Annotated in this window: 104 protein-coding genes, 1 tRNA gene and 2 pseudogenes (1 of these 107 only partly in view); 19 read left to right on the top strand and 88 right to left on the bottom strand. The window is 40.0% G+C overall.

Features of this window, described 5'->3' with window-relative positions; translation table 11 throughout:
- Window positions 1-627, top strand: the 3' portion of a protein-coding gene (locus COCH_RS06035) for a ribonucleotide-diphosphate reductase subunit beta (protein ID WP_002675128.1). It extends 333 nt beyond the left edge of the window; only the last 627 of its 960 coding nucleotides appear in the window; its start codon lies beyond the left edge, outside the window; its stop codon occupies window positions 625-627.
- A 42-nt stretch (window positions 628-669) separates the two neighbouring features.
- Here the strand turns inward: COCH_RS06035 and COCH_RS06030 are convergent, their stop codons facing one another.
- Window positions 670-1,530, bottom strand: a complete 861-nt coding sequence (locus COCH_RS06030; RefSeq protein WP_015782372.1) for a glycerophosphodiester phosphodiesterase family protein — start codon at window positions 1,528-1,530, stop codon at window positions 670-672.
- Window positions 1,531-2,312: 782 nt separating this feature from the next.
- Between COCH_RS06030 and COCH_RS06025 the strand changes: the two genes are divergently transcribed.
- From COCH_RS06025 to COCH_RS05980, 10 genes are all read left to right on the top strand, one after another.
- Complete coding sequence (locus COCH_RS06025) at window positions 2,313-3,566, top strand: sigma-54 interaction domain-containing protein (RefSeq protein WP_009419829.1); 1,254 nt, start codon at window positions 2,313-2,315, stop codon at window positions 3,564-3,566.
- Between the two features lie 127 nt (window positions 3,567-3,693).
- Window positions 3,694-4,965, top strand: a complete 1,272-nt coding sequence (locus tag COCH_RS06020) for a nucleotide sugar dehydrogenase (protein ID WP_015782371.1) — start codon at window positions 3,694-3,696, stop codon at window positions 4,963-4,965.
- A 56-nt stretch (window positions 4,966-5,021) separates the two neighbouring features.
- Window positions 5,022-5,966, top strand: coding sequence for a transporter (locus COCH_RS06015; protein WP_015782370.1), 945 nt, complete (start codon window positions 5,022-5,024; stop codon window positions 5,964-5,966).
- Window positions 5,947-7,077 carry a GNAT family N-acetyltransferase gene (locus COCH_RS06010; protein ID WP_015782369.1) on the top strand — a complete coding sequence of 377 codons (1,131 nt, stop codon included), beginning with the start codon at window positions 5,947-5,949 and terminating at the stop codon, window positions 7,075-7,077. The genes COCH_RS06015 and COCH_RS06010 overlap by 20 nt, the downstream gene beginning before the upstream one ends.
- A 7-nt stretch (window positions 7,078-7,084) precedes the next feature.
- Window positions 7,085-7,783 (top strand): ZIP family metal transporter, encoded by a 699-nt coding sequence (locus COCH_RS06005; protein WP_009417406.1) that lies wholly within the window; start codon window positions 7,085-7,087, stop codon window positions 7,781-7,783.
- A gap of 27 nt (window positions 7,784-7,810) precedes the next feature.
- Window positions 7,811-10,135: a glycoside hydrolase family 20 protein gene (locus COCH_RS06000; protein ID WP_015782368.1), complete on the top strand. Its 2,325-nt coding sequence runs from the start codon at window positions 7,811-7,813 to the stop codon at window positions 10,133-10,135.
- Window positions 10,136-10,173: 38 nt separating this feature from the next.
- Window positions 10,174-10,416, top strand: a complete 243-nt coding sequence (locus COCH_RS05995; RefSeq protein ID WP_015782367.1) for a hypothetical protein — start codon at window positions 10,174-10,176, stop codon at window positions 10,414-10,416.
- A gap of 3 nt (window positions 10,417-10,419) precedes the next feature.
- On the top strand, window positions 10,420-10,728 hold the full coding sequence (locus COCH_RS05990) for a type II toxin-antitoxin system YafQ family toxin (protein WP_015782366.1): 309 nt from the start codon (window positions 10,420-10,422) through the stop codon (window positions 10,726-10,728).
- Between the two features lie 120 nt (window positions 10,729-10,848).
- Window positions 10,849-12,231 (top strand): dipeptidase, encoded by a 1,383-nt coding sequence (locus COCH_RS05985; RefSeq protein ID WP_015782365.1) that lies wholly within the window; start codon window positions 10,849-10,851, stop codon window positions 12,229-12,231.
- 215 nt (window positions 12,232-12,446) lie between these two features.
- Window positions 12,447-12,520: transfer RNA gene (locus COCH_RS05980), tRNA-Asn, on the top strand.
- Window positions 12,521-13,246: 726 nt separating this feature from the next.
- Here the strand turns inward: COCH_RS05980 and COCH_RS05975 are convergent.
- The 56 genes and pseudogenes from COCH_RS05975 to COCH_RS05710 form a co-directional block, all read right to left on the bottom strand.
- Entirely contained in the window at window positions 13,247-14,674 is a 1,428-nt protein-coding gene (locus COCH_RS05975) for a NupC/NupG family nucleoside CNT transporter (protein ID WP_015782364.1), read from the bottom strand.
- Between the two features lie 12 nt (window positions 14,675-14,686).
- Window positions 14,687-15,295, bottom strand: coding sequence for a bifunctional nuclease family protein (locus tag COCH_RS05970; RefSeq protein ID WP_015782363.1), 609 nt, complete (start codon window positions 15,293-15,295; stop codon window positions 14,687-14,689).
- 155 nt (window positions 15,296-15,450) lie between these two features.
- Window positions 15,451-15,897, bottom strand: coding sequence for a copper resistance protein NlpE N-terminal domain-containing protein (locus tag COCH_RS05965; RefSeq protein ID WP_015782362.1), 447 nt, complete (start codon window positions 15,895-15,897; stop codon window positions 15,451-15,453).
- A 20-nt stretch (window positions 15,898-15,917) separates the two neighbouring features.
- Window positions 15,918-17,372, bottom strand: coding sequence for a sensor histidine kinase (locus tag COCH_RS05960; protein WP_015782361.1), 1,455 nt, complete (start codon window positions 17,370-17,372; stop codon window positions 15,918-15,920).
- 19 nt (window positions 17,373-17,391) lie between these two features.
- The gene (locus tag COCH_RS05955; RefSeq protein WP_015782360.1) at window positions 17,392-17,742 is read right to left on the bottom strand and encodes an SPOR domain-containing protein; all 351 of its coding nucleotides are present in this window, start codon (window positions 17,740-17,742) and stop codon (window positions 17,392-17,394) included.
- A gap of 10 nt (window positions 17,743-17,752) precedes the next feature.
- Window positions 17,753-18,439 (bottom strand): hypothetical protein, encoded by a 687-nt coding sequence (locus COCH_RS05950; RefSeq protein ID WP_015782359.1) that lies wholly within the window; start codon window positions 18,437-18,439, stop codon window positions 17,753-17,755.
- A gap of 35 nt (window positions 18,440-18,474) precedes the next feature.
- Window positions 18,475-19,035, bottom strand: coding sequence for a bifunctional pyr operon transcriptional regulator/uracil phosphoribosyltransferase PyrR (pyrR, locus tag COCH_RS05945; protein ID WP_015782358.1), 561 nt, complete (start codon window positions 19,033-19,035; stop codon window positions 18,475-18,477).
- A 5-nt stretch (window positions 19,036-19,040) separates the two neighbouring features.
- Complete coding sequence (locus tag COCH_RS05940; RefSeq protein ID WP_015782357.1) at window positions 19,041-21,530, bottom strand: O-antigen ligase family protein; 2,490 nt, start codon at window positions 21,528-21,530, stop codon at window positions 19,041-19,043.
- Between the two features lie 61 nt (window positions 21,531-21,591).
- A complete protein-coding gene (locus tag COCH_RS05935) occupies window positions 21,592-21,915 on the bottom strand; it encodes a type II toxin-antitoxin system RelE/ParE family toxin (RefSeq protein ID WP_015782356.1) in 324 nt (107 codons plus the stop codon).
- The gene (locus COCH_RS05930; protein ID WP_015782355.1) at window positions 21,905-22,123 is read right to left on the bottom strand and encodes an addiction module protein; all 219 of its coding nucleotides are present in this window, start codon (window positions 22,121-22,123) and stop codon (window positions 21,905-21,907) included. The genes COCH_RS05935 and COCH_RS05930 overlap by 11 nt, the downstream gene beginning before the upstream one ends.
- Window positions 22,124-22,194: 71 nt before the next feature.
- A complete protein-coding gene (gene recF / locus COCH_RS05925; RefSeq protein ID WP_041546733.1) occupies window positions 22,195-23,313 on the bottom strand; it encodes a DNA replication/repair protein RecF in 1,119 nt (372 codons plus the stop codon).
- A gap of 118 nt (window positions 23,314-23,431) precedes the next feature.
- On the bottom strand, window positions 23,432-24,136 hold the full coding sequence (locus tag COCH_RS05920) for a leucine-rich repeat domain-containing protein (RefSeq protein WP_041546732.1): 705 nt from the start codon (window positions 24,134-24,136) through the stop codon (window positions 23,432-23,434).
- 22 nt (window positions 24,137-24,158) lie between these two features.
- Window positions 24,159-25,271, bottom strand: coding sequence for a thiol-activated cytolysin family protein (locus tag COCH_RS05915; protein ID WP_015782353.1), 1,113 nt, complete (start codon window positions 25,269-25,271; stop codon window positions 24,159-24,161).
- Window positions 25,272-25,303: 32 nt separating this feature from the next.
- Window positions 25,304-26,104 (bottom strand): hypothetical protein, encoded by an 801-nt coding sequence (locus tag COCH_RS05910; RefSeq protein ID WP_015782352.1) that lies wholly within the window; start codon window positions 26,102-26,104, stop codon window positions 25,304-25,306.
- A gap of 174 nt (window positions 26,105-26,278) precedes the next feature.
- Window positions 26,279-26,437 (bottom strand): annotated as a pseudogene (locus tag COCH_RS12475) (DNA replication/repair protein RecF); the annotation flags it as partial.
- 193 nt (window positions 26,438-26,630) lie between these two features.
- Window positions 26,631-27,497 (bottom strand): hypothetical protein, encoded by an 867-nt coding sequence (locus COCH_RS05900; RefSeq protein WP_015782351.1) that lies wholly within the window; start codon window positions 27,495-27,497, stop codon window positions 26,631-26,633.
- A gap of 19 nt (window positions 27,498-27,516) precedes the next feature.
- Window positions 27,517-27,831 carry a hypothetical protein gene (locus COCH_RS12470; protein ID WP_223375707.1) on the bottom strand — a complete coding sequence of 105 codons (315 nt, stop codon included), beginning with the start codon at window positions 27,829-27,831 and terminating at the stop codon, window positions 27,517-27,519.
- 264 nt (window positions 27,832-28,095) lie between these two features.
- On the bottom strand, window positions 28,096-28,401 hold the full coding sequence (locus COCH_RS12465) for a hypothetical protein (protein ID WP_015782348.1): 306 nt from the start codon (window positions 28,399-28,401) through the stop codon (window positions 28,096-28,098).
- A gap of 1,031 nt (window positions 28,402-29,432) precedes the next feature.
- Complete coding sequence (gene rplQ, locus COCH_RS05890; RefSeq protein ID WP_015782347.1) at window positions 29,433-29,918, bottom strand: 50S ribosomal protein L17; 486 nt, start codon at window positions 29,916-29,918, stop codon at window positions 29,433-29,435.
- Between the two features lie 31 nt (window positions 29,919-29,949).
- Window positions 29,950-30,942: a DNA-directed RNA polymerase subunit alpha gene (locus COCH_RS05885; RefSeq protein WP_015782346.1), complete on the bottom strand. Its 993-nt coding sequence runs from the start codon at window positions 30,940-30,942 to the stop codon at window positions 29,950-29,952.
- 22 nt (window positions 30,943-30,964) lie between these two features.
- On the bottom strand, window positions 30,965-31,570 hold the full coding sequence (rpsD, locus tag COCH_RS05880) for a 30S ribosomal protein S4 (RefSeq protein WP_015782345.1): 606 nt from the start codon (window positions 31,568-31,570) through the stop codon (window positions 30,965-30,967).
- Window positions 31,571-31,654: 84 nt separating this feature from the next.
- Window positions 31,655-32,056 (bottom strand): 30S ribosomal protein S11, encoded by a 402-nt coding sequence (gene rpsK / locus COCH_RS05875; protein ID WP_002679512.1) that lies wholly within the window; start codon window positions 32,054-32,056, stop codon window positions 31,655-31,657.
- A 13-nt stretch (window positions 32,057-32,069) separates the two neighbouring features.
- On the bottom strand, window positions 32,070-32,444 hold the full coding sequence (gene rpsM, locus COCH_RS05870; protein WP_015782344.1) for a 30S ribosomal protein S13: 375 nt from the start codon (window positions 32,442-32,444) through the stop codon (window positions 32,070-32,072).
- A 2-nt stretch (window positions 32,445-32,446) separates the two neighbouring features.
- The gene (gene ykgO / locus COCH_RS11480; protein ID WP_002676536.1) at window positions 32,447-32,563 is read right to left on the bottom strand and encodes a type B 50S ribosomal protein L36; all 117 of its coding nucleotides are present in this window, start codon (window positions 32,561-32,563) and stop codon (window positions 32,447-32,449) included.
- A 274-nt stretch (window positions 32,564-32,837) separates the two neighbouring features.
- Window positions 32,838-33,053 (bottom strand): translation initiation factor IF-1, encoded by a 216-nt coding sequence (gene infA / locus COCH_RS05865; protein WP_002675066.1) that lies wholly within the window; start codon window positions 33,051-33,053, stop codon window positions 32,838-32,840.
- 7 nt (window positions 33,054-33,060) lie between these two features.
- The gene (gene secY / locus COCH_RS05860) at window positions 33,061-34,404 is read right to left on the bottom strand and encodes a preprotein translocase subunit SecY (RefSeq protein ID WP_002675064.1); all 1,344 of its coding nucleotides are present in this window, start codon (window positions 34,402-34,404) and stop codon (window positions 33,061-33,063) included.
- A gap of 10 nt (window positions 34,405-34,414) precedes the next feature.
- A complete protein-coding gene (gene rplO / locus COCH_RS05855; RefSeq protein ID WP_015782343.1) occupies window positions 34,415-34,867 on the bottom strand; it encodes a 50S ribosomal protein L15 in 453 nt (150 codons plus the stop codon).
- Window positions 34,868-34,884: 17 nt separating this feature from the next.
- Entirely contained in the window at window positions 34,885-35,067 is a 183-nt protein-coding gene (gene rpmD / locus COCH_RS05850) for a 50S ribosomal protein L30 (RefSeq protein WP_002675060.1), read from the bottom strand.
- Between the two features lie 11 nt (window positions 35,068-35,078).
- Complete coding sequence (rpsE, locus tag COCH_RS05845) at window positions 35,079-35,603, bottom strand: 30S ribosomal protein S5 (protein ID WP_002675058.1); 525 nt, start codon at window positions 35,601-35,603, stop codon at window positions 35,079-35,081.
- Between the two features lie 5 nt (window positions 35,604-35,608).
- Window positions 35,609-35,965: a 50S ribosomal protein L18 gene (gene rplR, locus COCH_RS05840; RefSeq protein ID WP_002679484.1), complete on the bottom strand. Its 357-nt coding sequence runs from the start codon at window positions 35,963-35,965 to the stop codon at window positions 35,609-35,611.
- 11 nt (window positions 35,966-35,976) lie between these two features.
- Window positions 35,977-36,519 (bottom strand): 50S ribosomal protein L6, encoded by a 543-nt coding sequence (gene rplF, locus COCH_RS05835; RefSeq protein ID WP_015782342.1) that lies wholly within the window; start codon window positions 36,517-36,519, stop codon window positions 35,977-35,979.
- A 21-nt stretch (window positions 36,520-36,540) separates the two neighbouring features.
- Window positions 36,541-36,939, bottom strand: a complete 399-nt coding sequence (gene rpsH / locus COCH_RS05830; protein ID WP_002675052.1) for a 30S ribosomal protein S8 — start codon at window positions 36,937-36,939, stop codon at window positions 36,541-36,543.
- Window positions 36,940-36,960: 21 nt separating this feature from the next.
- Complete coding sequence (gene rpsN / locus COCH_RS05825; protein ID WP_002675050.1) at window positions 36,961-37,230, bottom strand: 30S ribosomal protein S14; 270 nt, start codon at window positions 37,228-37,230, stop codon at window positions 36,961-36,963.
- A gap of 4 nt (window positions 37,231-37,234) precedes the next feature.
- Complete coding sequence (gene rplE / locus COCH_RS05820) at window positions 37,235-37,786, bottom strand: 50S ribosomal protein L5 (protein ID WP_002679281.1); 552 nt, start codon at window positions 37,784-37,786, stop codon at window positions 37,235-37,237.
- A gap of 1 nt (window position 37,787) precedes the next feature.
- Window positions 37,788-38,102 (bottom strand): 50S ribosomal protein L24, encoded by a 315-nt coding sequence (gene rplX / locus COCH_RS05815; protein WP_015782341.1) that lies wholly within the window; start codon window positions 38,100-38,102, stop codon window positions 37,788-37,790.
- 15 nt (window positions 38,103-38,117) lie between these two features.
- Window positions 38,118-38,486, bottom strand: coding sequence for a 50S ribosomal protein L14 (rplN, locus tag COCH_RS05810; protein ID WP_002675043.1), 369 nt, complete (start codon window positions 38,484-38,486; stop codon window positions 38,118-38,120).
- Between the two features lie 2 nt (window positions 38,487-38,488).
- Window positions 38,489-38,746: a 30S ribosomal protein S17 gene (gene rpsQ, locus COCH_RS05805; protein WP_002675041.1), complete on the bottom strand. Its 258-nt coding sequence runs from the start codon at window positions 38,744-38,746 to the stop codon at window positions 38,489-38,491.
- Window positions 38,747-38,760: 14 nt separating this feature from the next.
- On the bottom strand, window positions 38,761-38,952 hold the full coding sequence (gene rpmC / locus COCH_RS05800; protein ID WP_002675028.1) for a 50S ribosomal protein L29: 192 nt from the start codon (window positions 38,950-38,952) through the stop codon (window positions 38,761-38,763).
- A gap of 10 nt (window positions 38,953-38,962) precedes the next feature.
- A complete protein-coding gene (gene rplP / locus COCH_RS05795; RefSeq protein ID WP_002679503.1) occupies window positions 38,963-39,382 on the bottom strand; it encodes a 50S ribosomal protein L16 in 420 nt (139 codons plus the stop codon).
- Window positions 39,383-39,402: 20 nt separating this feature from the next.
- Window positions 39,403-40,143, bottom strand: a complete 741-nt coding sequence (rpsC, locus tag COCH_RS05790; protein ID WP_015782340.1) for a 30S ribosomal protein S3 — start codon at window positions 40,141-40,143, stop codon at window positions 39,403-39,405.
- Window positions 40,144-40,151: 8 nt separating this feature from the next.
- A complete protein-coding gene (gene rplV, locus COCH_RS05785) occupies window positions 40,152-40,562 on the bottom strand; it encodes a 50S ribosomal protein L22 (protein ID WP_002675020.1) in 411 nt (136 codons plus the stop codon).
- An 8-nt stretch (window positions 40,563-40,570) separates the two neighbouring features.
- Window positions 40,571-40,849 carry a 30S ribosomal protein S19 gene (rpsS, locus tag COCH_RS05780; RefSeq protein WP_002675018.1) on the bottom strand — a complete coding sequence of 93 codons (279 nt, stop codon included), beginning with the start codon at window positions 40,847-40,849 and terminating at the stop codon, window positions 40,571-40,573.
- Between the two features lie 11 nt (window positions 40,850-40,860).
- Window positions 40,861-41,688, bottom strand: a complete 828-nt coding sequence (gene rplB / locus COCH_RS05775; protein ID WP_002675016.1) for a 50S ribosomal protein L2 — start codon at window positions 41,686-41,688, stop codon at window positions 40,861-40,863.
- A gap of 21 nt (window positions 41,689-41,709) precedes the next feature.
- Window positions 41,710-41,997, bottom strand: coding sequence for a 50S ribosomal protein L23 (gene rplW / locus COCH_RS05770; protein ID WP_015782339.1), 288 nt, complete (start codon window positions 41,995-41,997; stop codon window positions 41,710-41,712).
- A 7-nt stretch (window positions 41,998-42,004) separates the two neighbouring features.
- Entirely contained in the window at window positions 42,005-42,634 is a 630-nt protein-coding gene (gene rplD / locus COCH_RS05765; protein WP_015782338.1) for a 50S ribosomal protein L4, read from the bottom strand.
- A complete protein-coding gene (gene rplC, locus COCH_RS05760) occupies window positions 42,634-43,251 on the bottom strand; it encodes a 50S ribosomal protein L3 (protein ID WP_002675012.1) in 618 nt (205 codons plus the stop codon). The genes rplD and rplC overlap by 1 nt, the downstream gene beginning before the upstream one ends.
- A gap of 174 nt (window positions 43,252-43,425) precedes the next feature.
- A complete protein-coding gene (rpsJ, locus tag COCH_RS05755; protein ID WP_015782337.1) occupies window positions 43,426-43,737 on the bottom strand; it encodes a 30S ribosomal protein S10 in 312 nt (103 codons plus the stop codon).
- A gap of 12 nt (window positions 43,738-43,749) precedes the next feature.
- Window positions 43,750-45,870, bottom strand: coding sequence for an elongation factor G (fusA, locus tag COCH_RS05750; protein WP_015782336.1), 2,121 nt, complete (start codon window positions 45,868-45,870; stop codon window positions 43,750-43,752).
- Window positions 45,871-45,878: 8 nt separating this feature from the next.
- Window positions 45,879-46,355 (bottom strand): 30S ribosomal protein S7, encoded by a 477-nt coding sequence (gene rpsG / locus COCH_RS05745; RefSeq protein WP_002675008.1) that lies wholly within the window; start codon window positions 46,353-46,355, stop codon window positions 45,879-45,881.
- A gap of 32 nt (window positions 46,356-46,387) precedes the next feature.
- The gene (gene rpsL / locus COCH_RS05740) at window positions 46,388-46,795 is read right to left on the bottom strand and encodes a 30S ribosomal protein S12 (RefSeq protein ID WP_002675007.1); all 408 of its coding nucleotides are present in this window, start codon (window positions 46,793-46,795) and stop codon (window positions 46,388-46,390) included.
- Window positions 46,796-47,235: 440 nt separating this feature from the next.
- Window positions 47,236-49,668 (bottom strand): phenylalanine--tRNA ligase subunit beta, encoded by a 2,433-nt coding sequence (pheT, locus tag COCH_RS05735; protein WP_015782335.1) that lies wholly within the window; start codon window positions 49,666-49,668, stop codon window positions 47,236-47,238.
- A gap of 166 nt (window positions 49,669-49,834) precedes the next feature.
- A complete protein-coding gene (locus tag COCH_RS05730; protein WP_015782334.1) occupies window positions 49,835-50,749 on the bottom strand; it encodes an SPFH domain-containing protein in 915 nt (304 codons plus the stop codon).
- A gap of 757 nt (window positions 50,750-51,506) precedes the next feature.
- On the bottom strand, window positions 51,507-53,459 hold the full coding sequence (locus COCH_RS05725) for a RagB/SusD family nutrient uptake outer membrane protein (protein WP_015782333.1): 1,953 nt from the start codon (window positions 53,457-53,459) through the stop codon (window positions 51,507-51,509).
- A gap of 12 nt (window positions 53,460-53,471) precedes the next feature.
- Window positions 53,472-56,666, bottom strand: a complete 3,195-nt coding sequence (locus tag COCH_RS05720; protein WP_015782332.1) for a SusC/RagA family TonB-linked outer membrane protein — start codon at window positions 56,664-56,666, stop codon at window positions 53,472-53,474.
- A gap of 1,124 nt (window positions 56,667-57,790) precedes the next feature.
- A complete protein-coding gene (locus COCH_RS05715) occupies window positions 57,791-58,447 on the bottom strand; it encodes a carbonic anhydrase (protein WP_015782331.1) in 657 nt (218 codons plus the stop codon).
- A gap of 481 nt (window positions 58,448-58,928) precedes the next feature.
- Window positions 58,929-59,780, bottom strand: a complete 852-nt coding sequence (locus COCH_RS05710; protein ID WP_015782330.1) for a CPBP family intramembrane glutamic endopeptidase — start codon at window positions 59,778-59,780, stop codon at window positions 58,929-58,931.
- A gap of 84 nt (window positions 59,781-59,864) precedes the next feature.
- Between COCH_RS05710 and COCH_RS05705 the strand changes: the two genes are divergently transcribed.
- From COCH_RS05705 to COCH_RS05690, 4 genes are all read left to right on the top strand, one after another.
- On the top strand, window positions 59,865-60,521 hold the full coding sequence (locus COCH_RS05705; protein ID WP_015782329.1) for a LuxR C-terminal-related transcriptional regulator: 657 nt from the start codon (window positions 59,865-59,867) through the stop codon (window positions 60,519-60,521).
- Between the two features lie 193 nt (window positions 60,522-60,714).
- Complete coding sequence (locus COCH_RS05700) at window positions 60,715-61,785, top strand: hypothetical protein (RefSeq protein WP_015782328.1); 1,071 nt, start codon at window positions 60,715-60,717, stop codon at window positions 61,783-61,785.
- A gap of 379 nt (window positions 61,786-62,164) precedes the next feature.
- Window positions 62,165-62,389 carry a response regulator transcription factor gene (locus COCH_RS11110; RefSeq protein WP_223375705.1) on the top strand — a complete coding sequence of 75 codons (225 nt, stop codon included), beginning with the start codon at window positions 62,165-62,167 and terminating at the stop codon, window positions 62,387-62,389.
- An 85-nt stretch (window positions 62,390-62,474) separates the two neighbouring features.
- Window positions 62,475-64,214: a glutamine--tRNA ligase/YqeY domain fusion protein gene (locus tag COCH_RS05690; RefSeq protein ID WP_015782327.1), complete on the top strand. Its 1,740-nt coding sequence runs from the start codon at window positions 62,475-62,477 to the stop codon at window positions 64,212-64,214.
- A gap of 77 nt (window positions 64,215-64,291) precedes the next feature.
- Here the strand turns inward: COCH_RS05690 and COCH_RS05685 are convergent, their stop codons facing one another.
- The 12 genes from COCH_RS05685 to COCH_RS05635 all read right to left on the bottom strand — a co-directional run bounded on the left by COCH_RS05685 (window position 64,292) and on the right by COCH_RS05635 (window position 86,659).
- A complete protein-coding gene (locus COCH_RS05685; RefSeq protein WP_041546724.1) occupies window positions 64,292-66,577 on the bottom strand; it encodes a glycoside hydrolase family 3 N-terminal domain-containing protein in 2,286 nt (761 codons plus the stop codon).
- A gap of 10 nt (window positions 66,578-66,587) precedes the next feature.
- Complete coding sequence (locus COCH_RS05680; RefSeq protein ID WP_015782325.1) at window positions 66,588-68,231, bottom strand: family 16 glycosylhydrolase; 1,644 nt, start codon at window positions 68,229-68,231, stop codon at window positions 66,588-66,590.
- 38 nt (window positions 68,232-68,269) lie between these two features.
- Window positions 68,270-69,814 carry a hypothetical protein gene (locus COCH_RS05675; RefSeq protein WP_015782324.1) on the bottom strand — a complete coding sequence of 515 codons (1,545 nt, stop codon included), beginning with the start codon at window positions 69,812-69,814 and terminating at the stop codon, window positions 68,270-68,272.
- A gap of 21 nt (window positions 69,815-69,835) precedes the next feature.
- Window positions 69,836-71,317, bottom strand: a complete 1,482-nt coding sequence (locus COCH_RS05670) for a RagB/SusD family nutrient uptake outer membrane protein (protein ID WP_015782323.1) — start codon at window positions 71,315-71,317, stop codon at window positions 69,836-69,838.
- Between the two features lie 15 nt (window positions 71,318-71,332).
- Window positions 71,333-74,347, bottom strand: coding sequence for a SusC/RagA family TonB-linked outer membrane protein (locus tag COCH_RS05665; RefSeq protein WP_015782322.1), 3,015 nt, complete (start codon window positions 74,345-74,347; stop codon window positions 71,333-71,335).
- Window positions 74,348-75,239: 892 nt separating this feature from the next.
- Entirely contained in the window at window positions 75,240-78,044 is a 2,805-nt protein-coding gene (locus COCH_RS05660) for a helix-turn-helix and ligand-binding sensor domain-containing protein (RefSeq protein ID WP_041546722.1), read from the bottom strand.
- A gap of 310 nt (window positions 78,045-78,354) precedes the next feature.
- Window positions 78,355-79,737: a glucoamylase family protein gene (locus COCH_RS05655; RefSeq protein WP_015782320.1), complete on the bottom strand. Its 1,383-nt coding sequence runs from the start codon at window positions 79,735-79,737 to the stop codon at window positions 78,355-78,357.
- 150 nt (window positions 79,738-79,887) lie between these two features.
- Window positions 79,888-80,022, bottom strand: coding sequence for a phosphinothricin acetyltransferase (locus tag COCH_RS12460; RefSeq protein WP_223375734.1), 135 nt, complete (start codon window positions 80,020-80,022; stop codon window positions 79,888-79,890).
- 409 nt (window positions 80,023-80,431) lie between these two features.
- Window positions 80,432-81,205: a carboxylesterase family protein gene (locus tag COCH_RS05650; protein ID WP_015782319.1), complete on the bottom strand. Its 774-nt coding sequence runs from the start codon at window positions 81,203-81,205 to the stop codon at window positions 80,432-80,434.
- A complete protein-coding gene (locus COCH_RS05645; protein ID WP_015782318.1) occupies window positions 81,195-82,031 on the bottom strand; it encodes a LamG domain-containing protein in 837 nt (278 codons plus the stop codon). The genes COCH_RS05650 and COCH_RS05645 overlap by 11 nt, the downstream gene beginning before the upstream one ends.
- A gap of 71 nt (window positions 82,032-82,102) precedes the next feature.
- The gene (locus tag COCH_RS05640; protein ID WP_015782317.1) at window positions 82,103-83,638 is read right to left on the bottom strand and encodes a RagB/SusD family nutrient uptake outer membrane protein; all 1,536 of its coding nucleotides are present in this window, start codon (window positions 83,636-83,638) and stop codon (window positions 82,103-82,105) included.
- Between the two features lie 9 nt (window positions 83,639-83,647).
- On the bottom strand, window positions 83,648-86,659 hold the full coding sequence (locus tag COCH_RS05635) for a SusC/RagA family TonB-linked outer membrane protein (protein ID WP_015782316.1): 3,012 nt from the start codon (window positions 86,657-86,659) through the stop codon (window positions 83,648-83,650).
- Window positions 86,660-86,902: 243 nt separating this feature from the next.
- Between COCH_RS05635 and COCH_RS12455 the strand changes: the two are divergent.
- From COCH_RS12455 to COCH_RS05625, 3 genes and pseudogenes are all read left to right on the top strand, one after another.
- Window positions 86,903-87,022, top strand: a pseudogene (locus COCH_RS12455) (glycosyltransferase).
- Window positions 87,023-87,721: 699 nt separating this feature from the next.
- Complete coding sequence (locus COCH_RS05630) at window positions 87,722-90,445, top strand: penicillin-binding protein 1A (protein ID WP_015782315.1); 2,724 nt, start codon at window positions 87,722-87,724, stop codon at window positions 90,443-90,445.
- Window positions 90,446-90,584: 139 nt separating this feature from the next.
- Window positions 90,585-91,631, top strand: coding sequence for an endonuclease/exonuclease/phosphatase family protein (locus COCH_RS05625; protein ID WP_009419258.1), 1,047 nt, complete (start codon window positions 90,585-90,587; stop codon window positions 91,629-91,631).
- 80 nt (window positions 91,632-91,711) lie between these two features.
- Here the strand turns inward: COCH_RS05625 and COCH_RS05620 are convergent, their stop codons facing one another.
- From COCH_RS05620 to nrfH, 19 genes are all read right to left on the bottom strand, one after another.
- A complete protein-coding gene (locus COCH_RS05620; RefSeq protein ID WP_015782314.1) occupies window positions 91,712-92,476 on the bottom strand; it encodes a porin family protein in 765 nt (254 codons plus the stop codon).
- A gap of 27 nt (window positions 92,477-92,503) precedes the next feature.
- Entirely contained in the window at window positions 92,504-93,223 is a 720-nt protein-coding gene (locus COCH_RS05615; protein WP_015782313.1) for a porin family protein, read from the bottom strand.
- A 31-nt stretch (window positions 93,224-93,254) separates the two neighbouring features.
- Window positions 93,255-93,902 carry a CNNM metal transporter family protein gene (locus tag COCH_RS05610; protein ID WP_015782312.1) on the bottom strand — a complete coding sequence of 216 codons (648 nt, stop codon included), beginning with the start codon at window positions 93,900-93,902 and terminating at the stop codon, window positions 93,255-93,257.
- A gap of 13 nt (window positions 93,903-93,915) precedes the next feature.
- Complete coding sequence (locus COCH_RS05605; protein ID WP_015782311.1) at window positions 93,916-96,072, bottom strand: PepSY domain-containing protein; 2,157 nt, start codon at window positions 96,070-96,072, stop codon at window positions 93,916-93,918.
- A 111-nt stretch (window positions 96,073-96,183) separates the two neighbouring features.
- Window positions 96,184-98,421: a GH92 family glycosyl hydrolase gene (locus COCH_RS05600; RefSeq protein WP_015782310.1), complete on the bottom strand. Its 2,238-nt coding sequence runs from the start codon at window positions 98,419-98,421 to the stop codon at window positions 96,184-96,186.
- Between the two features lie 99 nt (window positions 98,422-98,520).
- Window positions 98,521-99,723: a glycosyltransferase family 4 protein gene (locus COCH_RS05595; RefSeq protein WP_015782309.1), complete on the bottom strand. Its 1,203-nt coding sequence runs from the start codon at window positions 99,721-99,723 to the stop codon at window positions 98,521-98,523.
- Window positions 99,724-99,726: 3 nt separating this feature from the next.
- A complete protein-coding gene (wecB, locus tag COCH_RS05590) occupies window positions 99,727-100,866 on the bottom strand; it encodes a non-hydrolyzing UDP-N-acetylglucosamine 2-epimerase (protein WP_015782308.1) in 1,140 nt (379 codons plus the stop codon).
- Entirely contained in the window at window positions 100,863-101,981 is a 1,119-nt protein-coding gene (locus tag COCH_RS05585) for a polysaccharide biosynthesis C-terminal domain-containing protein (protein ID WP_015782307.1), read from the bottom strand. Before COCH_RS05585 ends, wecB begins: the two co-directional genes overlap by 4 nt.
- Window positions 101,982-101,985: 4 nt before the next feature.
- Complete coding sequence (locus tag COCH_RS05580) at window positions 101,986-102,420, bottom strand: WxcM-like domain-containing protein (RefSeq protein WP_015782306.1); 435 nt, start codon at window positions 102,418-102,420, stop codon at window positions 101,986-101,988.
- The gene (locus COCH_RS05575; RefSeq protein ID WP_015782305.1) at window positions 102,408-103,433 is read right to left on the bottom strand and encodes a polysaccharide biosynthesis protein; all 1,026 of its coding nucleotides are present in this window, start codon (window positions 103,431-103,433) and stop codon (window positions 102,408-102,410) included. Before COCH_RS05575 ends, COCH_RS05580 begins: the two co-directional genes overlap by 13 nt.
- Window positions 103,434-103,435: 2 nt before the next feature.
- Window positions 103,436-104,449 (bottom strand): glycosyltransferase, encoded by a 1,014-nt coding sequence (locus COCH_RS05570; protein WP_015782304.1) that lies wholly within the window; start codon window positions 104,447-104,449, stop codon window positions 103,436-103,438.
- Window positions 104,446-105,438 carry a glycosyltransferase gene (locus COCH_RS05565; RefSeq protein WP_015782303.1) on the bottom strand — a complete coding sequence of 331 codons (993 nt, stop codon included), beginning with the start codon at window positions 105,436-105,438 and terminating at the stop codon, window positions 104,446-104,448. Before COCH_RS05565 ends, COCH_RS05570 begins: the two co-directional genes overlap by 4 nt.
- Window positions 105,438-106,439, bottom strand: coding sequence for an EpsG family protein (locus tag COCH_RS05560; protein ID WP_244834064.1), 1,002 nt, complete (start codon window positions 106,437-106,439; stop codon window positions 105,438-105,440). The genes COCH_RS05565 and COCH_RS05560 overlap by 1 nt, the downstream gene beginning before the upstream one ends.
- 98 nt (window positions 106,440-106,537) lie before the next feature.
- Complete coding sequence (locus COCH_RS05555; protein ID WP_015782301.1) at window positions 106,538-107,536, bottom strand: CgeB family protein; 999 nt, start codon at window positions 107,534-107,536, stop codon at window positions 106,538-106,540.
- On the bottom strand, window positions 107,511-108,800 hold the full coding sequence (locus COCH_RS05550; RefSeq protein WP_015782300.1) for an oligosaccharide flippase family protein: 1,290 nt from the start codon (window positions 108,798-108,800) through the stop codon (window positions 107,511-107,513). The genes COCH_RS05555 and COCH_RS05550 overlap by 26 nt, the downstream gene beginning before the upstream one ends.
- A gap of 528 nt (window positions 108,801-109,328) precedes the next feature.
- Window positions 109,329-110,123, bottom strand: coding sequence for a cytochrome c biogenesis protein CcsA (gene ccsA, locus COCH_RS05545; RefSeq protein ID WP_015782299.1), 795 nt, complete (start codon window positions 110,121-110,123; stop codon window positions 109,329-109,331).
- Window positions 110,124-110,169: 46 nt separating this feature from the next.
- Window positions 110,170-111,384 carry a cytochrome c biogenesis protein ResB gene (locus COCH_RS05540; RefSeq protein ID WP_015782298.1) on the bottom strand — a complete coding sequence of 405 codons (1,215 nt, stop codon included), beginning with the start codon at window positions 111,382-111,384 and terminating at the stop codon, window positions 110,170-110,172.
- 83 nt (window positions 111,385-111,467) lie between these two features.
- On the bottom strand, window positions 111,468-112,934 hold the full coding sequence (gene nrfA, locus COCH_RS05535) for an ammonia-forming cytochrome c nitrite reductase (protein ID WP_015782297.1): 1,467 nt from the start codon (window positions 112,932-112,934) through the stop codon (window positions 111,468-111,470).
- Between the two features lie 28 nt (window positions 112,935-112,962).
- Entirely contained in the window at window positions 112,963-113,580 is a 618-nt protein-coding gene (nrfH, locus tag COCH_RS05530; RefSeq protein ID WP_015782296.1) for a cytochrome c nitrite reductase small subunit, read from the bottom strand.
- Window positions 113,581-113,766: 186 nt separating this feature from the next.
- Here nrfH and COCH_RS05525 point away from each other — a divergent pair, with 186 nt between their 5' ends.
- On the top strand, window positions 113,767-115,161 hold the full coding sequence (locus COCH_RS05525) for an alginate export family protein (RefSeq protein WP_015782295.1): 1,395 nt from the start codon (window positions 113,767-113,769) through the stop codon (window positions 115,159-115,161).
- Window positions 115,162-115,343 lie beyond the last annotated feature (182 nt).

Here is a 115,343-nt window from a genome sequence, read left to right as displayed (position 1 = left end):
GGCTACAACAACGAGTTTGAAAACTTATTGGAGGTACCTGTTTTTAAAGAACGCAGTAATGTATTAAAAGAATACTTGGCTAAAAATCGTGAGAACGCTATGGAGCGGATTCTGTTTTTCACATTGATTATTGAGAATGCTTCGTTGTTCAGTCAGTTTGCTACTATTCTTTCATTTACGCGTTTTAAAGGGTTCTTGAAAAACGTAGCGAATATTATTGCGTGGACATCGGTAGACGAACAGTTACACGCCAATGCAGGTATTTATATTCTCAAAAAGATATTTGAAGAAAATCCAGAAATGAAAGCTAAAGCCGAAGAAGATGCAACTACTTTTATCCGTAGTTATATCACTTTGGAAGACAAGATGCTAGACTGGATTTTTGAACAAGGTGAATTGGAGTTTTTTAGCAAAAAAGACTTGTCGAACTATATGCGTTATCGTTTGGACGACTCGCTTACACAATTGGGATTAGGAAAGCCTTTTGGTATTTCGGGAGAGGAAGCCAAACCGATGATGTGGTTTGAGGAGGAAGTGTTCAGCAATGAGCTTGACGACTTCTTTGCCAAACGCCCTACTGCTTATACTAAACACGACAAGAGTATTAGCGAAAACGATTTATTTTAGATAAAATAAGAGGTAAGAAGTAAGTTTCTTACCTCTTATTTTTTACTTGAATGCCAAAGGTCTATCGGTAGAAAAAACTTGTATACCTTTCTTTGCCCACTCGGTATATAGGTGGTCGCCTTTGGTAGCAGCACGCTTATCTAAGTTACCTAATGTACCTAATATGGCAGGTATTTTTAGTTGGTTTAAACGCTCATACAGCTGATCAGGAGCTAAACGAATGCCAGTGAAAGCCAACAACTTCTGTTTAGGAATACCTGTTTGCAAAATACGGTTTAGTTCGTCTTCATTGCGGGCGCTCACCGAAAGGAGCATCTCAGGAGCTACCTTATGCAAGGCTTCGGCTTGTGCAGTATTATAACTGATAAGCACCACTTGCGCTTCCATCTTCTCTTCGCGCACTAAATCTACCACTTTTTGATAAGAAATACCCTTTTTAAAATCTAACATTAAGTACCCCTTATGGGTTTTACACCACGAAAGTACATCTTTTAAAAACGGAATCTGAAAAGCAGTTACATTGCCGAACTCATCTTTGAGTTTTTCAGTGCCCAACTGTTCGGTAGTAAGAGCTGATACGACTCCTTGACCTGTGGCGGTACGTCCTAACTTATCGTCGTGCATCAGGAGCAAATCGCCGTCGGCACTCTCGAAGATATCTATCTCAAAGCTGTGTATTCCTTTTTTGGAAAGGTATTGAATGCTTTCCAAACAGTTTTCGGGATAGCCCTTAAGTTGCTCTCCTCCCCCACCCCGATGAGCAGAAACAATGGGTTTGGAGGTAAAATACATTTGGTTAGTAATCTCCTCTTGGGGGATTATCTGTCCGGTTGAGGGGCTTTTGCAAGCCATTGCGAGGCACAAAAGCGATAAAGTGATGATATATTTCTTCATTAAAAACATATTTTTTTTGCAAAGATAAAGAAAATGTGGAAATGAGAAAATGAGAGAATGAGAAAATGTGGAAATGAGAAAATGTGGAAATGGGAGAATGAGGAGGAGGCTACAAGAATTGCACTAGCGGAGGGTTTGTTAGTTTATTCAACTTTGGCAAAGTTTGAGATGAAAAAGCGATGTGTTGGTGACTGTTAGGAGTATTCGGAAGGAAACAGAAAAGTTCGGAAGAGAGCTGAGAGGGGTTTTGGTAAAAAAAGGCTGTGAGAAGGGTGGGGTTAGCTTATAGAGAGCTTATAGGAAGCTTATACGAATCTTGGACGATTGGTATAGAAAGGGTATATAAGTAGTTGATTCATAATATAATACAACAACGCTAAAAATGTTAAAAACGGGGTTTCGAGGCGAAAGAAAAGGAATCCTCACCCCGTTCACATACTCTCCTATTCGGAGACTTCTCCCAAGGAGAGGGGGAATGTAGCGACAGTAAAGGAGAATTTAGTGACCGAAAAGGGGGAGTGTAGTGGCGGAAAAAAATGATAAAACATCCCCCTTTACACATACCCAGCTGTCGCTGGCTACCTTGAAAGGGGGAATGTAGCGACGGGGAAGAGAATTAGCAAATTGGGAAATTTGGAAATTAGCAAATTTGTGGGGAGGAGTTTAGTGGGAGTGTGGTGGCAGAAAGGCGGAGGAAAAGCGATTGAAAAATAGCTTTTTGTTATATCGAACTGACATAAATTCAAAAAAATATTCGTACCTTTGCCGTTCATAAACTCTCAACTAAAAAAGTGGAAAATATACAAGCTATAAAACAGCGATTTAGCATTATTGGCAACGACCCTAAGCTAAATCGCGCTATCGAAAAAGCCATACAAGTAGCCCCTACTGACATTTCGGTACTCATCACCGGAGAAAGTGGGGTGGGAAAAGAGGTTATACCGCGCATCATTCACTCGCTGTCTCTACGCAAACACGGCAAATACATAGCCGTAAACTGCGGAGCAATCCCCGAAGGGACTATTGATTCGGAACTTTTTGGTCACGAAAAAGGCGCTTTTACGGGAGCTACCGCTACCCGCAGTGGATATTTTGAGGAAGCCGATGGCGGGACTATCTTCTTGGACGAGGTAGGTGAATTGCCCCTCACTACCCAAGTGCGCCTCTTGCGGGTGCTCGAGAACGGCGAGTTCATAAAAGTAGGTTCGTCGGTAGTGCAGAAGACAAATGTACGCATTGTGGCAGCTACCAATGTGCAAATGCAAGAAGCTATTAAAAAAGGACGTTTTCGCGAAGACCTTTATTACCGACTCAGCACAGTAGAGATACATTTGCCTCCTTTGCGCGAACGCAAAGACGATATCCACTTGCTTTTCCGCAAGTTTGCTTCGGATTTTGCCGAGAAATACAAAATGCCTCCTGTGAAGCTCAGCGAAGATGCGGTACATCTGCTCACGAACTACCGTTGGAGCGGGAATATCCGTCAGTTGCGGAATGTAGCCGAGCAGATTTCGGTACTTGAACAGCGCAGGGATATTACGGCGAGTATTTTGCGCACCTACTTACCCGATGAGGGTAGCAATCTACCACAGGTTGTACCTCAGCAAGCGCGCCAGGATAGTGATTTTAGCAACGAACGCGAGTTACTTTACAAGGTGCTTTTCGATATGAAATCTGACCTCAACGACTTGAAAAAGCTTACCCTTGAACTGTTACAACACGGCAATTCAGCCCAAGTACAACAGGACAACGAGGGACTTATTCACCGCATCTACGGCAATGATTCACACAAGAATGAGGCGAGCTCTCCGGCTTATTCTATCATTCCCGTACCTCCTACCGAGAAGGAAATCCTATCTCACGAAGAGGTGTACGACTATGAGGAAGCTGCGGAAGAAGAGCGTTTTTCACTTCAAGAGCAAGAGCGCGAGATGATACGCAAGTCGTTAGAACACAACGGTGGCAAGCGCAAGGAAACCGCCAAAGCCTTGGGGATTTCGGAGCGGACGCTATATCGCAAACTAAAACAGTATAATATGATTTAGGCACTAAGCTTTGGGGCATAAGCCTCAGGTAATAGGGGGCAGAGGAGAGGACTTTCTGCCCAGCTGGACGAGGCGGAGTTTTGGGAAAGGATTGTTAATTATTAATTGTGAATTGTTAATTATTTAGATGAAATCATATAAAATAGGCATTATTGGGCTGGGTTATGTGGGTTTCCCCTTAGCTTGTCTGTTTGCCAAAAAATATCCCACAGTGGGTTACGACCCCTATACGGCGCGAGTGGAGAGCCTCAACACGGGTATTGACACTACGGGCGAAATCGGTAGTGAAATCCTTAAAGAGCGATTGGCTACCCACCTCATTTGCACTGCAAACCCAAATGACGCTAAGGATTGTAATGTGTACATAGTGGCAGTACCTACACCTATCGACCTCTATCAGCAACCTGACCTTACCGCTTTGCGCGAAGCGAGCCAAACAGTAGGTGCATTGCTAAAAAAAGGAGATATAGTGATTTACGAATCGACTGTTTACCCAGGAGTGACGGAAGAGGTGTGTGTGCCTATCTTGGAAAGCGTGTCGGGGCTTGCATACAACCGCGATTTCTTTGTGGGTTACTCGCCTGAGCGCATCAACCCTGGTGATAAGCACCATACCGTGGAGACTATCTGCAAGATTACCTCAGGCTCTACCCCCGAGGTAGCACAGGAAATAGATACGCTCTACAATTCAGTGCTGAGGGGAGGCACTTACCTTGCCCCGTCTATAAAAGTAGCCGAAGCCGCCAAAGTGATAGAGAACGCTCAGCGTGATGTGAATATCGCCTTTATGAATGAGATAGCGAAGATATTCAATATTTTAGAGATTGATACTAATGCGGTGATAGATGCAGCGAGTAGCAAGTGGAACTTCTTGCCCTTCCGCCCCGGTCTGGTAGGTGGACACTGTATAGGGGTAGACCCTTACTACCTCATACAAAAAGCTAAACTGCACGGCGTATCGCCACGCTTAATGATGGAAGCACGCAAGACGAACGACTCGATGGGAGGCTATATCGCCTATCAGATTATCAACCGCTTGTGTTTACAAGGTATGCCTGTGAAGGACAGCCGAATCCTGCTCTTAGGTTTTACATTCAAAGAAAACTGCCCCGACACTCGCAATACGAAAGTAGTGGATATCTACCGTACCCTTGAAAATTTTACTAACAATATTACAGTGTATGACCCTTGTGCAGACCCTAAGCGCGCTCTTGAAGAGTACGGCATTGAGGTAGCTACTAAATCACAAAACCTGCCTACCCACAACGATGTAGTGGTGCTTTGCGTGGCGCACCAAGAATTTCTGCAAATGAATATAGAAAATTACTTAAAAGAAGACGGTATCGTTTACGATGTAAAGGGAAAGTTGAAAGTGAAGAAGAACGTGTTTAGGTTATAAAAGTTGTATAGTAAAAAACTTTTTCCTACCTTTGTCGCCTAAAATATTCACATACAATGAAGAAAATATACTTGCTAATGCTTTGTGCTTTTCCGTTTTTGGCAAAGGCACAATACACTGAAATTATTAACTCAAACCTCCCAGGCACTTCACAAAGTGCTTATGCAGTAGGGGCGAGAGTATTACAATTTGAAGGAGGTTTATGGTACGAGCACAACCACCACAAAGAGACAGGCACTTCTATGGATTTTACGGGAATGAACTATGCAGTGCGTTATGGTTTTTATAAAGAAGAATTGGAAGTGATGCTCAATGGTACTCTTGCTTATGACCGTACAATTGCATCTAATGGTACGACTTCGCACTTTGGCTTTGTGAACAATACTATCGGAGCTAAGTATTTACTCTTTAAACCTGCTTTTTTAGATGAAGAGCCGAGTATTTACAGTTGGAAGGCTAATAACTCTTTTAGATGGCGCAATCTCACACCTTCCATATCTCTTTATGCAGGGGTGAATTTCTTACCAAACAAGCGATATTACTACGAGTCAATACCGGCACTCTCTCCCAAAGTAGCAGCTATCTTTCAAGCAGAGCCTATCCCTCGTGTGGTGTTGGTAGCAAACGGTATCATTGATAGATTCTTAAGCGGTAAAAACACCGAATACAGCTATTTGTTCACCGTTACTCATAACTTAGACAATGGTTGGTTTAGTATCTTTGCAGAACATCAAGGTATTCACAGCCAGCATTACAACGACCAGATTACGCGTCTTGGCGTTGCCTTCTTGCTTTCCGATAAAATACAACTCAATGCCGATATGGGCTTTGGCTGGAAAGATACCCCACAACGCTATATGGGATTGTTCGGGGCTTCTTATCGCATCGATAACCACAACAGCTATATCAAGAAGGTATTGAGTGAAACAATAGAAACCACCAAAATACAACACAAGAAAAAACCTAAAAGAAACAGACGTAATGCCATTGATCCTGATTAAAGAACTCACCACTAAAAAGGAACTTACCGAGTTTGTGAAGTTTCCTTTGTCTTTATACAAAAACAACCCTTATTGGGTACCGCCTCTCATCAGTGACGAGGTAGCCTCTTTTGACAAAACCAAGAACCCTGTATTCGACAATGCCGAAGCCTTCTTTTACGGAGCTTACAATGAGAAAGGTAAAATGGTAGGGCGCGTAGTAGCTATTATTAATCAGCACGACCTTAAACAGAGTATAAAGAAAGTGCGGTTTGGTTGGCTGGATATGATAGACGACATTCAAGTAACACAAGCTCTCTTGGATAAGGTAGCTGAAAAAGCCCGTGAGTATCAATTGGAGTATATGGAAGGTCCTATGGGCTTTTCGAGTATGGATAAGGTGGGCTTGCTCACTGAGGGCTACGAACATATCTCGAATATGATGACGTGGTATAACTATCCTTATTATAATCGGCATTTAGAGCAATTAGGCTTCACTAAAGAAAAAGGCTTTATCGATATGTCTTTCCTTATAGAGAATGCTAAACCCGAATTGTTCAAAAAAACAGCCGAAGCCATTAAAAAACGTTATGGCGTAAAACTTATCGATACCGCCACTACCAAAGAAGTGCTCAAGCACGTAGATGCAATGTTTGACCTTTACAACGAAACCTATTCTAAGTTAGCCTCCTACGTGCCTATAAGCGAACGTCAGCGAGAGTACTTCAAACAAAAGTATATCCCTTTTATCAATCCTGAGTATATACGTTTTATTGAAGATAAGGACGGTAAACTGATATGTTTTGCCATTGTGATGCCTTCGTTCTCTAAAGCATTACAAAAGGCAAAAGGCAAACTCTTCCCTTGGGGTTGGTGGTATTTATTACAATCGAAACGACATCACGATACGGTGGAGTTCTACCTTATTGGGGTAGCCCCCGAATACCAAAGTAAGGGTATTCCCGCCTTGTTGTTCGACTATTATTATGATATATTCACCCGCAATGGGGTTACTCATTGCGTGATTACACCTGAACTCGAAGAAAATATTGCTATTCAGCAACTCTGGAAGAGCTTTGACCCGGTTATCTTTGCTCGCCGTGCTACCTTTAAAAAACAGGTAAGAGATTAAATGTAAAATGAATTATCTTCTCCCTTTTCTGGCAGTAGTATTAGGCTACTCATTCGTTACCTTTTTTAAACCTGCCCAACAACAATACACCAAATTACTACTCTCTTTCAGTGGCGCTTACCTATTGGCACTCACTGTATTCGTGCTGATACCCGAAGTATATCACTCTCACGATGAGCACACGCAAGATTTTAAATACATAGGACTTTTTGTGATAGTAGGAGTACTCTTGCAAATTGTCTTAGAGTTCTTTTCGCACGGAGCCGAACACGGCCACACCCAGCACCCACACCCACACCAGCATAGTGCTTTTCCTCTCTCACTGTTTATCAGCCTTAGTATTCACTCGATTTTAGAAGGTTTCCCGCTATCTCACGGACATAATCACGACCTTGTGTATGGTATATTCGTGCACAAACTGCCTGTGGCTATTGTGCTCACTACTTTTTTTGTGAATTCGGGGGTGAACAAGTGGAAGACAGCACTGTTTTTACTCTTTTTTGCCCTAATGACGCCATTAGGCACTTTTTTAAGTAATACAGTACCAAGCCTTGTCAATTACCAAACGGAGCTTTCGGCTATTGTAATAGGTATTTTCTTGCATATTTCTACCGTTATCTTATTTGAAAACTCCGAAGGACATCGCTTTAACCTATTAAAGTTTTTAAGTGTTTGTGTGGGATTTGTGGTAGCGTATCTTACTTAGTAAATTGACCAATTAACAGATTAACCAATGAAGACGATAAAAAAATTCTTATGCATTAGTGTTTTATGGGTAATAGCTTGTCAGCCCCCTAAGAAAGAAGTTGTTTTCAGTGAAAACGACCTTAATGTTATCCCTCGACCTCAATCGCTCACTATGGGTAAGGGTAGTTTCCGGTTTACTAAGGAAACTATTTTTGTAAGCGATGTTTCTTTAACAGCTGCAGCCAGACTTTTTGCAGAGCAGTTCGAGAGAGCATCTGGTATCAAATTGCCCATCAAAAAAGAGGCAGTAACAACAAATTACATTGCTCTTGTAGTTGATAAATCTCTGCCAAAAGAAGGTTACTCCCTTGTGGTACAACCTGAACATATATCCATAGTCGCTGCCGACTACAACGGGGCGCTTTATGCCCTCGAAACGCTGCGTCAGCTACTGCCTAAAGAGTTTGAAAGCACTACACCCGTGAAGACTGATTGGGCGGTGCCCGCAGTTACCATCACTGATGTTCCTCAGTACGCTTGGCGCGGATTGATGCTGGACGTCTCTCGCCATTTCTTCCCCAAGGAATATATACTGAAAACTCTCGACCGTATGGCAATGCTCAAGCTCAATACCTTCCACTTCCACTTAGTAGACAATGAAGGTTGGCGCATAGAAATTAAAAAGTATCCTAAACTTACCGAAATAGGTGCGTGGCGTGTAGACCAAGAAGATAAACTATGGAATGAGCGCACTCCTAACTCCGCCAACGCCTTTGCTAATCCTGCGACAGCTCCTAAAAAATACGGGGGGTTCTATACCCAAGAAGATATTAAAGAGATTGTAGCCTACGCCTCTGCACGTGGCATTACGGTAATCCCCGAAATAGAAATGCCTGCCCACGCAATGAGTGCCATAGCGGCTTACCCCGAACTGTCTTGTCACAAACGCCCCATAGGAGTACCCTCAGGCGCGGTGTGGCCTATCACCGATATCTATTGTGCGGGGCAAGAAGAGACTTTCACTTTCTTGGAAGATGTACTTACCGAAGTGATGGAGCTTTTCCCCAGTAAATACATTCACGTAGGTGGCGATGAAGCCACTCACACCGAGTGGGAAAAATGCCCTAAATGTCAAGCTCGTATGAAAGACCACCATTTAAAAGATGTGCACCAACTACAGAGCTATTTTATCAAGCGTATAGATGATTTCTTATTATCCAAAGGGCGCACTTTGGTAGGTTGGGATGAGATAATGGACGGTGGTTTAGCTAACAATGCAGTGGTGATGAATTGGCGCGGTATCGAGGTAGGTAAAAAAGCCCTCGAACAAGGTAACCCTGTTGTCCTCACTAGCGATTGCTATATAGACAACTATCAAGGTCTTCCCGACTATGAGCCTCAAGCCAATGGTGGTTACTTACCGCTCAAAAAACTTTACCATTACAGTCTTGAAAAAGAAAACCTCAGCCCAGCACTGCAAAAAAATATTTTGGGTACGCAAGCCAACTTATGGGCAGAACACGTGGGTAGCACTGAACATTCGGAATATATGCTCTTTCCGCGATTGTTGGCACTTGCTGAAATCAGTTGGACAGCCGATAACTTGAAGAATTGGGACAACTTTATAAATCGCACTCAAGCCTTTATGAAGCGCTTGGACGTGATGAAGGTGAACTATGCCCGCTCTATGTACCAAGTAGTGCCTACCGTTGAAAACCAAAAGGGGAATATCTTTCTAAAATTAGACTGTGAAATCCCCAACGCCGACATTCGCTACGCTTTAGGAGATACTCCTATAGAGAAAGCTACGAAATACCATCAGCCTATTGGGCTGAATCGAAGCACGACCTTTAAAGCAACTGTTTTCAGTGGAAAAGCGACCAACACCATTTCCACTGGAGAGGTAACATTCCACAAAGCGATAGATAAGAAAGTAAGTTACAGTCCACTTTATCACAAGAGTTACCAAGGGCAAGGAGAAGCGACGCTCACCAATGTCATTCGCGGCAGCAAAAACTTTCACGATGGGCAATGGCTCGGTTGGTTAGGCAACGATGTAACCCTCACCCTTAATTTAGAGCAGGCTACTGAGGTGAGAGAGGTGCGCATAGGAGCAATGGATGCCCAAGCATCTGGTATTTACTTCCCCATAAAATTTATGGTATTCCTTTCAAACGACGGTAAAAACTACCGTGAAGTAGCAACTCACAATGAGCCTTGTGTAGTAAGAGGGAAAGTCACCTTAAAAGATTTTGTGTTGAAGTTTAGTCCAACGGAAGCACGCTATATCAAGCTCACCCTCAAAAACGTAAAAACACCTCCAAAAGGAGGTGATGCTTGGCTTTTTATAGATGAAATTTTGGTATTTTAGAAAAATAATGTACCTTTGTTGCGTAAAAGAAGAAAAATATGGAAACAATTACAGTTGCCTTACCCAAAGGACTTTCATTGAAAAATGCTAAATCTGTACTTGAAAGTCTCAACTTTAAAATAATAGAGACTTTTGAAGAAACTCCTCGTTTACGAAGGGGAGAAAACATTCCAAATGAGACTACTCAAAAAGCCTTAGAAGAAGCAGAAAGACTTATAAACGATCCTAACACAAAATACTTTACAAATGTAAAAGAATTAATAGCCTCTTTAAATGATTAAGTTATGGATAATATTAACAGAAATGTATATGAAATAACTTATACTGGACAGTTTAAAAAAGACTATAAAAAGTATAGAAGTAATAAAAACAAAATCCTAAAGATTGAAGATACTATTGCTTTATTAGAAGAGGGAGGAGTAGATAACTTACCTAAATCAATGAAAGCCCATTTTCTCACAGGAAATTATAAAGGACATTTGGAATGCCATATAGAACCTGATTTACTTATCATTTGGTTACAATACGATGAAGAGAGGAAAAGAATACTTTTAGTTAGGCTAGGTTCTCATTCAGAATTGTTTAGCAAATAATTTTACCAAAGGATATAACTATATATTTTAAAAAACACACAACAATAACACAAAAAGAAAAAAACACCCTGCTACGGTTGCAGAATTGTAAATTATTAATTGTAAATTGTTAATTGACATATGGATTCAGTAAAAAATTATATCAATGAAAACAAAGACCGCTTTATTGCGGAACTGATAGAACTGCTTAAAATGCCTTCTATTAGTGCCGATGCTGCCTATTCTCAGGATATGCTCAACACTGCCGATGCCGTAAAAAACGCCTTAGAGAAGGCTGGCTGCGACAAGGTAGAAATATGTGAAACCCCTGGCTACCCTATCGTCTATGGCGAAAAAACTATCGACCCTGCCCTGCCTACTGTTTTAGTATATGGGCACTATGATGTACAACCCGCCGACCCTATTGAGCTTTGGGAATCTGACCCCTTTGAGCCTGTTATCAAAAAAACCGATATTCACCCTGATGGAGCTATCTTCGCTCGTGGGGCTTGCGACGACAAAGGGCAAATGTTTATGCACGTGAAAGCCCTTGAATATATGGTGAAAAACAACGTGCTCCCTTGCAATGTGAAGTTTATGATTGAAGGCGAGGAAGAAATAGGCTCAGGAAGCCTTAGTTGGTTTGTAAAAAACAACCACGAAAAACTCAAAAACGATATTATTCTCATTTCCGATACCAGTATGCTGGCTAACGACACCCCTTCTATCACTACGGGCTTACGAGGACTTAGCTATGTGGAAGTGGAGGTTACCGGTGCCAACCGAGATTTGCACTCTGGTTTATACGGTGGTGCCGTAGCAAACCCTATCAACGTGCTTACTAAAATGATTGCTTCTTTGCACGACGAGAACAACCGCATTACCATTCCGCATTTTTACGACAAAGTAGAAGAGCTCTCACAAGCTGAACGCGATGAAATGGCAAAAGCACCTTTCTCACTCGAAGCCTACAAAAAAGCCTTAGATATCGATGAGGTATATGGCGAAAAAGGCTATACTACTACCGAGCGTGCCTCTATACGTCCTACCCTTGATGTAAATGGTATCTGGGGAGGCTATACAGGGCAAGGAGCTAAAACGGTTATCCCAAGTAAGGCTTATGCCAAAATATCAATGCGCTTAGTGCCTAACCAAGACAACCACGAAATTACCGAGCTCTTCACCAAACACTTTGAGAGTATCGCACCAGCAGGTGTGCGCGTGAAAGTAACTCCGCACCACGGCGGACAAGGCTATGTAACTCCTACCGATACGCCTGCTTACCAAGCAGCAGTAAAAGCCTGCCAAGCGAGCTTCGGGAAAGAACCTATACCTGTGCGTTCAGGTGGTAGTATTCCTATTGTAGCTCTTTTTGAAGAAGAATTAGGTAGCAAATCTATTCTCTTAGGCTTTGGTTTAGATAGCGATGCTATCCACTCGCCTAATGAACACTACGGTATTTTCAACTTCCTAAAAGGTATTGAAACCATTCCGTGGTTCTATCACTACTTCGTAAACAAGTAATACGAGTTACATAAATAGTAATAAGGACTTTACCAAAACTCGTAGCACGAGAGGCTATTAAATTTTTGGTAAAGTCTTTTTATATTATTATTGAAAATAAACGACTTAGCAATACAACTAAAAAATATTAAATATTTTTCTGCTTAAAAATTTGCAGGTTTCAAAAATAGTTGTACCTTTGCACCGCAATTAAGGAAAACATAAGTAGAAAATATTCCTCCTTAGCTCAGTTGGTTAGAGCATCTGACTGTTAATCAGAGGGTCACTGGTTCAAGTCCAGTAGGGGGAGCAACAAAAAAGCACTTACATAATGTAAGTGCTTTTTTTATTTTATCTTCTTATAAAGCCCATTCTTTAGCTCGGTTGTGAGTATTCCACATTCTTTCATACAATTCACTCTCTTGTAACAACTGACTATGAGTGCCCATAGCGTTGATTTCGCCTTTGTTGAATACAATAATCTGGTTGGCTATCTGGTGTGAAGATTAGTTAGAGTTTTTGGAGAGGGAATAGAGATTAAGGCACTACGAAAGGAAACGGAGAAGTTCGGAAGAGGTAATTCAGGTAAAAGGTAAAAAATGAGCTGTAAGGAGGGTGGGGTTAGCTTATAGAGAGCTTATAGGAAGCTTATACGAATCTTGGACGATTGGTATAGAAAGGGTATATAAGTAGTTGATTCATACTGTGATACAACAAGGCTAAAAATGTTAAAAACAGGGTTTCGAGGCAAAAGAAAGAGAAATCCTCACCCCGATCACATACTCTCCTATTCGGAGACTTCTCCCAAGGAGAGGGGGAATGTAGTGACGGAAAGGAGAAGGTATAATTAGAGAATTAGAAAATTAACAGATTAGGTGTCAGCCAGACAAGTAGTGTGAGCTACACGGGGGATTGTAGCAAAATAGGCAATAAAAAACTTTGCCAAAGTTGTAGAACGATAGGTGTTCAGAACCTTTGGCAAAGTATGTATGATATAAAAAGCGATTTTAAGCTTGTGTTATTTAGAAAAGTGTGGTTATCCGATAATCATTCCGGCGATAGTTGCGGATAACAGAGAGGCTAAAGTGCCTCCAAGAACGGCTTTTAAGCCGAATTGAGAGAGGGTTTTGCGTTGGTTGGGGGCTAAGGCTCCTATGCCTCCTATTTGAATGCCTATGGAGGCGAAATTGGCAAAACCGCAAAGCATATAGGTAGCCATAATGATAGATTTGTTATACATTAGGTGAGGAGCACTCGTCATATCTTTTAGAGCAGCTAACTGAGTGTAAGCTACAAATTCCGAGGAGGAGAGCTTAATACCGAGCAATTGTCCCATCAGCATAACGTCTTCTTTGGCAATACCAGCGAGCCACATAACGGGTGAGAAAACGGTACCTAAAATCATTTCTAAAGAGAGTCCGTTATAAGGAGTGTTGCTGGCTATGATATTGTTGAGATGTGTTTGATAACCTACCCAATTAAAGAAATAATTAATCATTGCGATAAAAGCCACAAATACTAAAAGCATAGCCGCTACATTGGCAGCGAGTTTAAGTCCTTCGGTAGTACCATTGGCGATAGCGTCGAGCACATTGGAACCTACATTCTCCATAGAGACGTGCGAATCGTTAGAGAATTGCTCGGTTTGAGGGCATAGCATCTTGGAAACTACAATAGCACCGGGGGCTGCCATTACGGAAGCTGCTAAGAGGTGTCGGGCGAAGAGCAAGCGCATTTGGGGATCGTCGCCACCGAGGTATTGGATATAAGCAGCCATTACGCCTCCTGCTACGGTAGCCATTCCGCCTATCATCACAAGGAGGATTTCGGAGCGAGTCATTTTGGCTAAATAGGCTTTAATCATCAGAGGGGCTTCGGTTTGTCCTAAGAAGATGTTCCCCGTAACCGAAAGACTTTCGGCACCTGAGATATTCAGCAGTTTAGATAATGCCCACGCCATACCACGCACTATTACCTGAATAACACCTAAATAGAACAATAGGGAGGTGAGTGCAGAAAAGAAGATGATGGTGGGGAGCACTTGGAAAGCGAAGATATAGCCTATGCTATTGGTATCGACTAAGTTACCGAGGAGAAACTGACTGCCTGCTCTTGTAAAATCTAATATGAGCACAAAGATACTACCGGCAAAATCGAAGGCGTCTTGTATAAAGCCTACTTTTAGAATACCTATTGCAATGGAGAGTTGTAGGGCTAAGCCTATGCCAATAGTCTTCCAATTAATAGCGCGCCTATTGCTACTGAAAAGATAGGCGATAAACAGGAGGGTAATCATACCTACCACGCCACGAGTAAAACTTTCGAGAGAGAAACCTTCGCTAGCGACAGCCTTCATTACTTGTGTAGTGGCGGTTTGTGTAGTAGGAGATTGTGTAGCGTCTTGGGCGACACTTATGAGTGGTAAAAGGAAGCTAAGGCTTCCGATGGTTATGTTTTTTTTCATTGGTATATAGTTTTAAAAAGTACTATCGCGTTTAGAGATTTCATCTCTGATAAGCGCTGCCATTTCGTAATCTTCATTTTCGATACAGTCATTTAGCATTGTTTTTAGTTCGGGTAAGGCGTATTTAGTATATCTGTTTCGGCTGCTGTCTTCCTCATCAACATTGTCTAACGAAGGGCTTATGGTATTGGAGGGCTCATCGTTGAGCAAAGGGATATAAATGCCGGCTCTTTGAATGATATCTCGATAGGTGTAGATGGGTGCGTTGCAACGCAAGGCAATGGCGATGGCATCGCTGGTACGAGCTTCGATGGTGTATTCTTGACCATTTTGTATACAGAGGATATTGGAGTAGAAAATGCCTTCTTCTAATTTGTAAATCACGACTCTTTTTATCTGTATACTGAAAGTATCGGCGAATATCTTGAAGAGGTCGTGTGTAAGGGGTCGAGGAGGTACAAGACTCTTCTCTAATTCCAAGGCAATAGATTGTGCTTCAAAGGTACCAATGACGATGGGTAGCTTTAAATCGGTCTCGACCTCGTGCATTATAAGCACAAAGGCATCGTTCTGCGATTGATTGTATGATATCCTTTTTATGAAAAGACGCACTAAATCCATTGGAAGGTTACTAACATAAAATACAAATTAGGGGGTAAAGTTATAACAATTATTTTAACTACAAAAGATTTTTAACATATTTTTTCTTCTTTGTAAAAGAAAAGGCTGTTCAATACAAGATTGAACAGCCTTCGCATTACATAAGATTTTACTTGTTACATTTGTTTGGTAAGAGTATATTCTTTTACCATTTTAGGTTCTTTACCATCTTCACCTACCTGTACGATATTATCGCCTTTGGTAATATAGAAAGATTTGTGATTATCAGCTTTAGAAACGAGTGTAAAACCTTTATCAGTGCGTTCTACTTTACCTTCTTCTTTAGATTCGAAGTTTTTGCTTGCACAGTTTTCTTGTTTTACATAGGTGTCATCGGCATAGAGATGGATAACGGTAGCCATTCCGCCGCAATCGGCAGCAGGAAGAGTACCTACATAAGTAGCTAACAATTGAGGAGTTACCATTTTTTCTACTTTTTCAGCAGCATTCTCCATCATAGTAGTGGTTTCACTTACTACAGTGTTAGCAGTTTGTGAAGGATTGTTTTGGCAGGAGGCGAGCATAAGCACAGCAACTCCCAATGTTAAGATGTGATTTTTCATAAAATATAATGTTTATTTATTTACTTATTCAAAAAGTGTACCAATACTACAGTAAATTCACTTCCCTTTCCTACTTCGGAAGTAAAATGAATGCTACCCCCGTAGGAAAGTACGATGTTTTTCACCATTGCTAATCCCAAGCCACTACCACTGGTTTTGGTAGTGAATTTTGGTTCGAATATCTTTTCTTTATCGGCGTCGGGGATACCCGTACCATTGTCTTTTACTTTTAGAGTAATATCGGTATCGGTTTTATTAAGGCTCACTTCAATAGAAGGAAAAGGTTCGTTTTCGGTAGCTTGTAGCGCATTTTTCACCAAATTGGTAACTACACGACCGAGCTGGTCTTTATCGAATACACTTATAATCTCATCGTGAGAATGGGAGAAGTGAATTTCATCAGAATTAAAGATATCTAAAGTGCGTTTGATAACAGACACAAAATCGAATTCCTCATCGTTTTTAGCAGGCATATTGGTAAGTGCTGAGAAGGCAGTAGAAATATTACTCAATATGTCTATCTGTTGGATAAGAGATTCGCAGAATTCATTAGTTTGTTCAGCGGTTTGAGGCTCTCGAAGGGCTTTGCGTTGATAACTTTGCACGGAGAGACGCATAGGAGTAAGAGGATTTTTGATTTCGTGTGCTACCTGCTTTGCCATATCGCGCCACGCTTGTTCGCGTTCGGATTGCGCCAAAAGGGCTTTGCTGTTCTCAATCTCATCAATCATTCCGTTATAGGCATTTACCAACTCGGTAATCTCGGTAGGGGCAGACTTGAGAAGTATCTTTTCGTTTTGGGAAAGTAAACGAGTTTTCTCTAAACGACCTTCGATGGTTTTAAGCGATTTGGTAATATATTTAGAGATGAAGTAAGCTACCGTAAGGGCAACTACCAAGAGCGAGAAATACACCATCGCTAAGTTGTACAGCGACCCTTTTAAAGCGCGCTCGTTGAAGGTGTCGTTCTCGAAATAAGGAATGTTGAGAATAGCGATAGGCTTGAACTGCAAATCGGTAATATAACTGTAAGAAGTTTGGTAACCACGCCCTGCAAATTCGTGGTGCTCAACAAGACGTTTATTGAGTGTAGCGGAAAGCTGATGCAATACATCAGGAGGAATGAAAAACGCATCTTGGTCGGGGGATAGAGAGGCTTTGGAGCTTTTTAGTAGCACACCGTCGAGGTCATAGAGGGCAAAGTTTAGGTTTTGGATATTGGCAATGCTGTAGATATCCTCCCGAAAGATAAGAGGTATATAAGGGGTTTCGACAGGGAAAGTGGTTTGCGAGAATACATATTGTATCTGCATCTTGATTTGGTTTTCCTTGTCGATAAGTCGCTCATCGTGATATTCTAATGCCTGTTTTTTATACTGCCCAATCATTACGAAAGCTAAGATAGCAAAAGCTACTAGCACGAGTAGGGTCATACTGAGGAATATCTGAAAGCGAAGGGTGTTTTTTTTAAACATAGTGTCCCCTTATTATGGATTATTTTAAGCCTATTACAAAGGATGCAGGATAAGATTTTTTAATCTCTACAAGTTTCTTCTCAGCCTCTAAACGCGTACGGAAACTACCAAGGCGCACTTTGTAGTTAGGCGACTCAAAAGTGAGCAAAACAGGGTATTGTTTGTATTTGCTTTTGGCATCGAGCATTACTTTATTAGCTTCGGTGATATTGCCATTATAGATTTGTACTTGGAAAGCACTCTCGGTACGAGCTATTTCCTTTTTGAGTTCCATAGCATCGGCTATATTCTTTTCCTGACTAATAGTTATTTGTGCATAGGATGCGCTTGTAAGCAATAGTATTCCAGCTATAAATATGTTTTTCATCATCGATATAAATTTAATTCTTTTGTTTTCTTTGGCGTAAGAACCAATACAATTTACTAAATCCAAAGCCTATGCCAAACAAGGCTATAAAGAAAGTAAATATACCTCCCAATACTTTTAAATTGATAGGTTCACTTTTGGGAACGTAGAGTATTTGTCCGTTAGCAGTACCTATAAGTCCTAAGAGAGTGATAAGCAAACTCACCAAAAAGTGTAGTTCTAAGCGCAGGTCTTTCTCGGGTAACAGCTTTTGAAGACCCCAAGAACCTAATATTATGAAAACTACCACGCTCGCACCTATCCAAAAGGCAATATGCTCAAACGATACCCCTGTATAATAAAAGATGGCTTGAGTGAGCACATAGAACAATGCAGGAAAAATAAGCAGGTTAGGATACCACTGCAAAACTTTATGCCAGCGACTTTCTTTACCTTTGAAAAGCGTCCGTAGTGAAGTAAAACAATACGCCATACACACAGCAGTCTCTACGGTGAGTAGTACGGTGATATTGCCAAGTACTTTGGGGTTGCTGAGCATTGTTTGGAGGGTAACTTGTGACTGCTCTGAGGCAAAATCAGTAGCCAACCATACAAACAAGAAACAAACAGCTGCAAATAACGCCTGTTGCCACAGTTTCCAAAAACTGAGTTTCAGCACTACGTTCAGCATTATAAAGACTGTAAGAATTGCTATTACCATATCACATATCCCTTATCTCTTACTTACATTCTCAGCTACGCCAGCTCACCGACTTTACTTATTACCTCTACTGAGTCTTTTCCGTCGTTTTGTTTCCAGTGTACTACCACACGTTCATTATTGATAGCGTCTACTTGCTTACCGTTGTAATCGGGTTGTATGGGGAGATGACGACTAAAACGCCTATCAATAAGCACTAAGAGCTCTATTTCAGAAGGGCGCCCGAAGCTCTGTATGGCACTGAGAGCAGCGCGAATACTGCGCCCTGTGTAGAGCACATCGTCTATAAATACCACTCTCTTGTTTTCGACGATAAAGTCGACAGCAGTAGAGTTGGCTTCAAGAGGTCTACTTGTGCGCCTAAAATCGTCGCGAAAGAAAGTAATATCCAATAAGCCTAATGGAATATCAGCAATGTGGTATTCGTTAGTAAGTAGTTCTACCAATCGCTCAGCTAAATAAGTGCCACGGGGCTGGATACCGATAAAAACCGTATTCGAGAAATCGTTATGGTTTTCTATCAGCTCACAAGCGAGGCGGTGTAGCATTACTTGGAGTTCCTTCTCGCAGAGGATTTGTTTTGTATAGGTATTCATTTGACTTAAAAACTGAGGGTATTTAAGTTGCGTTGAGCATCGGCATTGCCCTCGCTAGCGGCTTTTTGGAAAAAGACTTTGGCGTTTGCTTTGTCGCCCAACATATAGTAGCAAGAGGCGCGATAATTATTCAGTACAGCATCTACGGGCACTCCTAAGCTCTCCATTTCAGCCATATCATTAATAGCCTTTTGGTATTGCTGCGTGTTGTAGTAACTAATAGCACGATACCTGAGCCCGTCTATATGAGCAGGTACTTTCTCCAAGAACTTCGTAAATATAGGAATTGCTTCAGCATAACGTTGCTGCAAATAGAGTTGCATTGCCTGAGTGTAAAGAGGGGCAAACTGTTCTACCTGCATACGCGAGATAATCTTGTTGCGGTTATTAATTATATCTTTATTATCGGGCAAATACACAATGGCACTATCTAAGGTAGCACGAGCATCAGCTATTAAGTTATTTTTCTCTTGCAGATAAGCCAAAGAGTTCCACGCTTGTACCTCACTGCGATTACCGCGAAGAGCGTCTCTATCTACATCTACGTGGAAACGGTTTTTCAGTATAGTTTTCCACTTAGGTTGTGGTTTCTGCACACTGTCTTTCTCCAAGCCTAAATACTGTTTGAGCAAGTGAATCGATTCTTGTTCTTTACCCATATTGTTCAGCGCAAAGGTCTCTAAATTTAGGTTACCGAAGAAATTTGGCTTTATCATTCGGGCTTTATGAGCATATTTATAAATACTATCGTTGTTTTTGTTCTCTTCCATAAAGTATGATACAGCAGTAAAATACTCAGGGCGCGCATCATAAGGGTGGTAATGAATGGAAGCCAATACTTTACGTGCCTCATCGAATTTCTTTTCGTCTATCAAGTAGCGCGCCTTTTCTACATCCACGGGCTCAGCCACTGCCGTGAGATTTGGAATACGAGGATAGTTGCGTATCAGGTAATCCGAAGGTGATTTAGTAGGACGCACCCCTTGTTGCTCTTCTTTTACCATACGTTGTATTTTAGAAGAATCAAAGTACATACGCTCTACTACTACATTCAAAACCATTGCCACCAGGGCTACTGCTCCTATAAAACCTACAACACTCATTGGCAATTTGCGCTCTTCTCCTTTTTTCTTACTGAAATACAATACTGCTAAGCCTACTGCTATCCCTACATAAATACCAAAGAGGGCTTGAATTTCGGGACGGTCTTGAGGAAAGTTAAAGAACGCATCGAACGAATAAGCAAAGAGACCAAACAATGGTAAGAAAAACCACTGTTCTTGCTCAGGATTCTTGTTTTTATAAGTGCCTCTTAGGAAATAATAAGCTGCCAAGAGGAAAATAGCCAAGAACGCCAACCCTGCAAAGATTCCCGCTTCGGCGGTGAGCTCCAAAAAGTCGTTATGGTTCTTATACATATAAATATAATGCGGACTATAAGAATTCTCATACTGTAAGAAGCGTACCTTCCAGTTACCAATGCCTACACCCAACAGTGGGTCATTCGGAATCATATCAGTAGTGGTAATCACCCAAGCAGTTTTACGCAAGTTGTTACTGGTATTCTCTTGGTTAGCTACCTCAGCTAAACGAGCCCCGAAACTGGTGCTTTGTCGCACTTGTTGAGGGTAGAGATAGTTCTGTACAAACGAGAAAATACCAAAAGCAAGAACTACCAAGCCTACGTGCATCAGTACTTTTACGCCCGTTTCACGGCGTTTTAAGATAAAATAGTCGATAGCACCATACGTGATGAAGATAAGCGTTGTAAGAATAGTTGCTAAATAGAAAGCACGGGTACTCATAAAGAAGATTGCCAAAGTACCGACTAAAACACCTATCCCTCCGATGATACGCAAGGTGTTTTTCTGAAAATAAAACAACCAGATAGCAAAAGGTATCTTAATAAACATAGCCGAAGCCAAAATATTCTTGTTAGAATACGAGCCTTTGATATTGTAATCGGCACTAATAGCCTTGATGATGCCTTTTACCCCGTCGAGGGTTACCAAAAAGTCATAACACAAAAGAATTGTCATCGCAACTGCCAAATGTACTAAACTCTTTTTGTTGTAAATTACCAAAGCCGATACCATCCAAGCAGCTGAGAAAGCTGTAAATATCTTAAAGAAGTGCAAAATCGCTTCTTCTATATCAATAGCTTTGGTAAACGAGAACAATGCCAATACCATTATCAGGCAGTAAGCAATCCCTATTTTATTGGTAAAAAAGCCAAACAGTAATTGTGTGCGTTCTCTGAATTCTTTAATAAAAAACACAAGCCCTACTACTATCAAGTTCAGAATAGCAAAGGTGTAAAACTTTGTAGCATTGGAGTCGAATGCCATCCAGTTAGGGGTAAGTACCGTTACATAGCCATAGGCAATGAGCAAGACACTCGCCAAAAGCTTCATACTCGAATTCCCTTCCTCACTCACTGTGGGGGTAGGTTTAATAGGATTCTTGCTGGGTGTTTTCTTCTTGTTGGGTTTCATCTTATGTATTTATATAATTTTTCTTAATTACTTATATCTTGATAGTTACCTCCAATTATAATCAGTCTTTTATACCAGAAATTCTATTGAATATTTGGTGTTCTTTTATTTGTTGTTTGGTGTTAATAATGGCTATGATAATCACTTCTGACAATTCTTCCAAAACAATATAATGAATTCCAAAGTGGAATCTTTTAGTAAAGAAAATACGAACCTCTTCATATTTCTTTGGAGCAAGAAAGGGAAAGTCTTTTAATGTTTCTATATAATCTACTATTTCATTATATGCTTCGAGACCTAAATTTTCTCTAAAAACATTGTAATAATCTATAACATCATTTAACTCTTTTTCTGCTCTGGGGTGGAAAATTAAACTAAATGACATACTTCTCTGATATTTTCTTCTTTACTTCTTCAAAAGGAATTCCAATAGAAGGGTTCTCTTTTATCTCTATAACTCTTCTATCCAACTCTTTTTTAAGAGAATCAGATAAAAAAGATTGTTCATACTCAAATTCCACTCCCATTTTTTCAAACAAAGAGGTCAATTCAGCTTTTTGTATTTCATTCTTAGGATACACTAATAAACACATATTATTTTAATTAACAATTAATATCTGTAAAAGTCACTTTCACATCTCATTTACCTTTTATCTCTTACCTCTTATCTGCTCTTATGGCTCTTACTGCCCGTGCGGCTCGCACCTATTTGAATCATCTCATACGCCAGTCCCGTTTGCTTTACTACATCTTCGGTGCGTTGCGGATGAGTATCGGTAATAAAAAGCTGTCCGAAATGTTTTTGAGTAACCAACTGCACCAACTGCGTTACGCGAGTATCGTCGAGCTTATCAAAAATATCATCTAAAAGCACTATGGGCGTAATCCCTAACGATTGCTTCAACACTTCAAACTGCGATAGCTTTAAGGCTATCAAAAACGACTTCTGTTGCCCCTGACTGCCATACTTCTTCATCGGGTAGCCCTCAATCTCAAAAAGCAAATCGTCCTTGTGAATACCTGCGGTAGTGTATTGCGCACTGCGGTCTCGCTCAGTATTTTCGACAAGCTGGGTAGCCAAATCACTTTGGTGCAAACTACTGTCGTAATGCAAACTCACTCGTTCCTTACCCCCCGAAATATACGCGTACTGCTCGCTAAAGATAGGCAAAAACTCTTCCATAAAAGTTCGCCGTTTCTCATAAATGTGTTGTCCTAAGGGTGCCAACTGCTCGTCGTAAATGTGCAAAGTCTCTAAAGAGAAAACGCCTCCTTCTGTCATTTGTTTCAGTAACGTATTGCGTTGCAAGAGCGTGCGATTGTAGCGCAAGAGCAGTTCTAAGTAAGCCCTATCAGTTTGCGAAATCACACTATCCAAAAACTTACGACGTGTTTCACTACCTTCTACTATCAAGTCGCGGTCGGAAGGTGAAATGAGCACCATAGGGTATTTACCTATATGGTCAGCCAGACGTTCATAGGCTTTACCGTTATGTTTCATCACTTTCTTCTGTCCTTTTTTAAGGCTACACACTATCTGTTCTTCACGTTCTTCTTGCCGAAACTGTCCTTCTATAAGATAAAACTCCTCGCCGTGGCGTACGTTCTGCACTGCCGAAGTAGTAAAGTAGCTCTTTGCCATACCTAAGTGATAAATAGCATCAAGCAGATTCGTTTTCCCTACACCATTATCTCCTACAAAACAGTTGATAGTAGGGCTAAAGGCATACGCTTGTGAGAGTATGTTCTTGTAGTTTACGACCGATATTTGTTTGAGAAACATCATTTGTTAGTGCAAAGGTACGAATAATTTGTGAATTACCAAATTTGTCGATTGGGTAATAAAAAAGAGACAAATAGAATAGTATTCGTCTCTTTTTATATAGTTTTACAAAATTATATTATTCCTCTTCTGAAATGATATTAGTGTAACGCTTAAATCCCTCATCGTTTTTATACACCTCTAATCTCCCTTTAGGTACATAAATATGAGTTATTGAATCAATAGGATTAAAAGGCCATTTAACCTTTGGAGGATTCATTCCTTTAAAGATAGCTGAAGTTAATTTACTACAAGCAAAAAAGGATTCTGTTCCTATATTTTGTACCCCTTTAGGGATTGTAATTGAGATAAGACTTCTGTTACCCCAAAAAGCACTTTCACCAATAGCTTGTAGACTTTCAGGAAATTTAAGAGAAAGGATCTCACAACTATAGAAAGCCCCCTTGTCGATAGAGATAAGCCCTTCTGAAAACTGAACAGAGGTGAGTGATGATGACCCAAAAGCAAATTCTTTTATTACCTGTACACCTGTGGGGATAGTAATACTCGTTATTTTAGTATACCAAAATGCTTCTTTTTCTATACTCTTTAAATTGGTAGGAAGTGTGATACTTACTATATTTTTATGTATATAGAAAGCCTTTTCTCCTATGACTTGCACCTTACTAAGAACAGGATCAGCTTGCATATCTACAGCTGTTGTATTCTCATTTTTCCATTTTACTAAAGTAAGCCCATCAGGACTTAATTCATAATCAGAAGAGGGGATACTATTGCCGTTATCTTTATCCTTACAAGCAAAGAGTAAAAAGGCAGATAATATAAAATATTTCTCATAGCTATTCTTATTTGTAGTTAAAACGTTGTTCTGTAAACATAGTACGTACAGTTACTTCGCGATTGTCTTTTAAAGAACGTACTTTATAACCAATGGGTACAGCTCCTTTTACTAAACTTTCCGAATTAGGCTTTAGTAAAAAGTCTACAAAGCTATCGTAGTCTCTTACTGATTTAGCACTTGATAGAGGCCCTCCTGCAAGTAATATTACTATATTGCTTTTCTTAAAATAGTTCCTCTGTTCTTCAAGACTACTCGCACTTGCCGTTAATCCTACTTTAGCAAGCCCCACACTGATACTTGCTTCTATTTTCTTTGTAACTTCTGAAATACTTTCGTCAGTTTCAACTAATAGAGTAGCTACACGCCCATAATCTACACTACTAATATATACAGGCTCATAATTACCTATGATTTGGATATCTCCCCATTCGTTAGCCGATTTAGGATCAATAGATACATTGTAAAACAGTTGGCGTACTTTTATTAATATATGTTTTTTAGTATTAATATTGAGTTCTTTTTGCTCATAACCAAAACTACCTTTTGCCAATCCTTTAAGCACTTCTACTTTTACGTGAATTCCTAAGGTTTTACAAAAACTTTCTTGAGTTGTTACTTCATTAGAAACATAAGACATATATGATGCAACATTCTTATAGTCTACATTTTCAGCTTTTTGGCTTACCAACTTATTTACTTTTTCTCTTACATCACTGGGAGTAGGAATAGCTGTTGCTTTTACTGTAGCACCTGAGCCTTTTAAGGTTGTTGAGAGCGTAATTTCTTTTGGATTGTTAATTTTCAAATTGGTATACTCTCCTTCTAAAAAGGCTTCCCCATTCAACACACTACCTGGGTAGATCACTTCGAGGTTACTAGCATCTACTATCTGAACAGGATCTAAGGTCTGTTGCACTTTAACGGTTTCAATCACCTCATTCTTGTTGCCTATTAACCTACCTGTTTCCTTAGAGGCTATCACTTGTTCGCCTTGCTCAGGAAACGTTACTGATTTCAAACCAGCAAGCCGATCTGAAAAACTCTCATCTTTATTACAAGATAACACACACATAGCTACTGCTATGAAGCTTACAGATTTTAAATTTAATAATTTCATATTCGTCTATTTTTTAAATTTGTATTCTTTATTTACGGTATAGGTATATTATAATATTCTATACGGTATTCCTCTTCTCCTTCTCTTTTTTGAATAATTGTAATAGAGGTAATAGTTTTTATTGTTGAGGAATAATAACCAACTTTACAAAATTCCTTTACATTAAAATCTCCTGTATATGTCATATCATTATATTTTGACACAAATGTTTGTTTAACAGAAGGATCTGGAGATAGATAAATATCAGTTTCATTTTCTCCATCTTCGATATAAAAACGAACTTCATAAAGTCCTATAAAAATTTGAGTTTTATATACAGTTATCTTTACAACATTAAAATTAAGTGTAGGAAACTTGATATCCTGTACTTTTTGCCCATTCTGCTCTCTTTGCAAAACAAAAGATAATTTAAAAGTTCCAGGCACTAACGGTTTGATATAAAACCTATGCTTCCCTATCTTGTCAAACGTTATAGCGTTTACTCTTACTTTTTCCCCTTTGTCATTGTCCAAATAAACATCGTAATCTATTTGGAAATACTGATGATTCTTCTCTCCTATTCTTGTAGGGGTAAGTATATATTTTGTATTAGCGCTATCTTCATCTTTAATAGTAATATCATAAGGAATGTAATCCCCTACTACTATATTTTTAAGATTTTTGTACAAAATAAGGTCTTCTCCATTTTCTCCTGTAAACCCATCTTTAATAACAGCACTAAAAGTATCACTTGTTATTTTAGGATTTTCTTCTTTTATAACCTTATCTTCATCACTCTTGCTACAGCTAATAAAAGCTATTACTAAGCTCATCATAAATAAATGCTTTTTCATATGATTCGTTATTAAGTTAATAATTTTATTGTAGAATACATTTTACATTCACGAGGCAAAAATACACAAATTTCAATTCCCTACAAAATATCCCGTCATTCTTTTTGTTTTATATATAACAAACATAAAATTTTTTACTGACTCCGCTGCCCATACCAACTTGCATCTTTTATCTATTTGAGTTATCTCATAGATCAATCTGACACTTTTTATCACTGCTTCAGTGCATTGTAAGTCAACATTAGTAGTAAAAAACTGTCCAAAATGTTTTTGAGTTACTAACTGCACTAATTGGGTTACACGAGTGTCATCAAGCTTATCGTCTAAAAGCACTGTGTGGGGGGGGTAATCACTAGTTCTTATTGTAAGATTTTTTTATACAAATTTAGACTTTCTACATTCTCTCCTATAAAACTATCAAGCATCTTAAATCGTAGACATAAATATTGCAAAGGACTAACAGTTTAATCCTACTTTTTATTCTTTTCTTTACGGCAAACACTAATAGTAAGCTCTTGTTATATAATTAATCTATCCACTTATCATTATTTTCAATAGGCACATTGTAATAAGTAACACGAAATTCCTCTTGTCCTTCTTTTTGCTGTACAATAGTAATTGAAGCTGAGTGACACCTATCCCTCTGTTCTTCATCTTTAAAATAAAGCACCTTTCCTTCTTCAAAAGCTCCTTTATACTTAAAACGATTACATCTCACAATAAATGTCTTATTCCACTCCTTGCCAGGAGGAGAAAGGTAAATATCAGTCTCATTTACCCCATCTTCCATTTTGAGTTCATAATATATAGCATAAGGTTTTCTTTCTCCATTAATATTAATAGTCTCAGAAAAAATATAACTTAAAAATCTTTTTAGCTCTATCTTTACTGCATTAAAGTTAAGGGTGGGTAATTCTATTTTTTTGAGTTCTTCTCCGTTTGACATCTTTTTTTGCAAGATAAAAGGCAATTTAAAAGTCCCAGACACAAGAGGTTTAATGTAAAACTTGTAAGTGCCGATTTTATGAAACTCTATATAAGGTTCCGTAACTCTTAGTTTCTCACCATTGGCATTTTCAAGATAAAAATCATAATCCACTCGTGTTTGGTGGTTTTTATCCTCTTTTGTGATAGGAGTCAATACATATTTTACATTTGTATCACTATTATCGGTTTCATCAATAGTGAGTGTATAGGGAATTTCATCCCCTACAACAATATTTCTAAGATTCTTGTAAGGTATTATTTCCTCTCCATAGGCACCTGTAAAACCATCTTTAATTGTAGCTGTAAATTCTATAGGTTGTTGTAGCTGCTCTTCATTAGTACTATCCTTGCTACAAGAGGTGGTAATACAGATTGTTAAACTTATAAAGGCTAAAAACTTTTTCATCTTTTTGTTATTTTTTAAATTAAAAATGTCGTTCAAAATGGTCTTCACTCCTTTTTTCAACAGGAATATTAAGATATTCTATACGAAGCTCCTCCTCTCCTTCTCTTTTTTGAACAATAGTAATAGTGGCAAAGTCATAGAAATTAATATGAAAATCAAAAGTGTATTTCTCCCCCGCTCTTAAATCACCTGAAAAAGTAGGGGTGTTGTTATTATTGTATTTTATGGAAAATGTTTGTGTTGCCTTTTCTTTAGGCGATAAATAAATATCCGTTTCTTCATCACCATCATCTATTTGAAAATAATATAAAAATTTAAAACTTGTTATAGGCATACCCCCCATCTTCAAATTAGTGTGTCTCCTCAACTCATTATATATCAATGTTATCTTTACCACATAAAAATTAATAGTAGGGAAAGTTGTTTGTTCTGTTTTTTGTCCCTCGTGTTTTTTTTAGTAAAATAAAAGGTATTTTAAATGTGCCAGGGACCAATGGTTTAATATAGAAGTTGTACTTTCCTGCTTTACGTAATTCTATATGAGGCCACCCCACTTTCTCTTTTTCTCCTTTGTCGTTTTCAAGGTACATTTCATAGTCTACTTGCAAAGATTGGTGGTTTTTATCACTTGTTTAGTAGGAATAAGCACATAATTCCCTTCAGAAGATCTATCTTTTTCTTTAATTGTAAGAGTATAAGGAATATAATCCCCTACCAATATATTTTTAAGACTTTTGTGCAAGATGAGTTCTTCTCCGTTCTCTCCTGTAAACCCATCTTTAATAGTAGCACTAAAAGTATCACTTATCACTTCAGGCACTTCTTCTTTTATAACCTTGTCTTCACTCTTGCTACAACTAATAGAAGCTATTACTAAGCTCATTATAAATAAATACTTTTTCATATCACATTGTTTTTAAATTACCTATCATAAAGATTCTAAAATCTTATATAAGAATATAATATTCTCCATCACGACACAAAAATACACACTTTTTTTGTTTTCCACCAAATATTTCATCATCTTTTTTTTGTTTTACATATAACACAAACCATTTGCCAACCTTTCTACCTATGCGCTCATACCTAATCTGTTAATTTTCTAATTTCCAAACTTGCTAATTTACTAAATCTCTTTTCCGCCATACTCTTCCCTAGTGCCTATGGCCTAAGGTCTAGCACCTATTTCTCTTTCTTTCGCCTCGAAACCCCTTTTTTAACATTTTTTGCGTTGTTGTATCACAGTATGAATCAACTACTTATATACCCTTTCTATAACAATCGTCCAAGATTCGTATAAGCTTCCCATAAGCTCTCTATAAGCTAACCCCACCCTCCTTACAGCTCATTTTTTACCTTTTACCTAAATCACTTCTTCCGAACTTCTCCGTTTTATTCCGAACCCCTCAACTCTCCAAATTTGCTAATTCAACAGCCTGCGTGGCTCACACTGCCTATGTGGCTCGCACCTTTGGCCAAAGTTAATCGCCCGTAGTGCTACGACCTCTGACAAAGTTGAATTATGTTATTATTGGCATTATTTGGTATTATTGGCTTTTTTTGTATTATCAGTTTTATTCCCTATCTTATACACCATAATTAACGTCAGTTATATATAACACTGATTTACAGTTTTTTTTATTACTATTCCGTAAAATTCCTCAGCTAAAGCTGACAAATCCGTGAAACAATGACATTTTACAAAAGAATCATCAGTGCTAAATCTGTGTAATCCGTGAAATCTGTGCGAGACTTTAAAGTAGCTTGCTACCTATTTGTTCGATTTTTTTAAGATTCGTATGATTTCTGTAGCGTAAGCTACACTTTTATATAAAAGACTAAAAACAGCCTTTAAAAAGAATTTTACACAATAAAAAAAGGGCTTGCCGACGGCAAGCCCTTTTTTATAATTTACGAACCTAATAAACTGCAATATTATTCAGTAGCTTCAGCAGTAGCCTCTGGTTTAACTTCGGCTGTAGCTGGAGTTTCTTCAGCAGTTGCTTTCTTTCTACCACGGCGGGTAGTTTTCTTCTTAGCGGTTTTAGCTACGTTGTAAGTAGTATTGTAATCTACAAACTCAATCATAGCCATTTCAGCGTTATCACCCAAACGGTTTCCTAATTTAATGATACGAGTGTATCCTCCTGGGCGGTCGCCTACCTTTACAGCCACTTCTTTGAAAAGCTCAGTAACAGCATATTTATTGCGCAATTTACTAAAAGCGATACGACGGTTGTGAGTGGTATCTTCTTTAGATTTGGTTACCAAAGGCTCTACAAATAGTTTTAAAGCCTTTGCTTTTGCCAAAGTAGTGTTAATGCGTTTATGCTCAATCAGTGAGCTCGCCATATTAGCAAGCATTGAATTTCTGTGAGCAGTTTTTCTTCCTAAATGATTAATTTTATTTCCGTGTCTCATTTTTCCTTAGTTAAAATATCGCAAGAGCGAGTTAATCTTTATCCAATTTATACTTCGAGGTGTCCATACCAAACACTAAACCTTTATTGACTACCAACTCTTCAAGCTCAATTAATGATTTCTTTCCGAAGTTTCTAAACTTCATCAAATCGGCTTTATTGAAAGATACCAAATCACCTAATGTTTCTACTTCGGCAGCTTTCAAACAATTGAGTGCACGAACGGATAAGTCCATATCCACCAACTTAGTTTTTAGCAACTGGCGCATATGCAATGATTCTTCATCATAAGTATCAGTTTGTGCTATTTCATCAGCCTCTAAAGTAATTCTCTCGTCAGAGAACAGCATAAAGTGATGAATGAGTGTTTTTGCAGCTTCTGTGAGTGCTTGTTTAGGGTGTATAGACCCATCGGTTTTAATTTCAAAGACTAACTTCTCGTAGTCTGTTTTTTGTTCAACACGATAATTTTCAATAGAATATTTCACATTTTTAATAGGGGTAAAAATTGCATCAGTAGCAATTACACCTATCGGCGCATTTGGTTTTGCATTTTCCTCAGCCGAAACATAACCGCGTCCTTTTTCAATAGTAATCTCTATTGTAAAAGAAGCTGAAGAATCCATATTGCAAATCACCAAATCAGTATTTAATACTTGAAAACCTGAAAGAGCTTTTTGAAAATCACCGGCAGTCAATTGTCTTTTACCAGAAACAGTAATAGTTGCTGTTTCGTTTTCTATATCCTCAATCTGGCGTTTAAAACGTATTTGTTTCAAATTGAGAATAATTTCAGTAACATCTTCTCTTACTCCTGATATAGTAGAAAATTCGTGTCCTACTTTATCAAATTTCACAGAAGTGATTGCAAAACCTTCTAACGAAGAAAGCATAACTCTTCGTAATGCGTTACCTATTGTTAAACCATACCCTGGCTCCAAAGGGCGAAACTCAAATCGTCCTTCGAAATCAGATGATTCAATCATTATAACTTTATCTGGTTTTTGGAAGTTGAATAATGCCATAATTTGACTGCTGTCTTTATTATTATTTAGAGTACAACTCTACGATTAACTGTTCTTTAATATTTTCAGGAATCTGAATACGTTGAGGTACTGCTACGAAAGTACCTTCTAATTTTTCAGGGTTCCAAGTGATCCATTCGTATACAGCACTATGAGCTGCCAATGAATTTTCGATCACACTTAAAGATTTTGATTTTTCGCGAACGCCTACTACATCACCTGGTTTAAGAGAGTAAGACGGAATGTTTACAATATTTCCGTTTACAGTGATGTGACGGTGAGATACCAATTGGCGGGCTGCACTACGAGTAGGAGCAATGCCCATACGGTATACTACATTGTCTAAGCGAGATTCGCAAAGTTGAAGAAGTACCTCACCGGTAATACTTTTACTTCTTTTTGCTTTTTCATATAGATTATGGAATTGTTTTTCTAAAATACCATAAGTATATTTAGCTTTTTGTTTTTCTTGTAGCTGGATAGCATATTCAGAGCGTTTTGCTCTACGGCGTGCCAAACCGTGTTGTCCGGGAGGATAGTTTTTTCTTTCAAAAGATTTATCATCTCCGAAGATAGCTTCACCAAATTTACGAGCTATTTTTGTTTTTGGTCCTGTATATCTTGCCATTTTAAATTGTTTAAATGAAAGGTAGTTATGAATTAAGGCATTCCTTCGATAACAACTCACCTTTCTTACTTGTTAGTATTGAAATTAGACTCTACGTTTTTTAGGAGGGCGACATCCGTTGTGAGGTAGTGGAGTAACGTCGATAATTTCGGTTACTTCTATACCTGCATTATGAATAGTACGGATAGCAGATTCTCTACCGTTACCCGGTCCTTTCACGTATACTTTTACTTTTTTAAGACCTGCGTCAAAAGCAACTTTAGCTGCATCTTCTGCGGCTACTTGGGCAGCGTAAGGAGTGTTCTTTTTAGACCCTCTGAAGCCCATTTTCCCTGCTGATGACCAAGCAATTACGTCTCCTTTTTTGTTGGTAAGAGAAATAATAACATTGTTAAAAGTAGCTGAAACGTGTGCTTCGCCTACTGACTCAACCACTACTTTTCTCTTCTTAGAGACTTTTGCATTCTTTGCATTTTGTTTTGCCATACTCTACTACTTATTATTTAGTTGCTTTCTTCTTGTTCGCAACAGTTTTTCTTTTACCTTTTCTTGTACGAGAATTGTTTTTAGTTTTTTGTCCGCGCAAAGGCAATCCGTTACGATGGCGGATACCGCGATAACAACCGATATCCATCAAACGTTTGATGTTCAATTGGATTTCGGAGCGCAATTCTCCTTCAATTTTATAAGACGCAACCACTTCGCGAATACGAGTGATTTCCTCATCATTCCATTCGCTTACTTTTGTGTCTTCGTTTACTTGAGCTCTACTTAAGATTTCTTTAGCTCTACTTTTTCCAATACCAAAAATGTAGGTTAAACCAATAACCCCTCTTTTGTTTTTTGGTAAGTCAATACCTGCAATTCGTGCCATAATTATCCTTGTCGTTGTTTAAATTTAGGATTTTTCTTGTTAATTACGTACAATCGTCCTTTTCTGCGCACAATGATGCACTCTGAACTTCTTTTTTTAATTGATGCTCTAACTTTCATTTCGTTTTGTTTATATCAATATAGTGCGCAAAACTACAATTTTTTTTTGTAATAGCCACATTTTTAGCTCACAAAAATGCAATTATACATTCCGCTCACTCATTTTTAAGCATAAAGAACCATATTCAAGATACTGAATACAAATGCTTTATACTAAAAATACTACAAATAAAAAATTCTTTTTTATGATTATACCTTCTCACAGATACAACTAAAAATTGCTATATCTGTTAGAAATTATCAACCAAAATATTGGAAGAATTCTCTTAATTAACTAATAACGGTAAGTGATACGAGCTTTACTTAGGTCATAAGGACTCATTTCAAGTTTTACTTTATCACCAGGAAGAAGCTTGATGTAGTGCATACGCATTTTTCCTGAGATGTGGGCAATCACTACGTGACCGTTATCCAATTCAACTCTGAACATTGCGTTAGACAAAGCTTCTACAATGGTTCCGTCTTGCTCAATTGCTGCCTGTTTAGCCATATATTAATTAAGATACTTTTCTGTTTTTACCTGTTTTCATCAAACCATCATAATGGCGATTGAGCAGATATGAATTTACTTGTTGCATAGTATCAATAGCAACCCCTACTAAGATGAGTAGTGATGTACCACCGTAGAACAATGCCCATTGGTCTTGCATTCCGATGATTTTGAGCAGAGAAGGAAATATCGCTACCAAGGCTATAAATATAGAACCTGGGAGAGTGATAAGCGACATAATTTTATCTAAATAGTCGCCTGTTTCTTTACCTGGGCGTATGCCTGGGATGAAACCTCCGCTGCGTTTTAGGTCATCAGCCATTTTGTTTGTAGGCACTGTGATTGCAGTATAGAAATACGTAAAGAGTATAATCATAGCTGCAAATAGCAGGTTGTACCAAAATCCAAAGACGTTGGAGAAGGCTGCTTGAACACTTTTTGCAAATTCTGATTGTGATAGTCCGGCTACAGTGGCTGGGATAAACATCAAGGCTTGAGCGAAGATGATAGGCATTACCCCTGCAGCGTTAATTTTTAAAGGAATGTATTGGCGAGCTCCGAAGATGTTTCTCTCGTTAGTAGTTCCTCCATCAGCTGTTCTGCGTGCATACTGTACTGGGATTTGACGTACTGCTTTGATTAGATAAATACAAAGCAGGATGATTACGAACCAGAGGATAATCTCGATAAGAATCAATAGGGGACCTCCGTTACCAGTAAGGCGAGAGGCTGTTTCAGACAAGAATGCGCGAGGCAAGCGGGCGATGATACCTACCATAATGAGAAGGGAAATACCGTTACCTATTCCTTTATCAGTGATTTTCTCACCCAACCACATTGCGAAAATAGTTCCTGTTACTAAGATAAGCACTGCTGGAACAATAAAATTGAGTCCCTTACCTAAAAGGAAGGCAGAATCAGGGACTCCTAATCTATTGATACCGTATAAGTATACAGGTGCTTGTACAATACATATTGCAATAGTAAGCCATCGAGTGATTTGGTTTATCTTTCTTCGTCCGCTTTCACCTTCTTTTTGTAGTTTTTGGAGATAAGGGATAGCGATTCCCATCAACTGAACTACGATAGAAGCTGAGATGTAGGGCATAATCCCGAGTGCGAATACTGAGGCGTTAGAGAAAGCGCCCCCTGTAAAGGCATTGAGGATGTCGAGCAATCCGCCGCCTGATGTTTTTGTTGCTAACTCGTGGAGTTGAGCGGAGTCGATACCAGGGAGGACGATGTGAGCTCCAAAGCGATAAACTAACAAAATTCCGAGAGTTAAAATGATTCTATTTTTTAACTCTTCAATTTTCCAAATATTGGTCAGGTTCTCGATAAACTTCTTCATAAATTGAATATTACAAGGTTACTGCTTCGCCACCAGCAGCTTCGATAGCGGCTTTAGCACTTGCAGTAAACTTATGAACAGATATTTTTAATTTAGATTTTAGTTCTCCACCTCCTAAAATTTTAACCAAGTCGGTTTTTTTAGCGAGGTTTAGTTGAACTAAGGTTTCAAGGTCTACTTTATCAGTAATTTTACCATTATCAACGAGTTCTTGTAGTCTACCCAAGTTGATACCTACATATTCTTTACGGTTAAAGTTTTTGAAACCGAATTTTGGTACGCGTCTTTGGAGGGGCATTTGTCCACCTTCGAAGCCAATCTTATTAGAAAAGCCTGAACGAGATTTAGCTCCTTTGTGACCACGGGTAGCGGTTCCACCTTTACCGGAACCTTGACCGCGGCCTACGCGCTTCCCTTCTCTGTGAATTGAACCCTGTACGGGTTGTAAATTACTCAAGTTCATAACTTTGTACAAAAATATTATTTAACTTCTTCTACAGAAATTAAGTGTTTTACCTTATTTATCATACCAAGGATACTTGGTGTAGCTTCGTGTTCCACGGTTCTACCGATTTTAGTAAGTCCTAAAGCCTCGAGGGTAAGTTTTTGGTCTTTTGGACGTTTGATGCTACTTTTAATTTGTGTTACTCTAAGTTTTGCCATTGCTATAAAAATTAACCTTTAAACAATTTTTCTAAAGAGATGCCACGTTGAGCAGCAACAGTTTTAGCGCTACGCAACTGCAATAAAGCATCGAAAGTAGCTTTTACCACGTTGTGAGGATTAGAAGAACCTTGTGATTTAGAAAGTACGTTATGGATACCTACGGATTCCAATACGGCACGTACAGTACCACCTGCGATTACTCCGGTACCTTCGGTAGCTGGTTGTAAGAAAACACGAGCTCCGCCGTATTTTCCTTTTTGTTCGTGGGGCAAGGTAGTACCGTTAAGAGGGATACGCACTAAGTTTTTCTTAGCGTCTTCTACTGCTTTAGCAATAGCTTCAGAAACCTCTTTAGATTTTCCTAAACCGTGACCAACCACGCCGTTTTCGTCGCCTACTACAACGATAGCAGAGAAACCGAAAGCGCGACCACCTTTAGTTACTTTAGTAACACGTTGTACTCCTACCAAACGGTCTTTCAATTCCAAACCACTTGGTTTTACATATTCTACATTTTTATATTTCTGATACATAGTTATTAGAATTTAAGTCCGCCTTCTCTAGCACCATCGGCTAATGATTTTACACGTCCGTGGTAAAGGTATCCTCCGCGATCGAAGGATACTTTTTCGATACCTTGTTTCAAAGCTTTTTCAGCAATAGCTTTACCGACCAATGCTGCTTTTTCAGTTTTAGTACCTTTGGCGGCACTAATTTCTTTATCACGTGAAGATGCAGCCAACAGAGTAGTACCTTTAGTATCGTCTATGATTTGTACATAGATTTCGTTATTACTTCTGAAAACAGCCAAACGAGGTTGTTCAGCAGTACCTTTTACTACTTTTCTGATTCTGCTTTTAATACGTTGTCTTCTTTCTATTCTTGATAATGCCATTGTTCTAACTATTAAGCTGATTTACCTGCTTTTCTTCTCAACACTTCGCCTACGAATTTGACACCTTTACCTTTGTAAGGTTCAGGTTTGCGGAAGCTACGGATTTTAGCCGCTACTTGCCCGAGTAGTTGTTTGTCGTGAGAAGTTAATTTAATGATAGGGTTTTTACCTTTCTCGTTGATTGTTTCGAGTTTAATTTCTTTTGGCAATTCGAGAATGATGTTGTGAGAGAAACCGAGGGCTAAGTCTAACTTTTGACCTTGGTTAGCTGCACGGTATCCAACCCCTACTAACTCTAATTCTTTAGTGAATCCTTCAGAAACACCTACGACCATATTGTTTACCAAGGCACGGTATAGGCCGTGTTTAGCGTTTTGGTCTTTAGTGGTATCTTTAGTTTCAAACACTAAATGTCCATCTTCTTGCTTTACAGCAATGTCTTTAACCTCTTGGGTTAATTCGCCTAATTTCCCCTTTACGGTTACAACGTTATCTTTGATAGTAACGGTAACGCCTGCGGGAATATTGATGGGTGCTTTACCTATTCTTGACATTGTTTATTGTCTTTTTATTGATTAGTAAACGTAACAAATTACCTCTCCACCGATATTGAGTTCTCTAGCTTTTTTACCTGTCATCACGCCTTGTGATGTAGAGATAATAGCGATACCCAATCCGTTTAATACGCGAGGTAAGTTATCAGCGCCAGCGTACTTTCTCAGACCTGGACGGCTGGCTCTTTCAATATGCCTAATAACAGGCTCTTTGGTCACTTTGTCGTATTTCAAAGCTATTTTGATGGTACCTTGTACGGTAGAGTCATCAAATTTATAGCTAAGGATGAACCCTTGGTCAAAAAGGATTTTAGTAATTTCCTTTTTGAGTTTAGAGGCTGGGATCTCAACAACTCTGTGACCAGCGCTATTAGCATTTCTAATTCTTGTTAAATAATCTGCGATAGGATCTGTATACATAAATTTTGTCCTTTTAAATTATTACCAACTTGCTTTTTTTACACCAGGAATTAATCCTTTGTTTGCCATTTCGCGGAATAACACACGTGAAATTCCAAAGGTACGCATATACCCTTTAGGGCGTCCTGTAAGTTTGCAACGGTTGTGCAGACGGACAGGAGAAGCATTTTTAGGGATTAGCTGAAGTGCTTCATAATCACCAGCTTCTTTTAGAGCTTTGCGTTTAGCAGCGTATTTAGCTACTAACTTTTGACGTTTCACCTCGCGGGCTTTCATTGATTCTTTAGCCATATACTTAGTTCTTTTTAAAAGGTAATCCTAATTCGCTTAATAATGATTTAGCTTCTTTATCAGTGTGAGCTGAAGTAACGAAGGTAATATCCATACCTGCGATCTTGTTGATTTTATCAATGTCGATTTCAGGGAATATAATTTGTTCGGTAACGCCTAAGTTGTAGTTACCTCTACCATCGAAGCCATTTGCTTTCACGCCTTGGAAGTCTCTTACACGAGGAAGAGCTGTAGTGATAAGGCGGTCTAAGAACTCATACATTCTTTCGCCACGAAGGGTAACTTTGGCACCGATAGCCATACCTTTACGGAGTTTGAAAGAAGCTACGTCCTTTTTAGAATAAGTGGCAACAGCTTTCTGACCAGTAATTTTGGTAAGTTCGTCTACAGCATAGTCGATTTGTTTTTTATCGGCTACTGCAGAACCAACACCACGGCTCACAACTATTTTTTCAAGTTTAGGAACCTGCATTACATTTTTATAGCCAAATTCTTCTTTTAGAGCCGCAACGATGCGCTCTTTGTATTCTTGTTTTAATCTAGGTACGTAAGCCATATTATATTACTACATTAGATTTTTTAGAAATTCGCACTTTTTTACCGTCACGTTCTTCGATACCTACACGAGTAGTTTTTTTCGTTTTAGGGTCGATGAGTGCGAGGTTAGAAATGTGAATAGATGCTTCTTTTTCTACGATTCCACCTTGAGGGTTTTGAGCGTTAGGTTTGGTGTGTTTTTTCACCAAGTTTAGCCCCTCAACAATCGCTCTGTTCTTCTCGCGATCTACACGTAATACTTTGCCTTCTTTACCTTTTTCTTCTCCAGCAATTATTTTTACGGTATCTCCAGTTTTAATTTTTAGTTTCATCATTTACTTTATTAAAAATTAAAGCACTTCTGGTGCTAATGAAACGATCTTCATAAATTGTTTATCACGAAGTTCTCTCGCTACGGGTCCGAATACACGGGTACCTCTCATTTCACCAGCTGCGTTCAAGAGAACGCAAGCGTTTTCATCAAATCGGATATAAGAACCATCGGCACGGCGTACTTCTTTTTTAGTTCTTACTACCACCGCTGTAGAAACTTGTCCTTTTTTCACGTTTCCGTTAGGAGTAGCTTCTTTAACGGTAACTACAATCTTATCGCCTACTGAGGCATATCTGCGCTTGGTACCACCGAGTACACGGATAGTAAGCACTTCTTTAGCGCCAGTATTATCGGCTACTTTTAGTCTTGATTCTTGTTGTACCATAATTACTTAGCTCTTTCAATGATTTCTACTAATCTCCAGCATTTGGTTTTGCTCAATGGACGTGTTTCCATTATACGCACAGTATCACCAATGTTGCAATCGTTTTTTTCGTCGTGCGCAACATATTTTTTAGTGCGCAACACGAACTTACCGTACATAGGGTGTTTTACACGTTTCACTTCTGAAACTACGATAGATTTATCCATTTTGTTGCTTGTAACAACCCCTATTCTTTCTTTTCTTAAATTTCTTTTTTCCATAAGGCAGGTTCGAATTATTGTAATTCTCGTTTAGTTAGCTCACAAGCCAATCTCGCGATAGTTCTTCTTACGTTACGTAATTGAATTGGTTTTTCCAATGACGAAATTGCGTGTGCCATTTTCAAATCTGCATACGATTTCTTAAACTCACCAAGCTTTTCTTGTAGCTCAGTTATTGTCAATTTGTTAATTTCAGACTGTTTCATTGTTCTTTAATTAATTTTGATAATCTCTAGCTACAACGAATTTTGTTTTCACAGGTAGCTTTTGAGCTGCGAGGCGTAGCGCTTCTTTAGCTACGTCGAGCGGCACGCCGCCTACCTCAAACATTATTCTTCCTGGTTTTACTACGGCTGCCCAGTATTCTACGGCACCTTTACCTTTACCCATACGTACTTCCAAAGGCTTTTTGGTAATAGGTTTATCTGGGAAGATTTTGATCCAAAGTTGACCTTCACGTTTCATATAACGGGTAGCAGCTACACGAGCTGACTCGATTTGGCGAGAAGTGATGAATGCTGAATCTAACGATTTAATTCCGAAAGTACCATTAGAAAGGAGCGCACCGCGGTGAGCTACACCTTTCATTCTGCCTTTTTGTTGTTTACGATATTTCGTTCTTTTTGGCTGTAACATCTTTCTTGTTCTTTAAAAAATTACTTTTTGCGACGCGCTCTTTTGGGTGCACCAGTAGGCTTGTCAGTTGATTTACCAGAGAAATTTCCACCAGTGGCTTTTTTAGTCATACCTACGAGTGGTGATAGTTCTCTTTTACCATAGATTTCGCCTTTCATAATCCACACTTTGATTCCCATACGACCGTATGTAGTGTGAGCTTCGTCAATAGCGTAATCGATATCAGCTCTAAAGGTTGAAAGAGGGATACGACCTTCTTTAAAGCTTTCGGAACGAGCCATTTCAGCTCCATTCAAACGACCTGAAATCATTACCTTGATACCTTCGGCGTTCATACGCATAGCAGAAGCGATAGCCATTTTGATAGCGCGTTTGTAAGAAACACGACCTTCGATTTGGCGAGCGATGCTTGCAGCTACGAGAGCAGCATCAAGTTCAGGGCGTTTGATTTCAAAAATGTTAATTTGGATGTCTTTACCGGTGATTTTCTTAAGTTCTTCTTTCAACTTGTCTACCTCCTGACCGCCTTTACCGATGATGATACCAGGGCGAGCGGTGGTGATAGTAACGGTTACAAGTTTGAAAGTACGTTCGATAATCACGTGAGCAACACTAGCTTTAGATAAACGAGCGAGAACATATTTTCTGATTTTATCGTCTTCAGCGAGTTTATCTCCGTAATCATTGCCTCCATACCAGTTAGACTCCCATCCTCTGATAATTCCTAGGCGATTTCCGATTGGATTTGTCTTTTGTCCCATAGTTTATCTTAGCTTTCTGTGTTAAAATTTTTAGCTCCAAGCACCAAAGTTATGTGGTTAGAGCGTTTTCTAATTCTGTGTGCTCTTCCTTGTGGAGCTGGGCGTAAGCGTTTAAGAATAGCGCCACCGTCCACGCGGATTTCTTTGATGAATACTCCTGCTTCTTCCAAGTTAGCGTCCTCGTTTTTAGCTTGCCAGTTAGCGATAGCTGAAAGCAACAATTTTTCTAAACGAGCGGCTGCTTCTTTTTGGTTGAATTTCAAAATAGCCAAGGCTTTGTCTACTTGCTGTCCACGTACTAAATCCGCTACTAAGCGCATTTTTCGAGGAGAAGTAGGGCAGTTATTTAACTTCGCGAAAGCCAAGCTTTTTTTAGCTTCTTTAATTTCGTCTGCTCTTAATTTTTTTCTAACTCCCATAGCCTTAATTATTTTTTACCTTTATTTTTTGCACCTGCGTGTCCACGGAAGGAACGAGTAGGTGAAAATTCTCCTAATTTATGTCCCACCATATTTTCAGTGATGTATACAGGGACAAACTGACGACCGTTGTGAACTGCAATAGTTTGGCCAACGAAGTCTGGAGTAATCATAGAAGCGCGTGACCAAGTTTTGATAACGTTTTTCTTACCAGACTGTATATTTTGTTGGATTTTCTTTTCCAAGCTATAGTGAACGTAAGGTCCTTTTTTTAATGAACGTGCCATTTGTTAGTCTCTTATTTTTTTCTGCGTTCTACAATATACTTATTACTTGCTTTGGTTTTAGAACGAGTTCTATAACCTTTCGCTGGGATACCTTTACGTGAGCGTGGGTGACCACCGGTAGCACGACCTTCACCACCACCCATTGGGTGATCGACAGGGTTCATAACTACTGCACGGGTACGAGGACGGCGTCCTAACCAGCGTGAGCGACCTGCTTTACCTGAAAGTACCAATTGGTGATCAGAGTTTGATACGGCTCCTATGGTTGCGAGGCAAGTGAGGAGGATCATACGAGTTTCACCTGAAGGTAGCTTTACAGTAGCATACTTACCATCTTTTGCCATTAGTTGAGCAAAAGTTCCTGCAGAACGAGCGATGTTAGCTCCTTGTCCAGGGCGCAATTCAATACAAGAAATTACAGTACCGAGAGGGATTTGAGAGAGCGGCATTGCGTTACCGATTTCAGGGGCGATGTTTTCTTGACCTGAAACGATTACTTGATCTACTTTCAAACCAGCGGGAGCGATGATGTAACGCTTTTCACCGTCGGTATATTGAACGAGAGCAATAAACGCTGTTCTGTTTGGGTCGTACTCGATAGAAACTACTTTGGCGTCTACGCCGAATTTGTTTCGTTTGAAGTCGATGATACGGTACTTTTTCTTATGACCACCACCAATGTAACGCATGGTCATTTTTCCTTGATTGTTTCTACCACCGGTCTTTTTCAACGGAACGAGCAAGCTCTTTTCCGGCTTATCAGTAGTAATGGTGTCGAATTCGTTTACTACTCTAAAACGCTGACCAGGGGTAATCGGTTTTAATTTTCTAACTGACATTTTTGTCTATTTGTTAAATACTTATATATTACTATAAAAATCTATAGTTCCATCTTCTACTTGCACTACTGCTTTTTTCACAGCGTTGGTTTTAGCCATTTGCAAGCCTGTTTTTGTATAACGAGTAGATCGTTTAGGGCCGTAGTTAAGGGTACGTAGGGATTTCACTTTAACGCCATAAGTAGCTTCAACTTCATTTTTGATTTGAATCTTGTTAGCGTCCTTAGCTACTACGAATGTATAGCAGTTTCTCAACTCGCTATTTTCGTTTGCTTTTTCTGTATTTACAGGTTTAATTAATACGCTCATTTTCTTCTTATTTTGTTAAAATTGACTCTAAAACTGCTACTGAGCTCTCAGTAAGTACTACATTTGAAGCGTTCACTAATTGATAAGTGTTTAATTCTGAAGCAGTTACTACGCTTGAAGTAGGTACATTACGAGAGGACAAATATACGTTATTATTTGTATTTGGCAACACAAAAAGTGATTTTTTATTTTCTAAGCCCAAAGATTTTACAACTGCGGTGAAATCTTTAGTTTTTGGAGCGTCGAAATTCAAATCTTCAACTACAACGAGGGCTTGGTTTTGCACTTTAGCGCTGAGGGCAGAACGGCGAGCCAAGCGTTTTACGTTTTTAGTAAGTTTTTGTGTATAGTCTTTAGGACGAGGACCGAATATGCGTCCACCACCCACAAATACAGGAGATTTTACGCTACCTGCACGAGCTGTACCAGTACCTTTTTGTTTTTTGATTTTGCGAGTACTTCCAGCAACTTCGTTTCTTTCTTTAGCCTTGTGAGTACCTTGACGTTTGTTAGCTAAATAGCGTTTAACATCTAAGTATACTACGTGATTGTTAGGCTCAATACCGAACACAGCATCAGAAAGGGTTACCTTTCTACCTGTTTCTTTTCCTTGTATGTTTAATACTGCTACTTCCATTATTTGTGAATAGTTACGTAAGCATTTTTGTGACCTGGAATACAACCTTTTACGACTAAAAGATTTTTCTCAGCAACCACTTTCAATACTTTCAAGTTTTGTACTGTTACCTTTTCAGCTCCCATACGTCCAGCCATACGCATACCTTTGAATACGCGAGAAGGGTAAGACGAAGCACCTACTGAACCTGGTGCCCTGAGGCGGTTGTGCTGACCGTGAGTAGTTTGACCTACTCCGCCAAAACCGTGGCGACGTACCACCCCTTGGAAACCTTTACCTTTAGAAACGCCTGTGATATCCACAAACTCTCCTTCGGTGAAGAAATCTACGGTGATAGTATCACCTAATTTGTAATTGTCTTCAAAACCTTGGAATTCAACAACTTTTTTCTTTACAGAAGTACCTGCTTTTTTGAAGTGACCAAGCTCTGCTTTGGTAGCACGTTTTTCTGCTTTGTCATCGAAACCAAGTTGAAGAGCATCATAGCCATCAACCTCTTTGGTTCTGACTTGGGTAACTACGCAAGGACCTGCTTCGATGATGGTACAAGGAATATTTTTTCCGTTCTCATCAAAAATACTGGTCATTCCTACTTTTTTTCCGATTAACCCAGACATAAAATTAAATATTTGTTATTAAGTTATTACTTGTTTTTAGGTGTTAGGAGTAAAACCTATTCCCTAAGGTGTAGAAATATTTCAGGGTCAAAAAATGCCCGAGGCTTTTTAACCCTGAATCATTTTTATCCGTTTTTCCCTAACCCACAGTTTCGGGACATTTTAGTAAAGTTATCAAACTTTGATTTCTACTTCTACACCACTTGGCAATTCCAATTTCATCAAAGCATCAATAGTTTTTGATGAAGAGCTATAGATATCTAAAAGACGCTTATGAGAGCTCAATTGGAACTGTTCACGTGCTTTTTTATTTACGTGAGGTGAGCGCAACACAGTAAAGATTTTCTTGTGTATAGGTAATGGAATAGGACCTGTAACTACTGCACCTGTTGCTTTTACTGTTTTTACGATTTTCTCAGCAGATTTATCTACCAAGTTATGGTCGTAAGATTTTAACTTTATTCTTATTTTTTGTTGATTACCCATTTTTTCAATAAATTAGTTGCCTCTGGCATTTTTAATTACTTCGTCTGCAATGTTTGAAGGAGTTTCAGCATAATGAGAGAACTCCATTGTAGAAGTAGCACGACCTGATGAAAGAGTGCGAAGCGCTGTTACATAACCGAACATTTCAGATAGTGGAACAAATGCTTTAATTACTTTGGCACCGTTACGGTCGTCCATATTGTTTACTTGACCACGACGGCGGTTCAAGTCTCCTACGATATCACCCATATTTTCCTCTGGAGTAATAACTTCCAATTTCATAATAGGCTCCATCAATACAGCTTTTGCAGCACGAGCAGCTTCTTTGTACCCCAATTTGGCTGCCAACTCGAATGACAATGAGTCTGAATCGACAGGGTGGAATGAACCATCGATAAGAACAATCTTCATCGCATCCATTTCGAATCCTGCCAAAGGTCCATTTTTCATTGCTTCTTTGAAACCTTTTTCAACTGATGGGATATACTCTTTAGGAATGTTACCACCTTTGATTTCGTTTACGAACTCAAGACCTACTTTGCCTTCTTCGGCTGGTTCCATACGGAATACGATGTCGGCAAATTTACCACGTCCACCTGTTTGCTTTTTGTAAACTTCGCGGTGGTCAGCTTTAGCAGTGATAGCCTCTTTATACTCTACTTGAGGTTGTCCTTGGTTTACTTCTACTTTGAACTCACGTTTGAGACGGTCTACAATGATATCCAAGTGTAACTCACCCATACCAGAAATGATAGTTTGCCCAGAGGCTTGGTCCGTTTTTACTTGGAAGGTTGGGTCTTCTTCAGCGAGTTTAGCTAAAGCCATACCTAATTTATCAACGTCGGCTTTTGTTTTAGGCTCTACAGCGATACCGATTACTGGATCAGGGAATACCATACTTTCGAGTACGATAGGATATTTCTCATCGCAAAGGGTATCACCCGTTTTGATATCTTTAAAACCTACTGCAGCCCCTATATCACCAGCTTCAATATATTCGATAGGGTTTTGTTTATTAGCGTGCATCTGGTAGATACGAGAGATACGCTCTTTGTTGTTTGAACGAGTGTTCAACACATAAGAACCTGCATCGAGGTGACCAGAATAAGCGCGGAAGAATGCTAAACGACCTACGTAAGGGTCAGTAGCAATCTTGAATGCCAAGGCTGCAAAAGGAGCGTCAACGGCTGGCTTGCGGAGTGCAGGCTCACCTGTTTCAGGATTAGTACCCTCAATAGCTTCTTTATCAAGCGGTGATGGCAAATAACGACATACCGCATCAAGCATAAATTGTACCCCTTTATTTTTAAATGATGAACCGCATACCATAGGAATGATAGCCATATCCATTACTGCTGCGCGCAATGCCTTATGGATTTCGTCTTCAGTAATTGAGCTTTCATCTTCCATAAATTTCTCAAGTAATCCTTCGTCATAGCCCGCTACTTCTTCAATTAATTGAGCGCGATATTTGGCTACATCCTCTTTCATATCAGCAGGAATTTCTACTATATCGAAAGTAGAACCTGAGTTTTCTTCGTGCCATACGATGGCGCGATTTTTAATCAAATCTACAACGCCTTTAAAGTCAGCCTCGTCACCGATAGGCAATACGATAGGCACAGCGTTAGATTTTAGCATATCCTTTACCTGGTTGCAAACGTTGAGGAAGTTAGCTCCTTGACGGTCCATTTTGTTTACAAACCCAATACGAGGTACTTTGTAGTTATCAGCCAAACGCCAGTTGGTTTCCGATTGAGGTTCTACCCCATCAACGGCAGAGAAAAGGAATACTAAGCCGTCGAGTACACGTAAGGAACGGTTTACCTCAACGGTAAAATCGACGTGACCTGGGGTATCGATAATGTTGAAGTGATACTCTTTAGCATCGGCGGTAGGTTTACCATTTTCGGTAGGAAAGTTCCATTTACAAGTTGTCGCTGCTGATTGGATAGTGATACCGCGTTCAGCTTCTTGTTCCATCCAGTCCATAGTAGAAGCACCATCGTGTACTTCACCGATTTTGTGCGTTTTACCAGTATAGAAAAGGATACGTTCAGTAGTTGTAGTTTTACCGGCATCGATATGCGCGGCAATACCTATGTTTCTTGTATATTTTAAATCTCTACTCATCGTGTTAATTAAAATCTAAAGTGTGAGAATGCTTTGTTAGCTTCAGCCATACGGTGCGTATCCATTTTTTTCTTCACAGCAGCACCTTCTTCTTTAGAGGCAGCGATAATTTCGGCAGCCAATTTCTGAGCCATTGATTTCTCATTGCGTTTACGAGCGAAACCGATGAGCCATTTCATCGCCATAGACACTTTACGGTCTGGGCGGATTTGCATAGGAATTTGGAAGGTAGCACCACCCACGCGACGTGAACGCACCTCAACGTGAGGCATCACATTGCTAAGAGCGTCTTTCCAAACATCTAATGCCGACTTTTCGTCGTTATTCTTCTTTTGTTCTACGATATCAATTGCGTCGTAGAATACTTTAAAAGCCACTGACTTTTTACCGTCCCACATAAGGTTATTCACGAAACGCGTAACCAATTGGTCGTTAAACTTAGGGTCTGGTAAAAGGGGGCGTTTTTTAGCCTGTCTTTTTCTCATTTCTTTTCAGTTAAAAGATTTTGTGTGTTAAATTACTTTTTCTTTTTGTCGGCGGGAGCTGCTTGTCCTGGTTTAGGGCGTTTTGCACCGTATTTAGAACGGCGTTGCGTTCTACCTGCTACACCAGCCGTATCGAGAGCACCACGAACAATGTGGTATCTAACACCTGGTAAATCTTTTACCCTTCCGCCTCGTACCAATACTATCGAGTGTTCTTGGAGGTTGTGACCTTCACCAGGTATGTAAGCGTTCACCTCATTGCCATTAGTCAAGCGAACACGAGCTACTTTACGCATAGCTGAGTTCGGCTTTTTAGGCGTTGTGGTGTACACACGTGTACATACACCTCGGCGTTGTGGGCACGAATCCAAAGCAACCGATTTACTCTTCTTGGTAATTCTGGTCCTTCCTTTTCGTACTAATTGTGAAATTGTTGGCATAATTTACAATACTATATATTTGTTTATTTGTTTACTTGTTGTTAGTCCTTAGAGATTAGTCCATAGGACTTAGAGGTTTGGACTTAATTATCCAAAGCGGGTGCAAAAGTACAACTATTTTTTAAAACTGCAAAAGTCTCTGATAGAATAAGAGGTGAGAAATGAGAGATAAGAGATAAGAGATAGGAGGTAAGAAACAAGAGGTATAGACACTATATTATCGTTGATTACCAATATTTTAATGAGATTTAGTTTTAGAAATTAGTGTAACATAAGTAGTTATGAAAAAGTTGTGATTTGTTACAAATATCACAAAATAATTCTAATTTTGTTCTATAACAATAGTCTTAATTTGAGAACTAAACACTATTAAGGAGCATAACAAAATAAGACTAAGGAGCATAACAAAATAAGACGGCTTTTTTACGCCGTCTTATTTTTTACTCTCTTAATGCTGCGCCAAATTGCTTTTCAAAAGCATCTTGGAGGTGTTGCATCGTTTTGTCGATTTGTTTATCGGTAAGAGTTTTATTGTTGTCTTGAAGTACAAAACTGAGGGCATAGCTCTTCTTGCCTTCGGGTAGTTTGTCGCCTTGGTACACATCAAAAAGATTTACGTGTTTTAAGAGGTTTTTCTCGGTAGCATATGCCTTTTCGTAAAGGTCGGCAAAGGTTACTTTCTCATCGAGCAAAAGAGCTAAGTCACGACGTACTTCGGGGTATTTAGAGATTTCCTTATATACCACTTTATGGTCTTGTACTTGTTCTAAAATTACTTCCCAATGCAAATCAGCTACAAGCACCTCTTGTTTGATATCGAAATCTTTAAGCACTTTGCTTTTTACTACTCCTATCGTTCCTAAAAGGGTCTCCCCTATTTGCCAACGGAATCCTTCACTACTCAACGTGTCGTTAGCTTCTAAAGGTAAAATAGTGATTTCCTTCAAGCCGAGACGTTCGAAGAGAGATTCCACTACTCCTTTGAGCTCAAAGAAAGAGGTTTTTTGAGCGGGAGCGCCCCAATACTCAGGTTGGGTATTACCTGTGAGATATAACACCAAATGCTTGTTTTCAGTATAATTGCCATCGATATAGTGATAGTTCTTGCCAAACTCGAACAATTTCAAATCGGAGCGTTTGCGGTTGTTATTATAAGCAATCACTTCTAAGCCTGAAAACACTAGATTTTTACGCATATAGCCCAAATCGCTACTCAAAGGATTGAGGAGTTTTACTGCTTGCTCTGGATTTTCGGCATAAGTAGTAATCTCTTTTTCTGACACAAGACTGTTGGTCATTATCTCAAAGAAGCCTTTCGCTACCAACTGGTCGGCTACCACATTTTGTATATTGTGGTCGTCGTATTTGTTAGAATGCGCCATTGTAGCATTTAGCTTTTCAGAGAAAATGACATTGTTGTAGCCATAGATACGAAGGATTTCCTCTATTACATCGGCTTCACGCTGTACATCTACGCGGTACGAAGGGACTGACAAACCTAACCCACGTTCGGTAAACGAATTTACTTTGATATCTAAAGAGTGTAAGATAGCCTTAATCGTATCGCGTGAAATCTTCTGACCAATAAGTTTATCTATTTTCTCAAAAGTAAGAAACACCTGAAAATCTTCTTGCTTTTTAGGATAAAAATCTATCACATCTGATGATATAACCCCTCCTGCAATATTTTCAATCAGTACTGCGGCATACATTAGGGCGTATTTACAATCTTCTATATTAATACCGCGCTCAAAGCGATAAGAAGCATCGGTATTGATGCCGTGACGTTTGGCTGTTTTGCGCACCGATACAGCATCGAAATAAGCACTTTCTAAAAATACATTGCGAGTAAAATGAGTGATACCTGAGTTTTCACCGCCTAATACCCCTGCTATACAGAGAGGTTTTTCGGCATCACAAATCATAATGTCTTCAGCGTTGAGGGTGCGTTCTACTCCGTCGAGGGTTTTAAACTTTGTGCCTTCATCGGCATTCTTTACAATCACCTTGCGACCAATAATATGGTCGGCATCAAAAGCGTGAATCGGTTGTCCCATTCCGTGCAGTACGTAGTTTGTAGCATCTACTACGTTGTTCTTAGGAGTAATGCCTATGGCTTTGAGTTTGTTTTGTAACCATTCAGGCGATTCGTCTACGCGTACATTACTAATGGTAACACCGGTATAGCGAGGTACGAGTTTTTTGTTCTGTACCTCTATATCCATTTTAAGTGAACGGTTATCGACGTGGAATTTTGTAATAGAAGGAGTGATGAGCTCTAATGAAATACCTTTTTGCATCAAGCCTGCACGTAAGTCGCGTGCTACACCGTAGTGGCTCATTGCATCGGCGCGGTTAGGAGTCAGTCCTATTTCGAATACCTCGTCGGTTTCTACCTCAAACACCTTACTGGCAGGGGTACCTACTTCCCATTTACTGTCGAGCACCATAATGCCATCGTGACTTTCGCCTAAGCCGAGTTCGTCTTCAGCACAAATCATACCGTAACTCTCTTCGCCACGAATTTTACCTTTCTTAATTTCGAAAGGCTTACCTGCTTTGTCGTAGAGTACTGTGCCAATAGTGGCTACAAGCACTTTCTGCCCTTGTGCTACATTAGGAGCTCCACAAACGATTTGCAAAGGAGCTTCGCCCCCTACATCTACTTTGGTGATTTTAAGTTTATCGGCGTTAGGGTGTTTTTCGCATTCGAGTACGTGACCTACCACTACCCCTTTGAGCCCACCTTTTACGCTTTCGAAGTGTTCAATCCCTTCTACTTCTAAGCCTAAATCAGTAAGGATGACCGCTGTATCTTCAGCAGGCATTTCTAACTTCAAATATTGTTTTAACCAGTTATATGATATTTTCATAGTTGTTTTTTTTCAATCTTCAATCAAGCGTTACTACACTTTGGCAGAGTGTATACGGCAAAAAATTATTACAGAGTGCAAAATTAGCAATTTTAGCAATAACCACAAAAAAAAGCTATTCAAAAAAAATGAATAGCTTTTAAAATCTATATTATTTAACAGTGAGTTAGTCGTTTTTCTTTTTCTTCAAGGTTTCGGTTACTTGAGCTGAAGCGGTGAAGGAGGTAATCATATTATTGAGCATCTCACTACCTGCTTCGGGTGAGTTAGGAAGTAGGATAAGATTACTATTGGTTTGCTGACCTACGGCTTGCAAGGTGTCGTAGTGTTGAGTAACCACAATAAGCGCAGAAGCTTCTTGCGAGCTGATACCTACTTTATGCAATACGTCTACACTCTCTACCAATCCGCGAGCAATTTCACGACGCTGGTCGGCGATACCTTGACCTTGCAAACGTTTGCTTTCGGCTTCTGCTTTTGCTTTTTCGACGATGAGGATGCGTTGTGCATCACCTTCGTATTGAGCTGCTACTTTTTCGCGTTCGGCGGCATTGATACGGTTCATTGCGGCTTTTACTTGGGCATCGGGGTCGATATCGGTTACTAAGGTTTTGATGATGTCGTAACCGTAAGTTTCCATCGATTCTTGTACTTCGCGTTTTACGGCGATGGCGATATCGTCTTTCTTAACGAATACATCGTCGAGTTTCATCTTAGGGACTTCGGCGCGGACTACGTCGAATACATAGCTGGTAATCTGGTCGTGTGGGTATTCGAGCTTGTAAATGGCATCGTATACTTTTTCTTTAATCACCACGAACTGTACTGATACTTTGATTTTGACGAATACATCGTCCAAAGTTTTGGTTTCGACAATGACATCGAGCTGTTGGATTTTGAGGCTGATGCGAGCGGCTACTTTATCGATGATAGGTATTTTCATTTGTAAACCCGAATGACGAATGCTTTCGAATTTACCGAAACGTTCTACTGACACGGCGGTTTGTTGGCGCACGGTGAAGAAAGTAGATAGTAAAAATACTAATACAAAAAAGAATAAAATGTAAAATAAATAGGGCATAATATGAAATTTTATGGGTTATTAACGGCTACAAATGTACTTTCTTTTTTTGAATTGTGCAAGAAATATGAGAACAGAATTTTGAGTTTAAAATAATTTAAAGAGAATGAGAAAATTAGAGAATGAGAAAATGAGAAAATGAGAAAATGAGGTAAATGCCAATAATACCAGAAATGTCAATAATACCACTATTCAACTTTGGCAAAGGTGCCAGCCACACAGGCAGCCGTAGCACGACGGGCGATTAACTTTGGCAAAGGTTGAGATGAAAAAGCGATGTGTTGGGGACTGTTAGGAGGATTCGGAAGGAAACGGAAAAGAGCGGAAGAGAGCCGAGAGAAGTTTTGGTGAAAAAAAGGTGTAAGGAGGGTGGGGTCAGCTTATAGAGAGCTTATAGGAAGCTTATACGAATCTTGGACGATTGGTATAGAAAGGGTATATAAGTGGTTAACTCATAGTATAACACAGCAATGCAAAAAATGTTAAAAACGGGGTTTCGAGGCGAAAGAAAAGAGAATAGGCACTAGGCCTTAGGCCACAGGCACTAGGAGATAACCTCCCCCTAGCCCCCTCAATGAGGGGGAATGTAGTGACGGAAAGGAGAAGAAATTGCGAGAGACGAATGACAAATGACGAAAGGTGGGGCGATGAAAAAGTTTATAGCAAATAGCTATAAAATAGGAAAAGCTACCTTTGAGGGGTAGCTTTTTCTATTTAAGCAATAAAAATTATGTTATGAAAGATGTTATTTTAAACATTATTCAGTAGGAATACCATCGGCTTGTGCTGGCCAATATGGATTTGGATAAACAACCGAAGTGGCTATATTGCCGCCTTTGGAAGTACGCAAGAAGTTTTCAAAACCAATAGGTGATAGGTAGTGTGCTTTTGTCCAAGTAATACCATTGTAATACAAGTTATTTTGTTGTATAATTTGGTAAGGACGAATGTACACGCTCAACGCTTTTGCCGATATATTAGGACTCGCAGCAGGTAAAGCTATTAATTTAGAAGTACCATCAGTATTCTTATAAGTATCCTTATCATACATACTTGTCCAAAGATTCATTCCTTCTATTTGATAATTGCGGAGCTGATCCATAGCGCGCCAACGACGAAGGTCGTTATTGCGCATTCCCTCAGCTATGAACTCACAACGGCGTTCACGACGAATATTATACAAAGTAGCATCTACCTTTTGTCCTGCTGAATAGACCGCCCAGTCGTTTTCTTTGTTAAGGTCGGTAGCGGCTATAGTAGCACTATAATCCTCACTGACTCCAGCACGAGCGCGTAAAGCTTTCCAATAACGGCTAGCATCATTATCAAGGCTATTGTTTTTTACATAGCAAGCTTCAATATAGTTAAGGTAAGCCTCGGCAGCACGGAATACTATACAACCTGTCTCAGTAAGCACTGCATCGGTAAGATACTTAGCTTCGCCATTCAATCCTTTTTTTACGTCATATCCTGTTACCGATTTTCTTTCAACTATTGAGTTGATAATGTCAGGATAGTTATTCACTTGCTGAGTAACAGCCAAATAATCACCTGGTACACGCATAAAGAGTTGCAAGCGCTCATCTCTGTTTACTTTTACAGTAGTAAGATCGGTATCACCTTGGTAGCCAGAACCATTGGCGTAAATAGGCAAACCGTTTTTCATCAAGAAAGTATCTACAAAACCACGTGTATACCCACTGTTACCACCACCAGTCAAGAAACCATTGGTATAATGTCCTACACTTTTTTCAGCACTGTACTGTCTCCAAAACAACACTTCTGAATAGCCTGATAGACTATTGTCTCCATACATTTTGAAATAAGGATTACTAAATACATCAGCACCAGTAGTATTGTGGTTGTTGGTTACTAATGGAAAAGCATCGGCTACAGCTTTGGCAGAAGTCATTGCTTCTGTCAAAAAGTAATTAATTTCAGTGTCTATGTTAATAGAAAATCCTGATAAGTAAGGCATATTAGCCCCTGGCCAACCAGCACCTCCTGGCACGTGGGCTGTACCTTTGTGATATTTGAGCCAAGTACCTTCAAAAAGAGCTACACGCGAGCGGAAAAGCTGCGCAACTTCTTTGCTGATACGATTTTTACCTTCCACAGGACTTGATTTTAATAAACTGATAGCTTTGTCTAAATCTTCTAAGATAAAGCGGGCTACCTCATTGCGAGGGCGACGTTTGGAAGCTTCTATTAGCTCGTCTTCATTATCGGGAAGTACTGTTTTTATAATAGGAAAATCTCCGTAATTTTCTAAACGATTAAAATATTCATAAGCTCTTAAAAAGTATGCTTCACCTAAGTAGTGGTTGATATTAGCAGGATTTCCTACTACTTTTCCTTCCTCTATTTTTGGGGTTACTTCTGCTATAAAATAGTTGATAGCTCTGATATTCCCAAAATCATACCCATCTGTTCCAGTAGGTACGTGCCATTGTCCTTTTAGCCATGCAGCATTAGGACTTCTATCGGCTTGGTTGTCAGTACCATTATCTGCTTTGAATCGCCCTATACTATATCCTCCGTGAGTAGGAAAATTATAATAACTAATGGTATATGCCGCCATATCCGATTCGGTATTGAAATACTGTTGAGGAGTGATGTTTGATAATGGCTCTCTATCCAAAAACTTATTACATCCTATAAGCCCTACCGAAAAGGTAGCTATGATTATATTTTTATATATCTTTTTCATCGTATTAGTCTTTTAGAAGGTTAAACTTAATCCTGTTGAAATCACTCTTGAAAGAGGGTATAGCTTGCCTTGTCCCCAAGAACCTCCATTGGCTTCTGGGTCGAATATCTTAGAGAGTTTGGTAAAGGTAAATACGTTATCGGCTGAGATATAAATTCGCAAATTGTCTATACCAATAGTTTTCATAATATCAGAAGGGAAGTCATAACCTAATTGTATATTTTTCAAACGCACATAGGCTGCATTTTGTACCCAACGGGTTTGACCCACAAAGTTCTTTCCTCCACCGTCCATAGTAGGACGTGGGTAATACGCATCTACATTAGTACCAAAAGGACTGTCAGTACCTTCGGGACGGAAGTAATCTAAATGCTCTTTAAAGCCTGCTGATTGCCATACGTTTTGGTTAGCTCCTCTAAAATAAGGAGAGTCGTTGAAGATTAAATCGCGCTTACCTGTACCTTGCCAAAACATACTGAAATATACGTTTTTGTATTTCAAATCAACAAGTAGTCCAAAATTATAGCGAGGAGTAGTGTTTCCTATAATTTTTCTATCACCTGGGTCACCCACAGTATTAGAACCTCCGTTGATTTTACCATCACCATTGAGGTCTTCATACATTATATCACCTGCTGCCCAGTTGTTACCCAAAGCACTTTGGTCGTGTGTTTTTAACCATTCGGTCATCTCTGCATCTGTTTTAGCAATGCCACGTGTTTGGTAGCCCCATATTTCACCCAAATACTGTCCTTCGTAATAATTTCCTAAGGAGTTATTCTTGTTAGGGTATTTTGTAATTTTTTGACGGCTGTCGGTAAGATTAGCTTTAATGTTGTACGAGAAATTTTCTCCTATTTTGTCATTCCAGCTGGTTATAATTTCAAATCCGTTTGATACCATATCGGTATTGTTGATACGAGCAGGAGAAGTACCCAATACAGGAGGAAGTTCTGGTGCAGGACCTACCATATTATAGGTTTTACGGCTAAACAATTCAAAAGTAAACTTAAAACGGTTTTTTAAAGCTGTTAGGTCAAAACCAGCATTCCAAGAAGCTACTTTTTCCCAGGTAAGAGTAGAGGCTATTAACCCTGGAGCGTAGGCTGTATTGGTCTTATCTCCATTGAGTAGCCAATTACCATTGTTAGCCCCTATATTCATTGTTTGATAGAAAGGATACCAGCTATCAGTATTTTGGTTACCCAATTCTCCATAAGAACCTCTTAGCTTAAACTCACTTACCGCTTCACCAAATTTGCCAAGGTGTTCCCAAAAGCTTTCTTTGGCAATATTCCAACCGACAGAAGCTGAAGTAAACAAGTTCCAACGTTGGTCGCGCAAGAAACGGCTACTACCGTCATAACGAGCATTCACTTCCAATAAGTATTTGCTGTCATAATTGTAGTTGATCCTACCAAAGAAACCTGCGGTTGACCAGTGTTGATAATCACCTCCTACATCATCATTTTTTCCTCCTGAGGTGTTCAGTGAAAGAGAGTTTTTGCTGTACAAACCATCACGAGAAGCCCAAAAATGACGTGTTTTGTTTAGTTCAGATTGAAACCCTGCTAAAACAGTAACCGTATGTTTTTCAATTTCTTTTGTGTAAGATGAATAAATATTGGTATTAAAGAAGTTATAACGCCCTGCTGCTTCACTTATTTTTGAATGACCTGCAGGTGCTGAACCATCACGTGAGATAGCAATAGGCTCTCCGTGTAAGCCATATTTGTAGATAGGCAAGTAGTACCAATTATTAAAGACAGTAGAAGTGCGATAGTTGAGCTCTACATTGGTTACCCATCCTTTTATAGGGTTGAATACCAAAGCTAATTGTTGGGTAAGTTCATCACTTTGTGTTTTATCGCGTCCTTCATTAAGCTGTGCTATCTCATTACCATTCATATAATGCCCATTGGGATCTTTGAGTGGCAAAGTAGGCCAACGTCTTGCTATATTGTGGAAAAATAATCCTCCTAAATAAGAAGAACGGGAGAAATCTATACGACTAAAACGGGAATTATAATCCAACTTTAAATAAGGAAGTATTTGTGCTGATATTTTCCCTTGTGCTGAATAACGCGACATTTTATCGGTATTATAGCGAGATAATCCCTCAGCATCAAGCCAACCTAATGACACGTAATATTTTATCTTTTCAGTACCTCCACGAGCTGTGAAATTATGCTCTTGTGAAGGAGCAGAAGTTCTATAAAACTCTTTAAACCAATCTACATTAGCCCAACTTTGCTTGTAGTCATTCCAAGCACCGTTTCCATCTTTGGTTGGGTTCCAATCGGTAGCATCTTTTAGCAATCCTGCTTTATATGCCTTGATATTCTGCACAATACGATCTTCAAATACAGGAGCTCCTCCGTTATTCTTTTGAGCTTCATTGAAGTAATAAGCAAAACTTTCTGAATCCAACATATTAGGGATACCTACTGGTGAGGCAAGACGGTAATTGGTACTATAATTCATTGTCATTCTACCATCTTTACCTGATTTAGTAGTTACCAAAATCACCCCAAAAGCTGCACGAGACCCATAAATAGAAGCCGAAGCTGCATCTTTCAATACCGAAATACTTTCTATATCATTAGGATTTAAAGTATTCATATCGCCTTCCATACCATCTATAAGTACTAACGGACTACCACTAGAACCTGAACCAATAGTACCTGTTCCGCGAATGTTGAATGAAAGGTTACTATCCAACTGTCCACCTCCATTTCCTACCGAAAAGTTCAACCCCGAAACGTTTCCTTGTAAGGCTTGGGTTACGTTGTTTACGGGGCGATTCTCTAATGCTTTGGAATCTACTGAGGTTACTGCACCTGTAAGGTTTTCTTTCTTTTGAGTGGCAAACCCCACCACTACCACTTCGCTGAGTTGCTGGGTATCTTCTTTTAGTTGTACATTAACTGTATAAGAATTCCCCCCCCCTACAACTTTTTTAGTCTGGGTAGTAAACCCTACAAAGCTAAACTCAAGCACATCGCCTGCTTTGGCTTGGATTTGGTAATTACCGTCAAAATCAGTAGATGTACCGTGCGTGGAGCCTTTAACCACTACGGAAACTCCGGGTAAAGGCGTTTTCTTATCGTCAGTAACTTTACCTTTTACTGAGATGGTTTGTGCCATAAGAGTTGTTAAAAAGCAACTTAACACAAACATAACAAATGTTAAATACTTTCTTTTCATAAGTTTGGCTATTAAATGAAATTTACGGCGTAAAAGTACAACTATTTATTATATCTACCAAACAATTATAGCTAATATTTTTAAATAATTTTATATACTTCGCTAAATAGAGGGGATAATCATATGAATTACAATAGATAAGGAGAAAATAAAAGAAAGTGTATTATTATTAATTTTAACACTTTTCAAAAGAAAAAGGAAGAAAGTGTGAGCCACACAGGCGGGTGTGAGGTCGTAGCACGACGGGCGGGGAAAATTAGCAAATTAGAAAATGAGAGAATGAGAAAATGAGGTAAATGTCAATAATACCAGAAATGTCAATAATACCACTAATCAACTTTGCCAAAGGTGCCAGCCACACAGACAGCCGTAGCACGACGGGCGGGAAAAAATTAGTAGATTAGCAAATTTGAAAATTAGCAAATATGGAGGGTTGGAGGATTCGGAAGATATCGGAGGAGTTCGGAAGAGAGTTAAAAGGAGTTTTGATGAAAAAAGGCTGTAAGGAGGGTGGGGTTAGCTTATAGAGAGCTTATAGGAAGCTTATACGAATCTTGGACGATTGGTATAGAAAGGGTATATAAATAGTTGATTCATAATATGATACAACGAGTATAAAAATGGGAAAAACGGGGGTTCGAGGCGAAAGAAAGGGAATCCTCACCCCAATCACATACTCTCCTATTCGGAGACTTCTCCCAAGGAGAGGGGGAATGTAGTGACGGAAAAGAGAAGGAATAATTAGGGAATTAGCAAATTTGGAAATGAGAAAATGGGGTGGTGTGGGGTCTTAGGGCATAAGCAATAGGGGATAACCTCCCCCTTTTACACATACTCCGCTCTCGCGGACTTCCTCAATGAGGGGGAATGTAGGGACGGAAAAGAGAAGTAATGACGGGGGACGAATAACGAGGGTGAGGCGGTGAAAAAGTTTTATGAGATAGGTTAAAAAAGTGGGTGCTATCGGAGAGACTTAGGGGAGCGAAAAGATAGACGTGGTAGAATAGGTGTTTATAAAGAAGTTTTTGAGAGAAATTGTATTTAATATAAGTTCGTTGTAAAGTAGCCATAGAATAGTTGGAGCTAATATATGACGTCTTTTGACTTTTAACTATTGAGTGAAATTAGTAGGGTTTATACCATTCTTGTCCGGTGAGGTCGTATATCTTTTGGATTTTATGAAGGAAGGCTTCGAAGTCGAGATTAAGGTCTATGAGTTCGCCGGTGTGAATATCGAATACCCAACCGTGAACAGCAGGGTATTGGTGTTTGAGATAACTTTCTTGCACAACTGCCATTTTGGTAACATTGAAACACTGTTCTTCTACGTTCAGTTCTACCAAACGGCGGTAACGGTGGTCGGCATCAGTAATGGCATCGAGTTCTGCTTGATGCAAGCGGTATACATCGCGAATGGTACGTAACCAAGGGTTTAACAAACCAAAGTCTTTGGCTTGCATAGCAGCTTTTACACCTCCGCAATCGTAATGACCACATACGACAATATGCTTTACTTGCAGGTGTTCGACGGCGTATTGTATCACGGCAGTAGAGCTCATATCGAGGGTGTTTACTACATTGGCAATATTGCGGTGTACAAACACTTTACCAGGACCTACACCCATTAACTCTTCGGCAGCTACACGACTATCGGAGCAACCTATATAGAGGTAATCGGGGTTTTGGTCTTCGGCGAGTTTCTTGAAGAAATGAGGGTCGCCCTCTTTGCGGTGTTTTACCCATTGACGATTGTTTTCGAATATTTTGTTGTAAGTAGGCATAAGTATAATAATTAGTGGCTACTGAGGTGGCAAAGGTAGGTGTTTTTAGGGAAATGACAAATATTCGCAAAGAAAAGTATGTGAGTTACACAGGTTGTTATGAGAGAAGTGAGGTGAGAAAGAAGAGTAAAGGGTTTTTGAAGAATTGGAAATAGAGTATGTAAGTAATTGAGAATAAAAAGTTAAAAAAGAGTGGTAAACACTGGTTTTGACGGTAATAAAGGGAGTAAACATCTCCGCTATCGCATACTCTGCTATCACAGTGCACATACCCAGCTATGAACATTCGCTGGTTATCTTGGAAGAAGAAAATGTAGGGACTGAAAGGCAGAGGGAAAGCGATTTAGATATCTCTCTAATAAAAAGAACATAGTAACGCTAAGGTAAAGAAAACCATCTCCTATTCCCTCAGAAAGAGATTTAGGAGACGGTTATCTTACACGAATAATCTTATTTTACCAAATGTTAATATCTTGTAATGTCAGAGTTGTTCTTGTATAAGTCTAATTCTTCGTAGCCATAAACCTACGCCAAGGAACAGCAGACAAGGGATTATGCCCGAAACAGGGGAAATGAGTATATGTTTGCCCGTTTCTATAAAAATATGCTTATCGTATATCAAACTGTTGATAGTGGTATCCTCAATAGCGTGCATCCACACCCCAGGCCATATCGACTTGGTAAGGCGGAAAAGTTCGGTATACATCACCGTCCAGGAGATGCAGCACACTAATGCCATTATACAAAAAGTAACCTTATCGTAAGGGAATACAGCAAATATCTGTTCGGGTTTTATAAAGTAGAAAAAGTAAGGCCAATGCCACGAGCACCACACTACCCCCACAATGAGGTAAAGCCACACATCTTTAATATTCAAACTGAGCAAACGGGCGGTAAGATACCCTCGCCACGACGATTCTTCAAAGAAATTCTTTACAAATTCGGCTACTACAAAAATACCAAAGCCCGCAAGGTAGTCCGTCCACCGGATTTGTACATCTAGCCAGCCAAAAAGCTCCCCTATAAGCAGGGTAACGGCAATCACCGCAGGGTAAATAAGGGTTGCCAGCCCATACCAACGTAAGTTTTTCTTGATAAGCGGACGCAACCCTGCATCGCGCCAACCATCACCCATAAAGGCGCGCAACAGAAGCCAAGTAAGCACTGGAGCAACGATAAAAATACCCATTCCGCTAGTACCATTACTGGTATCACTGAAATCACCTGTCGTTTCACCCGTAAGCGAATCAACCCATACGCCTATCCAGCCACAACTGAGGGCTACGAAAATAAAAATACATAAATTTCTAATGGTTCGTGTTTGATTCTTCATCTTTTAAAAATATTTGATTATCTTTGGCGCAAAATTACGCCGGCGGGCATAACTACACAATACTGAAAAATAACCATTTTGAAGATGACAACCGATAAAAGCATAGAGGAAATAGCACAGGAATACATTCCACACTTAAAAATCTTAGAAGAAGCAGGTAGTTTTGCTGTTTTTCTGTTAGATAGATTCGGTCGTTACTATTATGTAACCGAATATGTAACCGAAGATATTCAAGCTTCTGATAAACTCAATATTGAGAAATTGGTGTATCCCGATGATTTAGAAGTGGTAAGACGAATTGATAAAAAAGTATGGGAGTTTTTGGACACGCTCCCCGAGGAAGAAAAGCTAACTTACAAATATATCTATGAAATGAGAGTCTTGGATAGAGGAAAGTATGTACGAATGATTTACCAAATGCGCATATTAGCCTTTAAAGACGATAATTTTCTCGGAATGGGCATCATAGACCTCGCTCCTGAACAATCGGCAAACACTTCTGTCCGCTTTCAGATAAAAAACTGCCTTACCGATGAGATTGTACCTTTTGCTATCGAAAGTGCTACTAATACCCTCCTCACCCCACGCGAGAGAGAAATACTCGCCCTTGCCAAAGAGGGAATGTTCAGTAAAGAAATCTCCGAAAAATTGAACATCAGCGTACATACCGTAAACCGCCACCGCCAAAATATCCTCGAAAAACTACAAGTAGGTAATATCATTGAAGCAATAAGGTCGTAGTACGGGTCATAGCACATCAAGCAATAAATAAAATTCACTCGGACTTACCTATAAATGTTGCTGTACAAAAAAATACTCATTAATTATCTATTCATTAAAATTAATTTTGTACTTTTGTTGTGAATTTAAGGAAATGAGATTCTTTTTACTTAAATTCTTGTGTGTTTATATTTATTAACTAAATAGTTATGTTATGAAAAAAGTAATAAAAAAAATACTACTTACTATCCTTGTTATTTTCTTGCTCTTAACTGTATTGCCTATTGCATATTTCTTTATTTATGGGTTCTTCCTACGTGGTAATATTAGTGAAGAAAAAGTAAATTACCTTAAAGCTAATAGCATAATATTACCGTCAGAATGCACTATCTCCGATACAACATTATTTGCAGAGGTTAATACATCTACTGTGTTTATGTTTGGTGAGATTCACGGATTTACCAAGACACAACTTTTTGACGCTCAACTCTTGATATACCTGAACAAAAAGTTTGGAGTTACTGATTATTTTAATGAATTTTTTACCGAAGATGCTGAACTTCTGAATCAATACCTAAATACTGACACTCCTGATGAAACGTTGTTGAAACAACACTTCAACAATCTTAAAGAGAATATCCCGCAGCGCCAAACACAGGAGTATCTTGAAAAATGGAAGATACTTTACAACTATAATCAAACACTACCAAAGGATCAAAAGATACGAGTTTATGGACTTTTAGGTAAACAAGAAGCCTTTAAGCACAATCGCGATAGTGTTATGATGAGTAATTTTGATTTAACTATCAAGCAGTTAGATAGTGTGAGTGATAGAAAAAGAAACTATTATTGCTCTTTGGGTAGCGGACATATCTATCAGGAAAAATACAACGGGAGAAAATGTTTTGCTGCTCTTCTAAAACAGAAAGATTATACGGTGATTTCTGTGATGCATCGTCCTTTCGATTCAGAAATGTATCTTCCAAAAGGTTTGGGTATGCCAACGAGCCCTAACGAGATGATTTCTTGGGCAAACTGCGATGGGCCTATCTTCTATTTCACAAATGCAGAAAATTTCAAAGAAGCCTCTGAAAATCCTTCAATTGTACTTTACAAGCTCAACAGTAAAGATTCTCCTTATGCACACTGTCAAGATGTTGTTGGTTTTAAATCACCTATTAGTTTCCTTATGGGAAAGATAACACCTGAGGAGGGTAAATATACTACCGATTATTTTCAATATGTTTTAGTAACCAGAGGCTGGAAAGGTCCAAAATTACCATAGTAAGCTTCCGTAGCTACAAAAATAAAATCCCCGCGTGATACATACGACACGGGGAGTTTATTATTACTGATAAAACTCACTCGGATTTACCTCTAAATGTTGCTATACAAAGCAAGGGAAGTGAGCAGTTGAGTAAATACACGTTCAGATATGAAGATTTTTAGAAGACTTGCCCGCTAAACAGCAAGTGCAATACAAGTATGTATACGAGTTTAGAGTTTTAAATAGGGAAAAGTACACGCGTGTGATTTACTAAATGCAACTCTTGGCAGTGCAAAGTAACAATTGGTTGGCTATGGGCTTTATGGACACTTCTCCATAGCAGTGGGCTAACTAGCCAATACGTTTCCAGATAATCAACTATCTTACTGACGAGATAGTGCTTTTCGAGTTGACCTTTGGTACTGATATACAACTTACGCCTCTCGAAAAAGAGATGTTGCTACTAGCAAATGAAGGAATGTTCAGCAAAAAAATCTCCGAAAAATTGAACATCAGTGTACATACAATAAACCGCCATAGGCAAAATATCCTCGAAAAACTACAAGTAGATAATATAGTGGAAGCTATTGCTTTTGCCAAAAGAATGAGAGCAATTGGTTAATTAGTAAATTAAGAAATTATTTGTATCTTTGCACCTTGAAAACAAGAATTAACTATCTACCATTCATCATTAATCATTAAAAAAGATGTCAGAAGAATTAAAAGAACAACGCTCTAATAACTTTATAGAAAATATCATTGAGGAAGACCTTGCGAAAGGCTTTCCCGCCAGCGCCTTACGCTTTCGCTTCCCTCCAGAACCGAATGGCTATTTGCACCTTGGTCACGCGAGTTCTATTTGCCTCAACTTCGGATTGGGCTTGCGCTACAACGCCCCTGTAAACTTGCGTTTTGACGATACCAACCCTTCTAAGGAAGAACAAGAATACGTAGATGCAATTCGCCACGATGTAGCGTGGCTCGGCTATAAATGGGATAAGGAATGCTACGCTTCTGACTATTTTCAAGAGCTTTACGACTGGGCGGTAATGCTCATCAAACAAGGGAAAGCCTATGTAGATAAACAAACATCGGAAGAGATTGCCGCTCAAAAAGGTACGCCAACGGTAGCAGGAACCGAGAGCCCCTATCGCAATACCTCTCCTGAGGAAAACCTCGCCCTTTTCGAGCGTATGAAAAATGGTGAGTTTGAAAATGGTACTTATGTACTCCGCGCCAAGATAGATATGGCATCGCCTAATATGCTAATGCGCGACCCTATCATCTACCGTATTATGAACGCTTCTCACCACCGCACAGGCGACAAATGGCATATTTACCCTATGTACGACTGGGCGCACGGAGAAAGCGACTATCTCGAACAAATATCTCACTCCCTTTGTACGTTGGAATTCTTACCACACAGAGAGTTGTACGATTGGTTTTTAGACCAGGTAATCCCCACCCCAGCCCTCCCCAAAGGAGAGGGAAGTAACATCCCCCCTACCCCCCTTCAAAGGGGGAGCGTACGACCGAAACAGAGAGAATTTGCACGGAGGAATTTGAGTCATACTATTGTAAGTAAGCGAAAACTCTTGCAGTTGGTAACCGAAAACTACGTTGCAGGCTGGGACGACCCCCGTATGCCTACTATCTCAGGCTTACGTCGCCGTGGGTATACCCCCGAAGCCATTCGTAAATTTGCCGATACCATTGGTATTGCCAAACGCGAAAACCTCATCGATGTATCTCTTTTAGAATTCTGCGTGCGCGAAGATCTCAATAAAAAAGCGAACCGCGTAATGGCAGTACTCGACCCTGTGAAGGTGGTGATTACCAATTATCCTGAGGGACAAGAAGAATGGCTTGATGCCGAAAATAACCCTGAGGTAACCCCTATGACCTATCGTAAGGTGCCTTTTAGCCGTGAATTGTATATCGAGCGCGACGACTTCCGCGAAGAAGCTGATAAAAAGTATTTCCGATTAAAATTAGGAGGAGAAGTACGTTTGAAGAATGCTTATATCATCAAAGCTGAAAGCGTAGTGAAAGACGCTCAAGGAAATATTACCGAAATACATTGTACTTACGACCCCGACAGCCGTAGCGGTAGTGGTACCGAAGCGAGTATGCGCAAGGTAAAAGGTACATTGCATTGGGTATCAGTAGCCCACGCAATAGAAGCCGAAGCGCGCCTCTATGACCGCCTCTTTACCGTTGCTGAACCTGACCGCCAAGAGGATAGCTTCTTAAACTACATCAACCCCAATTCTCTAAAAATAGTAACTACTTATGTAGAGCCAAGTCTCAAGACCGCCGAAGCAGGCGACACGGTACAGTTCCAACGTTTAGGATATTTCAGTGTAGACCCTGATACTACCTCCGAAAAATTGGTATTCAACAAAACTGTAGGCTTAAAAGATACGTGGGCTAAAATTAGCGAATAAGACATCATACACTAAAACAAAAAAAAAGGATTGCCCTACAAGAGCAATCCTTTTTGCGTGTAATGAAAGGAAAAAATCTACTTTAGTTCAAAATCTTTTTCGTTGCTGTTATCGGCAGAGTGTTGAGCTACCCAAAGTTTGAAAGCGCCAGGTTCGGTTACTTTTTTCAAATCGGCGTTGTAGAAGGCTAAGAGGTCTTCGGTAATTTCAAACTGTACTTGCTTGCTTTCACCTGTCTTGAGAGCCACTTTTTGGAATCCTTTGAGTTCTTTGACTGGACGGGTTACGGTACCCACCAAATCGCGAATATACAATTGCACTACTATTTCACCATCACGTTTGCCGGTATTGGCTACTTGTGCTGTAACGGTGAGTTTACCTCCTTTGCTGAGGGTGGCGCTGCTGAGCTGTACATTACTAATATTAAAGGTAGTATAACTCAATCCGTAACCAAAAGGATAGAGCGGTGTGATAGGTGCATCTTCGTATTTAGAACGATAATCACCCATTGGGTTATTAGGATCTACGGGACGACCGGTGTTCTTGTGATTGTAATAGATAGGCACTTGTCCAACATTACGAGGGAAACTCATCACCAAACGCCCTGAAGGGTTGTACTTACCAGCTAATACATCGGCGATACCATAACCTGACTGAGTACCAGGGAACCACACTTGCAAAATAGCATCGGCTAATTCACTCTCTTCACTGAGATCGAGCGGACGACCACTATACACCAATAACACTATAGGTTTGCCTGTTTGTTTGAGCGCACGGAGCAATTCGCGTTGAGGAGCGCGCAAACGTATATCGGTGAGACAAGCAGATTCACCTGACCAGTTATAGTCTTCACCTAAGGCTACCACTGCTACATCGGCAGCGCGTGCAGTGGCTACTGCTTTGGCAATATCGGCAGAAGTAGTGGCAGTAAGGGTACAACCTTTGGCATAACTGAACTGCACCTTACTATCTTTATACACTTCTTGTAATCCTTTGAAAAGAGAAGCGCTGAGCTCACGGTCGCCACGACCTTGCCATTCGCCATTCTGGTTGATAGAATCTTTTACCATAGGACCTATGAGAGCTACCTTTTTCACCATATCCGGAGTGATAGGCAATACCTCGGCGTTGTTCTTGAGCAATACCACCGATTTAGTAACAGCAGTACGTGCTACTTGCAAGAACTCCGGTTTCATAAGGGTTGCTTTGGCGCGGTTCTCATCAAGGAACTTGTAAGGATCATCAAACAAGCCCAATACGAATTTCATTTCCAAGATACGGCGTACGGCGGTGTTGATAGCTTCTTCTTTTACCTTGCCCTCTTCTACTGATTTTTTGAGATGCTTGATAAAATTAGAACCTGTCATATCCATATCAATACCTGCATTGATTGCTAGTTCAGCAGCCTGCTTATTGTCGGCAGCAATACCGTGAGGAATGAGTTCGTTGATACCAGTATAATCGGTTACTACAAAGCCTTTGAAGCCCCATTGCTTGCGGAGGATATCCGTCATTAGGTAGCGGTTGGCAGTTGCTGGAATACCATTCACCTCGTTGAAGGAAGCCATTACTGTACCCACTCCTGCATCAATCGCTGCTTTATAAGGAGGGAGATAGACATTCCACAAGGTGTGCTGAGAGAGCTCAGCAGTGTTGTAGTCGCGACCTGACTCGGCAGCACCATAGGCAGCAAAGTGTTTCACGCACGCCAAAATAGTATTGGTTTTATTAAGCGAACGCCAGTCGGTACCGCCTTGAAAACCTTGTACGCGAGCTTTGGCGATTTCACTACCCAAGAAAGGGTCTTCGCCAGCGCCTTCCATCACACGCCCCCAGCGCGGGTCTCGGCTGATATCCACCATAGGGGCGAACGTCCATTTGATACCATCGGCGGCAGCTTCTTCGGCAGCAATAGCAGCGGTTTGGCGCATTAGTTCCAAATCCCAAGAGCAGGCTTCGGCAAGCGACATAGGGAAGATGGTTTTATAACCGTGAATCACGTCGTAACCAAAGAGGATAGGGATACCCAAGCGAGTTTTCTTCACAGCAATATCCTGCATTTTGCGCACCCCAGGCACGGTAACAGCGTTGAACACACTGCCCACAAGACCTTTTTCGAGATACGGCTGAAAGTCACCCGGCATTACGGGCCCTGTGATGTCCCAATTGGCAGAGAACTGCGAGAGTTGTCCGATTTTTTCTTCTAAGGTCATCAGCGCTAGCAAAGAATCTACTTTGCGCTCGATATTTTTATCGCCACTGAATGACTCCCATTTCACGGGGGTGCTAGCGTCCTCACTAGAGGAACGATTACACCCTACTATGGCAATAGCCATAAGAATGCAATATGTTATTCTCTTCATAAATATATGATTATTGATAAATTCTTACGTAATCGATTTCAAGGCTATCCTGAGTGAAATTAGCAGCAACATTACCCCCCAAAGTACCTCCCATCGCTATGTTGAAAATGAGAAAGAATTTTTGGTTAAAAGGCAATTTGCCATTGTTATTCATCTCGAAATAGTTTTGATTATCGACTGCAAAGATAATCTTTTTTTCTGTCCACGTCATTGTATAGATATGAAAATCTGTGGAAGCATTGGCAAAAGCTATTTCTTTATCGTAATCTCCTTGGTGATGGTTATCGGTGTCATACCAGTGACAAGCCCCAAGTATATGGGTTTTCTTATTACCTTTTTGTTCTAAGAGATCTATTTCGCCACATTTAGGCCAGCCTTCTGTAGCGAAGTTATTACCCAATAGCCACATTGCTGGCCAAGTTCCTTGTGTAGCAGGGAGTTTGGCTTTGATTTCCAATTTGCCGTATTTGAAACCATATAACCCTTCGGTTTTTATGCGGGCAGAAGTGTAACCTCCTTTACCATCAGCTTTAGCAGTGATTTTAAGCACACCATTTTCTACTTTTACATTCTCAGCTTCTTTGGTGTAATTTTGGAGTTCACCATTGCCCCAACCGTTATTACCTTTGCCTAAATCATACGTCCATTTAGTAGCATCGGGAGCACCCGCTTTGTTGAACTCGTCAAACCATACAAGGTTTGTAAAACTATTTTCGGAAGGTTTGGTAGTGGTGAAAATGTGATACCAAGCAAACTGACTGTTAGGTTGCATTACGCGTACGATGAGTTGGGTATCGCTAAGGCTGATGATATCATAAGTGCTCGCTCCTACCCACCAACCGAGCATACCTCCATTGGAGAGCTCAATAGCTGTACCACGGTATGCTTTGTTATCGTACTTACCTTGAGTAGCGGCTTTGGAAGTAGAAGGAACAAACGATACTTGTTTTTCCCCTGTAATAGTAGGTATCACATCGGTACCGTAACATTGGTCTTTAGCAACACCCAACACACTTGCATAGGCTCCTGGTACAAACACGTGGTCGGCAGTTTGTTTATAGGTAACACCATTAGTGGTACGAGTGAAGATGAAAGAGTTCTCAAACATACAAGTACGAGTAGCGTCGAAAGGTTCGGCTTGCCACCACGCAGGGTAGCCATATTCACTATTGTCGCCACTCTCTTGAGGACCTAAGCCTGCATACCCTTTTACATTAGCAGCCCAATACCACGTCTTACTATCTCCTATGTTCTTACCAGCCAATAGATTTTCGGCTTCTGCATCGGAGAAGGAGCTATATACTTCAATTTCTAAGGATGTAGAAGTCATATTTCCTCCAATCCCTACAGCACTCACTACAGCAGTGAACTTGTTGGTTCCTACTTTGGTATAGCGGTGCTGAATCATACCAGAGGGCGTTACCTCACTTTTTCCATCACCAAAATCAATGCGAAAGGTGATTGCATTATTGGCAGTAACAGTAAAGTCTACCAAGCCAGAGCCATCTCCGTTAGGATGTTGGGCATCTGCTCCTATAATTTTATAAGTGGCTTTTACGTTGTTTGGGGCGATTAATTCGGCTAATGGATTCTTGTCTTTACAAGATGCAAAGATTGTTAATAGTAACAATCCTAACAGTTTAAGTGTTTTCATATCGATTCAATTTATCAATTTGCCTATTTGGCGTTTTGTTAATTAAGTGTTATTTCATCATAGTAATAAGTGGTATCATCCCCTTTTTCACCAAAGTCGAAGAAAACAACTACTTTGGTATAGGTAGTGCTGGTATCAATGCCAGTAAAATCAAAAGAAAGTTCTTCCCAAGTATTCTTTTTGGTGATACGAGCATCTACTTCTTTAGAAATATTACCCGCAGCATTCTCTAATTTTACTTTTACAACAATACCTGTTTTAGGTGATAGCGCTTTCAATTTAAGGATTTTATGAGCGTTCATATCCAAATTTTCGGAAGTGAAGAACGCACCTGCCCACGTTTGGCTACCTTTGGTACGCACCATTTTCACTACTTTGGTAGATGTATTGCCTACTGTTTTAGGGTTGGCAACTACTTCTACATTTGCCATATCACCAAAGGTAGTAAATTCGGGAGCTGTACCTTCAAAGTTTTCGATTATCACGGTATTCGATTTTTTGTAGAAATACAAGTTATCAATAAATACGGTACCTTGTCCTACCAATTTTATTTGGTGTACATCGGTGATTACAAATCCTTGTTTGGTGTAGTCGTTTAGTGGAATATCGATGCTTGTCCACTTATCGGCAGTGAGGGTCTTTTTGACGAACTTCTCACCGTCAGCGCCTGTGCTTTTGCTAATCAAATAGATATCTAAAGCGGTAGCATCGGCAGTCCAAACATCTAAATGCAAGAACTCCATCGCTGATAGGTCGATTTCTCGGGCAAATTGGATACCTTGATAATTGAGGTGAGCGTATTGCAAGATTTCATCGGTGCCCAACTTAAAGAGATTATAGGCAGTGGCTTGCCCCCAATTAGGGTTGAAATCGGTACCTGCCACATTGGTATATCGTCCGCTGAAAAGCGAAACGACCTCTTGTGCTTTGCGGATTGGAGGTTGAGGAGCCGCAGTAGTTGGCTGTTGCAAGGCAATTACTCGTACCGATTTTTGTACTTTGGTAGTTTGTTTGCCAGCACCTTTCACCTCTATCGTAAGGGTATAAGTACCTGTTTGCCTATAAATGTGTGAAACAACTTCACCTATATTGCCAGACACCGGTTTTTCGTCGCTACTCTCACCGAAATACACATCATAGGTAATTGCAAAATCGGCTTTAGCAGTTACATTCACTTTCTTAGAAACCGCTTGGTCGTTAGCGACAGTTACTTCTACATTCTCAGGAGCGCGGAACGACACCTCTAAAGGCAAAGTTGCTTCGGCCTCCTTGCCAGCGATGTTCACAGCTACTATTTTCACTTGGTAACTACCTTCAGCATAAGTGTGTGTTACCGAACCACCTGCTTTTACCACAGTGGGGGTTGCAGTGCTATCGCCAAAGTAGACCTTATAAGTGGCTACCCCCGTAGCTAAAGGAGTGATGGTTACTGTTCCTGTGTTATCGGTGCTCACCTGAAATTTAGCTGAGACATCAGTAGGAGCAGTGGCATTTTGGACGAAACTGAGGTCGTCCTTATCTTTTTCGCAAGCTACCATTCCAATGAGGAGCAGTAGTGCTATTAGGTTTTTGAGTGCTTTCATTTTAATTTAGATAAGAGGTAATTAGTATCCTTGGTTTTGTTGCCAATTGCCATTAGCAAAGCGAATTTCTTCGTAGGGTACGGGGAACACTTCGTTTTTGTTGGCAGTAAAACCTTGTATTTCGGTACCTTTGCCCGTGCGGACTAAGTCGAAAAAGCGCAAGCCTTCGCCTAAGAACTCTACACGGCGTTCTTTCCATATTGCTTCGGTAAGAGCAGTACCCGATACAGTAACGTTATGATTTTCATCGCCAAAGGCACGTTTGCGCACTTGGTTGAGATAGTCGCGAGCACGTTCATCGCTGATATTACCACGGTTGAGCGCTTCGGCAGCCATTAAGAGCACATCGGCATAGCGAATGGCACGATAGTTATTAGGGTTCGTAAGGTTTTGGTCGGGGGTATTGAGGTCGCCTTTGCGAGCAATATATTTTCTATTGAAATAGCCTGTATGTTTGTAACCTTCGGCATAAGTAGCGTTGTTCGCTGCTGCCCACGCGACGATGTCTAAAATCGCTACATCTTTGCGGAGGTCGCCTGCTTCAAAAGCATCGACTGCCTCTTGTACGGGTACGTTAAAACTATAACCAGAATCGAACACAGGCCCGTTATAGTTGCGGATACTGTTAAACCCTACTGCCACATTCCCTTCACTACATTGCAAACACTCAAAGCCAGCACCTTCGGCATCGGAATATTGTACCTCAAATACTGATTCAGCGCCATTTTCGCCTTCTTTTTCAAAGATAGAGGCATAGTCGGTTACAAGAGAATAAGTATTGCTGTGTATCACAGTTTCTAATATTTGAGCTGCTTCGGCAAACTTGTTTTGGTATAAATACACCTTGCCGAGGAGGGCTTGAGCCGCCCCTTTGGTAGCACGCCCTACTTGGCCGTCGGGGGGGGTTGTAGGCAAGTGAGGAATGGCAGCCAAAAGGTCTTTCTCAATAGAAGTATATACCTCACTCACAGGGGAACGGGGTATTTTTTGCTCGTCACCACGCTCAAAGCGTTTGTTTTCTTTGAGCGGAATCGCCCCAAACCATTTCACAAGTTCGAAGTTGTAATAGGCGTGAAGGAAGTGTGTCTCGGCAATAATCACCTCTTTGCCCTCAAAGGCTGTTTTGTCTTGAAATTCCAAGATATAAGCCGCGCGGTTTACGCCTGCAAACATCCAATCCCACAAGTTTTTGAGTTGGCTGTTGATAGGGGTGTGAATCATCTGGTCTATTTGTTGAAAACCAGGCACATCGGAAGCACTTTCACCACCGCAAAGAGTATTATCGGAGGCTATTTCACCCATCAATACATTTATATACGTAGAATGCAACAAATCGTAGGCTGCAATCAGAGCGTTTTGGTAATCTTCTTTTGAATTGAAGTAACTTTCAGAGTTTATCTCGTACTGTTTGGTTTTATCGAGAAAATCATCGGAACAAGCAAGGGTAAAAGCGAGAAGCATAAGCCCTACTGTCCATTTCTGTATGTTATGTATCGTTTTCATTTGTTTGTATGGGTTTTAAAATGAAGTATTAAATCCTAAGATAAACTGACGGGCTTGTGGATAAAAGCCGTAATCAATACCTCCACCAATGGCATCACCAGAGGTAGCTGAGGGGTCATAACCTTTATACTTAGTGAAAGTAAAGGCGTTGTTTACCGAAAAGTACACACGGAAGGTTTTCATCTTCACACTCTCTAATACCGATGCAGGAATCGAATAGCCCAACTGTATGTTCTGAACGCGCAAGAATGAGGCGTCTTCTACAAAGAAACTTGAGAATAAATTATTGGTAGTCGCCCCTGTGGTCACACGAGGCACGCTATTGCTGGTGCCCTCACCACGCCAACGGTCAAGATATAAACGCTGACGGTTTACGTTAGGTTGTGAACGCTCATAGTTGCGCACCATCTCTTTGTCGAGCTCGGCATACATATAGGTTGAGAAATCAAAGTTTTTATACTTAGCATTGAGGTTCAATCCCATATAGTAAGTAGCGGTAGGTTTACCCAAATATGTGCGGTCTTTAAAATCAATTACTCCATCGCCATTCACATCTTTATAACGGATATCTCCTATTCTGGCAGGAGCACCTAAGGCAAGTTGTGAAGGGTGTGCATCTACCTCAGCTTGGTTTTGGAAGATTCCATCGGCTTGCAAACCATAGAAGTAGCCAATAGGTTGCCCCACTTCCATACGTGCAGGTGCTAACTGACCAACGCTGAAAGCCCCTCCTTCTGGAATCACATCTCCATTAATCGATACCACTTTGCCGTCTAAACGAGTAACATTGTAGTTGAAGCCCCAAGAAAAAGGTTTTGTTACATCACTTCTATAACCTAAGGCTACCTCAAAGCCCTTATTTTGAGTATTACCAGCGTTCACGGTGGGGTTTGATGCTCCTGGTGCAGCCGTTCCTATAATACCTGAGACAGGAAAATTAGAAATGAGCAAATCGTTACGGTTTTCTATAAAGTAATCGAATACTAACGATAATCGGTTCTTCAAGGTATTAAAATCAAAACCAACGTCTAACTTTTCAGCTACTTCCCATTTGGCACTTGGGTTAGGCAATTTGCCCACCGCCGTACCGCGTACTATTTGTCCGTTGAACACGTAAACGGCTTCCCCGTTTAAAATAGCCTTATAGAGGTTTTTACCGGCATTGTTACCCAGTGTACCATAGCTACCACGCAATTTGAGGAAGTCTATCCATTTGCTTTCTTTCAAGAAGCTTTCGTCGGATACTTTCCAACCTGCTGTTACTGATGAAAACAAGTCGGCGCGGTTGTCTTTCGGGAAGTCTGAAGAAGCATCACGCCTAAGCATCGCCGATAGCAAGTATTTGCTCTTAAAATCGTATTGCAATCTACCAAAAAAAGAGGTAAGACGCGAATCGTTCATATACGAGTTATCAGTTTTGCTGTTGTTCGTACCTGTAGTGAGACCTATATCGGCAAAATCCCAAGAGTTGTTAGGCACATCGTAACCTGTAGCACTGAGTCCACTGCCCCAGTTGCGTTGCGCACTGGTTCCCACAGTGAGTGAAGTGTTGTGGTTTTTCCAGAAAGTTTTGTTATAAGTAGCAAAAGTCTCCCACGTATAAGCGTGCGTTTCGTTCTTTTCCTGAGTTACCGTACTGCGACTGCGGTTGAAGATTTTGCCCGTACCAAAAAAGCTCAGAGGTTGAAAATCTTTCTTCTCATCACTATAAGTCTTAAACCCAATACGCGAAGTGAGGTCTAAGCCTTCTATGAGATTATAGCTCAACTGGAAATTCCCCTCCAATCCATTACCGTCATACTGATTATAGGTATTGTCTATTTGTGCCAAAGGGTTAATTACCTCATTACCCAAAAAGCCCGTTAAATCTTCATCGTGCAAACCGTAGGTAGGCGAAAAGTTCAAAGCGTTGAAAAGCACTGCTCCCAAGCCGTTTTCCTCAATGGTTTTGCGCTTGTTGTTATAATAGTTAGCTGTGAAATTCATTTTGAGTTTAGAGGTAATATCAGCACCCAAACTCACTTTCACGTTATTGCGTTTGAAGTTAGACTTTTCAGGGGCTACAATACCGTCTTGGGTAAGATGTGATGCCCCTAAGTAATAACTAAATTTCTCACCTCCACCCGAGATACTAGCTGTCATATCTGAAATAACAGAATTCTTAAACACCTCGTCTTGCCAATCAATGCCTTTGCCCAAAGAAGCCAAATTGCCAAAAGGCAACGCCTGTCCGTTGGCAGCATAACTCTCGTTGAGTAAGGCAGCATACTCGGTAGCGTTCATATAATCCAACTTTTTGGTAGTTTGCTGAATACCAGTATAAGAGCTAATTTTCACTTCCAAAGGTGTGTTTTTGCGTCCACCCTTAGTAGTTACCAGTACTACCCCATTCGCGCCTTTAATACCGTAGATAGCCGCTTGAGCGTCTTTCAATACAGTAAGACTCTCGATGTCCTCAGGGTTGATACTGTTCAGTGCCCCTTCGTAACCGTCGATAATTACCAAAGGCTCGTTGCTACCGTTAGAACTCACTCCGCGAATAAGAATGTTTATCTTCCCTCCAGGTGAGCCCGAAGCCTTGTTTACGCTCACCCCTGAGGTAGTACCTTGTAGGGCAGTAGCCGCATCCACAGGCTTTAGTTCGGTAATGGTTTTAGCATCTACTACTGATACAGAGCCTGTTACGTCCTTTACCTTTTGAGTTCCATACCCGATAACTACCACTTCACCGAGGGTTTGGGTATCTTCTTTCAAGGTAACGTTCAGCGCATTGCCATTGTTCACAGTGATTTCTTGAGTGATGTAACCCACATACGAAAACACCAGAACCTGACCTCTCTTCACATTGTCTAAGGCAAAATTCCCTTCGAAATCGGTAGAGACGCCGTGGGTAGTGCCTTTTACAACCACCGAAACCCCCATCATCGGACTGTTAGGAGCTTCTTTCACATTTCCTTTTATGTTATAAGTTTGTGCCACTGCCAAACTCGTACATAAAAATAGCAACATTGGTAAAATAAATACTTTCATCTGAATTGCTCTTTTTAAATGGTATGTTAATGTATTATATTAGGTTTAACTTGTTTGCAACTTGCTCTTTTCTTCCCTTTACTTTCGCTTCTCTACCTATTACTGATATTACTGACATTGTTGTATTGTATTATTAATCAACTATTTATACACCCTTTCTATACCAATCGTCCAAGATTCGTATAAGCTTCCTATAAGCTCTCTATAAGCTAAGTCCATCATTCATCTAGTAAAAATCCCTCTCTTTTTTGGGATAAAGTTAAGAATAATTTTCGTGCGCTTTCGTTCTTCCATTCCCCGTGGTAACTTTTGATAAGTTTTATCTCAAAAAGGATAAATTACAGCCTTAATTTCAAAATAACAAATCACCTTTTTCAGTTGGTTTTACCTCTCAACTTTGTCAAAGCCTCTAAAACTAAATAACTAATAATACTACTTACTGTCCCTGACTTAGCCCAAACTTTAATCCTTCACTAAATTCATACTTTTCAATCAGTATTATTGGCATTATTGGCATTTCTGGTATTAACTCAGTATTACCTTCTCTTTCTTTTATTTCTCTTTCAATCACGCAACAAAGATAAACGCAATTATTCAACACACAAAATATTTTACCTATACAAAAAATATACAAGGAGTATTTTTAACGTAAATGTATAGTTGCTATTAACGAGAATTACAAAACAAACTATTGTAAATCTTACATTTAAAATTATATGCAAAAAATCGATGTAAAGGTAACAACAAATAAAAAACACCTCTTTTTAAGAGGTGTTGTATAGGTAATGTATATATTTTTTTAAGAAAATCAATTTATGTTTTCTACTCGCTCGTACGACTCACATCTGCCTGTGTGGCTTGCACTATTAATCATTAACCATTAATCATTAATTTAGAGCTTTAGAATATAGTCAGTAAGGTTCTGATTGCGCTCTAAACGCATCTTTTTGCGCAAGCGGTAGCGTTTTATTTCTATACTTTGGGTAGAGATGTTCAGTAGTGGAGCAATTTCTTTACTCGAAAGGTTTAAACGCAGGTAAATGCACAGTTTAATGTCATTAGGAGTAAGGTCAGGGTGAAGCGATTTAAGCCGATTAAGGAAGTCACGGTCAGTTTGATTAAAGATTTCTTGAAAATGCTCCCAGTCACCTTCGCTGTTGATGTTATCTTCCACAATGTGTAACACTTCTTTGCTATTGCCACTATTCAAAAGAGCCTCTTTGATGCTCATCAGCAGTTCATTCTTGCGCACGATGTTCATCGTAGTCACCGCCAGCTCGCGGTTCTTGCTCTCCACTTCACTATGGAGCTTATCGTTTTGGAGTTTCATTACCGTGCGGTCATTTTCCAATTGCAATAGGGCGAGTTCTTTCTCTTTTTCTTGTTCTACCTTCTTCTTATGACGCTTGTAATGAACTCTATACACTCGGTGAATTATAAAAAGCAAAAGCAGTAAGAGTCCTATATAGGTAGCTATCATTACATTAGTGGCATACCAAGGTTTTTCTATTACAAAGTGAAAAATAGCCGTATTGGTCGAAACAGCATTTCCCACTCTGGCTCTTACCAGAAAGGTATAATCACCTGCAGGCAGATTATCAAACTGCACACTTGCCTCCTTGCTCCAGTCGCTCCAATGCTCGTAAAGTCCTTCCAATTTATATTGATATACAGTTTGAAACATCGCATTATAGGCGGGCACACTATAGCTAAAACGCAGATTGTTTTGGTTGTATGCCCAGCGGTTATCAGCACTGTTAAGAGCAATTGGTTGCCATACGCCTTCTACTTTGCTTTTGTATATATGGTCTATTTGCACCTCGTAGGCAGTATGGTGCGACGGATTAAACGCAAAATCCATAAAGCCGGTACTAGTACCTAAAAGGCAATCACCTTCTCGGTACTCATTGAGGTTCTCAAACCCTACCAAATCCTTGCGAAAAGCAGCCGAGAGAGGCATCTTTTTCAGCTGAAGTGCCTTGTCTAACTTACCCTGACTCACCTTCACTATATTGTATTGGGTAAAAAACCACAATCCGTCCTCTTTGCCCCGTAACATAGTGCCCGATAAGTAGGCATCTTGGTCGAATAGCCGATGGGTAAGGCTTTCATCTTGCACAAACTTACGTGCGGTAATATCATATTTAAACAAGCCTTTTTCAGTAAAATACCAAATCTCATTGCGGTATTTAGCAATCGCCGACTTGCGCCCCATTGGAGCAGAAGTCTCTTTGTGCACTTGGAGTACTCTCGTAAAATCAGGGGAGAGTTGCAACCGGAACACGCCTTTGTACTCGTGGCTTACCAATAGTTCAGTAGGCGAAATAAACTCAAAAAACCTACTCGATACATTGAATCCTGTTATCTTATTGCGGTATTGCCAACGCCCTTCTTTCAGTTCCAAAAGGTATAAACCTTCATAATTGCCTTGCAAGAGCCAATTAGGGTGTCCTTCCACAGGTTTAATATCCCAAGTACCCAAAACATTACACACCAATTGTGCTCGATGGTTGTTTATCACAAACGTACCTGAATTGTGCCCACAAAACAAAGAGCCTTGTAGTTCTTTCAGTTGCCACACTTGCCCTTTAGTACCTTCAACCAACTGAAATGGCTGACCTGCTTTCAAAGGAAAAGACGCATAAAAAAGCCCCTGATTGGTACCCAAATACAAATCACCTTGGTAAACAATAGAGGTATAAACGGCTCCTAGCACTCCTTCGTTATCTTTATACTGGCGGAAAGGCGAAAAGAAATTCACCATACTAATGCCATTGTCTAAGCCTAACCACACATTGTGTTCTTTGTCCTCGAAGATAGAAAGCACCGTGTTGTTTTGCAAGCCTTGTTTCTGATGAAGGTGCTCCCACAGTTGTCCTTCTGGCGATAATCGGTATACACCATTGGCAATCGTCCCCAGCAAGATAGAACCGTCAGAGAGTTGTTCGCAACTGTAAATGTTTAGGGAAGAAGTAAGCGCTCCTGTACTCACTTGCCAAGGTTTCACCTCAGCAGGTGTTCCTTCGTAAATGCCTTTATCTTGGGTAACAAATAGAAACTTACCTTTATATGGGAAGATATTAATAACAATATGTTCGCGGAAAAGAGATGCCTCCGAACGCAACTCCTCTTTACCATTCACAAGAGCAAAAAGCCCCTCATTCATCTTTTGAAAGAAGATATGCTCGCCCACTTTGAAGATTTTAGGTAAGTTGTTTTGCGAATGTACAATGTGAAAGCGGTCGTGCTGAGAGTCGTAAATATAAAGTTTGTGCAACGACTGGAAGAGCACCCAATGGTCAAAAAAAACAATTTTCCATACCTCTTCGTCTTCTATATCCTTAGGTGCTAAGCGTTTACTTAGCGAAGTATATTGCAAACGGTTGAAAGCATCTGCTTGCCAATAACCAAATTCAGCAAAACCACCTGTATAGATAGTGTTACCTTTGGCGTTTACGGCGCGCACTATCGCCCCATTGGGCAAGGGGTAATGTTGCCATACCACCCCATTGAACTCCAATAGACCTATATTGTTAGCAAAATATATCTTTTGATTTATCGCTTGACATATTTTCCAATTCTGACTCTCACCCGAGTATACCGAAGGAGCGTAGTTATAGATAGGTGGCAATAACTGAGCGTGTATCGTCCCTACAAACCACCCCATCAAAACACACAGAAAAACACGCATACGCATAAGGTATTAAAGTTTAGTTGCTGGCAAAGATAACTATTTTATTTTGAATATTCCAAAAAACATCCTCTATTTTCAATGAAAGTCTCTTTTCGCTTATTTCTCCCTCATCATTCGCCTCTGAGTTGGTATTATTGGTATTTTTGGTATTATTGTATTAAAATTGGTGTTCTTTATTTTTAGTCATTAATCAAACAAAGGGCGATGTTCACACATCGCCCTTTGTTAAAACCTAATTTTCAAAACACTGTTAGTAATAAACTTCTGGTTAGGTTAGATATAAGATAATGCTGGGCTTTACCTTTTATCTTTTTTACTGTACCTTAAAATTCAGTTTCTTTAATCCCTGCTGCACTTCGGGGCAACTCATAAACAGTTTCCAAATGAGACCCGTGCGGTGGTTTTCTATCATCGGGGCAATAGTGAGCTGGTCGATAGCTAAATAACGCTTAGGATACCATACCGCTTGCTGGCTGAAAGCATCATAAAAGCCGTATTTACCCCAAATAGTATCGCCCAAATCGTAATAGAAATGCTTGAGCGCAGCCATTGATTCTTGGGGCGTATAAGGAAAACTGGAAAGGGCGGCAGTAGGCACTATCACCCCTAAATCGTTACTGGGGCTGTGGGCTGAGTACCCTTTTACTGAATAACTGGCGGTAAGTCCCCAGCAGTTCGCCCCATAACCTTTATAACCTTTGGGGTTTTCTAGGCAATATTTGTAGTTGATAAGGGTGTGATTGCGATTCAAATCCCAGTAATTGGCATAATCATCGCTGAGTCCTTTGGGGTTCAACCCTATATACGAATAATGCGCCCAAAATAGCGGACCTCCGTATTGTTCTGCTCCGTTGTGTTTGAGAATAAGTGGCAAATTATAAGTTACCTGAGTGCTTTTAATAGCTCCTCCACGTGCCCAACCGTTGTGATAAGCCGAAGCAGGAATGGTGTGGGTTGGCGAAGAAGCTGCCAAAATATAGGTAATTAGGCATTCGTTATAACCTTTCAGAGGAAAATTCATCTGCCAATCGTAATCAGGACTCCAATGCCAATAGAGCACATCCTGTCCGTTTAGATACCAATCCCATTCCATTTCGCGCCATAATTTATCAATGCGAGAAGCTAAGGCTTTTTCGGCATCGTTGCCATCCTTAAAATACTGACGTACACAAAGCAATCCTTGCATCAAGAAAGCACTCTCCACGAGGTCGCCCCCATTGTCTTTCTGTCCAAAAGGTTTGGTCTTACCCGTACGCCCGTCTATCCAGTGCGACCATACACCGTGATAACGGTCGGCTTTCTCCAAGAAAGTTACGATTTTAGTAAATCTTTCTACCGCTTGTGCACGAGGTATAAAACCGCGTTCTACACCCACCAATAGCCCTGCAATCCCAAAGCCCGAACCTCCCGTAGTGATGATATGAGCATCATCGGAAGGCACGTCCATATGATTGCGCTCAGGGGCTAACCCCGAGTTAGGTTCGGCACCGTCCCACATATAGTTGAGGTGCGCACGCTGGATATAATCTAAGAAAGCATCGTCGGAAGCAAATTCCATCGGACGATTCTTTTCAACAGGTGGTTTAGGAGTAGGCGTATTACCGCCTTTCTTACTGTCCTTACTGCAACTGCACGACGCGCAGAATGCAATAAGAAGCACAAAAAATGTTCTGTTTATCTGTTTGAAATGCTTCATATTTTGTATATTTTTCTATTTTAACATCAATTCAATATAATATTAATACTGATTTACAGTTATATTTATATTGCAATCTGTGCAATCTAGCAACATCAGCTACTTATCTCCCCGCTAGCGCAAGCTCGTAGCTCGTGTTCCTATCCATCACTAATTTCTCCCTTTGAAAGTAGCCAGCAATAGCTGGGTATGTGCCCCACGAAAGCAAAGTATGTGTAAGGGCGGAGGTTTGTCTCCTTTTACAGCTTGTCCCCCTTCGGGGGTTCGGGGGCTTACCGAATAAATGACTCGTCACATTCCCCCTTATTGAAGGGGCTAGGAGGAGGTTTCTTTTGATTTTCCGTCACACTCCCCCCTAGTGCCTATGGCCTAAGGCCTATCACCTATTCCTCTTTCTTTCGCCTCGAAACCCCGTTTTTAACATTTTTTATATCGCTGTATTATACTATGAGTCAATAACTTATATACCCTTTCTATACCAATCGTCCAAGATTCGTATAAGCTTCCTATAAGCTCTCTATAAGCTAACCCCACCCTCCTTACAGCCTTTTTTCGCCAAAATCTCTCTCAACTCTCTTCCGAACTTTTCCGTTTCCTTCCGATAGCTCAAATATGTCACTTTTAAGGGTACACACTTTGCCAAAGTTTTGCCTGTGTGGCTCACACTGCCTGTGCGGCTCGCACCTCATTTCCCTTACCTAAAACTCCATTCTAAAAAGTCTTTGGTGTTAAAAGCAGGGTGCCAAGCGTTGTGATTAGCTCCGTAGAACTCTATGTATTCTACTTTCTTGCCAGTGCTTTTCAACGCCTCATAGGCTTCGCGCGAGTAAGTCACCGGTATCACATCGTCAATATCACCGTGATAAAAGCGGAATTTTGTCTTCCCTTTGAACTCACGCATACGCTCTATATTAGTCGCCCCACATATCGAGACAGCTTTGTCAAACGTATCGGGGAAGCGATACACCATATCCAAAGTAGCAATCGCACCCATCGAAATGCCCATAATGTACACTCGTTTAGGGTCGATAGGGTAAGTAGCCAAAGTCTCGTCTAAAAGTTCCTTCACCAACCGCAAATGACTGGTAATAGGAGTGTCCTTTGGCAAAGGATTATCGCTTTTGTAACCTTTTTCAGGACGCTTTTCAAGCGACCAGTAGGCACCCTCAGGGCACTGCGGAAAGAGCACAAAGCAAGGGTACTTATCTCGGTTCGCAGGATTGCTAAACACTGTACCCCCATTGCGCAACTGACTCTCATTATCGTTCCCTCTTTCGCCAGCTCCGTGCAAGAAGAGCACCAAAGGGTATTTCTTGCCTTTCTCCATTTTTTTAGGTTGAAGAAAGCGGTAAGGCATACTGTTCTTTTGCTTATCTACATATACGCCTTTGGTATACGCCTCATTCTGAGCACTGATACTGATGCTGTAAAGAAAGATGATAAAAATTATTAAATATCTATTTTTCACTCGCTAATGTTTTTATTTGAACATCATTAATAGGTTCATTAAAGAAATAAAACTGGTCTAACTGACCTTTGTAGAATCCTGCCCATCCTTGTGCACCTGCCCCAGTGGTGAGCGGAGGAGTAGTTTGAAAAGGAAGCGTCCCTACTACAAGAGTACCTAAGTTGGGGCACGCTATGCCTCCCAAAGTCTTAAACTCTTGCGAATGTACCTCTGCTCCATTCCGAAAAATAGTAACCTTACCTGTGGTAGCATCATAACGAAAGACCAAATGTACCCATTTGCCTAATGTTTCTGGGATTACCTTATCTACCCAACCATTTTCGGTACCGTTGCTCAAATGCAGTTTAAAACGTCCATTGGTTTGAGTTGAATTACCTGGCTCCATAAATAGGTCTATATAACTCCAAAAGCCTTTGTTATTGGTTAAAGAAAATAATCCTATTGCCTTAGTAGGTTTTTCGGCATTTATCCAAAAAGCGATAGAAAAACTACCTAAGTTACTCAATATATCGTGCAACGATTTACCACCATTAAGTGGGGTAGTAGGAGGTGTGATAAGTATATAGCTATTATCAGCTCCTTGATAAGCTTTTTTTACTTTTCCTTGTGTATAGGAAGCATTTCCTACTACCTGAGTGGTTGCTTTATACACACTCATATCCTCACTATTATCTTCAAAAGTAAAAGCTAATTTAGGCTTTACATAGTCTAAGATAGGAGGTTGCTTGGGATAATCAAACGCAGGGTCTTGGTCTAAGTCTTGGAAACAGCTGGTAAGGGCTGTCAGACTCACCATAAAACTGATATATAATACATATTTTTTCATTGTAGTAAATTTTAGATTTTCAACTTAGCCGAAGTTTGAAACTTTGGCTAAGTTTAGACCTGTTATCTCAATTAATAATTAGGGTTTTGAACGAGTACTCCATTAGAACGGTCTATCTGTGTTTGTGGTAAAGGAAACAAACGATGTTTTACTTGATAAGAGGCTTTATTTGCATTATGAAGAGTTTCTACATCTATATTCCAACGTACTAAGTCATAAAAGCGGTCAAACTCCATACCCAGTTCTACACGGCGCTCGTGACGAATAGCCTTACGCAAATCACTTTGATTAGTGGTAGTAACGGCAGGAAGCACGGGGGTACTACTAGTTCGTCTTGCACGGGCGCGCACTTGTTCCAAGTAGGTAAGGGCTTCGGCGCTGTTGCCAAGCTCATTAGCTGCTTCGGCAGCCATTAAGAGTACATCGGAATAACGAATAAGACGAATATTGAACCAATAACCAAACTTGCTATTGGTGCGACGCAAAGCAGGATCAGTATATACTTTCTTGTTGTAATACTTATTCACTACATCATTATTAGCGATAGGTTTTTCGCCATAGGGTGTGTTTGGTTGCATAGCGTTAGCTTCTGCTATATTTTTAGCAAAATAAAGCAAGGTTTCATCTTTGCGAGGGTCACCTGCTTCAAAAGCATCAGCTAAGAGTTGAGTAGGACAGTTGAAACCCCAACCGAAATCCCATTGTCCAGAACCGCGTACTCCTTGTACTTGGGCAAAAGTACTTCCTACTTGTTCTGCTCCGTATGCCTTATCAAAAGTGCATTGCAATTCAAAAATAGAACCGGGTCCATTCTCGCCTGTCTCACGGAAAATCTTATTGTAATCGGCACTTAGATTATACAATCCTGAGTTAATTACATCTACAGAAGCGCTATACATTTCTTGCCAATTACTACGCATCATATAGGTGCGAGCGTGCAGGGCGCGAGCAGCTCCCCAAGTAAGGCGTCCTACAAAAGTAGTAGGCCACATTCGTGGTAAATCGCGCTCGGCAATAGCAAGGTCAGCATCAATTTGTGCGTAAATGTTTTCTACTGATGCTTTTGGTTTATTGGCTTCATCTCTACTTTTCACCGAGAAGTTAATAAGAGGTACTTCACCAAAAGCGCGCACCAAATTGAAAAAAGCATAAGCACGGAAGAAATGAGCTTCTCCTCTGTTCACTTTATCTGTTTCTGCCAAAGAGGCTTGATCAGCATTATTAATCTTGTCAATTACGGTATTGGCTGCGAAAATCAATTCATAGTTTCCGTCGTAATACTGTGATACAAGAGCATTGGTAGCTACGTAATTGAATTCGTCTACATTCTTAGAATCAGCTGAATCTCCTGCGTTAGAGCCTTTTTCGGCATCTTCACTGCGAAAGCTGTGTACCGCCAAAGCTGGTAATCCTGACGTGATAGAAGAAGCTCGCATTTTACCATACATCCCGAATACTTCGGCTTCATAAGTACCAGCTGCTCCTTTTTGTTCTCCTTCATACCATTCGCCTTGAGGCTCTTGGTCGAACTTGTTGCAATGGGTGAAGAGGGCAACACTTGTTGCCATTAATCCTATTGCTATAATATGGTTTATATTCTTTTTCATAATTGTTAATTAAAAAGTGATATTTACACCGTAAGTAATAATCATTGGCATAGGGTAAGTACCCGTATCAATACCAAAAGATAAGGCACTACCTCCTATTTCGGGAACATAGCCTGTGTTTTTATGCCAAGTTTTTAGGTTTTGCATATTAGCATAGAAGCGCAATTTCTGTACTTTGAAACGTTGTAATACGTCTTGTGGCAAGCTATAGCCTAACTGCACGTTGCGCAAGCGGAAAAAGCTACCATCTTCTATATAGTATGAAGAGTTCATACGATTGATGGGGCGACTGTTATCTACAATAGGTTCCCAATTGGAAGTGCCTTCGCCGTGCCAACGGTTCAAGCGGTGTGCTTGGTAGTTAAGGGTCGCATAACCACTTTCGCCCCAACCGCGATAGATTTCGTTGCCATAAGCTCCCATAAACTCTGCTGAAAGGTCAAAGCCTTTGTAGCCGAGATTGAGACTAAAACCATAGGTAAGATCTGGGGTAGGATTACCTATCATCTCACGGTCTTTAGTGTCTATCACACCATCACCGTTGAGGTCGGCAAATTTAAGGTCACCAGGTTTAGCTCCAAAAGAATTTACTGGAGAATTGGCAATGTCCTGATAATTTTGATATACACCAATCACTCTGTAGCCGTAAAAATGACCAATAGGATAACCTTCCAAGCTACGCGCTACGTCGTTTGGACCACTATAAACAGCATACTCAGCATTACGACCTAATGAAAGCACTTTGTTATCAATAGTGGTAATATTGGCACTTACACCATAACTAAATCCGCTTTCTTTGAGTTGGTCTTGCCAAGAGGCTGAAATTTCCCAACCTTTATTCTCTATCTCTCCGAGGTTCTCCAAAGAGTTTTGTGTACCTGCAAGGCTAGGCAGATTTACAATAAGGTCTTTGGTTTTCTTGTGATAGTAAACAGGCTCTACACTGAGGCGATTGCCCAAGAAACGGAACTCGGCACCGGCTTCCCACGCATAGGTCTTTTCCCAACCTAAGTTTTGTACTAAATAGGCAGGTACATAGCCTGTAATAATACGGTCGCCAAAAACAGCACTACTTGAACTTACTAATCTAGGGTAAAGAGGATAGTCATTGCCTGTGTTTTGGTTACCTAGCACACCCCAAGAACCTTTTAGTTTGAGGTAATCTACTACTTTTTGGTTTTTCATAAAGGCTTCTTCACTGAGTACCCAACCTGCGCCAAAGGAGTAGAAGTTGTCCCACGTATTACCCAAGCGATGAAATACTGAAGCTCCATCACGGCGATAAGAAGCGTTGAGCAAATAACGATTGTCGTAATTATAAAGAGTTCTAAGAAGGTAAGACATCGTAAAGCGTCTGTTTTGTGAAGAACCATTGGAAGAATTCTTAGCTCCAAAAGAAGAAAGCCACCATTTATCGGTATTGCCGTTAGGAGAAAAGATAATATCGTCCATATGCTGACTACGCGCTCCATTTAACTTAGAATATTCTTTATAATCAGTAGTGAGCCCTGTCATTGCATTGAGGTTGTGTTTCCCCCATTGCTTTTTAAATGAAAGTATGTAATCTTGCTGAGTGCGCAAAGTGGTTGCCTTAGATTGTGAAAGAGTTTCATACTGTCCTCCTATGTGTTTTTTATCGCGAGTTAAAGGACTATACACATAGGTAAGAGGGTCGAATTTGCGTTCTTCGTGGACGTTATAATCGGCGGAGAAAGTAGCTTTAAAAGTAAAGTCTTTCAAGAACTTCAATTCTCCATAGATGTTCCCTGTTAAACGGTGAATAGAAGCTTTAGCATTATTAGCTTGTTCTTCTATACGTATCATAGGATTGTATACCTGTGCATTTTGGAAGTTAGGCATATCGTAAAACAAACCTGTATTTTCATCTTTCACGGGGGCAATAGGAACCGCTTTGAGTGCTGCTTCTACACCGCGTCCGTCGGCAGGTAGGATACGTGATCCGTTGGCTTGGAAACCAAAGCGCAGAAAGTCGGTTACGTTGTAATCGCTACTGAGGTTGAGAGTGAGTTTGGAGAGTTTTTCGTGCTTGATAGAGCCTTCTTCATCGGTATAGCCTGCCCCCATATAAAAGCGCCCTTTCTCGCCTGAACTAGCTACGCTCACGTTATGATTGGACACCCACGCACGGCGGAAGATTTCATCTTGCCAATCGGTATTAGCTTGCCAATGGGTATAATCAAACGGATTGGCGCCTTTATTGGCTAACTCTTCGTCATAAAGAGTTTTAAAGCCTTCGGCATCAGTCATTGCAACACGGTCGTTGATGACTTTTAATCCTACGGAAGAATTGATATTTACGACTGTTTGTCCTTTTTTGGCTTTTTTGGTTGTGATGATAATCACCCCATTGGCACCACGAACCCCGAAGATTGCGAGAGACGAGGGGTCTTTGAGGATTTCCATAGACTCGATATCCTGCGGGTTGAGGTAGTTGATATTATCGGTAAAGAGCCCATCGACTACATACAGAGGTGTATAACCGTTGATAGAGTTTGTACCGCGAATACGGATTTCGGGGTCTTGCCCTGCACGCCCTGTATTAACGATTTGCACCCCAGCTACCTTCCCTTGGATAGAGGCTAAGGGGTTGGTAGACGGACGGTCAGCAAATTCATCGGTTTTAAGACTGACAATAGAGCCTGTAAGGTCTCGTTTCTGAGCGGCTCCATACCCAATCACTACTACTTCTTTGAGCTCTTGAGTATTTTCTCTTAAAGTAACATTAATGCGGGAGCGTCCTGCTACTTTTACATTTTGGGTCTGCATACCTACGAAGCTGACTTCTAAGACGGCATTGGAGGGCACATTGGGAAGTGTATAGTGCCCTTCGAAGTCGGTAGAAGTACCCTGGGTAGTACCCTTTACAATTACGTTTGCTCCTGGAATGGGGTTTTTAGTCCCTTCTTCATAAACGGTACCTTGTACGGTAATTTGCTGAGCGTGCAGGGTAACGGTTAGAGAAAACATCAGGAAGAAAAACAATATTTTCTTTATTTCCATATGTTGTTGATTTTTTTCACCGCAAAATTGCTAAAAGTTTCTTTTGTCTCCAAAAAAAGAGCTACGTCAAAACTACTACAATGAAAAATTAACGAAATGACATACTACGTCAAAAGTACTACAAGAAAATGCAATATTTTGATTGTTAGATATTTCTGAGAATAAAAAAAGTTAGGGAATTAGAAAATGAGAGAATGAGAAAATTAGAAAATAGGTAGTGATAAAAAAGGGTTTTTGACAGGTCTGGCTTGTCGGACAAATCGGACTGGTTAGGATTTTCGGAAGGAAACGGAGAAGTTCGGAAGAGAGGAAGGAGAGTTTTTGATGAAAAAAGGGTGTAAGGAGGGTGGGGGTAGCTTATAGAGAGCTTATAGGAAGCTTATACGAATCTTGGACGATTGGTATAGAAAGGGTGTGTAAAAAATTGATTAATAGCTTAATACAACAATGCCAAAAATGCCAAAAATGGGGTTTCGAGGCGAAAGAAAGAGAATCCTCACCCCGTTCACATACTCTCCTATTCGGAGACTTCTCCCAAGGAGAGGGCGAATGTAGCGACGGAAAGGAGAAGGGATAATTAGGGAATTGGCAAATTAGAAAATTAGAAAATTTAGAGGTTAGCAAATTTGTGGGAGAAGTTTAGTGGGAGTGTAGTGACGGAAAATCAAAAGAAACCTCCCCCTTGCCCCCTCAGAGAGGGGGAATGTAGCGACGGAAAGGAGAAGGAATAATTAGGGAATTAGCAAATTTGGAAATGAGAAAATGGGGTGGTGTGAGGTCTTAGGGCATAGACACTAGGGGATAACCTCCCCCTAGCCCCCTCGGAGAGGGGGAATTAGGTGACGGAAAAGAGAATTAGCAAATTAGCTAATTTGGAAATTAGCAGATGGAAAAGAGGGTAAGAAATTCGGAGAGGCTCAGGAAAGGTGTAAGCGATGAGAGAAACTTATTAAGAGACTAGAGCCTAAATTGCTATAAAGTGGAATAAGAAAAACGGTGGGATTCTTTGTTAATTGAAAATTATATCGTACTTTTGTACTTTAAACATCATTAAAACTAAGTATGAATCTGAAAAATATATCGTTTAAGAAGCTACTTACACAAGGCGGTCTTGCGCTTGCTACCCTGCTATCACGGTTGTTAGAAGGCTGTATCGCTTTGGCTTCGATGGTATATAAATTACTACGTTATGCCTTAAAAGTGCTCTGGGCGGTATTTATCTTCGCTTTGCTTATAATTCCTTATGGTATTTTTAGACTTTACCAAGGATATAAGAATAGAAAAAACGCTCCGAAAAAGGAACAGGAACAGATAGTATATACAGGCAACATATTCCACCGCAGTTGGCAATGGTTGCGGGCTAAACCTTATCAGTTTTACCTCAAATGCATAGGTATACCGATTGGGATAGGCGTAGGAGGTATACTGTTGCTCATCTTGTTAATTTACTTTGGGGCTTTTGGCAAGTTACCCTCAGAGGAGGATTTGAAAGAGTTGCGCCAATCGGAAGCGAGTCTTGTTTATGATTACGAGAACCAATTGATAGGGAAATTTTATATCTTCGACCGTACTAAAATAGAATACAAGGACTTTCCTCCTTATCTTATCAACGCACTTATCGCTACCGAAGACGAGCGTTTTTACTTGCACAAAGGGGTAGACACGAAGAGTTTGTTTAGGGTTTTCTTTAAATCACTGCTTTTGCAAGACGACTCATCGGGAGGGGGAAGTACTGTTACAATGCAGTTGGCTAAAAATATTTATGGGCGTGGGCAGCGCTACGGGAAACTTTCGATGCCTATACACAAAATCAAAGAGATGATTATAGCCAGACGCATAGAAAAGGTATACAGCAAGGAGGAAATCTTGACGCTTTACCTCAATACTGTGCCTTTCAGCGATAATACTTACGGGATAGAAAGTGCGGCGCAACGATTCTTTGACAAATCGGCGAGAGACCTTACGCTTAATGAAGCGGCTACGCTTATCGGTACGCTTAAAGCGACGAATAGCTATAATCCGCGTACCTCACCCAAGCGCAGTGAAGAGCGTCGGAATGTGGTATTGGCACAGATGAAGAAAAACAACTTGCTGACCGAAGACGACTTTAAAGTTCATACCAGAGACACTCTTAAAACTACGGCAACTACGGCTGAAAAAGATGGTGTAGCGCCTTATCTTGTAGAGCAAATACGCTTACTATTACCTGAACTGCTGAAAGACGTGAAGAAGCCAGACGGTTCGGCTTATAATATCTATAAAGATGGATTGCGCATCTATACGACCATTGACAAGACAATGCAGGAATATGCTGAGAAAGCAGTGGAAAAGCATTTGACATCGTTACAACAAGATTTTGAACAGACTTATGGCAAACGTGCTCCTTGGAACTTGGACAGTGACTGGTTTAAGGAAGAAGTGAAGAAGTTGCCTGCTTATAAAGAACTTGAAGAGCAAAAACTCTCGGAAGCGCAGATATGGGCGAAGCTGAGTGAGAAGAAGCCAATGGATTTATCTTTCTATACCGAAGACAGTATCAAAAGGCATAGTACATTGGACAGTTTGTCGCGTTTTATACGCATATTAAACACGGGATTTGTGAGTGTAGAGCCTCAAACAGGGGCAATTAAAACTTATGTGGGTGGAGCAGACTTCCGCTACTTTAAGTACGACCATATCCTACAAAGCCGTCGCCAAGTGGGCTCAGTTTTTAAACCGATAGTATACGCTACTGCCTTAGAGATGGGAATGCCTGTGTGCACGCACTTTTCGCCACTGCCTTTGACCTATGCTGATTACGAATATTGGTCGCCACGCAACGCTTCTAAGACTGACGATGACCCTAACATATATTACTCAGTATGCAAAGGATTGCGAGAATCATTGAACACCATAGCAGTACAAACGCTCTTTTATGCGGGGCTAAAGAATGTGATAAAGAAAACACGACAGTTAGGCATCACTTCTCCCTTACCGAATGTGCCTTCGATAGCATTGGGTTCGGCTGAACTATCGGTGATAGAAGTAGCTAAGGCTTATACGGCTTTTGCGAACAAAGGAGTGCCTGTAGAGCCTTATTTTATCACCCGAATAGAGAACAAAAAAGGGGAAGTAATATGGGAACGCAAACCTAAGGTTTTAGCTCCTGCACTGAGTGAACGCACTGCGCAAATAATGATACAGATGATGCGCTCGACCGTGAACGAAGGTACCGCATCACGTATGCGTGGACAATACGGACTTACGAATGACCTTGCGGGTAAAACAGGTACGACCCAAGACAATAAAGACGGTTGGTTTGCGGGAATGCTCCCCAACCTTGTGATGATTACGTGGGTGGGTAACGACCAGCAGATAGGGTTTAAAAGTACGCGTTTGGGACAAGGAGCTAACTCGGCATTGCCTATTGCTGCCTTGTTTGTATCGCAACTGAACCGCAACAGCAAGTATAAAGACCTAACGCGAGCTACTTTTAAGGTAAGCGAAGAGATACGTACGGAGGTAACTGAATGTGAGCCTACTGTACGCGAAGGTTTCTTTGACCGCCTTTTGAGCAATACTCCCAAAGATACCATAAGAGCAGGAGATGTGCATTATCGGATTTATGAGCGCAAAGGTAAGCTGAACAATGTGGAAGATGAGGAAGATATATCGGTAGACGATGTGGTAAATCCTGCAAATACCCCTGCGCCAGCACCAAGCACTCAAACAGCTACACAGGAGGGAAAAGAAAAGAAAAAAGGGCTTTTGGATAGGATTTTTAGTCGTAGCACGACAGGCGATTAGCCGTAGCACGACAGGCAATTGAATGAGAAAATTAGGGAATGAGAAAGTTAGCAAATGAGGAAATGAGGAAGGATAAGATTTTAAGAGAGGCAATAAAACATTGAGATAACTAAAGACTAACAAATTAAAACTAATATAGATGAAAAGAATAGTATTTTTAATGGTGTCGTTCATCTTGATGACACCTTACATAAACGCACAAGAGAAAAAGAAGTTTGCTGTGAGAACCGTTGCTTTTTACAACGTTGAGAACCTTTTCGACACGATTAATGACCCTCATAAGTTTGATGATGACCGCACTCCTGAGGGAGCTGACCGCTGGACGAGTAAGGTGTATAACGACCACGTACACAAGATAGCCAAAGTAATTTCGGAAATAGGAAGTGATGTTACCAAACACGCCCCTGATATAGTAGGTCTTGCCGAAATAGAAAACGAAGCGGTAGTGAGAGACCTTATCAATACCGAATATTTGAAGAGATATAATTATGGGATTGTACATTACGAATCACCCGACGCTCGTGGGGTGGATGTAGCTCTCATCTACAAAAAAAGCGTGTTTAAACCCACTGCTTCATTTCCACACCCTTTATACCTCACCAAAGATGACGGGAAGCCTCTTTACACTCGCGATCAACTGTTAGTAAGTGGTGAATTGGACGGTGAAATGATTCATTTTATAGTAAACCACTGGCCTTCGCGTTTTGGAGGAGAAGCTAAAAGTAGACCCAGTCGTGAAAAAGCGGCGGCTTTGAACAAGAAAATTATAGATTCACTCCTCAGCAAAGACCCTAATGCTAAAGTGATAGCAATGGGTGACTTTAACGACGACCCTATTAACTCAGGCTTTAAGAATGTGTTAAAGACCAAAGACAAAAAAGAAGATGTAAAACAAGGAGAGTTATTTAACCCTATGGAGGCTATGCTGAAAAAAGGAATGGGAACGTTAGCCTATCAGGACGGCTGGAATCTTTTTGACCAGTTTTACTTTACTTATGATTTGCTAAAAGAAGACAAGAGTAGTTACCGCTACTGGAAAACGGGGATATTCAATCGCTCGTATTTGGCTAACCCCAAAGGACGCTATAAGGGATATCCTTTCCGCAGTATGAGCAATGGTAATTACACTTGGGGATATTCTGACCACTTCCCAGTGTATATGTACCTTATCAGAGAACTGAAATAAGGGAATAAGAATATTTATGTTAGCAATTGAGAGGCTACCCGAAGAGTTTAAAATATTTTCGGGTAGCCTCTCGAACTTTTCTATTCTTCTCTCACCTCTGTTGTCTCCTGAGTAGGTGCTTCTACAGGTGCTGTACTCTCAGGCTGAGGTGCAATTACAGGAGGCTCTTGCTCCTGTAAAGGTCTGTTTTTAGAGAGTTTAAAACCTACACCTACCGAAATGGCAAAGTAATAACTCTGAGCGTCTTTAAAGTTTAGATAAGGTGTAGGTTCTTGATTGGTGAGAGGTGATAGATTGGTAGAAAAACGACCGTCTACCGTAAGTATAATTTTAGGAAATTCCCACATTACACCTCCTCCTAAATGCAAATTCATCACAACACTATTGAAATGTGAGGTGATATCATACTTCTCACTGTATTGTTTCTCGGAATAAGAGGATAAAAGTAAGAATTTAGGAGCTACTCCTATTTGTCCAAAGCCCCTAAATTTCTTTTTACCTTCTATTTGTAGTAAAAGAGGTACTTCCAAGCAATCAAAACGAATAAAATGACGGTCGGATAGTTTTAAATCAGAACCTTCGGGACGAAAAGGAATAGCTTCGCGTTTGTACATCACTTCGGGTAAGAATACCCAATGGGTCTTGAGTGGAAGGCGGAAGAATACGCCTGTATTAAAAACTCCTGAATGCCCAAAATACTCTATATTATAGCTTTCATTGGCTGTTTTAGGAGTTATAACGCTTACCGTTGCCAAAGGATTATTAAGTTTTACCCCTATGGCTGTCTGAGAAAAACCGAGTGTAGCAACACTCAAAAAAACGATGGTGATTAAAAGACGTTTCATAATATATGTTGTTAAAAATTAAAAATCTTATTTTTGTGGTATATTCACCTCAGCAGGAATGCTATCATTAATAATAATTGGGAGCTCTTCTTGAGGAATAGTTCTCATCTTTTTAGAGAGTTTGTAGCCTGCGCCTAACGAAATGCCAAACACAAATGTTCTCGCTTTATCAAAATTGATATATTCTGTACGGATTCCTGATGCTAAGTTCGTTATATTGGTAGAAAGACGAGCATCAACTGTATAAATCCATTTAGGGCGCTCAAATAGCACACCTCCTCCAATATGTCCCATCAACATCACTGTATTAAATTGGGAACTCCCTCCATAAGTAATATTCTTAGAGGCATCATAAAAAGAAGAAGAGAAGAGAATTTTAGGTGAAAAACCTACAAAACCAAAACCTCTAAACGCTTTCTTACCTTCGTATTGTACTAAGAAAGGCACGTCCAAGTATTCAAATCTATAATAAGAATCTTTGCTGCTATTCTCTATTCTAAAACGCACAGCTTCGTGCTTAAAAAGCAATTCACTTTGTAATACCCAACGCTCTTTTAAAGGAATACGAACGAAGCCTCCAAGGCTAACAAAGGCATTGTAGGTTTTTATATCAACATTGGTAGCTGTATATAAAGGAGTTATTAGGCTAACAGCTGATAGAGGGTCGGTTACTTTCACCCCTATTGCGGTTTGTGCAAAGCTAAATGTAGTAACACTCAAAAAAATGATGATTAAAAAACGTTTCATAATATATTTATTTAAAGATTATTATTATCTATTACCTATTGTCTAAGTCTAAGTATTTTTCAAAGTAATCAGCGATGTCCTTGAGTTCTTGGCGGTAGTGATCGTCGTCTTTCTCGGTAAGGATACCATAGCCATAACGACGGAGGTGTTGTAGTATTTCCGAGAGTCGGTTGGTGATGAGTTTTAGGGTGATATGCACATTGTTTTCCGTGCGATTAGAGAGATAAAGCCCCAATACCTTACCTCCATTTTCTTCCACTATCCTACTGATTTCAGTAAAAGAATAATTGTGAGCACTTTTCTCTAAGATGAGTACCCGACCCGCTTCTTGTATAAAAGGCGTTTTGGTGAGTTGTTGTATAAAGTCTCCCAAGTAGTAATAACCTATAAATTGCTGATTCTCATTTATTACAGGGAGCATATCGGTGTGATAGGAAGCGAAAGCCTCTATTATGGCATCCCACGTACCGCTAAGAGGTATAAAATAGTGTTCAAGAGCATACTGATAATCGACTACTGAAGCTTCCTTAGTTGCACCTTCCACCGCTTCTTTGCGGAGTACCCCTATAAAAATATCTCCCTCACACACAGTTAGAGCCGAAAGAGAGTGTGCTTCAAAAAGTAACTGTACCTCTTCTATGGAAGTTGTAAGCGTAATATGTAAAGAATGTGTTGTCATATTGTTACTTGAATTAATAACAGTCAGATTTTATTTGTCCTTTGTTTTGGTAGTAGCTCAACGGTTTTTCTAAATGTTCTCTACAAATTGTCTCCAAAACTTCGGTTACTGCTTTCTCCATCGCTACTGACCCGCATATCATTATAATCCCTTTGTTTTTAAGGAGTTCTGCAAAGAAAGAGGCTTCTCTTTGCAAGATGTCTTGCACGTAGAATTTATCCCCTTCACGTGAGAGAGCTTGCCAATAGTTGGCTATCTTTCCTTCTCGAGTAAACTGTTCTATATAAGGGCGATATATTTCTAAAGAGGCTTCACGGCGACAACCCCATATCAGGGTGATAGGTTTCTTTTGGGTATTTTCGGCTATCATTCCTATAAAGGGCGCCATCCCCGAACCATTGGCAATACAGACCACTTGAGGTGCTTTTTTAGGAAAATGGAAGTGTTTGTTGGCTACCAAAGCAGCTTGCAATGTATCGCCTATTTGCAAATTGTTCAGCAGGTTAGATACCACCCCTTGTGAGTGTAGCTTTACGCTCAACCACACATCTCCTTGGTATTTGGCAACCGAATAGAGTCGTTCGCGTCCATCTTCAGGGGTAATGCCCAAGAGGTCGCCAGATACAAAACTACTTTTTTGGGACGGGCGTAGCGCTATTAGGAAAATATCGTCGTCCATTACGGGCGTTTTCTCTGTTACCGTAAAAGAGAGCGGTTTGCGCTGAGGCTGTACTTTGAAATCATCAGGCAAAGCCAAAAAGAGCTTTTGTGCCATAGCCCAAGCCGTTGCCCACGCTTTAAACTGACCGAAATCTTGGTCATTTACGGTATGCAAAGGCAGCGCACATTCTGCTTGTGCAGTAGCCGACAAAAGTTGGTCTACTTTTTTGGCATATTTGCAGAAATCGGGGTAAGCATCAGAGCCAAAACCGAGTACGCTATACGCCAAAGGTTGTGCGGGGGGATATTTCGCCCATAGTTGCGCAAAGTGAGTCGCATTGATAGGCGCCTCACCATCGCCATAAGTGCAAGTAAATACGATGAGTTGCTCTGCTTTAGCAAAACGAGTATAGGCATTCATATCGGTGAGGTAGGAACGTTTGCCCAAACGGAGGAGTTCGTTATGAAAAAGGATAGCAAATTTGTGGGTGGTGCCTCCTTCGGTGCCTACTAACACAATATATTCACATTCGCTTTTATCAAACGGATTGTTGATGCCTTTCTTTCGTTTTCTGAGGGTCATTGCAAAGCCAGAGTAAAGGAAGAACAACAGCGCCACACACGAGAGCAACAACACGGTCGCCCAGAGGCAATGCCCTTTGCCGACGTGCAGGGTGCGCACCAAATACGCCAAGCCTTTATAAGGAGAGGTGGAGGTGCTAATCACCTCGCCCGTAAACTGATTGACTACTATATTTTTATCGATGAAATCTACTTTATAGACCTCTTCTACATCTTCAAAAGCAGGAAATTCTACTTGGCGCACTTCGGCGAGAGGCACTTGGAAAACGGAGAAGTCTTTAGCGGGTTTTGCGGGCGTTTCTTGTAGTGTGCTAACATCGTAATTGTGTTCGGTTTTGAACTTAGGAAATACTTTCACCGTTTCGAGCATCATATACACTCCTGTAAGGGAGATGATAAAGATAGGCACGAGCGCCCATCGCCCCAGAGTACTGTGGTAATGATTGTAGAATTTTTCTTGCGGAAGTTTGTAGAAAAACCTGCTCCAGCGTTGCTGTTTGCGGGCGATGAGCCATATACCCGACAACGCTACTACACACAAACACAAGGCTGTAAGCCCCATAATCACCCGTCCCGTTTTGCCCATATAGAACGAGCGGTGTAACGTTTTGACGAACTGTATAAACTTCGAGGGTTTGTAATTCCCTTTGATAACCTCCCCCGATTGCGGATGGATAAAGAGTTTTTTACCCTCAGCTGTCTCTATTTGCACAAAGTGATTGTGGTCGATAGAGAGTTTAAGGGCATCTATATTCTTTTCCTTCAAAACGGCAATTGTTTGGGCAAGGGTAGTGCTTTCAAACGCTGCACTTTTGTAAGGCAACGTCTGGTTATACACCGATTCACCAGCTAGGATACCCCCCGTGAGAGCCCCCAGCAGTATGAATACCCCTGCTATCAGGGAAAATATTAAATGAAGTTTACGCATAATAATTACGAATTACGAGTGACGAATTACGCAAAGGAGATTTGTCGATGTGTTAATTTGTTTGGCACGAGCTACAAGCTCGCACCAGTGGTGGGGAATTGCCATTCGCCCCTACATAGTACCTAACTCAAATCGTATTTTCTTTGCATTTTTCAACGCCTCGTGACTGATAAAATAGGATTTGTAAGGCTTGTCGTCGATGTAAATGTTCTTAATGTAAATGTTTTCAGGCGAAGCATTACTTTCTATTACCAAATCACCAGCAGGATAGTACTGCGGATTGCGTTTGAGGGTGATTTTGGTAAACTTAGGCGAGGTAAAAGTGTAGTTAGGCTCAGCAGGAGTAATAGGGTAAAAACCTGCCATACCATAGACAAGCCAAGCCGACATTACCCCTGTATCGTCATTGCCAGGGAGTCCCGCAGGTTTGTTTTGGAAATACTCATTGAGAAGTTGGTCTATCTTCTGTTGGGTCTTCCACTCTTTGCCTTTCAGGAAGTTGTACAGATACGGATAAGCAATATCAGGTTCGTTTGCCATATCGTACTGTTTGCTGTCGAAAATATGGTCAAGTTGCTTTTCAAAAGGTTTTTCACCGCCCATTAGCTTGATCATTCCTTTTACATCGTGGGTTACCATATACACGTATTGCCACGCATTGCCCTCGATATAGCCCACATTCTCTTCAAAATTAGCCCCACTTTCGGGGTTGAAAGGCGCATACCACTTGCCATCAGCGTGACGTGGACGCAATAAATGGGTTTCCTTATCGAATAGTTTTCTATACGAATAGGCTTGTTTGTTAAACTTCTCGTAATCGGCTTTTTTGCCTAACTTCTTAGCTATTTGCGCAATGGCAAAGTCAGCCGCATTATACTCTTGGGTAGTAGATACCGGACCTCTTACACCACCGTCTACACTCAGGTACCCCAATTTCCAATACTCTTTCACCCCTGGGCGTATAGGGTTGTTTTCAAGCGTATTTGCCCCTTTGAGCATCGCCTCGTAAGCTGTTTGTATATCAAAATCGGTAAGACCGCGCAAGTAAGTATCCGCTAATACTATGCTGGCAGGGTCACCTACCATTGTAAAGGTTTCGGTAGAATTGAGTTCCCATTTAGGTAGCCAACCGCTCTCTTTGTAGATGTCGAGCATCGTGCGCACCATTTGCAGTTGCTGTTCGGGATAGAGCAGGGTGAGTAGTTGGTGGTAATTGCGATAGGTGTCCCACAATGAGAACACCGTATAACGCTGGTGATTTTTGCCTATTTTGTTAGTCTTGCTCTCAGGGTAATCACCATTCACATCGTTCAGAAGGTTGGGGTGAATAAGCGCGTGATAGAGCGCTGTGTAGAATATCTTTTTTTGGTCGTCGGTACCCCCTTCTACGGTAGCGCGGAGGGCATCGTTCCACGTTTGGCGGGTAGTGGTATATACCTCGTCGAAAGTGCGGTTGCCTATTTCTTTTTCAAGGTTTTCACGGGCGTTGGCTATGTTCACATACGAAATACCCACCTTGAGTTCCACTACTTCATCTTTGTCAAATTTATAACGGAAATACGCCCCTATACTATCGCCTACGACCTCGCGGGCAAATTGTTCTTTGAGGCGAGTTTCACCATTGTACCACATCCATTGGGCTTCCACCCCTTGGTGTTTTTCGGGTGTATGCCATACCCCGTATGAGGGGGCTACTTTGCTTACTTTGGCTACAAAATATACTGGATATGCCAGCTCCGGACTGTTATAGCAGAAAGTCCCTACCATACGCATTCCTTCCACCTCGGTAGGCGATACGAATTTGAGCATCGCGCCCTTTTCATTGGTGAGTCCGAGTCCGAGATTGATGAGCAAGTTAGCTTCTCCTTTTGGGAAGTGATAGCGAGTGATACCTGCGCGGGTGGTGGCAGTAGCTTCAGTTTTGATATTGTATTTAGTGAGGAAATTGCTGTAATAGCCAGCTTTAGCCACCTCTTTTTGGTAGGTTGAGCCATATTTTAGGTGATTTACCTCCAATTTACCAGTGGTAGGCATAGCGATAATCACCCCCAGTTCAGGACAGCCCACCCCACTGAGGTTCACGTGAGTAAGCCCCGTGAAGAATTTATTTTCATTTACATAAGGATTAGAAAGCCAGCGACTGTCTTTTTCAAGCGGAGCTTTCACTCCCGTAGTGTCGAAAGCCACGTTGAAAGGTGAAATGCTAAGCATACCGCGGGGAGCAATTGCGCCAGGGTGGGTAGCACCAAAATTAGAAGTTCCAATCAGCGGATTGATGTAATCCACAGGTTGTTGTGCGTGTAGTGATAAAGCCACCCACAGAGTGGCAAAAGAAAGAAGTTTCTTCATTCGTTTAGAACTCTAAATGGTTAATCAGGCTACAAATGTACGATTATTTTTTGAAGTTACAACCTTATAAGTTCCTTTTTAGAAGAAAGGCAGAAATTTCTATTTCTGAGCTCTTGCACGATCTATCAAATGATATGATCGTTCTACAGTATATGCGTTTAATAATAAGTTTTTGGCATTTCTACCCAACGCATCTAAGTCGGACATTAATAAGTGATCAATAACTTTTTGCATCTGTATTAAATCTCCTGAAAGCACTTTATACCCGCATTGTGCTTCCTCAATTACGTCTCCTATATCTGTATGAGGGTCTGTTGCAGCAATCACGGGGAGTTCCATTTCGAGGTAAGAAAGCAAACGCGAAGGGAAATTAGGAATTGTAAAACGTTTGTCTAAGAAAATAAGCCCTACATCACAAGAAGAAAGCAAGTGGTCGTAATCATCTTTTGGAAGAGATGACAAGAGCATTGCATTTTGAGGTTTTTGCTCTTCAAACCAGATTTTAATTCTGTGGTATTCGGTGCCATTACCTACTATAAGAAAGTAAACATCTTCATTTTTAGTAGCTTGTATTGTATCTAATAAAAAATCTAAGCCCTGAGGTTTGCCGAGATTTCCCCCGTATACAAAGATTTTCTTGTCAAGGGGAAGGTGGTATTTTTGCTTAATAGCCTTGCGTTCTGCTTCACTTTTGTCAAAAGAAATAGGCGTAATACTATTAGGGTTGATTTCTACTTTTTGCTGTGGAATTTCGGGGTGATGATGCAACAAGAAATCTACATTTGCTTGAGACATACACCCTATGGTATCTGAAATTTGATAGAGTTTCTTTTCTTTTTTGACGAAGATTTTATGCAAGAAGCTACCTTCTTTCATCAAACCTAAGTCTACTGCATTCTGTGGGAAGATATCTTTCAAAAGCAGATAAGTATATGCTTTATCGCGTTTTTTAATATAAGAAATAGGCTTCAGCAAAGTAATGGGAGGAGTGGTATACAGCACCATATCAAACTTCTCATTCGATAGATATCTTTTAATAGCCCATAAATATTGATATTCAATAGCTATAGTACCTATGCCTTTTTCTAGGATATTAGTTTTCTGTATATTAAAAGTTTTTACTTGCAGAAGCTTTACGCCATTGGTTTCTATCAGCCGAGTAGGTATTTTTCTTCGGCGTTCTAAAGAGGTAACTATAGTAATATTGTGTCCTTGTTCGCTAAATTTTCGCAACAAGTCTTGATAAATACCGCGTTCCTCAATAGTATTGATTTCTGATAAAGTGAGAAAAAGAAGATGCATTATCTATATATTTTCTTGCCAAACGACTCTTTTTACATAATCAGTATAAGAAATGATGATACGCACTACTTTTTCTGATACATTAGGCATTGAATAATCGGCTACAGGGCGATAGTTGCGGTCTTCGCCTACCGTTTGTTGCAATACGTGTACGAGCCCTTGCATAATACGTTCAGAGTGCAAGCCTACCATCATTACAGAGGCTTCTTCCATCGCTTCGGGACGTTCGTGAGCTTCACGAAGATTTAAGGCGCGAAAATTCAGTATAGAAGATTCCTCGGAAATCGTACCGGAATCACTTAGTACTACATAAGCTTTCTGTTGTAAAGCATTGTAATCGTGAAATCCTAAAGGTTTTAGGAATTGTATTTCGGGGCGCATTGCTATTTGTCTCTTGTCTATCATATTGCGAGTGCGCGGGTGAGTAGAGACAATGATGGGGTAATGATACTGCTTGGCGATTGTATTGAGAGCATTCATCAGGTTAGTAAAGTTTTTCTCGGAATTGATATTTTCTTCGCGATGGGCTGATACTACAAAGAATTTACCTTCCTCTAAACCTAAAGTTTGCAACACTTTTGATTTTTGGATCTCAGGTAGATAGTAGTGTAGCACTTCATACATAGGAGATCCTGTTTTGATAACTCTATCGGCAGAAAGTCCTTCTCTGAGGAGGTACTCACGAGCAATGCTTGAATAGGTGAGATTGACGTCTGAAGTATGATCTACGATTTTTCTATTAGTTTCCTCGGGTACTCGTTGGTCGAAACAGCGATTGCCTGCTTCCATATGGAAAATAGGGATGTGTTTTTTCTTGGCTGGAATCGCACACAGGCACGAATTAGTATCGCCTAACACTAAAAAAGCATCGGGCTGGAGTTCATCTAATACGGGGTCTATTTTAATGAGGATGTTACCAATAGTCTCGGTAGCAGTTTTACCTGCTGCTTCGAGGAAATAATCGGGCTTGCGAAGTTGTAAATCTTCAAAAAAGATTTGATTGAGCTCATAGTCGTAATTTTGACCAGTATGCACAATGATATGTTCTATAGCCTCAGAAGCATCTAAGGCTGCGAGGACGCGAGATAAACGGATAATTTCGGGGCGAGTGCCCACTACAGTTACTACTTTTAATTTTTTCATACTTTTAGAAAATAAGTGTCGGCATTATCGGGGTTATATGGTTCATCAATCCAAAAGATAGTGTATAAGTCATCATTTCCTATGTTGGTAATGTTGTGAGTGTACCAAATAGGCATATCTACATAAGCAGGTTCGTTACCCTCTAAATAGAAATCTAATACTTCTTGAGTATCTATTTTTCGCAACTGAATTAGGGCTTTTCCTTTGATAACTGTAAAACGTTCTATCTTGCAGGTGTGGAAATGATTGCCTCGAGTGATATGCGGGTGAGTGGTGGAAAAAGAACATTGTCCTCCAATTCCTAAACGAATGACTTCTACGAAAGCTCCACGATCATCGGTATGTTGAGTGAGTTTGACAGGAAAATGACTCTTATGATCTATATATGAGCGAAAGGTATTGAACAAGTTATGTTCAAAAGGATTTTTAAGGATGGGTATTTCTCCTTTCTCTAAATAGCACTCTTTAAACCCTTCTAAAAGTGTTAATACTTCTGACACTTTCTTAGTAGTTGTGGGAGCTACTTTCAATGCAGGAGTACTTCTTTCAGCGCGAATTTCCTCTATGATAAACGATATGAGTTCTTGTACATAAATGAGGTTTACCTCAGCATCGGTAGCGATTGTGGGTGTTTGCCCGTGAGTGAGTTGATAGCAAAAAGTTGCAATAAACGAGTTATAAAACGGCTTGCCAAAAGCACCAAATACATTGGGAATGATGAGACCTGTAGCTTTTCCTCCACAGTTTTTTGCCCAATCATTTAGAAGCTCACGTGCTACACGTTTAGATTTTCCATAAAGGTTTTCACGTTCTTCTTGAGTAGAGGATGATATGAAAACGTGAGCCTTACTTTCAGTTTTTTTAAGTGCTGTTATGAGCTTTTGAGTAAGAGCGACATTTGTATCATAAAGCACTTGTTCACTCTCGTGACGATTGACAGCTGCCAAATGCACTATCACATCACATTGAGCTACAAACTGTGCTAATGTATCCTCACTTTCAAAATAAGCATCCTCAAAGGGGACACGTTCAAACTCATTTGGATAAAGCTGGAGTGTGTTGTACAAATGACTTCCTATAAAACCTTTTTGCCCTGTAATACCTACTCTTTTCATCTATTTAATATTTTTGCCAATCTACCCATAAATGACTATCGTATCGCCAACTATCTTCGTAGGCTTCTGGGTTTCGTTTTCCAGAAAAAACTAATAGAATACTGTTGTCTTCGCCAGCCTTGATACAATTTGCATAGCCTTCGGGCACGCAAAGAATTTTGCTATCCTTTTCGCTAAGCTGGATAATATCAGCAGGTAGATTAGTAGAGGGGTTATTCCAATCATCGGGTTGTACTAAGGCAATAGTAAAAGAACCTTTTACACAGTAAAACCATTTTTTTTCGTGTTGATGTCCGTGCCAGCCTCGTACTACGTTTTTATCGGGATGGTGGATAAAATAAAAGCGCTCGACCTCCTCAAAAACAAAGTCGTTTAGTGAACTTATTTGTCCTCGGTGGTCTGTAAATATTTCTCCTTGTATGGTTTTTACTTCAAACATTGTATATCGTTTTGTATTTCTTCCAATTTTAGCAATAGAGATTTCATCTCCTCTACGCTTAAATGGGTAGTATTATGAGAGTGGTAATCTTCGATGAGGGACACTTTTTCTTGCCCATCTTTGAAATACTTATCGTAATTTAAGTCGCGAGTATCACACGGAATGCGGAAATAGTTACCCATATCTTCAGCGCGAGCCATTTCTTCACGAGCTACTAAGGTTTCATACAATTTTTCGCCGTGGCGAGTACCTATAATCTTCACTTCAGTATCTTTTTTGTAGAGTTGTTTGAGCGCTTCGGCTAATACGGTAAGTGTAGCAGCAGGGGCTTTTTGCACGAAGAGGTCGCCGTTATGTCCATTTTCGAAAGCATATAGGACGAGGTCTACAGCATCGGCTAAAGTCATCATAAAGCGAGTCATATTGGGGTCGGTTAGGGTGATGACTTTATTGTCTTTCATTTGTTCTATCCATAGTGGAATAACTGATCCTCGAGAAGCCATTACATTGCCATATCGAGTACAGGAAATGGTTGTTACAGCATTTTCTCCTAACTGACGACCTTTAGCAATAGCTACTTTTTCCATCATTGCCTTGGAAATACCCATTGCATTGATAGGGTAGCAAGCCTTATCGGTAGAAAGTACAACTACATTTTTCACTTGATAGGCGATAGCTGAGTTGAGTACATTTTCTGTGCCTAACACATTAGTTTTGACAGCTTCTAAAGGGAAAAACTCACAAGAAGGCACTTGTTTAAGGGCAGCAGCGTGGAACACATAATCTACTCCGGACATAGCTATATCTACAGAGGCTCTATCGCGTACATCGCCTATATAGAATTTCACTTTAGGGTTTTGCAAGGCGTGGCGCATATCGTCCTGTTTTTTTTCATCGCGTGAAAAAATGCGTATTTCTTTGAAGTGATCGGTAGGGAGGAAACGCTGTAATACAGCATTCCCAAAAGAGCCTGTTCCTCCTGTGATAAGAAGAGTTTTATTTTTTATCTCCATTATTATGATTTCAATCGCTGGATTAACTCATTTATTTTATTAGTAATCTTTTGTATTGTTGGTCGCTCCTCTTTGCTGATAGCTTGCTGAAAGGCGTGCTCAATAGCTTTTTCATTTAGTGGGTCAAAAACAATACTCGGTTCACATATCTCGTGCATATAAGGCAAATCTGCCCCTATTATTTTACATCCACATTCTATAGCCTCTACAATTCCCAGTCCAAAACTCTCTGCCAATGAAGGAAAAATATGATATTCTGTGCACTGATACGCCTCTACAAGGGTTTTTCTATCCACAAAACCTATATTTTTTATAGGAAATCCTTCTGCAATACGATTGTCAATCAATTGCGCTAGTTCAGGAAATTTATCAGCATCTACTGTTAATATGAGAGTGCCTTGGCGATGTTTGTTATAAAAACTGCAAAAAGCATTAATAAGACGTGTATGATTTTTATAGGGTGTCCCTGTGCTTGCAAAAATAAAACTATTTTTTGTTTTAGAAAACTTTTCTGTCAAATCTTCATCTCTGTAAAAAGGCAATTGTTTGATTTTCTCACTACTGATAATCTTTTTTCTCTCTATCTCTTCCTGCATCAAAGAGGTTTGTACCCATAATTCATCAGTATTCTTTAGTAAGTATCTGAAAATACAAGATTTTATATAGAACCCTATATACATTTTTAAGGGAATATCAGTTGGTATACTCAGAAAAGCACGCTGGTGAAAATAAGTAAAAACAGGTATAGAGAGCCGAGTTAAAGGAGCTAAATTTCCAAAACAAAGTACCTTATCAAAATATTGCTTGTGTTTTCTGTAAAACTGATTACGCGTTATGAGCGATGCTTGTTTATAATACACCTTATTACTACTTTTGATAGCATATGGATTTTCTTCCACACGTTTATCAAATAGGTAACAGAGGCTGAGTTCAGTTGCTTCTAATTGCTCAACAAGATAGTCTAAAAGGACTTTTCCTCCTCCATTGTTGATGTATAAGGCATCTATAAGTATCATTTCAGTTGTTTGTATAAAGTAATGTACTGCTCAGCTACAGCTGTAGCGGTATATTTTATCAAATTCTGCTTTCCTTTTGCTATGAGAGCTAACTTTTCAGTATCCGATGCCTCCAAGAGGGCCTGTATAGCTTGCCGTATAGCCACTACCGAATAAGGGTCAACTAAAAGCCCTCCGCCTCCACAAAGCTTATCCATAGGGGCTATTGATGAGGTAACAACCAATACATTCTGTGCTTGTGCTTCCAATATAGGCAATCCAAACCCCTCATAATACGAAACAAATAGGAGTATATCCGCTTTTTTATAAAGAGCTAAAAGAGCTTCTTCTTCTATGTTTATATAGTTCTTATAGGGAATTTTATGTTCTTTCAATAAAGCTTCTTGTGTAGCCGAAAGACGTCCTACTATGTCAAGAACTATATCCAATCCTTCTAAAGCCTCAATAGCGCGTTCTATATTTTTGTTCTCACGAGTGCCTACGATGAGTACTTGTGTAGTAGTATTGTTCTTCAAGGCGTCAATAGGATTGATTGCCATTGTGATACAGTTTGGAACTACTACTACTTTATGAGCTACCGAAGGCATCAAACAGCAAATTTCTTCTTTTGTTTTTTCTGAAATAGCTGCAATAATTTGTGCACGCCTGAAAGGCAAATATACCCAAAAAAGTTTAAATACAAAAAAACGCAAGAAAGATAAATTTCTATATAACCCTAAATCGTGTACGGTAAGCACTGTTTTTCGGCTTTTTAACCCAATAACTGAAAAGTGTATATCTCCTGTTATATGTACTATATCGTCTTTTGCTACTTGTCTTCTAAAAAAAAAGATAGCTTTAAGTACATTCCACAAGCCGTTATTATATGGGTTTTCTACCTCTCGCAGGGAAAGCCCCTGTACTGTGATAGCTTCTTTTATAAATCTAAACAACCGCTCAATACTGCGCTCATTAGGATTTCGTTTTCTATTTAAAAATGTTATATTCATCAGTACATATTTCGTTCATATTGCTGGTTATACCACAATGATTTATAAGGCTTAAACAAATCGGGATAGACCTTAATAGAATTGTGCATCATCCAGATGCTTAATACAAAAAGTACTAATATACTCACTACTTTCTGCCAGCGTTCTTTCAATATATAAAGAATAGATGTTAATAGCACACCTTCCACTATGTTGAAATACATACTTCCTCTACTCACTATGATCGATAACGAACTGCCAAAAAGCAAGTAGAGTGCAAGTGATATCAAATACCCATTCAGTAGCAAGTTATAATAGGGATATACCTTTTCTACCTTATCTCGTATCCATAGGAAAAATACGGCAAATATCGCTCGTTTGGCTATTCCCAGAAGGCTTAAAGGCAAAACTATAGCTGTTGAATAATGTTCAGTTCTAAGATGTATAAAATCTGAAAAAAAGCCAATAGATTTAAAAAGTATGGAAGGGAGTGTACTGAATCCTATAAAGAAAGAAACAATCAGTACTATAACAATATGTTGCCACTTAAATTTCCTATTTATAAAATAATAAACGCTTCCCAAAATAGTGGTCAGGTGTATTGACATAGAGGCTACTATTACTCCAAAAAACCACCTATTACGCGCTATTACCATCGGCAAACAATAAAGTACAAGAGCCACTGTGAGCAACTGCCTATTGGAACCAATCATTCCTAAACTCGAAGCAAATAAAAACAAATAACTACTGATGGGATATTCAGTGATTTTCCTTAACCCATAAATTACTAAATAATAAAATATTGTAGCGTGTAGAAAAAGAAAAACGCTATAATTATTAGTGAACAATCGCACCAAATAATTGAGAAACAAATAACCTATTTCCATAATGAATGTACCTTCATACATCGCTTTATGCAAATACTCTGAAATATTCTCAAAGACTTCTTTATAAGGTTCCCAATCAGTACCTGTACGCCAGCGCAAACCTACCAAAAATACCGACAATAGGTAAGTGCTCAAAAGCAAATATTTTTGCAATAAAATATTTGCTTTTTTAAAAACCTCTAAAAAAGAAAACACTAATAAAACGGATAAAAATAAAATGTATATCTCCATACTTACATTTCTAATAACTGAAACATCTCTTGCATTCTTATATCATAGGTGTGATGAGTTAAAAAATGAGCTTTTTGTTTCTCTGATAACTGATGTCTCTCTAAGGGCTTATCTAAATAATATCTTATCAACGATATAGCTTCATCTATATGTTTGAAAGTAAATTTTTCAGCGGATATGCCTGTATATTCTTCCAAGGTAGGTTTATAATCACATATTTGGAAAGCTCCCATACCTGCTATCTCAAAGAACTTAGCATTCACCGATTGAATTTCAGCATAGTGAAAATTATTAAACACTATCTTACTTCCCAACAATACTTCTGCTTTTCTTTTTCCTGTGATAAATTCGTGTTGATATAAAGAGTTAATAGTAGGTAATGAGACTCGCTTATCAGCTGTACCAAATAGTTTCACTGCAATACCTGCTTTTACCAATCGTTCTACCATTTTTGCTCTATAAGGATAAAGTGTCCCAAAACAAACTACATCTATATCGATGTTTTTCTCTAATGTTTTTCTATCTTCAAAATTATAAGTGTGTATACGCTGATTAAAAGCCTCTGGCAAATAGAAAACCTTTAAACCCATTTTATTCTTCATAAAATCTACAATAAAAGGATCTTTTGTAAAGTATGCATCATAAGGCGATACAAATATCTGTTGCCTTTGAAAAGTTGTAAGTGCATCGGGATTTAAATGTACAACCTTTGTATTAGGCAATTCTCGCTTGATAAACCTAATACAATCAGGATGAATAAATCTATAAGTGCAAATTACCAACTCAGGATGTTCATCTACTATACGTTTGGCTATTTTCTTAAATATACGAGCGTCATACCCTTGAAAAAACTGTTGCAACCAATAATTATAACGCAAGGGCAACCTGCTTACATCTTTAATATCAATATGAAAAACAGTATGCCCTAAAAAGGTTAGTGAATCATTTAAATGGAATTCTAAACTATCATAGTCTTTACTTCCTAAAAGTGCTATTTTCATCTTCCGTAGTATTTAAAAGTAATTTATACTTTGATGTCGCATATAAACAATATATAATCTCAGATAGTGCCGAAATAGTTATCATTATCCCTATTGTAAAAATACTTCTATTAAATAACAAAACAAAAGCACTTATCACAAAACTAACCAAAGCTATAAGCTGTGTTTTGGTAACCAAAAAATTTTTCTCATTAGGGATAAACACAAAATAAGTATAGGCGCCCACTATTAGTCTGCTCAAAATAGTACTACTTAACAATATTGTCATATAATGAGCTTCAGCCATACTATCTCCTCCTAATAAATGTACGGCATAGCCTCCTAACAAAGCTATCCCTAGCATTGTAATCATCGATAATATATATTCCCATCGTATGATTTTCTTTATAGCATTTGCATTATTATGTACTACTATTTTTGGAAAAATAGCTGCATTAATGCTCATAAATATTACGCGAGGAATATAAATAATCTTATTGGCTAAATCATATATTGCTACTTCTTTCATTCCAAATAAAGCTCCTATAATCACGGGGATACTGTACTCCTTTAAAGAGCCTGCCAAATAACTGTAAAAGAAAGGTAGTGATTTTTTAAAAACCTCTTTCAGTTCTTTCAAAGCTATCCAGCTCACATACAATTGATATTTAATATGTATAATAACAAAAGAAATAATGCCTGCTAAAAAAGTAGTTCCTGCTACAATAAATGAATATAGCATTAAATCTTCTTTTTCTTTTACGAAAACAAATATAAAAGGTAAACTCAATATTTTTACTGCCAATTGCAACATTGTTTGCACTCGCATTTGTTGTATCCCTTGAAAAAACCATTGTGGAAATAAAATATATGAATATACAGTGCTAAAACAGCTTATAAATATCCATTTATTGTCCCAAAACAAAGGAATACTAAATAATAATATAGCAAAAACTATTATAGAAATCAAAAATAAGTAGTTTTTAGCTGTAAAAACCTCTGATAATACTCGTTCAAGTATTTTTTTATTATTTACATTTTCTGCAATCAACTTAGTAGCTGGTAAATCAAATCCAAAATTGATAAAGAATATAAAATAAGCAGCTATAGAAGATGCAAAAACGTATAAACCATATCCTTCTCCTCCTAAAATTCTTATCAAATAAGGATAAATAAGTAAATAAAACAATGTATTTAAAAATTGTAGCAATGTCATAAAAAAATAATTCTCTACAATCTTTTTATTATTCTTGATAACCCCTTTTATATTTTTAAAAAAACTCATTTTGCCACCAAACTAAGATTGCAAAAGTAGCAACTCTGCCGAAAAAAAACAACAAAAAGGACGTATTTTTATTTTTTGAGTATTGAAAAACAACTTCTCAGAGAGACCCTGAGTATATCGGAAGGAAACAGAAGAAATCGGAAGAGAGCTGAGAGAAAAATTGGTGAAAAAAGGGTGTTAGGAGGATGGGGTTAGCTTATAGAGAGCTTATAGGAAGCTTATACGAATCTTGGACGATTGGTATAGAAAGGGTATATAAGTAGTTGATTCATACTGTGATACAACAGCACTAAAAATGTTAAAAACAGGGTTTCGAGGCGAAAGAAAGAGAATCCTCACCCCGTCCCTCTCCCAAGGAGAGGGGGAATGTGGTGACGGAAAAGAGAAGGGATAATTAGAGAATTAGCAAATTAGAAAAATAATAAATGGGGAGGTGTAAACTACACGGGCAGTTATAACTTTCGGCAAAAATCGTAGCACAATAATTAAAAAGCTGCTAAGCGAGGGCTTAACAGCTTTTTTAATTATTTATCCTGAATAGGTATGTACACTCATTTGTGCCGTTGGCAAGTAATTAACGCCAAACCAGCAGATGAGCAATAGTATAAATGCAAGTCCTACAATGATAAAACTCTGAAAGGGTTTCTTTTCTTTGTGATTGTACTTGTGGTGGAGATATACCAAATAGCCGAGCCAAGTGATAAACGCCCAAGTTTCTTTAGGGTCCCACGTCCAATAGTGTCCCCACGCTTCTTTTGCCCAAAGGGCTCCAAAAAGCAATCCAAAGGTGAGAAATACATAACCTATTTTTACGAGTTGGTCGATAACAGTAAAGATTGATTGTACCTCTTTTCCTTTTTTATAGCGATAAATGCCATAGAAAGCAGTAAGTGAAGCCATACCCAACATCGCATAAGCAAAGATATACACGATTACGTGTGGAATGAACCACACGCTCTGTAAGGCAGGCATCAGGGCTTTGTTCATTGTATCGGGGTGAGTGTAGGTAAGCACTACAAATACAATACCCATTACTGCTGAATAGCTAAGCATCCACTTTTGACGATAGAGCCAATAGATAGCACAGCCTATAAGCCCCATAAAAAAAGCATACCAAATACGCGTTTCGGCAAGTGTGCGCAATGGCGGACGGTCTAAGTTTTGCCATAAGGCAACAATAAAACCTCCTATGGTTAAGGTAGCTACTAAGTGAGCTACAATACTCACTCCTCTAAGCGCTTTGCTCTTGCTGTAGATAAGCGTACCCGAAAGTAGCCACAAAGCTACTGTAATATATGTTATAAGATTAAAATAATGCCACATTTTTAATTAACAATTGACAATTAATAATTAACAACAGCGTTAGCCGTTACTTGTTAGCTGTTTTAGTTTTTACTTCAAAGAGTAGGGCAATACCGCCAGCAAGTAGTAAGAAAATTCCTACATAAACGACAGGTAACCAAGGGTCGGAGATGAGTTCGACGACACTAAGTTCTGACCAACGTCCCATACGCTCGTCATAACTCAATTGGTAAATACGCCAACCACCTACACTAATAGGGTGATTCACCTCTATTTTTTCTTCTAAAACTTCTTGTTTCCCTTTTTGGTATACTAATACCTCAGATTGGAATTTACGTGCTTCGGCAGGAGCCATTACTAAGGTATGTTCATCGTCTAAATGAATGGCACGGGGTGAGAATTGGAAGTTACCTGCAGAAATCCAATCGGTTTTCTTTTTATGAGTACGAAGGTCTTCTACGGTTACCTTAGCCGCATTGGTCGCACCCCACATCGTATGATTGATGTAGGTACTATCGGTATCGGGAATAGCTTTTTCAAGATATTGGTGAAGGGTGATTTTCCAGTTCAGCAGGGTTGCATAGTCACCTTCTTTCTCCAGCATAAAGCCTTGAGGTTTTTCGTGAGGTAGTGCTGAACCTGTACTATCAATCACAAATAGTTTGTTAGGATAAATATCAATACTGAACTCTTTGAGTTCCATTGCAATGGGGAGTTCTACCATTTGATTATCTTCAGTAGTTGCACGCCATTCGAGCTTATCCTTATAGAGGTTCATTTTCAGACGTATAATATCTCCCTGACCTAATACGCCAGCGAACATTGTAAGCCATAAGCCAAAGTGGTTGAGGAGGAAAGGTATGTTTTTACGTTGGTAGACCATCGAGCGTTTGAGGATAGAAAACCAAAGGTTCATCAGTGCCAATACGAAGATAATGCCAAAGTACCAAGTTTTGGTAAGGTCGTCTAAGCCTAATTTGCCCACAAAGCTATGAGCTACCTCTTGAGGATTTACGTTGATGCTCCCCAAACCAATGGTGAGTACCCCAAGGGTTACGACCGTAACAATAGCAAAAGGCGCTGATGAAAAGCGCACGATGAAATTCGTTTTTCTAAAAATAAAATATACAGCTGTAGTGAGTACTACAAAGGCAAAGCCTCCTATTACATTGTAAGGAAAGCTAAACCAGCTTTTGCTGATACTTCCTAAGGTAAGTTGTAGTATCAGCCCTATGATAAGGGATAAGCACGCTACGAGAATAGCGAAGGGATATTGTTTCATAGTTAGGTAAGAGATAAGAGGTAAGAAATAGGGGCGAATTACATTCGCCCCTACTCGTCATTTGTCATTCGTAATTCGTTAAATTACTTTTGGGTTACTAAGCGTCCTTTTTCTTTAGCTTCTTTAATCCATTTAGGAACGATAGTTTCTAAGAATCTTTTCTTAGCAGCTTCTTCTTTAGGGATATCCAAACCAATTTCTTTTTGGGCTTTAGCTTTAGTGCTGATATCAGGCATTACGAAAGCTGTTTTGATGTTTAGTTTTTCTTTAAGCACATCTAAATTATTTTCAGCTTGATAAGCATAGATAAGACCATCGCTAAGGAGGCGTTCAGATTCGATAGGAGCGTGGAAAGCGGCACCGTGTGAAGAGTGTACCATATCCCAACGCCATTGAGATTTGCGGATAAGTGCCAAAGTAGGTTTCATTTGTTCTTCAGTAGCGCCGTTATCCCACAAGAATTTAGCTTTAAAGTGTACTTTTGCTAATTGTTTTTCGAGTTTCATACGCATACCATATACAGCATCTTGGCGATCGTATACGTTTTTCACCAATTCTTCTTCACTTTGGCGGTGACAAGTTTGGCAACTTGCTGATACGTTACGCAAAGGGCTACTGATTTGGTGATCGGTGAATTTCACAGCGCCATCAGTTTTGTAAGGCATATGGCAATCGGCACAAGAAACGCCGCGTTGTCCGTGGATACCGAGTTGAGAAAGTTCATAGTCGGGGTGTTGTGCTTTAAGGATAGGAGTACGGCTAAGTGGATGTACATAGTCAGTCCAACCTTCTGCATCGTAGTACTCTTCCATCTTTTCAACAGTCATACCTTTATCCCAAGGGAAAGTAAGATATTTTTTATCACCTTTGAAGTAGTACTCTACGTGGCATTGCGCACACACAAGAGAACGCATCTCTTGGTGAGTAGCTTTATTGATATCGCGACCTTGACGTTTGAAGGCTTCTTGTAAAGCCAATTGACTTACTTGCAATTTCATAGTTTTAGTATCGTGGCAAGTAGCGCAACCGATAGGATTTACGATTTGGCTACCCCATTGATCCCAAGGAGCGCTGTAATAAGTTTCAGCACCTACTTCTTTTATTAGGCGAGGCACATCAGGGCTTTTACAAGTCCAGCAAGTACCTGGTTGAGGAGAGTGAGTTGAATCAGTAGGAGCGCCTGTACGAAGAATTTTAGTAACGTCTTCAATAGCGTGCATATGTCCGCGAGGAGCATTGTACTCTTTAGAGAATGCGTAACCAGCCCAAAGGATTACCATTTCGGGGCGCAAAGCGAGCAAATCATCATCGTGACTACTCATATACTTAGAGCGGAAAGTAGTGTCGGCAGTAGCTGCCCACGAAGCGTATTCACGAGGATAGAACGGTTCGTAAAGCTCGTTGCGGCATTCACCTTCTTTAATGTTATTACCACCTCTAGCTATTAACTGAGCTTCTGTTGATCTGTTCATTATCGAATTAGCCAATAGACCTAATAAAAAGGTAACCACTGCTAATAAACCTGCAATTAACCAATGTTTCTTTTTCATCGCTGTATAAATTATATTTCGTTTTTTTTTAATTATTTGATTTTTCTCTGTTTTTCACCATTTTGTCAAGCCAATCGGGAGTGTTGCTCGGCATATTGTCCACAATAGGCACAGGCGAATGAGGAGCAGCATTAAGCCCTCTCACACGGCTGTGAGGTACTTCGCGGTGGCAATCCCAGCACAATTTGCCATTATCGGCGTGTGCCATTTCAGCAGTTACCTTGCCTGCTTGCACTTCGCTTACAAGGGTGCTGTGGCAACGAATACAATTTTCTTGTACTACTCTTTGCCCTGGAGAGTGCATCTTAATCACTTGTGGTTCCATACGGAAGGTAAACATCGTGGCGTGACGCAGACCGTCGTTCGCTTTAAAATAATATTTGCGAAAAACGTTGTCGTGAGGCACGTGGCAATCGTTACACACGGTATTTCGGCCGTGAGAGGAGTGCATCCACGTAGCGTACTCAGGCTCCATAATATGGCAGTTCACACACGCCTTGGGGTCGTCAGACAGATAGGTATATGCTTTGGATATATAGAAAATATACCCGCAAAGCCCTATCAGTATCCCTACTAACGAGGGAATTAAGAAACGAAACCATCGTCCTTTTTTAGTAGATGGGGTGTTGTTATCTGTTGTCGCCATTATATAAAAAATATTTTTTTCGTTGCTTTTCGTTGCAAATGTAAAATAGTTTCCTTACATTTGCAAAAGAAAATAAAGATATATCCTTATTTTATTGTAATTCTAAATAAGAAGCTGTAGTCTTGTGTCTTATTTTCAGTATTTTAACCTATTTTAAACGTAAAATATTTTAAAAACACTATACCAATGAAAAAACATTTATTATCATTTTTTGCTTTGGGTACCGCTTTCGTTTTGTACCCCTCTTTAGCAACTGCGCAGGTAGAAAATCCTCCTGCTCCTAATGAAGGTGTTCCTCCTCCGCAACCTCCTATGGAAGAGATGATGACACCACCTCCTCCGCCACCTACCGATAACGAGTTCACGCTATCAGCACAAATTCGTCCGCGTTTTGAGTACCGCAATGGGGCATATCGTCCTTTAGTAGAAGGTGAATCGCCTGCTATCCTCACCAACAACCGCGTGCGCTTAAACTTCGACTATAAGCATAGCGACCGCCTACATTTGTACGTTTCTCTCCAAAACGTGAACGTTTGGGGGCAAGCGCAACAAGTACAAGCCGTCGATAAAACAGGCGGTATGTCGGTTTTCGAGGCTTACGCCGAATTCCCTCTTGTGAATACCCTTAGCGCAAAAGTAGGTAGACAAGTGATTGCACTGGACGACGACCGTATTTTCGGCTCTCTCGATTGGCACCCTGCCGGACGTAGCCACGATGCAGTGAACCTTAATTGGACACCTTCTGAAAAGTGGACACTTCGCGGTTTCTTTGCTTATAACCAATCAGGAAGTACAGTTACTCCTACTCTAAATGTAAATACTCCCAGCGGACAGAATTTTACTCCAAAATTGGGTCAGGATTATCAACACTTGCAAGCCCTTCACGCGCACTATAGCATCAGTGAAGCGCACCAATTGTCGCTCTTGTTTGCTAACTTAGGTTACCGTACTAATGATAGTGCTGACCAAAATATGCAAACTTTCGGTGCGCACTACACTGGCAAAAGTAACCAGTTGACCTATGGAGCTTCTGCTTATATGCAAACTGGTAAAAACGCTGTAGGAGCCGATAAAAGCGCTTATATGTTTGCAGTGAACGCAGGCTACAAGTTTTCTCCTATCTTTGGCTTAACTGCTGGTGTAGACTACCTCAGTGGGAATGCTTCTGATGACAATTCTAAAGACAAGAAATTCAATCCATTCAGCGGTACCAACCACAAGTTCTACGGCTTTATGGATTATTACTATGTAGGTTTTACTCCTTCTGTAGGTTTGCTCAATCCTTATCTCACTGCCAATGTGCGCACTGGCGAAAAGAGCAACCTCAGCGCTACTTATCACTTCTTTGCACCCGCTGCTAAGTTCGAAACTGATAAGAAGCACAGTAGTCTCGGTAGTGAAATCGACTTGGTGTACAACTTAAAGGTACAACCTTTTATAGGGTTGCAAGTAGGTTACTCTACTTACTTTGCTAACGATGGCACCAAAGCCCTCAAAGGTACTGCTAACCAACGCAGTTACCAAGACTGGTTCTGGTGTAGCCTAAACATAAATCCTAAATTGTTCTCTGCGATATTTTAATTGTATTGAACTATAATAAAAAGAGGTAAGAATTGCCATAGCATTCTTACCTCTTCTTTTTTGCTAAATTGTCCACTACATCTCTCTCCTACCTTCGCTTTACCTTCACCTTTCCGTCCCTACATTCCCCCTATTACCTCCGTCATTCGTCATTCGTTCCTCGTCATTCGTTCTCTTTTCCG

Source organism: Capnocytophaga ochracea DSM 7271 (assembly GCF_000023285.1).
Classification (GTDB): Bacteria; Bacteroidota; Bacteroidia; order Flavobacteriales; family Flavobacteriaceae; genus Capnocytophaga; species Capnocytophaga ochracea.
The sequence above is the reverse complement of the archived record's forward strand: the minus strand, read 5'-3'. Positions and strand labels throughout refer to the sequence as shown.

Excerpts from the sequence above, each read along its gene's own strand:
- COCH_RS06030 (WP_015782372.1), bottom strand. The coding sequence starts at position 1,530 with ATGTTTTTAATGAAGAAATATATCATCACTTTATCGCTTTTGTGCCTC.
- COCH_RS06020 (WP_015782371.1), top strand. The coding sequence starts at position 3,694 with ATGAAATCATATAAAATAGGCATTATTGGGCTGGGTTATGTGGGTTTC.
- COCH_RS06015 (WP_015782370.1), top strand. The coding sequence starts at position 5,022 with ATGAAGAAAATATACTTGCTAATGCTTTGTGCTTTTCCGTTTTTGGCA.
- COCH_RS06010 (WP_015782369.1), top strand. The coding sequence starts at position 5,947 with ATGCCATTGATCCTGATTAAAGAACTCACCACTAAAAAGGAACTTACC.
- COCH_RS06005 (WP_009417406.1), top strand. The coding sequence starts at position 7,085 with ATGAATTATCTTCTCCCTTTTCTGGCAGTAGTATTAGGCTACTCATTC.
- COCH_RS06000 (WP_015782368.1), top strand. The coding sequence starts at position 7,811 with ATGAAGACGATAAAAAAATTCTTATGCATTAGTGTTTTATGGGTAATA.
- COCH_RS05995 (WP_015782367.1), top strand. The coding sequence starts at position 10,174 with ATGGAAACAATTACAGTTGCCTTACCCAAAGGACTTTCATTGAAAAAT.
- COCH_RS05990 (WP_015782366.1), top strand. The coding sequence starts at position 10,420 with ATGGATAATATTAACAGAAATGTATATGAAATAACTTATACTGGACAG.
- COCH_RS05985 (WP_015782365.1), top strand. The coding sequence starts at position 10,849 with ATGGATTCAGTAAAAAATTATATCAATGAAAACAAAGACCGCTTTATT.
- COCH_RS05975 (WP_015782364.1), bottom strand. The coding sequence starts at position 14,674 with ATGAAAAAAAACATAACCATCGGAAGCCTTAGCTTCCTTTTACCACTC.
- COCH_RS05970 (WP_015782363.1), bottom strand. The coding sequence starts at position 15,295 with ATGGATTTAGTGCGTCTTTTCATAAAAAGGATATCATACAATCAATCG.
- COCH_RS05965 (WP_015782362.1), bottom strand. The coding sequence starts at position 15,897 with ATGAAAAATCACATCTTAACATTGGGAGTTGCTGTGCTTATGCTCGCC.
- COCH_RS05960 (WP_015782361.1), bottom strand. The coding sequence starts at position 17,372 with ATGTTTAAAAAAAACACCCTTCGCTTTCAGATATTCCTCAGTATGACC.
- COCH_RS05955 (WP_015782360.1), bottom strand. The coding sequence starts at position 17,742 with ATGATGAAAAACATATTTATAGCTGGAATACTATTGCTTACAAGCGCA.
- COCH_RS05950 (WP_015782359.1), bottom strand. The coding sequence starts at position 18,439 with ATGGTAATAGCAATTCTTACAGTCTTTATAATGCTGAACGTAGTGCTG.
- pyrR (WP_015782358.1), bottom strand. The coding sequence starts at position 19,035 with ATGAATACCTATACAAAACAAATCCTCTGCGAGAAGGAACTCCAAGTA.
- COCH_RS05940 (WP_015782357.1), bottom strand. The coding sequence starts at position 21,530 with ATGAAACCCAACAAGAAGAAAACACCCAGCAAGAATCCTATTAAACCT.
- COCH_RS05935 (WP_015782356.1), bottom strand. The coding sequence starts at position 21,915 with ATGTCATTTAGTTTAATTTTCCACCCCAGAGCAGAAAAAGAGTTAAAT.
- COCH_RS05930 (WP_015782355.1), bottom strand. The coding sequence starts at position 22,123 with ATGTGTTTATTAGTGTATCCTAAGAATGAAATACAAAAAGCTGAATTG.
- recF (WP_041546733.1), bottom strand. The coding sequence starts at position 23,313 with ATGTTTCTCAAACAAATATCGGTCGTAAACTACAAGAACATACTCTCA.
- COCH_RS05915 (WP_015782353.1), bottom strand. The coding sequence starts at position 25,271 with ATGAAATTATTAAATTTAAAATCTGTAAGCTTCATAGCAGTAGCTATG.
- COCH_RS05910 (WP_015782352.1), bottom strand. The coding sequence starts at position 26,104 with ATGAAAAAGCATTTATTTATGATGAGCTTAGTAATAGCTTTTATTAGC.
- COCH_RS05900 (WP_015782351.1), bottom strand. The coding sequence starts at position 27,497 with ATGAAAAAGTTTTTAGCCTTTATAAGTTTAACAATCTGTATTACCACC.
- COCH_RS12470 (WP_223375707.1), bottom strand. The coding sequence starts at position 27,831 with ATGCCTATAACAAGTTTTAAATTTTTATATTATTTTCAAATAGATGAT.
- COCH_RS12465 (WP_015782348.1), bottom strand. The coding sequence starts at position 28,401 with ATGAAAAAGTATTTATTTATAATGAGCTTAGTAATAGCTTCTATTAGT.
- rplQ (WP_015782347.1), bottom strand. The coding sequence starts at position 29,918 with ATGAGACACGGAAATAAAATTAATCATTTAGGAAGAAAAACTGCTCAC.
- COCH_RS05885 (WP_015782346.1), bottom strand. The coding sequence starts at position 30,942 with ATGGCATTATTCAACTTCCAAAAACCAGATAAAGTTATAATGATTGAA.
- rpsD (WP_015782345.1), bottom strand. The coding sequence starts at position 31,570 with ATGGCAAGATATACAGGACCAAAAACAAAAATAGCTCGTAAATTTGGT.
- rpsK (WP_002679512.1), bottom strand. The coding sequence starts at position 32,056 with ATGGCAAAACAAAATGCAAAGAATGCAAAAGTCTCTAAGAAGAGAAAA.
- rpsM (WP_015782344.1), bottom strand. The coding sequence starts at position 32,444 with ATGGCACGAATTGCAGGTATTGACTTACCAAAAAACAAAAGAGGGGTT.
- ykgO (WP_002676536.1), bottom strand. The coding sequence starts at position 32,563 with ATGAAAGTTAGAGCATCAATTAAAAAAAGAAGTTCAGAGTGCATCATT.
- infA (WP_002675066.1), bottom strand. The coding sequence starts at position 33,053 with ATGGCTAAACAGGCAGCAATTGAGCAAGACGGAACCATTGTAGAAGCT.
- secY (WP_002675064.1), bottom strand. The coding sequence starts at position 34,404 with ATGAAGAAGTTTATCGAGAACCTGACCAATATTTGGAAAATTGAAGAG.
- rplO (WP_015782343.1), bottom strand. The coding sequence starts at position 34,867 with ATGAACTTGAGTAATTTACAACCCGTACAGGGTTCAATTCACAGAGAA.
- rpmD (WP_002675060.1), bottom strand. The coding sequence starts at position 35,067 with ATGGCAAAACTTAGAGTAACACAAATTAAAAGTAGCATCAAACGTCCA.
- rpsE (WP_002675058.1), bottom strand. The coding sequence starts at position 35,603 with ATGTATCAGAAATATAAAAATGTAGAATATGTAAAACCAAGTGGTTTG.
- rplR (WP_002679484.1), bottom strand. The coding sequence starts at position 35,965 with ATGGCATTATCAAGAATAGAAAGAAGACAACGTATTAAAAGCAGAATC.
- rplF (WP_015782342.1), bottom strand. The coding sequence starts at position 36,519 with ATGTCAAGAATAGGTAAAGCACCCATCAATATTCCCGCAGGCGTTACC.
- rpsH (WP_002675052.1), bottom strand. The coding sequence starts at position 36,939 with ATGTATACAGATCCTATCGCAGATTATTTAACAAGAATTAGAAATGCT.
- rpsN (WP_002675050.1), bottom strand. The coding sequence starts at position 37,230 with ATGGCTAAAGAATCAATGAAAGCCCGCGAGGTGAAACGTCAAAAGTTA.
- rplE (WP_002679281.1), bottom strand. The coding sequence starts at position 37,786 with ATGGCTTACGTACCTAGATTAAAACAAGAATACAAAGAGCGCATCGTT.
- rplX (WP_015782341.1), bottom strand. The coding sequence starts at position 38,102 with ATGATGAAACTAAAAATTAAAACTGGAGATACCGTAAAAATAATTGCT.
- rplN (WP_002675043.1), bottom strand. The coding sequence starts at position 38,486 with ATGGTACAACAAGAATCAAGACTAAAAGTAGCCGATAATACTGGCGCT.
- rpsQ (WP_002675041.1), bottom strand. The coding sequence starts at position 38,746 with ATGGAAAAAAGAAATTTAAGAAAAGAAAGAATAGGGGTTGTTACAAGC.
- rpmC (WP_002675028.1), bottom strand. The coding sequence starts at position 38,952 with ATGAAACAGTCTGAAATTAACAAATTGACAATAACTGAGCTACAAGAA.
- rplP (WP_002679503.1), bottom strand. The coding sequence starts at position 39,382 with ATGTTACAGCCAAAAAGAACGAAATATCGTAAACAACAAAAAGGCAGA.
- rpsC (WP_015782340.1), bottom strand. The coding sequence starts at position 40,143 with ATGGGACAAAAGACAAATCCAATCGGAAATCGCCTAGGAATTATCAGA.
- rplV (WP_002675020.1), bottom strand. The coding sequence starts at position 40,562 with ATGGGAGTTAGAAAAAAATTAAGAGCAGACGAAATTAAAGAAGCTAAA.
- rpsS (WP_002675018.1), bottom strand. The coding sequence starts at position 40,849 with ATGGCACGTTCATTAAAAAAAGGACCTTACGTTCACTATAGCTTGGAA.
- rplB (WP_002675016.1), bottom strand. The coding sequence starts at position 41,688 with ATGTCAGTTAGAAAATTAAAACCGATTACCCCTGGTCAGCGTTTTAGA.
- rplW (WP_015782339.1), bottom strand. The coding sequence starts at position 41,997 with ATGAGCGTATTAATTAAACCTGTAAATACAGAAAAAGCAAACGAAAAT.
- rplD (WP_015782338.1), bottom strand. The coding sequence starts at position 42,634 with ATGGAAGTAGCAGTATTAAACATACAAGGAAAAGAAACAGGTAGAAAG.
- rplC (WP_002675012.1), bottom strand. The coding sequence starts at position 43,251 with ATGTCTGGGTTAATCGGAAAAAAAGTAGGAATGACCAGTATTTTTGAT.
- rpsJ (WP_015782337.1), bottom strand. The coding sequence starts at position 43,737 with ATGGGTAATCAACAAAAAATAAGAATAAAGTTAAAATCTTACGACCAT.
- fusA (WP_015782336.1), bottom strand. The coding sequence starts at position 45,870 with ATGAGTAGAGATTTAAAATATACAAGAAACATAGGTATTGCCGCGCAT.
- rpsG (WP_002675008.1), bottom strand. The coding sequence starts at position 46,355 with ATGAGAAAAAGACAGGCTAAAAAACGCCCCCTTTTACCAGACCCTAAG.
- rpsL (WP_002675007.1), bottom strand. The coding sequence starts at position 46,795 with ATGCCAACAATTTCACAATTAGTACGAAAAGGAAGGACCAGAATTACC.
- pheT (WP_015782335.1), bottom strand. The coding sequence starts at position 49,668 with ATGAAAATATCATATAACTGGTTAAAACAATATTTGAAGTTAGAAATG.
- COCH_RS05730 (WP_015782334.1), bottom strand. The coding sequence starts at position 50,749 with ATGCCCTATTTATTTTACATTTTATTCTTTTTTGTATTAGTATTTTTA.
- COCH_RS05725 (WP_015782333.1), bottom strand. The coding sequence starts at position 53,459 with ATGAAAAAGATATATAAAAATATAATCATAGCTACCTTTTCGGTAGGG.
- COCH_RS05720 (WP_015782332.1), bottom strand. The coding sequence starts at position 56,666 with ATGAAAAGAAAGTATTTAACATTTGTTATGTTTGTGTTAAGTTGCTTT.
- COCH_RS05715 (WP_015782331.1), bottom strand. The coding sequence starts at position 58,447 with ATGCCTACTTACAACAAAATATTCGAAAACAATCGTCAATGGGTAAAA.
- COCH_RS05710 (WP_015782330.1), bottom strand. The coding sequence starts at position 59,780 with ATGAAGAATCAAACACGAACCATTAGAAATTTATGTATTTTTATTTTC.
- COCH_RS05705 (WP_015782329.1), top strand. The coding sequence starts at position 59,865 with ATGACAACCGATAAAAGCATAGAGGAAATAGCACAGGAATACATTCCA.
- COCH_RS05700 (WP_015782328.1), top strand. The coding sequence starts at position 60,715 with ATGAAAAAAGTAATAAAAAAAATACTACTTACTATCCTTGTTATTTTC.
- COCH_RS05690 (WP_015782327.1), top strand. The coding sequence starts at position 62,475 with ATGTCAGAAGAATTAAAAGAACAACGCTCTAATAACTTTATAGAAAAT.
- COCH_RS05685 (WP_041546724.1), bottom strand. The coding sequence starts at position 66,577 with ATGAAGAGAATAACATATTGCATTCTTATGGCTATTGCCATAGTAGGG.
- COCH_RS05680 (WP_015782325.1), bottom strand. The coding sequence starts at position 68,231 with ATGAAAACACTTAAACTGTTAGGATTGTTACTATTAACAATCTTTGCA.
- COCH_RS05675 (WP_015782324.1), bottom strand. The coding sequence starts at position 69,814 with ATGAAAGCACTCAAAAACCTAATAGCACTACTGCTCCTCATTGGAATG.
- COCH_RS05670 (WP_015782323.1), bottom strand. The coding sequence starts at position 71,317 with ATGAAAACGATACATAACATACAGAAATGGACAGTAGGGCTTATGCTT.
- COCH_RS05665 (WP_015782322.1), bottom strand. The coding sequence starts at position 74,347 with ATGAAAGTATTTATTTTACCAATGTTGCTATTTTTATGTACGAGTTTG.
- COCH_RS05660 (WP_041546722.1), bottom strand. The coding sequence starts at position 78,044 with ATGCGTATGCGTGTTTTTCTGTGTGTTTTGATGGGGTGGTTTGTAGGG.
- COCH_RS05655 (WP_015782320.1), bottom strand. The coding sequence starts at position 79,737 with ATGAAGCATTTCAAACAGATAAACAGAACATTTTTTGTGCTTCTTATT.
- COCH_RS05645 (WP_015782318.1), bottom strand. The coding sequence starts at position 82,031 with ATGAAAAAATATGTATTATATATCAGTTTTATGGTGAGTCTGACAGCC.
- COCH_RS05640 (WP_015782317.1), bottom strand. The coding sequence starts at position 83,638 with ATGAAAAAGAATATAAACCATATTATAGCAATAGGATTAATGGCAACA.
- COCH_RS05635 (WP_015782316.1), bottom strand. The coding sequence starts at position 86,659 with ATGGAAATAAAGAAAATATTGTTTTTCTTCCTGATGTTTTCTCTAACC.
- COCH_RS05630 (WP_015782315.1), top strand. The coding sequence starts at position 87,722 with ATGAATCTGAAAAATATATCGTTTAAGAAGCTACTTACACAAGGCGGT.
- COCH_RS05625 (WP_009419258.1), top strand. The coding sequence starts at position 90,585 with ATGAAAAGAATAGTATTTTTAATGGTGTCGTTCATCTTGATGACACCT.
- COCH_RS05620 (WP_015782314.1), bottom strand. The coding sequence starts at position 92,476 with ATGAAACGTCTTTTAATCACCATCGTTTTTTTGAGTGTTGCTACACTC.
- COCH_RS05615 (WP_015782313.1), bottom strand. The coding sequence starts at position 93,223 with ATGAAACGTTTTTTAATCATCATTTTTTTGAGTGTTACTACATTTAGC.
- COCH_RS05610 (WP_015782312.1), bottom strand. The coding sequence starts at position 93,902 with ATGACAACACATTCTTTACATATTACGCTTACAACTTCCATAGAAGAG.
- COCH_RS05605 (WP_015782311.1), bottom strand. The coding sequence starts at position 96,072 with ATGCGTAAACTTCATTTAATATTTTCCCTGATAGCAGGGGTATTCATA.
- COCH_RS05600 (WP_015782310.1), bottom strand. The coding sequence starts at position 98,421 with ATGAAGAAACTTCTTTCTTTTGCCACTCTGTGGGTGGCTTTATCACTA.
- COCH_RS05595 (WP_015782309.1), bottom strand. The coding sequence starts at position 99,723 with ATGCATCTTCTTTTTCTCACTTTATCAGAAATCAATACTATTGAGGAA.
- wecB (WP_015782308.1), bottom strand. The coding sequence starts at position 100,866 with ATGAAAAAATTAAAAGTAGTAACTGTAGTGGGCACTCGCCCCGAAATT.
- COCH_RS05585 (WP_015782307.1), bottom strand. The coding sequence starts at position 101,981 with ATGAAAAGAGTAGGTATTACAGGGCAAAAAGGTTTTATAGGAAGTCAT.
- COCH_RS05580 (WP_015782306.1), bottom strand. The coding sequence starts at position 102,420 with ATGTTTGAAGTAAAAACCATACAAGGAGAAATATTTACAGACCACCGA.
- COCH_RS05575 (WP_015782305.1), bottom strand. The coding sequence starts at position 103,433 with ATGGAGATAAAAAATAAAACTCTTCTTATCACAGGAGGAACAGGCTCT.
- COCH_RS05570 (WP_015782304.1), bottom strand. The coding sequence starts at position 104,449 with ATGATACTTATAGATGCCTTATACATCAACAATGGAGGAGGAAAAGTC.
- COCH_RS05565 (WP_015782303.1), bottom strand. The coding sequence starts at position 105,438 with ATGAATATAACATTTTTAAATAGAAAACGAAATCCTAATGAGCGCAGT.
- COCH_RS05555 (WP_015782301.1), bottom strand. The coding sequence starts at position 107,536 with ATGAAAATAGCACTTTTAGGAAGTAAAGACTATGATAGTTTAGAATTC.
- COCH_RS05550 (WP_015782300.1), bottom strand. The coding sequence starts at position 108,800 with ATGAGTTTTTTTAAAAATATAAAAGGGGTTATCAAGAATAATAAAAAG.
- ccsA (WP_015782299.1), bottom strand. The coding sequence starts at position 110,123 with ATGTGGCATTATTTTAATCTTATAACATATATTACAGTAGCTTTGTGG.
- COCH_RS05540 (WP_015782298.1), bottom strand. The coding sequence starts at position 111,384 with ATGAAACAATATCCCTTCGCTATTCTCGTAGCGTGCTTATCCCTTATC.
- nrfA (WP_015782297.1), bottom strand. The coding sequence starts at position 112,934 with ATGAAAAAGAAACATTGGTTAATTGCAGGTTTATTAGCAGTGGTTACC.
- nrfH (WP_015782296.1), bottom strand. The coding sequence starts at position 113,580 with ATGGCGACAACAGATAACAACACCCCATCTACTAAAAAAGGACGATGG.
- COCH_RS05525 (WP_015782295.1), top strand. The coding sequence starts at position 113,767 with ATGAAAAAACATTTATTATCATTTTTTGCTTTGGGTACCGCTTTCGTT.